Source organism: Fluctibacter corallii (assembly GCF_025751585.1).
Lineage (GTDB): Bacteria > Pseudomonadota > Gammaproteobacteria > Enterobacterales > Alteromonadaceae > Fluctibacter_A > Fluctibacter_A corallii.
Window position 1 is genome coordinate 57,672 of the sequence record NZ_JAOWKX010000004.1, and the last position, 115,343, is coordinate 173,014.

The window sequence follows — 115,343 nt, forward strand, 5'->3', positions numbered from 1 at the left end:
ACTGTCGTCATTTGCTTTGGGCGGCTTACCGCATTGAAGCCGCACTGCTGCAGGCTCTGAAATGAGTCCTTTCGCGTTAATGATTGTGTAGTGAAACACCACATCAGCGCATTGGTCTTGAGCTGGTACAAAAGTAAACCACCCGTCATTGCCGACTTGGGTTAGGTACCCTTGCATGATATCGGCGCTTGATTGGTGGATCAGAATTGGACTCGCATAGTGATCAAAGTCATCACGTGAGCAATCTGACGGCCAGTTGTGCGTGTCGTCCAGTGAAAGCGAGTCATTGCACGCTGGGTTAATTACATTGAAACTTAAATTTTTTCCTTTTTGATAATAGTAAACATCGGGTAATGCAACGGGGATTGCTGGCAAAGAGCAGCTGATTGTTATTATTGCAGTCGCAGGAGGGGAGTACAAACCTGCACTATTTTTAACCCTATACGAAAACGTGTCTGTAAACTCTGTATTCGTATTACAATTTTCGATGGCATGGGTATATTTCAAATGAATGCCATCCTCGTGAAATTCTGCATAACCATAATTAGCTGGTTTAACAATTTCTACATTAGTAATAGGTAGGCTGCGGGGATCGACGACGGAAGAGGCGTAAGGGGATAGGTATTCAACAGATGAAAAAACCTCAATCGTTCTAGCGTTGTTTAATGCCTTCGGTCTTGCGTCTATCACCTCGATTGTCATCGTGTATGGTGCGCTATTTAGTCTGCCATAATCACCAAACAATACGGGAACAGAGAGTGTTCCGAAAAAACCTTCTTTGGGGTGTAGGGTGGTTCCATTGTTTGTAAGAATATAGTTCTCTCCTTCCATCATTCGGCCATCACCAATGTTGAAATTGCGAGAGAACGTAAAGTCACGATAGGTTATGTTATAGCTTTCAGAGGTATCCAACACTAAGGGTTGTTGATCTAGCACTGCCAATTGGGAGACAGCCTGAGTGCACACTTGCTGGGATCTGCTGTTAAGATTACCTGTGTGAGAATTTATTAAAGCTTGAACAAAATAGCAGTACTCACCTGGGGCGTCGAGACTTACCGATACACGCATTGTATTGTCCGTTTCATTGATAGGAGGCGAAATTGATTTAAAGTTTTCACCCGGCCGCCTCTCAAAGATGTGATAGGTAGAGGGCACGGCAAGTGTTTGCCAGGAAATAATTTGATTAGTCCCCACGTGTGTATGTGTCTGTACTTCATTGATCACTACCTCGGGACGCCCCACCACAATCCGCTCAGCCTCACTCGCGGGGCTGCACCCAACCGCGCTACATACTTTCGCCGTGAGAGAATAAAACCCCATTTCGCTGATGGTGACTGTTACTGGGCTAGTGCGTGTGTTAAGGATGTGTTCTTCGTTGCTGAAGATCGCTATCCATGTGTCGCCATAGGTTTTATCTGGAAACGTCACGTCTAAGTTGAGCGGTTGATTAGGCTCAACGTCGGTGAACCTAGACGTTACTGTGGGAGCTAAGTGTGGTGCGCCAGCAATGACAGGTAAATATTTCACATACGACTTTGTCGCGCAATTATAACCTTCACACGTTTGGATTTGAACGGCGGCGACACCTTCGCTATTCAAGGTGAAGCAGGGATGCTTATTTAGATACCCCTTTAGGTTGTTGTTGATAAAAATAGATACTTTTAAGTCTTGCGCTATGTCGATATCTACGCACACGGGTTGGCCAACTACGGCAAATTCAGGTAGCGCATAAAGCGGGTTTCTTGGCGGGGCTTGATTTGAAACGGTAACGGCTTCATCACTAAAGGTGCCGCAGCTTGAACCGTCACACGCCCTTACTTTATAGCGATTTACAGTGCCTCCGTAGTGAGATGGAGAAGCGTTTGTTTCAGTGGTGGTTACTAGCAAACTACCATTTTCAAACACTTCGTAGTGTGTTGCCCACGATACAGGTGAAAAGCGTACAGTAAATGGGCTCATGAATTCTCTGATTTCAGGTAGCTGAACGGTTGGCACATCTGGCGAAGATGCTGGGCGATTAGGTACGTAACCTTGAACTTGCACGATATCGCTAGAGAGGCTGCAAGCGGTTGCGCATGCGTGCGCATAAAATGTGTTAGTACCTGGTTCTGTGATGGTTGAACAACGGCCTGTCATCTTACTATTTTTATAGTAATAAAATCGCGTAGCGTCTTGCGGGGTGTTGTGTTCGATGCAAACGGTATCACCCACTGCAGCTGTTAAAGGCAATGAAATATCAGGAGGAGGCACATTACCTGAGACTGCAATTGCAATGGCTTCGTTACTGAATGCCGAGCACCCAGTTTGATCACAGGCTTTTACTTGATAAACATTTTTGGATTGTCTGAACCATACATCGACAGTGTTGGAATCACTGGTTTTTATTTTGTGACCATTTTCATAAATTTCATAATGTGAAATGGATTCTGCACTGTTGATAGTGAGAGTGTATAACTGACCTATTTTGCCGCTTGCTGGAACAGTGACAAAAGGCGACAGGGGTGCACCAATGGCATTGGTGGCTTTGCATACCCACAGAGCAGCAAGAAATAGAAGAAAAATGACGTGGTTCATTAGCTGTTTAGGCATGGCTCGCTCTCATTATTGATGTGTTGTAACGTAATTTCCATTCACTAACGCCTCTGGTGAAGTGTGGGTGTAGCGAGTTTCTTCAGGGTGTAGTCAATTTTGAGCGTAAATGCGGGGCTAACCTCTCCTTTAGAACAGGAAAACTCCATGGGGCTATTGCTCAGGCTGTAAAAGGTGAATGGCAGTGAACCGCTTTGCGTTATCTCTTCCAACTGCTTTATCGGTGATTCTTGCCAACGGCAGTGTACACCGTTGTTTAAACGCCACATAAGTTGATTGTTTTCACCCACAGAAAATTCAGATTTTTCCAATTGTAGCGTTTGACAATGCACTATTAACGATACCTCAGCTGAATTGGATATCTCCCCTTCATGTGACATGATTTGGTAGGCAAAATTGTCTTCAAACGTTGTCTTATCTATACAAACAGATGCATCTGGCGTGTAAACGATAAACTGCTTATCCATCGATATGCGTGTAGCGCCGCTCTTAGCTTGAGACGTTATTTGGTGTACCTTCAACATCGAAGCGGTTGATGGTAAAGCATCATCTTGCGCGGCCGAAGGCAATGTATCGTTCGCTAATACATCTAGGTTATACGGTGCGGTGTAAGGAATTACAAAATGATCATCTACGGCTTTAGGTGCGTTGTCGCACTCCAGCCTAACAAGTGCTGGCTCTGAAATCAGGCCATTCTGATTTTTAATGGTATAAAAGAACCAATCTAGCTGGCATGAATCTGATTGAGGTGAATAGACTATCGAGCCTGCGTCGCCCACGACATACAACTCACCATGTTTGGGGGGCTGGGAAATGGCGTTCAGTGTGATCGCAGATTGGTAATTGTCATAATCTCGCCCCGTACATGCACCATTCGGTTCGCCCGAAGAGGGATGGGGGGCGTCACATTCCCGGCTCATCACATTGAACGTTACTGGATGATTTTTTTTATAATAAAAGGCATCATCTGTTGCTATTGGAATGGCCGAATATGGGCAGCTGATTTTAATTTTAGCAACACCGGGTAAAGACTGTAGACCTTCACTGTTAGTGATAACGTAGGTAAATTCATCTTCAAATACATCGCCTTGATTGACGCATGCGTGTTTAGTACTGGTATATTGAATGGTTCGAATATCGCTTCCTATTTCCAAAGTACCGTAACGCGAATATTGAAGAATCGATACACTTGTGATGTCTAATCCTCTGGGATCTGCTTGGCTTGAAAATGGAAAAATCATGCCGTAGGTGTCTTTATATTGTATTGTGTATGTTCCACTGAGTGCTGTCGGGCGGCCATCTAAAACGGTGACAGGCACAGATAACGTATTGCTCAATAGCCCATAGCGGTCAGCCAGTTGAATATCTATTTCGTGGTTTCCGGGTTTATTTGGGATTGGGTGGATACGGGTTCCGTTTTCGCTAAGAGTAAAATTTCCTCGCGTGTCGATGGCGTGAATACGTACCTGACCGTTATCTGGGTGAAACGTGAATTGCTGCGGCGTAAATGTATAAGTTGAGGTGTGAGAAAGTGTAATTTTAGGCCCGTTGAATGACACCAAGTTGAAAGGCTCGTGTACAAAAAAACAGGTTTCTCTTGATTGTTTTATCGCCCATCCTTCAAACGTCCATCTTATGAAAGTGCAATAATACCCGGGAGTAGGGAATGGCATTTGAAAATTAGGGGTAGAGATATCTCTCATTGCCACACGGTAATTGGAATTTCTTTCTTTAACATATACGTCAAACTTGTACGAGTTGGTGTACCCGTTTACTGTGAAGGACTGCTCCATCAGTGTGTTAATATGAGGGTGTTCTGTAGAAATATCTAATTGTGGCGGCAGTACATACGCTGTCACGGTTTCACTCATCTCTGAACAGCCAGCTTCATTACACGCTCGAATCGCCATCTCAAAGCGCCCGGGTGTCGAGGATGAGTATCGAAATGGGCTAGATTTTTGCGTCGTGTGATGTTGTCCGTCTACCCATAATTCATAATTGGTATTTCCACTACTTTCTGCCACAGGAGGGAAAGGTAGAGATAGTTCTGCGTCAACATTTTGCTGCAAGCCAGTATTGGAAAAAAAGCGCGGCCTTGATGGGATTCCTGGCAAAACAGAGACGTATTTTGTCGCGCTACTATATGAGCACTCATGCTTACATGCTTTCACTGAATAAGCATATACGCCGGGTTCTTCTTGCATACATTTGGGAAAGTCAGTTGTATGTCGAGAAACACCATTTTTCGACAGAAAATAATGTGTTGCGTTAGGCTCGGAGATGTCAGATGCGCAAAATCGTGTGTTTGCTTCAACACTATTAGCTAGTCCTTCAAAATATGGCGTTTGAATAGCTTTACGCCTATCTAAGACGACTGTAATCTCCTCGCTAAACGGGCCACAATCCTTGTTTTGATTGCAAGCTCTCACTTTAAAACGTTGAATATTGTCTCCACTTGGCGCAGCAGTATAACTCGGTTCAAGAGTCGAACGAATTAACTGATCATTTAAGTAAAGTTCAAAGTATGAAGCGCCTGGGCGTGCTGTTATTTCTACAGTAAACGACATGTTTGGAGACACGTACGCAGGCGCGTTTAACGAGGGGGCAAGCGTTGATGTGTTGCCTTTAGGCTCAACATACGCCAACACGTCATGGACATTGCTACGGGTACAACCTTTACCGCATGCAGCAACGTCAAAAAAGTGCATACCGGGCGTGGTTAATGTTATGCATGAGCCCACTCTGTCATTGCCATTGTGGTATACGAAATACGTAGATGTGCGCGCTGAAGGTTTGAACTTTAAGCACATTTTCTCTCCTACCTTCACTAAGGATGGCCCTGTGAGGTCTACCCCGTCAGGTATAATGGCCGGAGACAATAGGGTGATTTCGTTACCTAAATCTGAACAATCGTTACCTCTGCACGCTTTTGCCGATACACGCGTTAACGCACCTTGGGGGACACTAAGTTTTAACGATGGCGCTGTTGATATTGTGTGCACATTACTATTGCCGTTCACATACCATTGATAAGAAGTGGCACCAATGACGGGTTCAGCGGTTAGGCTAGCTACTGTACTTGTTGTTCGTTCGCTATTAATAAAGGGGGCTGGCGTTGCTGCAACTGCAAAAGAGAGGCAGAGCGACAATATTAATGTAGTTAATACTTGAGACACTATCAATCCTTGATGAAAACCGCACAAACGCGCAATTCTATAGCCTAATTCTAAATAGGCAATAAGTTTGAGGTTGTTTAGTTATACCGCATAACGCTAAAATTTACGGCTTAGGCCGATTTAACGTTGGTCGTTCAAGGTTTTTGTTAGGGGTCATCAGGATGAGATTTTCACGTTTACTATCACTCGTTTTTCTTGTGCACTTTCAAGTTAATGGTGCAAGCCTGATCAACTATCTTTTAATTGATGAGGATATTGTTTATTTTGGAAATAGTGATGTTAAAGCACACACGCTTCCTGAGTGCGTGTCCTCTGAAAATCAGCCTTACTACGGGTTGTCTTTGAATAATCCAGACGGCAGGGCTTTGTACTCTCTTTTAATGTACGCGATGTCGGAGAAGGCCAGCGTTTCAGTGGTGCCTGCCCACGATTGTAAAGTGGTTGGAAAAGTGGAACGTGCAAAAGGTATTAAGTTCGATGTTGAAAGTGGGAATGCGACGCAACCTTCAAAGACTCCGCAAATCAATAATATTCTAAATGGAATGGCCTTTAGCGAACAACCCATTACGACCATTAAGGGAGATGTGACCGATGGTAATGGTGATTTTTTTGAATATGTAAGGCGTTTTCATGGTGGCATCTCAAAGCGCTTGACTATATATAACAAGCAAGAAAAGCAAACGCTGATTCATTTGCAGGGGCAAGGTTGGTTGACCTCTTTGATTTTACCCAGAATTGACTATTCAACGCATGAAACATTAGATGTTGAAATTACAGTGGATGGGGAAATATATCTATTTTCTTTGGACGGTAATGATCCAATGCGTGCACACCTATCAAGAAACGTGCGCCCAGTATTTGGCGTTTTTGACCTTAACTCACAAGGGCAAAATGTGCTAGCGTCGCCTCTTGATGTTGTATCTATGGGACGAGCTGTCCCCTTCAATAATGAGTTAAAGATAACAGTGACGAGTTATGCATCGACCGACCGGATGCAATATGATACCGGCATTCTTCAGATACTACCGGGCGTACCTAGTGCAGTGACATTAGAGTAGAAGGTAGCGGAGCGCTATACGCAACGGTAAAAGAGAGACATGAGATTCGGGTTATTCGTGTATGACTAGTCTTTTACTTTGCCCATTACGCGCCCTTGTGTCGCGTTTTTGATTTGGTCGAGAATTTGAGCAACGGATGCAGACTCGATATGGGTGTCCATGATAATGGTTGAATTGAAGGTGGTATTTAGCTTTTCATGCTCAGTCTCATTGAGAAGGGCGTCTACAATATTCTGGTCTTGATAACTACATTCAAAAGAAACCGCTGTCATCGGAATTTTGACTTTGGTTTCAAGTTTAGAGAGAGCCAGCTTAACACCCCCGCCATAAGCCTTGACTAAGCCACCCGTGCCTAACTTTGTGCCACCAAAATAGCGGGCGCATACGGCCGTGATTTCGCCCACGTCAGATCCGCACAATTGTGCGAGCATGGGACGACCAGCAGTGCCAGACGGCTCACCATCATCACTGCACCCCAATAGCATGGTGCTATTAGGTGCACCAGCATTAAACGCCCAACAATTGTGTCTTGCATCACTATGAATGTGCTTTATGTGCTCAACAAAGGCCTTTGCTGATGCAATAGAGGGAGTATGCGCGACATAAGTAATAAACCGACTGCGTTTGATTTCTTCTTCCACAACATGTGGTGAGGCGTGGGTGGCAATGGGGATTGAATAAGAAATGGCAGGTCCCTCAAATAAACGGCGGAGTCGAATTATAACGACTCCGCCAGAGTAAAAGAAGCACTTAGTGTGTGTTTATCCCGTGTTGCGCATGCCTACAGCAAGGCCAGCAATGGTCACCATCATAGCTCGCTCTAGGGTATGATCGGTGACTTCTTCGCCTGAGGCACGAATACGTGATAATAACTCTATCTGTAAAAAGTGGAGTGGCTGCATGTATCCAGCTCGAATATTCATGCTCTCTTTACCTTTGGGATCTGTTTCCATGACTTCTTGTTGCTCAAGTAGTTTGAGCAATAACTCAATACTTTGAGTAAGCTCCTCACGCAGCGCTCCACCAAAATGCTGTAGCGCTGGTGGTACAAGTCGCGCGTCGTACTCTTCACTGATACGCGGATCGGCTTTGTTAAATACCATATCAAGCATCGACAAACGGCTGTGAAAGAACGGCCAGTTGTTAAGCATATCTTTAACGGTACTTTCATGGCCTTGCGAAAGAGTCGATTCAACGGCTTTCATCACGCCTAACCAGCTTGGCAGTACCAGCCGTGTTTGGGCCCAGGCAAAAATCCAAGGTATCGCGCGCAAGCTTTCAATGCCACCTGATGGTTTGCGCTTTGCAGGACGGCTTCCTAGCGGCAGTTTGCCCAACTCTTGTTCTGGTGTGGCGACTCTGAAGTATGGCACGAAGTTTTCATCATGGCGCACGGTGTGACGATAGTTGTCTCGTCCGGCATCGGCCATAGTTTGGATCACGTCTCGCCATGCTGGTTGAGGAACCGGTGGGGGAGTGACTATGGCTTCTAAAATCGCGCTGGCGTACAAGTTCAGGCTTTGAACCGCTAAAGTAGACATGCCAAACTTATAACGAATGGTTTCGCCTTGTTCGGTGACTCTGAACCCGCCTTTAAGTGAGCCAGGTGGTTGCGATAAGATAGCTGCATGAGCAGGTAAGCCGCCCCGGCCAATGGTACCGCCACGTCCGTGAAATAGCGTAAGCTCAATATTGTATTCGTCTGCCAATGCAACCAGCGCTTCTTGCGACTGATACTGCGCCCACCCTGCGGCGAGTGCGCCTGCGTCTTTGGCCGAATCAGAATACCCAATCATGACGTACTGTCGGCCTTTTATATAACCGCGATACCAATCTAACGAAAGCAGCTTGTTCATGACGTGTGGCGCATTGTTTAAGTCATCTAGCGTTTCGAACAAAGGCGCAACTGGCATGGGCCATTTCACCCCCGTCTCTTGCAGCAACAGTTGCACCGCCATGACGTCTGAGGGTTGGCTTGCCATTGAAATAATGTAAATGCCAAATCCTGCTTGTCGGTTTTGTGCGATGACCTTGCAGGTATCTAATACTTCTTTCACGTCAGCGCTTGGTGCCCAGTCGGCTGGAAATAGCGGCCGTTTAGAGCTTAACTCTTTGAGTAAAAAGGCTTGCTTGTCTTCTTCGTTCCATTGACTGTAGTCGCCCATACCTAAATAACGGGTGATTTCGCCAAATACTTGTGTGTGGCGTTCTGAGTCTTGCCTGATATCAAGCTTAAGTAAATGCACACCAAAGCAATGCACTCGGCGTATGGTATCTAGTAGCTTACCCTTTGCGGTCACTTCCATACCGCAATTGATCAGTGAGGTGTAACACAGCATCAGAGGCTCAAGTAATTCTTCTTTGCTATGAACCCAGTCAGACTCGTCAACAATATCGCCGTTTAGCCGAGCAATAATTCCTTCATGAGTTTTACGAAGTCGATGTAACAACGGGCGTAACAATGCACGGTATGGCTCTCTGGCATCACCCACAACGTGCTTGATTGCCTCGTCGCAATCAGACATAGACAACTCCACTTGTAGCATGTCGATATCAGCAGCGAATAAGCGTGATGCGCGGCGCCTTGCTCTGAGCAACACAGTTTGTGTAACCTCTGCCGTAACAAACGGGTTGCCATCGCGATCTCCGCCCATCCAAGAGCTGAACTTTACGGGCGAGGCATCAAGCGGAATGGATGTACCGTATTGTGATTGTATGCGTTGATCTAATTCACGTATGAAAGTCGGAACTGCCTCCCACAGAGAGTTTTCTATTACTGAAAACCCCCAGCGAGCTTCATCAACCGGTGTAGGGCGCACCGAGCGAATTTCTTCTGTATGCCATGCCTGACTGATTAAATCTGCAATACGAGTTTCTAGGGCTTCGCGGTTGTCGTCTGTCAGATTCTGCTGGTGAATGAGTGTCAGACATTTCGCCAATTCACTGTGCTTGTGAATGAGGGTTCTGCGGGTGACTTCGGTAGGATGTGCCGTTAACACTAGATCAATTTCCAGCTCAGACAGTGCTGCTTCAAATTGCTTGCTATCTAAGTCAATTGCATCGAAATGTTCAAACAATGACGCAACAGGGTCGGCAGAAGGGCGAAAGCTATTGAATTCTTGTTCTGCGATATTGGCTAAGTTTAAAAACTGCGAAAAAGCGCGACCAATGGTGAGCAACTCTTCATTTTTAAGCTCTTTGAACAACGTTTTTAATGCGTCTGCGCTTTTTTCTTCGCCTTGAAATGATTTGCGGCCATGTTTTCGAATGGTTTCTATACGTTCCAGCCATTCGTCACCGAGTTGTGAGCGAATGGTTTCGCCCAAGGTGGCACCAAGAAAGCGGACTGATTCTCGTAATTCTGGCTCAATTTTTGTCGCCATTTTGCCTCCATACACTAGTTGAGATGATTTTTTAGGCTTATTTTGTAATTTTATTACAGGCTACCATACGATGGTTACCTATGCATGTCTATGTCATTTTACCCATAAGAATATTCGCTATTCGCCTAAGTTATTGGCAATGCATTTTTTAAATGCCACCAATACGAACGTGATAACAATCTCACCACACTAATGCGAATCTGTGTGTTACACTTCGCGCACATTTTTAAAAAGAAGAGAAGACTTGTGTCAGATAAATTTTCTACAGTAGAGCTACAAGCTAGCTACGGTATTGGTTACCAAATGGGCCAGCAGGTTATGTCTAATCCGTTCGAAGGCATCGATTTAGATGCGCTACAGGCAGGTATTGCTGATGCGTTTAATCAAGTTGCCCCTCAAGTTGACAACGACACGCTAGGTGCAGCATTCGGTGAAATTCACAAGCGCATGCAAGCAGCAAAAGAAGTGCAGTTTAAAGCGGCTATCGAAGAAGGTCAGGCGTTTTTGAATGATAACGCTAAGCGCGCAGAAGTGACTGTTACACCTTCTGGTCTTCAATACGAAGTACTAGAGGAAGGCCAAGGCGAAAAGCCAACAGCATCGTCTACGGTAAAAACGCATTACCACGGTACACTCATTAACGGCTCCGTGTTTGACAGCTCTTATGAGCGTGGTCAGCCAGCTGAATTCCCTGTAGGTGGCGTAATTAAAGGTTGGACTGAAGCGCTTCAGCTTATGCCTGTTGGTTCAAAGTGGCGTTTATACGTTCCACATGAATTAGCGTATGGCGAACAAGGCGCAGGCGGTGCAATCGCGCCTTATTCAACGCTTGTGTTTGACGTAGAATTGCTAGAAATTCTAGGTTAATACCTGCTATTGGGGCTGGACGTCTCCAGCCCCGATTAACCTCTTCTGACGTCTATCACTTTTTCATTGCCTATTCTCACTTCTATTATGTGACCGATACATGCCTCAATGTATGTTTTGTGCACAATTAACAATCTATTAAAAGATCTACTAAGGTAAAGCTGGTAGACTGCGCCGTTTATTTTACGCGCGGGTTTTTCTAAACCTGCATTTGGGTGATGAAGTCCGGGGAAATACATGTTTGACATATTTACCAACCGTGATAGCAACGTCAAAAATGACGTGCTGTCGGGTATTACGGTGGCATTGGCCTTAGTACCAGAGGCTGTTGCCTTCGCTTTTGTAGCGGGTGTAGAGCCAATGGTCGGCCTGTATGCTGCATTTATGATGGGGCTGATTACCTCTGCCATTGGCGGTCGACCAGGTATGATTTCTGGTGCAACGGGCGCAATGGCCGTGGTGATGGTGGCATTAGTTGCACAACATGGAGTGCAATATTTATTTGCTGCCGTCATTCTTGCGGGGATTTTGCAGATACTTGCTGGGGCTTTCAGACTCGGAAAGTTCATTCGGTTGGTGCCTTACCCCGTTATGTTAGGTTTTGTAAACGGTCTTGCGATTGTGATCTTTTTGGCGCAATTAGGGCAGTTCAAAGTCCTTGACGAATTTGGTCAGCTTAGCTGGATGCAAGGTGAGATGCTCTATCTCATGCTTGGGTTAACGTTCCTGACTATGGCAATTATCTTTTTCCTACCAAAAATTACGACCGCAGTGCCTGCTGCGCTAGTGGCAATCGTGTCTGTTTCATTGTTGGTTCATGGCTTAGATCTTGAAGCCAGAACAGTCATTGATTTCGTGCGTGATATGGTGCCAGCAGAACAAAAGGCGACGGTTTCATTAGCCGGTGAACTGCCTTCATTTGCCATTCCGATGGTGCCGTTTACCCTTGAAACACTCTACATCGTGCTGCCAACCGCGGTGATATTGGCATTGGTTGGGTTGATTGAGTCGCTATTAACGTTGTCGTTAATTGATGATATGACTAATACGCGTGGTCGTGGCAACAAAGAGTGTGTAGGTCAGGGTGTCGCTAATACTGTTAATGGCTTCTTTGGCGGTATGGGTGGTTGTGCCATGATTGGCCAAAGTATGATTAATATCAATTCAGGTGGGCGAGGGCGCTTGTCAGGTATTACCGCAGCGTTGGTGTTGCTGGGCTTTATTCTATTTGCTGCCCCGTTAATTGAAATGATCCCACTTGCAGCGCTGGTTGGCGTAATGTTTATGGTAGTTATTGGCACGTTTGAGTGGGCGTCGTTCCGAATTATTCGTGGTGTGAACAAAGAAGATGCTTTTGTATTGTTCTTAGTGACCGGGGTAACGGTAATTGCTGATTTGGCCATCGCGGTTGTGATTGGTGTGATTGTGTCTGCGCTGGTCTTTGCGTGGAAACATGCGACCCATATTCACGCTCGTACGCATACCGATAAAGACGGTTGGAAAGTGTATGATCTTGAAGGGCCACTGTTTTTCGGTTCAGTTTCCCATTTTAAAGACTTGTTCGACCCGCAAAGCGATCCGCAAGACGTAGTGATTGATTTTGATGAGTCACGTATATGGGATTCTTCAGGCTTAGATGCGATTGATAACCTAGCAGCAAAATATGATGATTTGGGGAAAACCCTTCACATTCGTCATATTAGTGAAGAGTGTCGTGCGTTACTGAAGCAAGCTCAACGTCATGTTGAAATTAACGTGAACGAAGATCCTCGCTATCGAATCGCGACAGACAAGTTAGGCTAACACTTTACACTAACTCGAGTCCCATCCATTATCGTGCTAATGTTTGCCGAGATACACCCACGTATCTCGGCATAAGCACAGTATAATAGACACTCACTGTACTACGCAGTGAGTGCCTGCTTACTTACCTTGATGTTTTTAGTCTATCGTTTTGTTTTTACTTTGCGTGTAAACGTACTTGCTGCATTCTTTACTCAGGCCGTCTCTGTCTTTGCCAGTTTTTCAATACGTTTCTCGTGCGCGCTATTGCATCATCATGGGTGATTGCTGCGAGTGATGTAACATCACAAAAAGCGTGTTGGGTCATCCACATGGGTAACACGTTAGTAATATTGCTGTTAGCAGGCGAAGTGGGCGGAAGTGATGGAAGTAAGTGTGGCATGAACTCTACTATCGGATCCTTATAGAGGTTACTGTTAAGTGTCGAAAACTGGTTCGACAATCGGTCTTTTTGATGTTGAGACAGCGTGTTGCCTTGTGTTACTTGAATATTTTCTTGAATAAAGTAATAAAAAACTTGTGCGTCGTTATCTAAAGGTTCGCTTTCCAGCGTGCGATCAAGCCGTTGCTTCAGTCGAATAAACTTGTTGGTATTGCCCTGCATTGAATACGTTAACAGTAGGTTTAGCCCCGCTTTAATGTAGTCAGCACGCTGCGCCCCCTCGTAAAATGCATCCATAGAGGCTCTAAAGTGGTAAGCGGCAGTGTCGAAGTTGCCATTTCGTAAGGCAGCAATAGCTAGCAGGTTATCAACAATGCCCGCGAGAGGTGCAGGTAAGGTGGTGTGTGTTTCATTTTTTAATATCGTTAAAATATCTCGACTGAGCTTGTTATTGATGGGAGATGAGAGGCTGACGTAGTCAGAGGCAATAGAGAGTAGCATCGCGTGCGGTGAGTAATGAGCAGGAATATACTCTAACGCACACCAATAGGCGACAATTGATTGAGAATGTCTACCAATATGACGAAACAAATGGCCGGAATAACCCAAGAAACGAAAAATGTCAGTATTGTTTTTCGTTTCAGGCAGCAATTCTGATACAGCGCTTAATGCGCTTTCCATTTCATCAGTGAGTGATAAGCGACTTGCAACGCTGGCATATTGCAACCACCATTGTATTTTTTCTGGGTGGGATGCGGTTTGTAAATATGTACTGTGTTGGCGAAGTAGAGCAATAGATTTGGCGGGATAAATAGAAGCGTTACGTTTTATTTCGTCGAATACAGAGGCCAGATTGGTGGGCGTGTTGAACGCATGGCTGACGTGACTGGTCATGAACGTGAGAAGGGCGATAAGTATCGCTAATTGCCTTCGCTTTTGTTTTACAAACTGCACTGTTGAACCTATTTCAATAACGTCGATAGCTCAAAGATGAATCGTATTATACAAATGTAATTCAAAAATTACATCGGTGTAATTAAGTAATTACAGTTTAGATGGCTGCATACGAAACACGCGTATTATGTTGTATCGCTTAAGATCTATTGCTGAGCCTTTGAACTCATCGAGATACTGCGTTTTAGGCATTAAAAAAGGCGCAAATGCGCCTTTTTTACTAAAGGGGGAGTTTACTTCTGAGATGTTAGCCAAATTACCGCTTCAACGATTTCGTCAGGCGTCATATCTCGTGTAATTTTAAGGCGGTACTTTCCGTTAATAATAAAAGTTGGAACGCTGCGTGTACCCGCTACACGTTTTTTATTCATATTGAACTGGCTTTTAATTCCAAAGCTTTTTGCGAGCTTCTTCATCTTGTCTACATCGCCACCCGCGTTAGCGTATATTTCATACAGCGCGTCGATTGAGTCAGGCTTCGTTCCATTTTTATGAATGGCATCGAACAGTGCCTGATTAAAGCGTTCTTCATCTTTCATTGCTCTTGCCGCTAGCATGAGCAGTGTCGCATCATTTTGAGTTTGGTTGTCGGCATAGGCTAAAAAGTCAACGTGTGCTTTAACGAATTTAACATCGTCAGGCAAGGTGGACTTGATTTGCTTTGCCAGTGGTTCAAATCGGAAGCAACTAGGACACCAAAAGGAGAAGATCTCCATCACTTCTTTCTTTTTTGTCGCTTTTTCACTAATTACGTCGTAATGGGTGCCTTCTTCCCACTTAGCATTCGCGAGTGTTGAAAAGCTAAGAACCATTGCCATCACTACAAGTGAGATATGTTTTATTTTCAGCATGAGTGTATTCCTTAGCTTAGCTTAGTTAGCCATACGATAAGCTCAACAAAGTCGTCTGGTGTCATGTCTCTTGTGAACTTCGCTTTGTACTTACCATTGACAATAAACGTAGGAACCCCCTGAAGGTTACGTTTAAATTGATCAACCTTTTTGTTGTTTTGCAGAATTTTGCTGTTCACTGAAAAGCTTTTGGCTAACTTTTCAAGTTCTGCTTCTTCAACTCCATTGACAATAAAGCTGCCACGTAAGTCTTCAAAGCGGGTAATGTTACCGCGCTGGATGTGAATAAACTGAAATATCGCCGTGTTAATTGCTTCTTCTTTATTAAGTTCACGGCCAATGATCATTGCACGCGTCACTGAGTCTTGGATTTCCTTTGATGTGAAACCCATAAAGTTGACGTGTACTTTGTCAAACTTTACGTCTTCAGGGAGTGCTTTTTTAATGTCTCCAACAATGGGTTCAAATTGGAAACAATGGGGGCACCAAAATGAGAAAAATTCGGTGACCACAGGAGCATCTGTTGCTTTATCTGCAATGATCTCGTAGTGCTCTCCTTCTTTCCATTGTTCTACAGCGCAAGCTTGCAAAGAGAATAGGCAGGCTGCGATGAATAAGCTAAACAGTTTTTTCATTATTTACTGACTTCCGTATTTCAAAGAGGGATGAAGGTTAACACAGCTAATCGGTAAATAGGTATACCCAAAGATAGGATATGCGGTTAATTCCCGCAGACGAAAGATAGTCTGCGGGCTCGTTGCTAGAACTGGTAAGTCGCGCCTACGTAGATGTTTCGCCCCGCGGTGTTGTAACCTAGAACTTCGGTATAGGCTCTGTCAAACGCATTATTCACACGCGCTTGAATAGACACATTGTCTGACGGTGAGTAACGCGCGGTTAGGTCAAATACATAGATATTACTTAACGCTTCTCCACCGATTCCCTGCGCGATACGAGATGCTTTTACAAATCCATTCACTGATACCTTGCCGTCTAACCATGTTGTTAGCAAGCCTAGGTGGGCACTATGCTTTGGTCGCCTGATACGAGGTTGACTTTGGTTATCAGTGGCTTTGTTGTAGGTATAGTTGGAGTGCAAGGTAATTTGGTTGCTTAGTTCCCACTCTAATGACGCTTCATAACCTTTTGATTGGCTACGACCCGGTTGCTGTAGGTAACCTTGATGGCTAATGCCGTCATAGTAGATTTCGTTTTCGATGTCTTGCTTGAAGTAGGTCAAGGCTAACATCAATGTGTGTTGGTGCGAATAAATAACGCCAGCGTCAATACTTTCACTAAGCTCTTCGTCTAATTGTAGGTCTTTTGCCGCACCCCAAGCAAAATCAGAAAGGTTGTAGTCTTGCTCGTATAAGCTCGGCGCACGAAATCCGGTACCTTTGCTGGCTTTAAATGTGAGTGTATTTCTGTTGTCTAATTCATGTTTGTACGATGTGCCGAAGCGGTAGCTGGTATGTTCGCCGAATGAGTCGTTATTGTCGTGGCGCAGACCTGCGTTAAAATACACGTCTTTGTATGCTTCTGTTACTGATTCAATAAATGCGCCTCGCTGATAACGATGCGTGTTGGCTTGTTGGTTTTCTTGTTTTTCTATGTCGCCGCCAAATAGGAAGGTCGTGCCAAAAGCGTTAACCTGTCCGGCATAGTCGAACTGGGTTATCGCTCCTTCATTTCCGAATGAGAATAGATTATTACTATGAAAATCGCGGGTGATATCGGTTTTGGCAAGTGCTATTTGGTGCTGTTGCGTGTCCCATTTTCCTTCTAAAGAAGCGCGGGCTGTTTTCCCATCAAACCGACTTTCACAGCGATTAATTTGCGCGAAGGTTATATTATCGTAACAACCATCGTATTCAGATTCCGCATCTGTACTGCGCACAACAAATCGTGCTGTTAGGTGATCAGTTATAAAGGCAGACCCCGTGATATGCACGGTCGTATTGTCGTATCCGTCTTTTTCGTTACTGGTATCATCTTTACGTGCATTAAAGCCATCAGTTGATAAATCTGACACTGATAGGCTAAGCGTACCCGATTGACTACCTGCAATAAGGTTGGTGTTTATGTGTTGCGTGTCGTCGCTGCCTAATTCTAGGTGAAGCTGTCCGTTTACACCGTCATGTCTATCGTAGCCTCTGCTGAACATTGAGATAACGCCCCCAGCATCAGCGCCATAGGCTAACCCTTGTGCCCCTCTTAATATTTCTACGCGAGAAATTTGATTAGTAAGAATATCATCAAAAATGGGGCTGACTTGTGGCGCTGTTGGGTCAGCAATTGCGATGCCATCGAGGTAAAGCTGAGTTCGATACCCCTCTTCTCCTCGAATACGAACGGTCGTGTTCTTACCGACTCCTCCAGCATTGCTTACATTCACACTGGTGGCAGTGTTTAGAATATCTGCAATGGAAATATAACCCAGTGCGTCAATATGATCGGCAGTAATGATCTGCACGCTGGATGTAATGGCCTCTACCGGCATCGCTGTTTTTGAGGCGACAACTGTGATTTTTTCGATCGCTTGGCTACTTTCGTGAGTTGCTACTTCAGATAATGCTGGGTTGCTAGTTGCTGAAAGAAATGCAGCACATAGCGCCACATGAATGGAAGTGTGTTTCATAATTTAGTTTACTCTTACCGATGCTCCACCCGAGCATCAAAAAACAGAATCCAACCAAAGAGTCGGGGCGACTAAGGCCGGTATCCGGGCTCATAAGTAATTTTTACGCAGTTACCGCCTTCCCACTCGTTACAAGCAGTGGCGTAGATAGCAGGTGTTATCAGTGTGTAACTGTTTGACTTATTTACCGTTGCGGGGGCAGCACCAGAGTTGTGTAAACGCACTGGTTTCCCGATTATCCCTTTTTATATACTTGCTAGTTATAAAAATGGGCACCTTAGCAGTAGAGGATTATAAAAGGAGTGGTAAAAAAAACGCAATCTTTAGTGGGTTTTCTCTTTCCACTCCGTAAAAGTCATAATTAGTAGCCAAGCTTGAGCGCAGGCTCATTAAGCGCTGCAAGTTGTTCTTTCAGCGCCAAGATTTGCTGCTCCCAATATTTATTATCTGCAAACCAAGGAAAGGCCTGAGGGAAGGCAGGGTCGCTCCATCGTTTCTCTAACCATGCCATATAGTGAATCATGCGCATTGCACGAAGCGGTTCGATTAATGGAAGTTGCTCTGTCGGAAAGGTGGCAAATTCTTCGTATGCTTCAGCAATGGTATCAAGTTGAAGGAGTTGATTTGAACGCTCACCCGATAACATCATCCAGATATCCTGAATGGCGGGACCCATTCTACAATCGTCTAAATCTACGAAACTAGGGCCATCGCGCCATAAAATGTTGCCGGGGTGGCAATCACCATGGAGCCGAATAGACGGTACTGAGGTGAACCGTGCCTTGGTCTCTTTGGCGACGTGCTCAAGTACACTAAAAAACGCATCATGCAGCTGAAGGGGAACCAGTTCAGAGTTCGCAAGTGCCTGTATGGGTTCATCAATGTATTGCGCGAGAGTCACTGAAGGGCGGAAGCGAAAGGCATTGGCTTTCGCGACATTGTGCATTCTGCCAATGAATCGCCCCATCCATTCCAGTTGATCTAGATTATCGACTTCAAATTGCCTGCCGCCTACCGAAGGGTACAAAGCAAAGCGGTACCCTTCAAAGTGGTGTAGCGATTGTCCGTCAAACGTCAGTGGCGCAACAATGGGAATGTCATGCGACACTAATTCTTGCGCAAACTGATGTTCCTCTTGGATTTGTTCATCACTCCAGCGTTGGGGGCGATAGAACTTAACAACAAGCCTTGTACTTTTATCATTTACGGTGGCGGCAAATTGATAGACGCGGTTTTCATAACTGTTGAGCGCAAGTAAGCCAGATTCAACGAAAATAGGAAGCGACTCAATGGCATCCAAAATTAGATCCGGCCCTAACTGACCAAAATTAAATTGAGACATTAGCGATAGATAAACTTCACTTCTTCAGACACCATAACACCCTCAGATGCATCTCCCGTTGCACTAACAGAGAAACGAAAAACGGTTGTCATGCCATCTAGATTATAAGGATCCACAGCTACACTAATAGGTAAGTTAAGTACTTCACCGCCCTCTACCGTCACTTGGTTTTCTCCAATATAGCGGGCGTCAGTCAGTCCATCGATTTGAATAAGGTAACTCTGTGTGTGCTGTGATTTATTCAGAACCTTCAGAGTGTATACATTTTCGATGAGTCCGTCACTGGTTTCTCGATATAGGGCATTTCGGTCTCTGATGATGTCAATTTCTAGCGGTACCCGACTTACTACCTCATAAACGAACAATCCCACCATCACGGCAAGTACAACGGCGTAGCCGATCAACTTTGGCCTGAAGACTTTGACTTTCCCGCCAGATAACGCGGTTTCAGAGGTATAACTGATAAGCCCTTTTGGGTAATTCATTTTTTCCATGACGCCATTACAGGCATCAACACAGGCTCCGCAATTAATGCATTCGTATTGGAGGCCATTACGAATATCTATGCCAGTTGGACACACCTGCACGCACAAATAGCAATCGATACAGTCGCCAAGCCCTTTATCTTTGAGTTCTTCATGCTTAAGTTTGCGAGGGCGAGGGCCTCGGCCTTCACCACGATTGGGATCGTATGAAACGGTGAGGGTATCACGATCGAACATGGCGGCCTGAAAACGTGCATAAGGGCAAATATGCGTGCACATGATTTCTCGCATCCAGCCCGCATTACCGTAGGTACACAGTGTAAAAAACCAAACAGAGAACACAGCCCAAAAGCCCGCCTCAAAGGTGAAAAATTCAATAAATAGTGCATCAATAGGTGTAAAATAGCCCACAAACGTCAGAGACGTTAGCAGCGCGACCATTACCCAAGCGATGTGTTTTAACGATTTGCGCCAGAACTTGTCAAAGTCCATCTTGCGTTCATCAAGTTTGATGCGTTTGTTTCGGCTGCCTTCTATTTTTTCTTCAAACCAAATATAAATGTATGTCCAAGTGGTTTGCGGACACATAAAGCCACACCAAACCCGCCCGGCAAATGTGGTCACGAAAAAGAGTGCGAAGGCGCTAATAATGAATAACCAAGCCAATAAGGTGAGATCTTGTGGCCAAAGGGTTAGTCCAAAAATATTGAAACGTTGCTCGCCAATATCTAATAAAATCGCTTGTTGACCGTTATATTGAAGCCACGGCAGTACGGCAAACATAGCTAAAAAGAATAAACCAAAGAAACGTCTGAATGTTTCCAGCGCTCCCTTCACTTTACGTACATAAATTTGGCTACGCGGACGGTAGCTATTGTCGTGCTTTTTCGGATCGGGTTTGTGAACCTTAACAGGGGTCACATCTTTAATCGGAATTTGGTCATTCATTCTGTGGTCCTATTACAGCCTGTGGTACAACCGGGGTCGTCCATGAAATCAAAAGGTTTCGATTCGGAACGTTGGCGAGTATACCAACGTTTGGCACCTAATGTCTTAATCTAAAACAATTTCTGCGTTTATACGGCATGCCATAGTGTAAACGAAGGTGCGCAACTTTGCTCCTGCTGCGAATAATAAGTATACGTTGGCTATATCTAGTATTGATTTGATCTTGATCAGAGTGTGTGAGTCTTATTGCGTGCGATGGAAAAGAAAATGGGAATTCGTATTTACATGTATACGTTAACGTTACTTGCGTTTTACGATTGTTTTCGTTGTACCTTATTCTCAGGCCTCAGTTTTACGGCGCCTTCAAAAGAACGGGTGTTATTCAGATATATTATTAAACACCTATTTATTATCGTAAATAATACGAAAAGGTGTTCTTTTGCACATTTTACTTTAATATTGTTGTTTAGTGAGAGACACCCACCTTTATCAATTTAGCTATCTATGTGGAAAAGTTTTGTAATCCTCGTTGAAATTCTTATCTTCGTTTGGCTGATACGTTCGCCGTTTGTTCAATATTTATTTGGTGATATTCACGACAGTGTGTCGAACTGGATGATTGAAGTATCGGAGATTGGCGAAAAGAAAATGCTTTCATCTCTGGAAGGGGCTATTTACGTTGGTTTACCGAACTTGAAAGGGTATCAGAAACGGTATTTTTCAGAGGTATTGTCGAGTACAGAGTCCGTTAATAAATTTTATAAACACTATTGTATAGGCGGTGATATTAATCCGAATATTCAAGGTGCGGAACTACGTTATGTGTGTACGCAAATGAGCCAAAGTGACGTACTGGCTGTAAATTGAGGAATCGCGCTAGTTCACTTCGCTTCAGGTTAAGGCTAGCAGCAGAGCTGGTGTGGTGACGGCTTAAAATCAACCGATTACCTTGCTGTCGTTACTCTCTTGGGGAGGCTTAACACGAAACAGGCTCCCCCTAATGACGAGGACGCTACAAAGCACGCTCCTTTATGCCACTCCATTATTCGTTTTACAATCGCCAATCCGAGTCCTGCGCCTCCGCGATGTCTATTGCGGCTTTGGTCTGGGCGATAAAAAGGCTCAAATACTTTCTCTCGGAGCGTGATATCAACCCCTTCACCATCATCTTCAACATGAATCTGATAGTGATCTTTTTCTTCTTTAATCTGAACGATTACGCGAGAGTGTGCATGACGACATGCGTTTAGTAATAGGTTGTCTAAGGCACGCTCAATAAAGTGGCTGTCAGCACTGATAGTAATTGAGTGTTCAGACACCTCTTTAGTGCTGGGCTGAAACTGTACCGATGTATTAGATTTCATTGACTCAGGAATATGTGCAATACGTGTTTCGCATAATTGCTGCAAAGGAATATCCGTAATATTCATTTCGGGAACCTGAGCATCAATCGACGTATAGCCAAGCATTTCTTCAACAAGCTTTTCTAATTCTTTGACATCGTCTTGCATCGCAAGAGTTTGAGGGCCTTGTTCAGATTGCAATGCTAAGGCGAATTTTAAACGCGCCAATGGTGTGCGAAACTCGTGGGCCACCGCGCCAGTGAGTTCTTGCTGTGAACGAATGAGCAGTCTGACTTTTTCACTCATACTGTTGATGGCTGATGCGATACTAAATATCAATGAGTTTTTGCTGACTTCGGCTTTAGCAAGCGAACCATCGGGTTGAACGTTTTCAGCAATGGATTTTAGGTAATCAAGATCTTTCCATAAAGGTCTGACCCAAATGAAAATAATTAAACCAAGTAGCAGATAAAATACAGCGCTGTAAATCAGCAAAGTGCCTTGTTTAGGCACTGCTCGTGCAATCTCGACTTCAATGATTTGCGTCGTGTTGAGCTGCAAGTAAATTAACGCATTGCCCTCTTCTTCATACAGAATGAGCGGTTTTCGTTGGGCGAGAATTTTATTGTCTTCCTCACGCCAAGCAATGTCATCGATATTAAATATATGGTAAGGCGTGCCAGATACGGTAAGTAGCGAAGGCAAGTCGTCTGTTTGCGTCTGGTGCGTGCTAAGTATTTCCGCAATTGTCTCTATTTGTGGATTACTCGACTGAGTATCATCAAAAAACAGCGGCTCGAGTACTGCGCTTAGCCCAATGAGTGCAATTGCAAGAAACACATATAAGCTAAGAAATAAACGTGTCACTGGTTAATCCCATGCGTCAGGCACAAAAAAGAAGCCTTTGCCCCATATAGTTTTAATTCTAAAAGGGTGTTGCGAATTGTCATGAAGCTTTTTTCTCAACCGAGATATACGCACATCGGCAGATCTGTCTAGGCCATCGTATTCTCGACCAATTAACTCTCGATAGAGGACTTCCCTTTCCACCAGTTGCGAGGCATTGCTGGCTAATTTCCACAGCATATCGAACTCATGGCTGGTCAATGAAATATTCTCGTCGCCGAGGGTGACGAGTCGAGAGTTTTTATCAATGTGAAGGGTGCCAAAGGTGAGAGAGTGGGACTCAGATAGTGGATGAATGTCAGGATGCGTTGCAGCACGTCGTAACAAAGCATTAATTCGCGCCAGCAAAACACGCGGTTCAACGGGTTTAATAATGTAATCGTCTGCCCCGAGCTCTAACCCCAATACTTGGTCAAAATCGCTGCTTTTGGCTGTCATGAAAAGCAGTGGCCCATGAAATTCATTACGGATCTTTTTACATAGTGAAAACCCATCCTCGCCGGGTAACATTACGTCCAATAGAATAATATCGGGCTGAGTACTCGCAACGACGTGACCTAAATTCGCGCCATCATTCTGACACGCCACCTCAAAGCCTTGTTCCCGCAAAAATGTAGCAATTAATGTTTGTAGTCGAATATCATCTTCAACGATAAGTATGGTTTTCATTTAGAAGACGCTCCAAGGCTGTTTGATTCTGCGGCGTGTGTTGGCGATATGCCTGACTTTGATGGTCAATGGATGAGTAAGAATAGGTATTCCAGAGGAGTCAATGAGGGTTAAGTCAATGTTGTGTGAAAAAGTAACGGTAGTGCCAAGTTGGCGCGTGTTTTCTGTTAAGCATTGGAGTTTTTGCTTGCCTTGATATAGGCAATAGTCTCCTGGTGCTAAATGACCAAACTCTATATGAATATCCATGCGGCAGCGATCTCCAACATTTCGAGAGATACAAATTGATGGTTTCACCTTCCATGTTGGAGATTGCGCAAAAAGAGGAGAGGGAAATAACACTATGCAGGCGGCAATCAGCAAACATCCAATTTTTTGCAATCCTGACTCCTGTTAAAACCGGTACGCAACACCCAAAAAGGCGCTTCTGATATTATTGTCTTTTATTAAAGGGCTGTCGGATAAACTTGCGTGAAGGCGCTGATAGCTAAACATGCCCAGAATCGCCCAATTTTCTGATAGCGGTCTGGATGCAGTGATTCCCACACGCGGCTGCCAACCTGAATCCACGTTATAATGATAACGAAAATCCAGTCCATCTCGTTCATCTATGCCGTAGTAATAGTCAAGTAACTTACTACTTTTCCAGATAATGTCCACATTTGCAGAAAGCTTCCATTCACTTATCTGCCAATGTTGACGGTAATGTAAAGAAAATTTACCGCCGTTATGCACTGAAAGGGCATCATGCTGATACGCAATTTGCCATTCTTTTTGCTTCAGAAAATAGTGAATACGTAGGCCGGCATTCATCGTCCAGTCTCGGCTCGCGACATCATCTTTCGAAACGTCAAATTGGGTGCCTTCATCGTCGTTTATATTGGGGAGTTCATGCAAACCCGACGTAGACATATTGGGCAGAGCAAAGACGTTAGCAGGGTGGCGAAAACTGAAAAATGCGCGCTCGGTGTCGGGCGTAACGAATCCTTCAATAGCCATGCGTTTGGATAACTGAAGTTGATACCCCAGTTCGCCATTATCAAAATAAAACGCTTCCCCATACCAAGCAATATCGGGAATGAGAAGCAGTGGGATGTTGTCGCCGTCGAACAGTGGGTTTGTTTTGACGCCAATCCCCATTGCTACCCCTAACTGCCACTCGTGGGTGGTAACATTCACCTCGTCAGAAGCCACCACAGATGCGTATTCTTCTGCGTAAATGTGGTTACCAATAGGGATACTGGCAATCATTATGTACAGCGCTATGCCTATGAAAAACTTAGTCAATCAACTTCTCATTTAGCTAAATCTTGCTATAGATTACCAGACCTTGAGGAATGTCACAGTACAGGGTTACAAATATTCACATTTCGTATTATTTTGTTGCTGATTTGTAAAAAGCGCACATCTACTATTGAGGCAGTGAAGCAATGAGTGAAATGCGAACATAAGGAAACGGTGATGAACACAAACAACGTGCAATTTCCAAAAACGAAAATGTCAGCACTGGTAATTGCGATAGGCGTCATGCTTTCTGGCTGCGGCGGTTCCGGTGATGGTGATGTTACAGCCACGCCTCAACAACCCGTGCAGCCTGATCCTCAAACTAAGCCGCCAGAAGTAAAAGCGCCAAAGGGCTTTGCTGGAGAGTTGGTCAAGGCTGGCGAGGAAAAAGTCAGTCAGTATCTTAAAAATGGAGTATATGCCGCCACATTAGGTCTAGGGCAGCCCCGTTTTGAAATTACAGCCACCCCAGAAGCGGCGCTCGGTGATGCCGGTAGCGTGTCGAGCACAAACACACAAGAAGCGGGAGTGGATGAAGCAGATCGCATTGAATATGACGGAAATTTTCTCTACGTCGCCACGTCATCCTCTTGGAGTGAGCAGGGTAGAGAGCCCGCTAAAGTGAAAGTCATGGCAAGGAAAGCGGATTATTCGTTGGCGGAAGTGTCTTCTCTTACCTTGCAAAATGAACAACTAGAAATTGAAGGTTTATATCTGCATAAAGACCGACTAGCGGTTATGGCTGCGTCTTTTCCAATTTATCCGCTTGCTGCGATTGGCATTGAACCTTGGGCTCCTGGAAAAGCCGCAGTGAGCATGGGGGTGTTTGATGTAACGACCCCATCATCTAGCCAAGACGTTATGCAAATGGATATCGATGGGTGGTTACTTGGCTCTCGCCGTATCGACAATCAATTATACGTGGCAACCAGTTATGTGCCTGCCATTGACGATATTAAGCCTTTTCCTGAAACTGACGAAGAGAAAATTGCGGCGTATGAGGCCATTCGCAGTGTATCAGACGATGCCTTAATGCCAACTATGACGGTAAATGGTGTGACTTCACCAATGAATGCCGTATCAGATTGCTATATTCCTGCTAACGCAGACGAACAAGATGGTTATGGGCAGCTGCTTACGATCACTCGAATCAATATGTCTCAGCCAGATGATAGAGAGTCGATATGTTTGAGTATTCAGGCATCCATGTTGTACATGTCAGCTGAGAATGTTTATTTGGCGTCGGATGTTGAAGGAAGCACGGCTTTTCACAAAATTGCGCTAAACGGGTTAACTTACGAAGCGTCGGGAATGGTGAAAGGGCAATTGGGTTGGCGTGGTGCGCCTAATCTTCGCGTTGATGAAGAGCAGGGGATGCTGCGCGTAGTGTCTACTGACTATCAAGGAGATACGCCTTCCCACCGTCTAACAGTATTACAGCAAAATGGAACTACGTTAGACGATGTTGCTGTATTGCCTAATGCGCAACAACCTGAAGCGATTGGCAAGCCAGGGGAAGATGTGTATGCGGTTAGATTTATGAACGACAAAGCGTATATCGTCACCTTTGAACAAATAGATCCCTTATACGTAATTGATTTGAGCGTACCTGATCAGCCGTTTGTCGCAGGTAGTCTGGAAATACCCGGTTTTTCAAGCTATTTGCACCCTATGGAGAATGGATTGTTGCTTGGTGTGGGGCAGGAAGTGGAAATTCCTTCCTCTGGAAACCTTGCGACGAATGGCGACCCAGACGATGTGTCTAATGATGATGACACCACTGTGACTGACGATGTTGTGATTCTTCCAGTTAGAACAGGCGTGAAAATGAGTTTGTTTGATGTCAGAGATCCACAAAATCCAAAAGAATTGACATCCATTGTGAAAGAAAACACGTATACCCCAGTAGAATTTGATTACAAGGCACTGACGTTTACCAATACTAACGGTCAGTATCGTTTTGCGATTCCATTGGAGGCTTGGCACGTGCCAACTGAGAATCCTGATGGGCGGGCGCTGTCTTCAGATACGGATATTGCAAGATCATCTCTATTTATGAATACGCGTAATAGTCTGTTACTGCTTGAGGTGAATAGTGCAACTAAAGATCCTGTATTAGCGGAAGTTGACGAATTGGTCGCGCCGCAATCTGAAAGTGGTTACTACTTTGGTGGCTCTGACAGAAGTGTGATTCACGGTGACCATGTTTATTACGTAAGAGGGCCAGATGTGTGGCATGCCATGTGGCAGTCAGATAACAAATTAGACGGCCCTTACTAGTTTGTGCAATAGCGTTGTAAAACGCATGTTTGGGGTCACTTTGTGGCCCCTTTTTTAATGAAATGTAGGCGTAATGATACGTTCTCTTTTTTATACAAAGACAGTATTACTAGGAAATACTATACTTTGAATAAGTCAATTGAGGAGTCAGTGTTATGAGAATTACAGCACGATTTACCCTTATACTCAGCTCTCTTGTTGTGTTTTCTGTCGCTGCAAAAGCAACAGATGAGATTCAAAACGTAGAAATTAACTGGCAAAACCCAGAAAAATATACAGATATCGATGGCGCGAATGAATCCAATAAACGCTTTCGTGAGCGCACGATAAAGCAACTTACATCACATATATCTGATCTCGCAGCGACATTACCTGATGGACAAAGCCTGACAATTACCGTGACTGACGTTGATTTGGCTGGCCAAGTTTGGCCTGCATCTTTTGTAGGAATGGGAAACAGCGGCTCTGAAATTAGATTAATTAAAGATGTCTATATTCCAAGAATGGAACTGCATTATACCCTTCACGATAATACAGGGGCTGTGGTGATGGAAGACGATGTGAAATTAAAAGATATGGCTTTTAATCATAAGCTTAACCGGTATTTTGATGATGAATCATTACGTTACGAGAAAGCAATGCTCGATGCGTGGTTTAAAGATACATTTACAACGATGGCAAAGAATTAAGAGCGATAAAAATTGTTAAAGATGCGCTAAATGTTGTCTTTAGCCTTTGCTCGTTCTGCCGCTTCTCTTACTTTGCGGTTAATATTTTTTTCGTATTAAAATTCATATCAAAAAAATATTAATCATTGATGATGTATAGTGAGGTTTATTGGTTTTTGGTTTTAATTAATTGATTGTTAAGTATTAAATTTTCATTGCGGTTGCATTCTGCATATCGCTGATATCGCTTTACGTATTAAATTTTAAAATTAAATGCTGCTTTTTTAGCTAATTGACTTAAAACTGTCACAAAAACATATTAAACTCTTCCTCTATTCGACTATCCCCAAATTCGAATACATAAACCTCGCCGATAATAACAAAAATAATCGGCCCTACATTAGTCATGGTAGGAGAGACTATGAAACGTAGTGTTCCAGCATTGCTGGCGCTCGCGTGTGCCTATTCTGTACAAGCAAGCGACATCATCATAACGGGGGTAGTGGATGGCCCACTGTCCAGTGGTACCCCAAAAGCCATAGAACTTTTTGTCATTAACGATATTGCTGACTTAAGCCAATGCGGTATTGGTTCTGCCAATAACGGTCAGGGTTCTGATGGTCAGGAATTCACATTTGATGCAGGCGCAGCATTAGCTGGCACCTACTTATATGTTGCATCAGAAGCACCTAATTTTACCGCGTTCTTCGGATTCGCTCCGAATTTTACTACCTCTGCTGCGTCAATCAATGGTGACGATGCAGTCGAACTATTCTGTAATAATACCGTTGTTGATGTGTTCGGCGATATTAACGTCGATGGTACAGGTCAAGCATGGGATCATCTCGATGGCTGGGCATACCGTAATAGCAACTCTGCGCCTAACGCTGGTGTGTTTAACGTTGCTGAATGGCAGTTTAGTGGTACAAATCAACTTGATGGTGAAACACAAAATAGCACAGCGGCTAACCCATTTCCGTTACAACAGTTTGCTGATGGAACAACCGGCGACAACGGTGGCGGCAATGATGGCGGCGACAATGGTGGCGGTAACGGCGGCACAGATCCGGGTACTAACGCCCCATGTTTCAATTGCCCAACCTTAGACAAAATTAAAGATGCCAACACCTTCGACGATACGGCCTACTACGCGAATGTGCTTGCAGAAGTCACAGCGGGTTCCTCAACAGAGTTGATTAAAACCGCCATTAACAACGCGATTTCATCAGAACATAAAAACCTGACTTACTCTGAGGTTTGGACCGCGCTTACTGAAACAGACGTAGACCCTGCAAATCCAGATAATGTGATCTTAATGTATTCTGGCCGCTCGATGTCGAAAATGTTGAACGGAAGTGGCAGTCAAAATAACGATCCTGATAACTGGAACCGTGAGCATACGTGGCCTAAGAGTCATGGCTTTAAAAATGAAAGTCAGGAAGCGTATACTGATATTCATCACTTACGTCCCACAGATATTTCGATTAATAGTAGCCGTGATAACCTTGACTTTGATAACAGCGACAATGCGCTAACAGAAGCTCCATCAAATAAAATAGACGCTGACTCGTTTGAGCCTCGCAATGAAGTGAAAGGCGATGTGGCACGCATGATGTTTTACATGGATGTGCGTTATGAAGGACAGGGCAGTGACACAACACCTGACTTGTCGTTGGTTAACCGTATTACAGCCAACGGAGAACCGCATCTTGGCTACTTGTGTCGCTTAATTGAATGGCACAATGCTGATCCGGTAGATAACACCGAGCGTTACCGCAACAATCGCATTTACGAATACCAAGGAAACCGAAACCCGTTTGTTGATCACCCTGAATGGGTAGAAACGATATTTGGTAACCAAGCTTGTTCGCACGACGGTGGCGATGGTGGCACGGACCCAACAGATCCCACAGATCCCACAGATCCAACTGAGCCTGTTGAAGCCAAAGGCCAATTGCTGATTACAGAAATTATGCAAAACCCGACGGGCATTAGCGATTCAAATGGCGAATGGTTTGAAGTGCTAAATACCGGCGTTGCAGCTGTTAACTTAAATGGCTGGACCTTTACCGATGAGAATGCGAACACGTTCGTGATCAATCAAGATGTGATTGTACCAATGGGACAGTATGCAATTCTAGGGCGTGATGGCGATTCATCTGTAAACGGTGGGCTTACCTTTGATTACGTCTACGGTGGCGTTATGTCGCTAGGTAACGGCAGTGACAAGCTTGTTATTCTCAATGCCGATAATGAAGAAGTTGATCGCGTAGAGTGGGATAACGGTGCGACCTTCCCTGATCCTAATGGACGCTCGATGGTATTGGTAAACTATGCGGGTGATAATAACGACGGCAGCAAATGGGAACAGGCCTCAACGGATAATGCATACACAAATGCTAACTACGGTACACCGGGTACGGGAGATGCGTATTACAATCTGGTTATTACTGAAATCATGCAAAACCCGTCTAGCGTAAGCGACAGTGTTGGCGAATGGTTTGAAGTCTTTAACAGCGGCTTGATTGCTGTGAATGTCAAGAATTGGTTTATCAAAGACAAAGATAATGACAGCCATCAAATTACCACAGACGTTGTGGTACCAGCAGGTGGCTACGCAGTGTTTGCCAATAACGGTGATACGGCTGTAAATGGTGGTGTAAATGCCAATTATGTATACAGCAACGTATTCTTGGGTAATGGTACCGATGAAGTTATCTTGGCAAAAGCAGATGGAACGGTTGTCGATGAAGTGTACTATGATAACGGTTCAACCTTCCCAGATCCCAATGGCGCATCAATGGTGCTCAGCGCAGCGCAGGCTGACAATAATGTCGGCACGAATTGGGCGGCTGAATCTCAACAAAAATACGGTAACGATTATGGTACACCGGGTACTGGCACTTATGAGCAATTTGGGGCAGCGCCGGGCTTGGCTGTAGGTCAGTGTTTTGAAGAGGCAACACGTATTCACGCGGTACAGGGTTCTGGCTATCAGTCACCGTTGGCGGGTGAGTTAGTGATCCTTGAAGGTGTGGTTACTGCAGTGCGCGATAATGGTTTCTTCTTACAAGAAGAGCTGGCTGATGAAGATGGTGACGCAACGACGTCTGAAGGTATCTTCGTGGCGACCACCGACCTGCCAGCAGCCAATACCGTTGTGCGCGTAGCAGGAAAAGTTGAAGAGGTCTTCGGATTAACCTCTTTGATTGATGTGAGCGGCATGGCAGCATGTGATGCGACAGCTTCTGTTTCTACCTTCCCGCTAGACATTCCATTTGCCCATAGTGATGTACTTGAACAAAACGAAGGCATGATGGTGAGTGTAGTGGATGCGACCGTTACTAGCGTCAACAGCTTGTGGCGTTACGGTGAAGTGCAGGTGAGTGATAAGCTGAAGGTGCAACCGTCAGACAGGTTTGCGCCTAATACAGATGCATTCAATCAACTTGATGCTGAAAACAAGCGTAATCTGTTGGTCATTGAAGATAACTCTTCGGCTACTTATCCAGCGCAGTTAAGCTTCTACCCTAACTTTAGCTACCATGATGCGATTCGTGTTGCCGACACCCTCGACGCACGCGGGCCGTTAAATTACGCCTACGGCAAATTCCGAGTGAATGCGGTAGAGCCTATTACGGTGTACAGCAACCGTGTGTCTGCACCAGACGTGGATGCGGGTAATCTAAGCATCGCGACATTCAATGTATTGAACTACTTTAATGGTCAGCCCGATGGACAAGGTGGTGTGACGTTTGACTACCCTGCCAACCGAGGTGCGTCATCAATGGAAGCCTTCGTACTACAAGAAGCGCGTATCGCGCAAGCGATTGCTGATATGAATGCAGACGTAGTCGGGCTAATGGAAGTTGAAAATGATGGCTTTGATGCAGCAAGTGCCATTCAGGCATTAACACACGCGGTAAATGCCAAGCTTGAGCCCGCGAAACAGTATAGTTTCGTGATGACAGCGGATGGAAGCAAAGTGGGAACCGATGCTGTGACCGTTGGGCTGTTGTTCCGTCCTTCTGTTGTTGCCTTAAAAGGCGATGCGCAAGTAATAGAAATGCCGATTCAAACAATGCCTGATGGGTATTTAAAGCGTATGCGTCCGTCGTTGGTGCAGTCTTTCACTCACCTTGAAAGTGAGCAAGATTTTGCTTTGGTTGTGAATCACCTTCGTGCCAAAGGCAGCGAGTGTTACGAAGATACAAATAACCCGTCTAGTCAGGACGTGATTCAGGGCAAATGTAATGCGTTACGTGTATCGGCTGTAGTGAAACTAGCAGAAACCCTAGCAACCTCTGACTTACCTGAGCGTGTGATGTTATTAGGCGATATGAATGCGTATTCTGCTGAAGATCCGATTGCCGTACTCACTGAAGTGAATGCAGCTGATCGCGGTTATGACATCAAAACCGCTGAGCGTACTGAAATGGATGGCGGTGTAGCAGTGGTTGTCGACCAAGGATATGGTTATATTAATCTTGGTAAGCTTTACGACGAAAACGGTTACTCCTATTGGTTCTATGGGACTGAGCAAGTGGGCAGTCTTGATCATGCTTTAGCATCGCCAGCATTTGCTGAAGAGGTAGTAGATGCAACACATTGGGGTATTAATGCGTACGAAGCGTATCAGCTGCAATATAACCAAGCACTGGCTTACTACCCAGATGAGAAAGGCTATAACTTTGATGAAGTGGGCCCTTACAGAAGCTCAGATCACGATCCATTAGTGGTGACGGTAAATCTTCAAAAAGCGGCAGGTCTGCTAGGAGACTTCGACGGTGATGGAGATGTTGACTCGTTTGACCTTCGTCAGATGCGCATGTTGATGTTTACTGGCGGGGAGCTAGATCCGGCGTTAGATTTAGATAACGATGGCGATATCGACTTCTTCGATTATCGATTGCTCATGAAGCAATGCACGAACGCACGATGCGTCTCGAGCAACTAAAAACTTAGAATGCAGAAATAACAAAGGCGGTCGATGTGACCGCCTTTTTCGTATTTGCTTAATGAACTCGCGGTATAATGTAGCGCGGGTAATTATTGATAATCAAACTGTTCAGTGCTTGGAGTCAGTAAATCGTCGGCATCCGCCAACAAATTCGCTTTGAACACGTCTTTTCTTGGCAATAAACGTTTTAAGAAAAATGCGCAGGTATTCGATTTACCCTCTCTAAGAACAGGGTTATCGCTTTGCTGTGCTTTGTCTGCCATTGTGATCCATAAAACACCCAGAAGGCAGTAAGCGCTGTAATGCATGTAGTCGTATGCTGCACCTGCTAGTTGGGTGGCATCTTGTTTAGCGACAGCAACAGAGGTGTCATGCCATTCTTTTAACAAGGTTTGTGCTTGTGATTTTAGAGCCGCATTTTCAACAGCTTCAATCATAGAAGCAAATAGCCCATGTGTGGCAGCGAGTTTGCTGCCATTGTCTCTGGCGAGCTTGCGAGAGATGAGGTCCAGTGCTTGAATTCCGTTGGTGCCTTCATACAGCTGTGTAATTCGCGCATCACGAACGAGTTGCTCCATACCCCACTCACGAATATAACCATGGCCACCATAAACCTGAATGCCCAAGTTGCTCACTTCTGAGCCCATATCGGTCATAAACCCTTTGGCGATTGGCGTTAAGAATGCAATGACATTGCTGGCATTCGCTTTTTCTTCGTCAGATCCAAAATGTTCGATGTCCATTTGTGATGCATACAAAATCGACAATGCACGACACCCTTCGGTGAGGGCTTTTTGAGTGAGTAGCATTTTTCTGACATCAGGTTGATGTAGGATTGAATCTGCTTTGGCATCGGGGGCTTGTACACCTTGTGGTGCACGTGATTGAAGGCGTTCACGTGCGTAATTCAATGCACCTTGAAAAGACGCTTCTGCGATACCCAAGCCTTGTAAACCAACCTGAAAACGTGCGTCATTCATCATGGTGAACATGCAGGCCAATCCCGTGTGCGGTGCACCGACTAACCATCCTTTCGCGGCGTCAAAGTTCATAACCGCAGTCGGGCACGCTTTTAAGCCCATTTTCTTTTCTAAACTGCCTACCGACAACGTGTTGGCTTCGCCAGGTTGACCGTTTTCATCTACAAGAAATTTAGGCACCAAGAACAGGCTGATTCCTTTTACACCCGCTGGAGCATCTGGCAAGCGCGCAAGCACTAAGTGCGCAATATTGTCGGTCCAATCTTGATCACCGCCAGAGATAAAAATCTTGCTACCAGTAATGGCATAACTACCGTCATCGTTTGGTTCGGCTTTTGTGCTTAACAAGCTAAGGTCTGTGCCTGCCTGTGGCTCGGTTAAGCACATGGTGCCTGTCCACTCACCTGAAATCAGCTTGCTCAGGTAGGTTTGTTGTAATGCTTCATCTGCGTGTTTGGTAACGGCTAATACGGCGCTTTCCGTTAGCATACAAATCAAACGCCAACTGACATTCGCACTGTTAAGCATTTCGTGTACAGGTACGGCAATCGAGTATGGGAGTTCCTGACCATCAAACTCAGCCGACCCTAACATGGCGTTCCAGCCATTGGCTATGTATTCCTGATAGGCTTCAGCAAAGCCCTCTGGTGTTGTAACTTTGCCGTCTTTTAGGGTACAGCTTTGTTCGTCACCTTCACGATTAAGCGGGGCTATCACTTGCTCGGCAAATTTTGCACCTTGCGCGAGTACTTCGTTAACCAATTCTTTGTCTAACTCAGCGAGATTGAGACCCTGATAATGCTTTTCAAGTCCTAACCAATCGTGCAATAAGAACTGCAAGTCGGTTGTAGGGGCAGTGTACTGAGGCATGTCTAATCCTTCTTTTCACTTTGACAACTAATCCGACCAGTATAACGGGTTTAGGGTAGAAAGAAACGCCCAAAACGGTTTCTCGGATTAATCTTATCTATAAAACCTGCAAAATTATTCACGTGAATACGTCTAAGTTTAGAAAAGAGATGAGGGAAAATCATGCAGTTAGCAAGATTTGCCTTAATAATGAGTCGAAAAGTTTATTCAACACGATGATTGTCATGGTGTTTTTCGGTTGACTGATTGAACATATCGAGCACGGTGACAAGTTCATCACTGTTGTGCCATTCAAAGCGCGTCAGGGTGAATGGATCCTTTGCAAAAATAGCGGATGTTTTGTCTTGCGACCAATAGGGAGTAGGAAAAGACGTCGTGCTACTGTCAAAATTTCCCGCGAGTTGGCAATTAAAATATGTGGTATCCGTCACGGCAGATTCGCCTAAAATATGAGTGACGTGAACATTAAATCCCGTTGCACTAAATGTCGCTCGGTGAAGTTCACATGCGGGTGATGGAGAATGGTTGACTGCCACATCGGGAAGTGAAAAATGCGATTGCGCTTTTTTTCGAAGAACGACGAGATGATCGTCGATTCTAATAATACAGGCGGCATGCGTGGATTTAATGGGCGCGTCTTCCACTGACGACCGACACATAGGAGTGGAAGGCAATGAACGCTCACAGCCCACAAACACGCTTAAGCAAGACAAAAGTAAAATAAATCTAAATGGCACGTCATTCGTACAAATTGGCTGACAATGACTGCATTGTAAAAATGAATGCCTCTAAAAGACAAACTTTTTCAGGATAGAACGATTTAAGGATCGACAATGAGTAACTCCTTCAAACTCTCTCCGATGGCTTTTGCGGTGCTTGCACTAGCAGGACTACTGGCCTACCTCAACTGGCCTCAGGCGGAAGCTGAAAACGCTCGACGAGGGGGGGCTACACCCGTGGTGGTGCACGATGTGAAAGAATCTGAGTTTGAAGTGATCGTAGAGGCTTTGGGCACAGCCAAAGCCAATGAAGCCGTCACAATAACCGCGCAAAAAGCAGAGGTAGTTCATCAACTGCATTTTGATGATGGTGACCGTGTAGAAAAAGATCAATTGCTACTCACGCTCGATAACCGTGAAGAAAACGCCAGAGTAAAAGAGTTAGATGTGAATTTGCAGGAAGCCAAACGACAACTCAAACGTGTAAAAGATCTGGCGAATAAGAGTGTCGCGTCACAACAATTGTTAGATGAACAAGAAGCAAAAGTAAAAGCTCTTAAGGCGCAGCGAGATGTAGCTCGCGCTAAACTAGAAGAGCTGAATATCCGCGCGCCTTTTAAAGGGAAGCTAGGTATTCGCCAAGTGAGTGTGGGGGCGTTTGTTTCACCCGGAGACAGCATCACCACGCTCGATGATTTGAGCAAAATCAAAGTAGATTTCAGTATTTCTGAGAGTCACCTACCGTCGCTGCAAATCGGTCAGAAGGTTACGGCGAAAACGGTTGCCTATCCAGACAATGCGTTTATTGGGGAAATAAAGAGTATTGATTCTCGCGTTGATCCCATTACCCGCTCAATCCAGGTTCGCGCCATTGTTGATAATCCCGATTATGCGTTGCGTCCCGGCATGTTGCTACAAATTAACTTACAAAAGCAGGTACTTAATACGCTGGTGGTGCCTGAAAAAGCCTTGCTTCCTATTGAGGATAAACAGTTTGTTTTTGTGATTATCGACGGCAAAGCAAGCAAGCGTGAAGTGCAAGTAGGCAAGCGTAAGCCGGGATGGGTGCAAATTCGTGGAGGTTTGCAAGAAGGCGAGCAAGTCGTCGTAGAAGGAACATTGCGTTTAAACGATGGTGCAGCCGTGGCTGTGCAATCACCTGACGCATAAGGAGCAACGGGTATGCTGTTATCTAATATATCAGTAAAACGACCAGTATTCGCGTCGGTAGTTAACCTTTTGCTCGTGGTGTTTGGCATCGTGTGTATTTCGTTGCTGTCGTTGCGAGAATATCCCGACATTGACCCACCTATTGTATCGATTAATACAAATTATCCGGGTGCGTCGGCAAACATTGTTGAAACCCGCATTACCCAAGTATTAGAAGATCGCATCAGCGGCATTGAAGGCATCAAAAATATTACCTCTACCAGTCGTAACGGGCGCAGTAATATTTCTATCGAATTTAATTTGTCTCGTGATATTGATGCGGCGTCTAATGATGTGCGTGAGCGAGTGAGCCGTGCCCTGAATAACCTGCCTGATCAAGCTGATCCGCCAGAAGTATCTAAAGCTAATTCTGATGAAGACGTGATCGTTTGGTACAACCTACGCAGTGATAACTTGTCGGTGATGGAATTAACCGATTATGCCGAGCGTTTTATTGTTGATCGGTTGTCGATTGCCGAAGGCGTTGCGCGTGTGAGGGTTGGCGGTGGCCGCAGTTATGCAATGAAAGTGTGGCTGGATCGCAATGCGATGGCCGCCCGTGAAGTCACCGTCAATGATATTGAACGGGTTATTCGGTCAGAAAATGTCGAGCTTCCGGCTGGGGAAGTGCAATCGCTTGATCGTAATTTTGAAGTGCGTGTTGCTCGCACTTTCTTAACCCCTGATGATTTTTCAAAGCTAACAGTAAAAGCCGGTGCAGACGGATATTTAGTGCGCCTGGGTGAGGTCGCCCACGTTGAACTTGCCGCTGCCGACGATGAAACCGAGTTTAGAGGCGATGGCGTTAACATGATTGGCTTGGGGATTATTAAACAGTCTAAGGCCAATACATTGGAAGTGGCGCGTTCAGCAAAAGAGGCGTTAGAACAAATCTCACAAACCCTGCCAGACAACATTTTTATTGTGCCGTCGTACGATTCATCGGTTTTTATCGAAGAATCTATCAATGAGGTTTACAACACCCTAGGCATCGCCATGCTAATGGTGATCATCGTCATTTATTTGTTTTTGGGTAACGTACGCGCGACCCTCATTCCGGCCGCTACCGTGCCAGTGTCGTTAATTTCTGCATTCATCGTGATGTATGCGCTCGGTTTTTCCATCAACTTGTTAACGCTGTTGGCACTGGTGCTAGCGATTGGGTTGGTGGTGGATGACGCGATTGTTGTATTGGAGAATATTTACCGCCGTATAGAAATGGGTGAACCGCCGTTGCTCGCCGCATATCGAGGCGCAAGAGAAGTTGGCTTTGCCGTTGTTGCGACAACCATGGTGTTGATTGCCGTGTTTGTTCCCTTAGTGTTCTTGCAAGGAAATATTGGGCGTTTATTTACGGAATTTGCGTTGGCTATTGCTGCGGCTGTTGCGTTTTCCAGTGTTACTGCACTGAGTTTGTCGCCTATGTTGGCGTCCAAGGTACTTACTCAACGAGAGCGTAACTCTGCTTTTGGACGTTGGATCGATCGTGGCTTTAAACGGGTAGAAGGCGGTTATTTCAACACCTTAGGAAGAACCTTGCATCAGCCCATTGTTATGGCAGCCCTCATTATTTTGAGTTTGGTGGCCTTGTACCAATTGGCACAGAAAATCCCCAGTGAATTTGTACCAAAAGAAGACCGTGGTAATTTCTTTATTGCGATGCAAGCCGCAGAAGGGGCCAGTTTTGAAAGCAATGCGGCTAACCTGAAAAAAATTGAAGACATCCTTTTGCCATACATAGATAAAGAAGAGGTGAATCGGGTGTTGGTAAGAACGCCTGGATTTGGGGGATCTGCTGGTATCGCGATTGTGGGCATGGTGCCATGGGATGTGCGTCAACGCAGTACCTTCGAGTTGATGGAGGAAGTCAGTGGAAAACTCAGTGAAATACCGGATGTTCGTGCGTTTGCCATCATGCGTTCTTCGCTCGGTGGACGCGGTTTAGGGCGACCAGTTCAGTTTGTGCTACAAGGAAATACCTACGAAGATCTCGTTCGTTGGCGCGACATTATTATTGACAAAGCCAGCGACAACCCCGGTCTAGTCAGAATTGATTCTGACTATAAAGAAACGTTGCCGCAGCTGTTGATTAATATTGATCGTGATCGCGCTGCCGATCTTGGAGTGTCGATCTCAGAGATTGGACGCACATTAGAAACCATGTTGGGCCAGCGCCGCGTATCGACATACCTTGATCGAGGCGAAGAATACGATGTCATTCTGGAAGGGCGAGAAGAAGATTACCGCTCTCCGCAGAGCATTGATAATTTGTATGTGCGCTCGCAAAAAACCAATCAATTGATCCCGCTAGACAACTTGCTAACCGTCGACGAGCGTGCCACGTCTGACCGCTTAAACCGTTATAATCGAATGCGTAGCATTACTATCAGCGCTAACTTAGCCGATGGTTACACTTTGGGAGAGGCGCTCGAATATTTACGCGGATTAGTAGATTCTGAGCTGCCTGAAGAAGTGTCGATTGATTACAAAGGTGAGTCGCAGTTATATCAAGATTCGGGTAACTCGGTCATTTTTGTGTTCCTTCTTGCTTTGGCGATTACTTATTTGATTTTAGCCGCGCAGTTTGAGAGCTGGGTGCATCCGCTGGTTATCATGTTAACGGTGCCGCTGGCCTTGGTGGGCGCATTTATCGGGCTATATTTATCTGATATGACAATCAACATTTATAGCCAGATTGGCTTGGTGATGTTGATTGGCTTGGCGGCCAAAAACGGTATTTTGATTGTGGAATTTACCAATCAGCTACGCGACGAAGGCATGCCATTTGAAGATGCCTTACGCCGCGCGTCTACACTTCGCTTAAGACCCATTGTTATGACCGGATTCACAACAGTATTTAGTGCGTTGCCGCTTGTACTGGCGTCTGGGCCGGGCGCGGAAAGCCGTATGGTAATTGGTATGGTTATTTTTGCGGGTGTGGCGGTGTCTGCGTTTCTCACCTTATATGTTGTGCCTGTTGCTTATTATTGGTTGGCGCGACATACAAGCTCTCCGCTTGAAAGAACCCGTAAGATAGAAGAATACGAAGAGCAGATCCCCTATAAAAAAGGTGAATCTACGTAAGCGAGAGGCGTTTAATTTAACGATAAAGAGAGCGACTATCCGCTCTCTTTTTCTTTCTTTTGCGGTATCTGTTTCACAATTTGCGACTATAGTGTGTGTATTCTTGTTTAAAAACATTCACTAAGGTTGGCGAGTTATGGCGACAAAGGTATCGGCTTTAGAAAAGGAACTTTTGAAAAAAGTTGTGATACCGCCTCGTCCAGACATTGTCAATAAAGTCACAGACGAACTTAAACAGGAAGATCCCGACTTAGATAAAGTCGCCAAACTGATCACGTCTGATGTTTCGCTGGCAGCCTCTATGCTCAAAATTGCCAATTCTCCCGTATTCAAGCGCTCAAAGCCGTTTACGTCTTTGGATCAGGCGGTGAAGGTACTCGGCATTACCCGTGTAGAAGTGATCGTGAATTCGGTCGCACTAAAAGGCACATTTCCCGATGCGGATATTCTCGATCCGCTTTGGCGAAAAAGTGCGTATGTTGCCGATATGAATGGCATTCTGGCAGAAAAAACGGGGAACCCAGCGCTGGTTGATCCCGCGTATATGTTGGGGTTGTTTCATATGTCTGGCGTGCCTGTTTTGCTACAAAACTATCCCAATTACGCAAAATTCATAAAAGAAGCTGACGAATATGGCTGGGGAGAAGTGTTGGGGAAAGAAAAAGTGAATTTTGGTGCAAATCATACGGTTATTGGTGCACTTTTAGCAAAACGCTGGCAACTGCCAAGTGCGCTTGTGGTGGTAATTCAGCATCAGCACAATCCACTTTTGTTTGAAAAAGCAAATATGAATAAATTGGTGCTGATTTTACTTTCGTTACTTAAACTATCTCGCAATATCATGCATCAGAAATACATGGGTAGCGGTGAGAATGCAGAATGGGCAAAGTCATTTGAAGGCGTAATGAGGGTGCTCAATTTAGATGCGGCATCATTAACCAGCTTAAAAAAAGATGCCCAAGATGAGCATAACGCACGGCTCGCTGAGCAATAGCCATTTTACCCTAATAGACTGATTTTTCGCCTCTTTATTCTTTACATCTATCTTCATCATGCTTTAATCAGCATGCACATCTCGTGCAACGAAAAATAAAACTTACAAAAATAAAAAATTAAACACAATAATGGAAAGGAATTCATGAAAACACTCCCATTTTATCTATTCGCCCTGTGCTGTTCTCTTGTATGTACGCTCCCTGTGGCCGTCGCTGCAACCCACTCAACTGCGCATTTTGATTTACATTACCCAGATGCCTTGTCTGCGTCAGCGGTTGATGCATTTGCTACTGATATTGAGCAAGCCAGACAACGTGTCACAGCCTATTTAGCCAATGTGCCCGGATACACTGGCACACCCATTAAAGGCAAGTTGCAAGTGCATGTGTCGAGCAAACACAGAACGCCATATCAAGACAAAGAGCACATTTATGTGCCTGAAAAGCGTGTACTAAAAAGCTACGAGAGTGAAGGTGAGCACGCGGGACTGGCGTTGGTACACGAGTTAACCCATGTGTACGCGGTGAGTGGGTTTCGCTATCAACGGGATCGCTTTTATGACGACGGATTAGCGGTATTTCTTCAGCACCGCTTAGGAACGGGCCCAGAATACCCAGATTTTGGCGAAGATCTCATTGTGGCGGCGGCAAAGCTATCTGAGAAACACGGCGAGCTTATTCCACTCAAACAGGCTGAAAACGTGCGAGGCGCAGCAAAATCAGGGGTAGCCAGACGGCTTGCCTACCTGCAAGAAGGCGCGTTTAGCCAGTTTTTGATCGAACGTTTAGGTTTGGAAGCCTACTGGCAAATTTACACCGGAACGCCATTTGAAACCGTCGCAGGCCGATCCTTCGAATCATTTGAAACAGAATGGGCAGAATTGGTAAATGCTATGTAAAGGCATAACTGAGTATAAGGACATTCCAGCGTCTCATGTTACTTATCATGCACACAGGTATGCATAAATCTGAAGTGTTTTGGCCTCAGATGAGAGCATGTAGACTTTGAACGTAAGTTCATCAAGGTAGAGGCAGGCAACGCCAAATCAGGTAAAACTTGGCACATATCACTTAACCCGATAACCTTAAACGTATTGCAAGGTGGCACTTGTTTCATGCTGATTGGGTTTATGTGTTGAGGTGAAGAGGTGAGACCGCTTGCTGACATTAAGAGGGAGCGGACAAACTACTTAAAGACGCTGAGATTGTAAACTTCTGCTTTTATGATCTGTGCCACCACTTCGCGGGTTTGCTTGCAGTGGCAAGTGTTGATTTGAATTCTATCAGAGAATCGCTAGGTCATGGCAGTAGGGAAATGTCGCAAAGGAACGCACACATAGCGCCAGAGCATAAGGCGACTGTGGTTAATTTGATTGGGTGAAGTTGACAACAGAAGTGTAAGTGCCAGATTGGAGTTGATGAAGCTATGGTCAGCATAGTATTAAAGCTGTTAAAGTTGATTTATAAGTAACTTTTACTGAGTGAAATTTACGGTAACCATCAGGTAAATAGCGGGAACGTATGAAGCTACCAATTATGAAGCTACCGATAAGAAAGGGACATTCTTTGATCCATGTCACTTATCAAGACGAAGATTATTCAAATAACATACACGCAGATAATTTTCAGGTTGAGTATACAAGTCAGATGAATCGAATTCATATCAGTCTTGGCCCTAGCCTCAACCAACGAAATAAATCTAGTAATTCTCTCTATGATGCCAACGAACTTATTCGAAAAGCTAGTAAGCTGAGTCTTGTTCAAATCGATGAAGATCAAATAATTAAAGGCCTGTTAAATGCTCTGAAGAAATATCCAGAAAACTCGTGGGAACTGCAACTAAATTCGAAAGGAATGGATGTTTTTAGATTCAAAGTAATACTCTCGATTCAGATGGGAAGCATTTTTTTAGACGTTACTGAATACATTGAACAATAGCTTAGTACCCTAGAAGGAGTATTCGATTGACGTTATCTGAAGAAGAGCTAGCTATACAGGAGCGAGCGATAGCATGGGCCAAAGCCAATCGTACTCGAATTGCGAATGAGCTAACGTGTAAAAACAAGTTCCCTCCTGAAGAAAATCCGGTTTCAATTTTTATGGCTGGCTCTCCAGGTGCTGGTAAGACAGAAACGTCTAAAAAGCTGATTGAAAACCTAGACGGTCAAGGAAGGGTGGTTAGAATTGACGCTGATGAACTTCGAGAGCATATCCCTAATTATAACGGCACTAACTCGTATTTGTTCCATAGAGCAGTTTCGTTCATAGTTGAACGTATAGTCGATAATGTATTTAAGCGGAAACAAAGCTTTATACTTGATGGGACATTGTCGAAGTACTCTGTTGCAGAAAAAAACATAGATAGAGCGTTACTAAAAAATCGCCTTGTTGTAATAGTATACGTCTACATGGAGCCAGTTGTCGCTTGGGACTTCGTGCAAAGACGTGAAGCCGTAGAGGGGAGACGGATTGAAAAAGAAGTCTTTATAGATCAGTTTTTTGCAGCAAAAGAAGTTGTCAATAAGCTTAAAGCTTCGTATCGAGATAGGGTTAAAGTAATGCTATTCAGTAAAGATCTAACCAATGACGAGACTTATTATAAGGATAATATTTCGTCAATTGACAACCATGTTAAGCAAAAGTATACTCCTGCGTCCCTTGAACAGGCCTTGTCAGATTGATATATCTTAGGTAACTTTGATCTGGATTAATGGTCAAACTTGTATAAATATTAGTGTATGTGTTCTGGTTGTGTAACTAGTGTTTGAGGAAATTGGAGAGTTGATATGATATTCAAACGAAAAGAAATGGCTAGTGATAGCAGTTTCTCTACGTTTTTTCACACGGCATCCTCGAGAGATAAAAAGCGTGTTTTTCAAAAAGTTATGAAAAACGCTAACGAGATGCAACGAGAAATAATTAAGGCTAGCAACCAACAAGTTGCAGCCAAATAAAACCCAGCTCTTCGCTGGGTTTTTTATCAAATTCATAGGTCTAATTCTAACTTCTTCGTTGTTACTTAATTGGACTTCCCCGAAGCCATTGAGGCGGTTTATTCGAAACCGCAGTTACAACTGTGTATCGTACATCAAATTCGCCACTCTCTACGCTATGTGAACTGGAAACAGCGCAAGGTCATTGCCGCTGACCTGAAAAGTATTTACGGCGCAGCCACATTAGCTGAAGCGGAGATGGCCTTGGCAGACTTCGCTGAAAAATGGGATTACCGTATAAGGCAAGTTATTAATGTTCTGCAAATTTTTACCCCCTCAAAGACGAGATGTGATATCAAACCTAAAAATAAGATTTTCTCAATTGTCAGCTCTTAATGATCCTTTTGAAAGCAGCTTTTTACTTAATTTAAGGGGATTGGACCAACTTCTAAAAGAGTCTGCGGAGGAAGCGTGGAAGCTATGGGAAAACCTGCCAAAGTATGAAAAGACGGAAGAGAATAGAAACAGTGTTAGAAGAGTAGTCGAGGAGCTAAACGAGTTTAAAGAAGAAAAATTTAACTCGAAAACTTTAGGCAACAACCTTCGAGATACCATAGAACGTAATATTGGAATACTTAGTTTAAGCAAAACAAACGAAAATCTCTTAATGTGGTCACATTACGCACAGAATCATCAAGGCTTCGTAATTGGTTTTAACGAAGAACATGACTTTTTCTTTCAAAAAAAACTCACAAAATGAGTTTACTAAGCCTATCCACATCAGATATGAAACTCAAATTCCTCAGATTGATGATGATCATGACGACTTTTACAATATTGTCATGGGTACAAAGTCGATCGACTGGGCTTACGAAGAGGAGGTTAGGGTTACTAGGCAAATAAATCAAACATTATCATTTTGTGATGTAGATAAGGACGGAAAAGCTATACATCTGTTTGATATACCCCCTTCTTTATTCGGAGCAATTTACTTGGGAGCAAATTCAGATGCTGAACTGGGAAGCGTGATGAGGAAAGAACTGAAAGATAAGAATATAGATATTCCAATTTTCAAAGGTACGATTTTGTCCGACCAATTTAAGCTCACATGGGAAAGAGTTTACTAAACTCTTGCTATAGACATGCTACAAAAATAAAATTTTGACTAAGGATGTTATTGATTACTAAGGCTAATAGCCTTGATAAAAATGGTGGCCCCTCCCAGACTTGAACTGGGGACCTACCGATTATGAGTCGGGTGCTCTAACCAACTGAGCTAAAGGGCCATTTTGGAGGATGTTGAGAGAGTGTTGGCAAGGTGCTTTATCCCTCAAGCGTGGCGCAGTATAAGAAACTTTGGTGCGCTTGTCATCCTATAAACCGTCTGGTTTTGATTGTTTGGCGAACTTTTGTTCAACGAGAGTGCGGCATGACACCTAACGAAGTGGGTTTGCTGCCCATTGCCCTTTACTTCGGGTGCTCTCAGCTGGGCTTGATAAGCGTATTTGCGCTTATTTGTGCCTATTTTTTAGTAGACACACTGTACGTAAGATTTATTCGGTAAAAATCATCTTCTTGTTTCAAAAGGCATTTATTCACGGATTCTCGTGGTTTGGTTGGTGTTGATTGAAAAATGAACTAAAGTATTGGTATTCAATGCTAAAAGTTAGTTTTATCGCTACTAAAGCGTTTTGATCTCTGCTATCTTCCAGTGTTATTGGAACAAATAACAACGAAAATAGAAGAGAAGGTGAAGTCGATGTATTCCTACTCGGAGAAACTCATGACTGAGAAGCCCTATATTGTTAGTGGTCGAAATACGATTATTCATAAGGTTCGTAAATTTGATTTGTTGTTGACTAACGGTGAAGACAATCCGCCTGTGCTAGTCACACATAAAGGCTTGAAGGAATACTCCGGCAAGATTCCTGATAATAAGCGTGAAGCGAAAATGATGGATATGGAACTGGTCGATGTTACGTTAGGCGATGTGTTTGGCGATGAAAAAACCTTGATTTTTGTGCAAACTCTTAACGGTAAAGAGTACAAAATCGATTATAGTAAACTCGGCACACCGATGTTTATTAAGGTGCACCAAGACAGCATCTTCTAAGATTTCAAAAAGCCCCGCCTGTGCGGGGTTTTTACTATTCAGATCACTGAGGCTAACTTCCATAAGTGATCCTTCTGCACACCGTTTTTCTCAAGTCTTCACTTCATACTTCTGCCTAGTTTGATGTTATTTTCACCCATGTATCTGAGTCTGCAACGTGACATGGTTGTAAATAAGTGTGTCTTGAATGCGGTCATTAACCTCGTGAAACGATGATTTATCCTATGAAATACTAGGTTTATCGCTTCGTCGTGCGTTTCCGTAACAGAGCCGTTTTCGTGGTGTGTTTGCTTTTTATTTCACTATCTTATTTCCATACATCTGACTCGTAGCGAGTTGAGAGTAATACCAAAGGGGATAAGTTATGAAAGCAACTGTATGTTTATCAGCCATTGTGATGAGTGTCGGACTTACTGCAGCATCGACTGCGTCTGCTGCGATAGACCCATCTACAGAGCGTGTATTGGTAAAAGTGTGCAAAGCATTGAAAACTGACAATCAAGCACGCTTGCGTCATGTGCTTAAGCGTAATCATTTGGGATATCGTCAAATTGCCGAGGGGCTGCGCTGTAATGGTCAAGATGCGCTAACCTTTGCGATGTCGCACGGTGCAGAAGGCAGTGCGTATTATCTTGCCAGAAAAGCCAATATTGATATGAGCACGTTGGTCGCAAAACTCGACTGAATAGAGGCAGCCTGAGCAAGCCAGCCATTTCGGTTGCTCAGGCAAAACTGTCTACCATGGGTTTGTACACGTTTATCACCGTTTGCCAATCATTCGTCACAAATGGGTTCACTATCGGCAGCCGTTATTCGACACTCCTCGTGTCGGATTAGTGACCCGATGAATGCATGTTTAATAAAACATGTATTGTTTCCTGAATTTTTATGGGGCTGTTTGCCAGTTTGGTACAGCCTCTTTTTTTGGGGAAAAGCGGCAGAAGATGACATATTTCGTTACGATCTCTCGCTTGCGAAAGATTGTCATGGTGGTTGAACTGTACTGGACTATGTAGACGTTAACCTGATCCAGAGCACACTCAAGAGCGCACTATGCCGATATCTGCCATTATTGTTGATGATGAACCACTTGCCCGAGAAGGACTCATGCTGCGCATTGGGCAGGAGTCAGACTTCAACGTACTAACCGACTGTGCCTGCGGTGCAGAGGCATTAGACGCGATTCATACCCTTACACCAGATGTGGTTTTTGCCGACATTGAAATGCCAGGATTGTCGGGCTTTGAATTGGTGAACGCGCTCAATGACGCCCCGTTTTTACCTAAAATTATATTTGTTACGGCTTACCAAGAATTTGCGCTAGAAGCATTTGAGTGTCAGGTGTTTGATTACTTACTCAAGCCTTATTCTGATGCGCGTTTAGCGAGTTGCTTGAATAAACTCCGACAAGCATATAGTGAGCAAGTTGCATTTGATCGCCAACAGCAGTTAACGGATTTACTGGGTAAAAAAACAGGCAAAACGCTAGAGGGCTTTATGTCGTCGCTAGCGCAACAAGCGAGCATGTCTCCCGATAGCGATACCCTCATTTTTAAGAACGGTACAGAGCGACTTCGTTTAGTGATGAGTGAGATATTATGGGTAGAAGCAGCAGGTGACTACTTATATTTACACACCCAAAGGGGCAATTTTATTGTGCGCCAAACACTGAAACAATTAGAAACCGAACTGCACCAACATTGCTTTCCTCGTGTGAGCCGCTCTGCCATGATTAATATGAGCCATGTAACAAAACTCACGCCAAATTCTAACGGTGAATACTATGCCACACTTAACAATGGCGACGAGGTGAAGGTAAGCCGAAAATATAGAGCCAAATTACATAAATTCTTTTATTAGCCGTTCCTTGCTATTGAGATGCCTCGCTCACCCAATCATGGTGTTTACATAATTGTGGCAGCGGCTTATGGCTTAGATAGTCCAGTAATACAGTTGAAGGGATTTATTCAAGCGTGCTATACGTTTACCTATTAGCCAGTCTTCTAATGGATACCCACACCGGATGATGAAAATAACAATAGAATGGACAAAAGCGATAACCCTCGTATTGGTGTGCGTATTTGCTGGGCAATGGCTGGCGAGGGATGTGCTGCAAAATATCGGTATATACATGCCATCACCGCTCATTGGCTTACTCCTGTTGTTTGGTGGATTGGTTCTACTCGGCGCAGGCAATACGCCAACAGCACTGCATAACGTGAGCCAGTTTTTACTTAAACATATGTCGTTGTTTTTTGTGCCAGCGACGCTGTCGGTAATTTTATACTGGTCTGAGATTTCCTCTCACCTTGTGGTGCTGATTGCGATTGTGGTGAGTACATTTATTGGCATGCTTTGCACCCTATATACGTTCAAGTGGTTAACCGGAAAAGCGGCTATCGATCCATCGGATAGGAATTAATAGGTCACCATGCTATTTACTGTTATCTGGCTATTGCTGACCGTTTTTTGTTACAGCCTCTCTGCTGCGTTGTATCGCAAGTGTCATGCAACACCCATACTGCACCCAATCTTGCCCAGCGCGTTACTCGTATATGTATTTATTTATCTACTTGATGAAAAAGTAAGTAGTTACTTAACTTATACAAGCTTAATTCATTGGATGTTGGCGCCAGCTACTGTGGTGCTGGCAGTGCCTATGTTTAAACACCTGTATGTGGTTAAAGTGCTGGGCTGGCAAGGGTTAGCGGCGATGCTGGTGGGCGGCATTATGGGGCCGATTTCATGTTTTCTAATATTGTGGGGAAGTGGCGTTGACACGGCCCTGCTATTAACGAGTTTAACGAAATCGATTACTACACCTTTAGCTATCGAAACGGCCGAGGCAATTGGCGGCATTCCCTCAATTGCAGCGGTAATGGTGATTCTGACTGGCATTTCTGGTGCGATGATGTCGCAATGGGTGTTCACGCTAACAGGGTGCAGTCACAGTCAAAGCAAGGGCTTGGCGTTAGGTACGGCTGCGCACGCAGTGGGCACCAGCCGAGCAGCATTGATTGATGAGCATGCGGTTGCCTGTTCAAGTATCGCTCTGTGTTTGAATGGGGTTATGACATCGCTTTGTCTGCCGATAATAATCTCGATGATAAAGTAAAGCGTATTCTATTTTAATGGCTCGGCTATATTGATTTAGCCTGCGAAAATAAATGCAACGTTTAAAATGAATGCCTTCGACTAACGTGATTGTTATTCATACACTTTTTACCTGTTCTGGTCGGATTACCCGCAGTTGTTCAGGTTAAGGGTATGAATTAGCTTGGAAAAAAATCTGTAAGCTGCTATCTATTAAACAGTTGGATGTCAAAATGGGCTGGTTGTTTTTGGCCGATTGTTATCTCGTCTTTAAACATCCGTTTGTCCATTAAGAAGCAAACCTCAGGCTAATAATATATTGTGCGGCAATTTTGGCGAAGACAAAGAGTTAGAAAAAGCGAAAAATCTATATGTTCTCAGTGTTGATATGCGACGACTCGATGGTTGCGAGGAAGCAGGTAGCAAAATGTTTGCCCCCTGAATGGGAGGTATCGATACATTTTGCTAAACACGGACAGGAAGCCATTGCTGCGTTAGAGGAAGGGAAGGGACAGCTTCTGTTTCTCGATCTTAACATGCCCGTCTTAGACGGGTATGAAACCCTTGAAGCCATAAAAGAAAAAGGCTTAATCACACAAGTCATCGTGATTTCAGGTGATGTTCAACCCGAAGCCCATGAGCGGGTTAAGGCGCTTGGTGCAATTGAGTTTATTGAAAAACCGGTTAATTCTGAACAACTTAAAGCGGTTCTCGACAAACACCAAATTCTTGCCAAAGAAGAAGAGCAGGAAATCGACTCAGACGCGTTGCCCGCCGATATTCGCGACGTGTATCAAGAGATTACCAATATTGCGATGGGGCAGGCTGGTGATCACCTTGCTCGCATTTTCAATGTATTCGTTCGCTTACCTATTCCTAACGTGAATCTGATTGAAGTGTCTGAGTTGCATATGATGCTCAGCGATATCGAACAAAAAGAGTCTGTGTCGGGCATTTGTCAGGGGTTTGTTGGCCCTGGCGTGGCTGGAGAGGCGTTGTTTATTCTAAGCGATTCCAGCTTTGGCGATGTGGCTAAAATTCTTGATATTAAAGAAAATGTTGACGATCAAGTTCAGCTCGAACTACTAATGGATGCTGCCAATATTCTTATTGGCACTTGCCTTCGTGGCTTGGCGATTCAGCTGGATTTATTGTTTAGCCAAGGGCATCCGGTTGTGTTAGGACAGCATCGAAATGTGACCGAGCTGATTGCATCGAATAAAATGAAATGGAAGCGCTCGCTCGCCATTGAGTTAAGTTATGGCTTAGAAGGGTACAATGTTCAATGTGACCTAGTGCTGTTGTTTACAGAAGAGTCGATGCGTGTAATGAATTATAAACTTTCGCACTTGTTGGAGGATTAGGTCATGAGCCAAGATGATATGACAGAAATGCACTGGCTAATTGACATGATCCAAACCGTAGATGTGGGTGTGGTGGTGCTTGATCGTGAAAACCGTATTCAAGTATGGAATGGGTTCATGGAAAGCCATAGCGGCAAACTACCCAGTGAAGTGCGGGGGAAAACCCTTTTTGAAGTCTTTGATTATATTGACGAAGAATGGTTTAACCGCAAAACCCGTCCTGTGTTTGAATTGCGTACTCGTGCGTTTATGACGTGGGAGCAAAGACCATTTTTATTCAAATTTCCCAATTATCGACCGATAACAGGCAGTGAGGATGTCATGTATCAGAACATCACGTTGTCTGCGTTAACCAGTACAACGGGTCAGGTTGATAATATCTGTATGATGATTTACGACGTAACCGATATTGCTGCGAATAAAAAAGAATTGGAAGCAGTGCAGGTTCGTTTGTTGGAAGATCGCGAAAAGTCGACTTCAAATTAAACGAAAATTGTCGTGATTGTCCTATCGAATCGGTTCAAACCCATAAGGCCGCTTTCTGATATCTCTGTCAGCTGTAGTCGTTTGAATTATCTTATTGAGGCATAGAGGTTTATGCAAAGCACAGGTGTGGCGAACGCGTTAGATTACGCAAATTGGATGGTAGTGTCTGCAATGGCCTTGGTATTAATTGGGTGTTCCGGTAGCTCGCTTGAGAGCGAAGACGATACACCTACGCCGAAGGTAGTCGTGCAAATTGGTACACCTGCGACGGTGAACGAAGGTGCGCTGGTGGCCCTAACAGGTGAAGCCGTGGGGCAAACCAGCGATCTTACTTATAGCTGGAGTGTCGCACCTGATATTCCCATTACTCATGAAGATACCACGACGGCCACCGCCAGTTTTCAAGCTCCTGAAACTACCACACCGTTAACCTATACATTCTCTTTAATTGCTACCGATGGCGAAGGCAATCAAGGCTCTGATGCTAAGGTGATTACGGTTCAACCCGTAAATGAGCCGCCGATTGCGGTAATTAGTGTAATACGGCCAACAGATGTGTCTAACCTCACGTTTCCTGCGGGCATTGAAGTGGTACTAGACGCGCGCTCCAGTAACGACACTGACGCTCAAGGTGAGTCTACATTGGTGAGCTGGCGTTGGGAGCAAACTGCGGGAACAAACGTGCTGTCTGGCGTGAGTAAAGACGGGGAAAGTATTGCATTTACCACTCCGATTGCACAAGACAATCAAACGCTGGCATTTTCATTAACGGTGACCGACAAAGAAGGCGGAACGGGTGAAGCAACGTTAGCTATTACTGTACTGAGCGAGAGCAATACCGTGCCAACCGTGAATGCGGGTGTGTCGCATACCGTGCATGCTGGAGAAGATATTTTGTTATTGGGAGAGGCACAAACCACGATTCCGAACGCTCGCCCTTTAACTTATAACTGGCTGAATGATTCCGAATTGCAGCCCGCCATTCAACAGGCAAACGCGTTACAGACCTTTGCCATTGCACCGCAGGTAACGTCAACGCAAACGGTTACCTTTACACTGGAAGTCACCGATGCGTTTGGCAACAAAGTAGACGATAGTGTAACCGTAACGGTTAAGCCTTTCCCGCTCTCTCCGTTGAATGATACAGGGTCGCTAATTCAGGCGACTGAACAAACGAATAGCAACGATTTTGAAGCCGATTATCCGGGACAAGATGCACATCGCGGCCATGATGCGGTTGCACGAAATAATGCCGCAGAAAAAGCAGGGACGGGCAGTAACGGATTTGATTTTACCCGATTGGACGCCCTTGGTGATCAGGTAGACGATTTAACTCAAAGCTGGTCATGTGTGCGCGACAACATTACGGGATTGGTATGGGAAGTGAAAACGGTTGGTTCTGGACTGCATGCCAGACAACATAGCTACACGTGGTACTTCGAGAACGATAACGGCGGTAGTGCGGGTACGCAATCCTCAGCTGCTGCGTCATGTTCTATCACGCCGTGTAATACGACGGCATTCGTTAGCGAAGTGAATCGCGTAGGGTTATGCAATTTTAATGACTGGCGTTTGCCGACCCATCGAGAATTATTGTCGTTGGTTCATTACGGTCGCACGTCACGTCCGTACATTGATGTCAGTATGTTTCCGAGCATCGATCCATTCAGTGTGGGGACGCTGTGGTACTGGACATCAGTATCTAGCGTAGATGGCGCGTCAATTGGCGATGCCATTAATGCGTGGGCGATTGATTTTTCCAGTGCGAACGACAACTTTCTACAAAAAAGCACGCCAGCCAGAGTCATGCTAGTAAGAGGGGGACGCTAAATGAAAGTGCTGATTATATTCTTAGGCTTAACTGCGTTTACTGCGTTAGCACAAAACTGTAACACTGATGTGCCAAATACAGCCCCAACCAGTCGGTTTAATGTCGGTGCTGATGGCACGGTGACCGATAATTTGCACAAACTGATGTGGATGCAATGTAGCTTGGGACAAACGTGGGATGGCAGTGACTGCGTGGGCGATGCCGATGAGTTAACTTGGCAACAAGCCTTGAAAACGGCGCACGGATACAGTTTTGCGAATAAAACAGGATGGCGACTGCCCAATATTAAAGAACTGGAAACGCTTGTTGAGCGTCGATGCGAGCGTCCTGCGTTGAATGAAACCGTATTTCCGTCTTCACAGTCTGATGATTACTGGACATCAACACCCGTCGCCACCGATCCCGTTAGGGCGTGGGCCATTGCCTTTTTTAATGGCAGTAATACCGCGAGAACCAAGCAGGCCTTCTTATTTACGCGGTTAGTTAGAAACGCCAATTAACTGAATTAATGGCTTAATTATCTGAAGGTACTTTCTATCCTAGACGATTACGTTCAAAATAGTCTTAGTGATTGAAATAAGAGAGATGCATGTTTCGGAGCCTTTTTACACTGCTGCTTTGCCTTGTAAGCATCAATGCAGCAGCTGATCTTAAGTGTAATGTTGACTTAAAATACGGGTTGGTGGTCAATGATGACCATATTCGTGTGATTGATGAAACCCGCACGGTATACCAGATAAACAACAGGCAACAGCTAATTGTTCAAGGTGAGTGGATTCAGCTTGATCCGCGTCAACAAGCCGATTTAGAAAGCTTTGCTGAGGGTATTCATTATGTGGTACCCAAAATGATTATTTTGGCCTCAGAAGGCGTTGAGCTGGCTGTTGATACAATCGAACATGTGTATGTTGGTTTAGTGGGTACTGAGCACAATAGTTACGCCAAGATACAACGCTCTTTAGAGCGGGTTGAAAAACGGATTAAAGAACGGTTTATTCATGCCAGCGATAACTATTATATCGGCCCAGGCAAGTTAGAAAACGTCGATGATTTGGTCGACAAAGAGCTAGAAGAGCAGCTTGAACAGGCTATCAATACCTCTTTGGGCGGCGTGTTATCTGCTATTGGCGGGCTTGCTAGTGACGGCACAGCTGAACAAGAGCAACGTATTGAAGCGTTAACGGAACGTCTGGAATCAGTGGGACAAGAAATAGAACGTCACGTGGGAACCAAAGCTGAAAAGCTTCGTCACAAAGCCAAGTGGTTTTGCAATAAAATGCATTATCTCGATAGGGTGGAAGACAACCTCAGAGATAAAGTGCCTGAAATGAAAAAGTTCAACGTGATACGCTCTGGCAAGCAAGCCCAGCTAACACGCTAAGCAGCCGTTTACGGCGAATTCGCTAGCTCAACGCTGGCTAGCGAATTAACTACACCATCATTTCCAACAAGCTGTTCAGGTAACGGCGTCCCAGTGGCGTCACTTGCCAGCTTTGGTTATTTTCAACTATCAAGCCTTTATTCATAGCCATATTCAGATTATGTTGCGTCTCGGCGGGCAAGGGGATGCCAGTTAGTGCTTCAAAGTCATCTTTGGGGCACGCTTCAACGAGTCGGAATCGATTCATAAAGAATTCAAATGGCAGTTCGTCTTCACCCACAACATGTTGTCTGTCGGTGTAGTCACGGGTTAAATCCATATAGCCCTTAGGGTGCTTTACTTTTACTGTGCGTATGATTTTTCCAGTGTTAGTGTCGGTGATTTTCCCATGTGCGCCGCAACCAATGCCCAAGTAGTCACCAAAGCGCCAGTAATTCAGATTGTGTTGGCACTGGTGCCCCGGCTGACTGTAAGCCGATATTTCATATTGCTGATAACCCGCCTCCATCAAAGCTGCATGGCCTTTTTCCTGAATGTCCCACAAAATGTCGTCTTCTGGCAGCTTTGGCGGTTTAGAGTGAAACTGGGTGTTTGGCTCAATTGTGAGTTGATACCAAGACAAATGTGGTGGATGTTGGCGAATAGCCGTGGTTAAATCAAATAATGCATCGTCGATAGACTGATTGGGCAGACCGTGCATTAAGTCAAGGTTAAAGGTATTCAAGCCCGCTGCGCGCGCGTAATCTGCTGCCTGAATCGCTTGGTTGTCGTTATGAATACGTCCAAGTTGTTTGAGCTTGTCTAGCTGAAAGCTTTGCACGCCTATTGATATACGGTTCACTCCCGCTTGATAAAAGCCGGTAAAACGTTGGGTTTCAATAGTGCCGGGATTGGCTTCCATGGTGATCTCAGCATTCGGTGCCAATGCAACGCGCTGCTTTACGCCCTCTAACAATTTTCCCATCGCCTCTTCTGAGAACAAGCTAGGCGTACCGCCACCAATAAAAATAGAGGTGACCGGTCTGTCTCCCGTCAAGTTAGCATCTGACTCCAAATCTGACAGCAAGTGAGCAATGTACTCTTGTTCAGGCAGCGCCGACTTAAGGCCATGTGAGTTAAAATCACAGTAAGGGCATTTTTGCACGCACCACGGAATGTGAATGTACAAGGCCAAAGGTGGATTAATCAAACAGACGCTCCAACTCGGCGGTTAACTGGCGAAGAGCCTGCCCGCGATGACTCACCTGTGCTTTTTCTTCTTTGCTTAATTGCGCGGCCGTTTTGCTCAGTGCTGGCGCAAAAAATACTGGGTCATACCCAAAGCCTTCATCGCCACTACGAGTCAGTGCAATGTCGCCGTGCCATTCACCCAAGCAAATAATGGGCAGAGGATCATCGGCATGGCGCATAAATACCAAACAGCAAATAAAACGGGCGCTGCGCTTAGACTCACCATCAAGTTCACGTAATAACTTGTCGATGTTTTGGGCATCGTTCGCGTTTTCACCGGCATACCGAGCAGAGTAAATCCCCGGTGCGCCGCCTAAGGCGTCGACAGCCAATCCAGAGTCGTCAGCGATGGCGGGCAACCCCGTGAGTTTAGCGGCATGCCGAGCCTTGATTATGGCGTTTTCTACAAAGGTGGTGCCTGTTTCCGGTACGTCGGGAACATTAAATTGGCTTTGCGGAACCACGTCAACATTCATGGCCCCTAGCATTTGTGCAAGCTCTTTCACTTTGCCTTGATTGCCCGTGGCGAGTACCACTTTGTCGAGTTTGAATTTAGCGCCTTGCATGAATGACCTCTATTTTTTCTTTTTGGCAGACGGCGACTTTTTCTTTCCGCTGCTCTTCGCTTTTTTGCCTGTTTTGTCTTTGTTTTTGACTTTCTTTTTCTTCACCGGCACTTTGGCTTCTTTGTTTTGAGGTTTCAGGCCATCGATCACACGGCGTTTAAGGCGCTGTTCTGTGTAGCGTTCAATCTTGGCAAGAATGCCCATATCATGCGCTTCTGCAATGGATATGGCTGTGCCTTTGCGTCCTGCTCGGCCTGTGCGGCCGATGCGGTGAACATAGATATCCGCAGTACGAGGCAGATCGTAATTAATCACATGGGTGACATGCTCAATGTCAAGCCCTCTGGCTGCCACATCGGTAGCCAATAAAATGTTAATTTCACCTGATTTAAAGCGCGCCAACGCTGCGATGCGCTTATCTTGTGGCATTTCGCCCTGTAGCCAGCACACCATAATGCCGTCGCGCTCAAGCAATTGCTTCAATTCGTTTAGTCGATCGCGGGTTTTTACAAAGACGACAGTCGTCTCAGCCTGCTCAGTCAAAATGTGTTTGAGTAGCGCATATTTATGGTTGGCATTGTCGGCTAAATGCACCCACTGAAGAATTTTACTACGTTCTTTACGGCTTGGGTTGGCCTCGACTTTTTCTGGCTCATTTAAGATGTTGCGGCTGAATTTTTCAATGCCATCGCCTTCCAACGTTGCCGAAAAGAGCATGCTTTGCTTACGCCAGCGTGCCTCCGAGGCAATTTGATTGACAACTGCGCCAAACCCCATGTCGAGCATGCGGTCGGCTTCATCAAGAATTAAGCTTTCGATTTCACGACAGTCAAAGCGTTCTTGCGTGATATGTTCAAGCAACCGTCCCGGCGTGGCGACCAAAATATCAAGGTTCTTATCGAGTGTGTCGTGGTCTGTACCATAATTGATACCCCCTGTGATCACACCGCAGACTAGTTTAGTGTGACGAGAAATAGCGACCGCTTGCTCATACACTTGCAGCGCTAGCTCGCGGGTAGGCGTAAGAATAAGCACGCGGCACGCACCAGGATCGCGGCGCGGATAGTCCATAAGAAACTGGCAAGCGGGCAGTAAGAATGCTGCTGTTTTACCTGTGCCGGTTGGGGCAGAGGCGAGAATATCTTTTCCATCCATTGCATGGGGAATTACATCTGCCTGAATGCTGGTTGGTTGGGTAAATCCCATTTCATGCACAGCGCGGCATAATTTTGAATCGAGCTCTAGTTCTTCGAACGTCATAGTGTTATTACCTGTAATACCTGTAGGTATAAATTGTCGCGCATTATCCTTTAAACCGCGGGTTGAGTAAATTGATTACGCGGCCCTTTGGGATTTCACCTCTGCAATGGCACGTATTCGGCGCGTATCCAGCTCATCTTTTATGCCTTTACCGCTAAACCCGTCTGCAATGATAGCTTGAACGTCGATGGCATTGGCAGCCGCAAGGGCCTGTTCTACATACTCTTTTTGCGTATAAGCATCTTGCTCAAAGCCCGTTCGGCCTCGGGCGTCAGCTTTGCATGCAGTTAACATAGCAGAGAAACGCTCTGGCCGACGCCATACGTCACATTGATTAAAGACTTTTAACAGCGTAGCGGGTTTTAATTCGAATGCGCGGTGAATGTGTCCGTGAAACTCACTGGTTAAGCGCGCTAAATGCTGGGCTGAATTCGGCACTTTTAGGCGTTCACACAACGCGTCGATAGCAGTTAGTCCAGCTTTTTCGTGTCCATGATGAGAAGGCCACTTTTCTGGTGGTGTTAGGGCTTTGCCTAGGTCATGGGTTAAGGCTGCAAAACGCACATCTATATCGTCACTAAGTTGCACAGCTTGTGCAAGTACCATCATCGTATGTACGCCAGTGTCGATTTCAGGGTGCCATTTTGCAGGATTAGGCACGCCCCATAATGCATCTAATTCAGGGAACCAATACCTTAATCCTCCGCAGGCTCTGAGGGTTTCAAAGTATACCTCGGGATGATCTTCTAAGAGGCTTTTCGCGGTTTCCTGCCACACGCGCTCGGCAGAGAGGTCATTCAATTCTCCGCCTTCACACATGTGTTTCATCAAGGCAAGGGTATCTGCATGAATGGTAAAGCCGTATTGGTGATAGCGAGCAGCAAAACGTGCGACACGTAATACGCGCAGCGGATCTTCAATAAATGCATCTGACACGTGGCGCAATACTCGCTGTTCGAGGTCGGCTTTGCCACCATATGGGTCTACCAATGTGCCGTCGGGTGCTTGTGCGATGGCATTAATGGTTAAATCTCTGCGCAACAGATCTTGCTCAAGTGTTACGTCGGTATCGGCATGGCACTCAAACCCAGTATATCCTCGACCTTGTTTACGCTCTGTTCGCGCCAATGCATGTTCTTCGCGGGTGTCAGGGTGCAAGAAAACCGGAAAATCGCTGCCCACGCGAATGTATCCCTTAGAGAGCATTTCGTCTTCTGTTGTGCCGACTACAACCCAGTCGCGGTCTTTTACTGTGCGGCCAAGCAGGGTGTCGCGCACTGCGCCACCAACCAAATAGGTTTGCATATCGCTGTTACTCATTCGATGATCGTAATGTGAAAGTCCCCTATTTGCATATTGCGCAAACGAGCCGATGTCGTACTTGTTCAGCTTAGGTGACGTTATGTGGGGTAGTTTACCAGAAAATGCAGGGAAAGAATTTATCAAGGTAATCCTTTGCGGGTTGACTAAATAATGGTAGGTTTAGCGTCGCAAATTTGCATTTATTTTAATTAATAGACTGGTTATAAGCAGCATGTACCTGAGTTATTTCGGATTATCGGACAATCCGTTTTCTATCGCACCGAATCCTGACTATTTGTATTTGAGTCCTCGTCATAAAGAAGCATTGGCGCACTTGAGTTTTGGTTTGCGTGAAAGCGGCGGCTTTGTGATGTTAACGGGAGAAGTGGGTACAGGCAAAACCACCGTGTCGCGTAAGTTGTTACAACAACTGCCTGATAATACGCAAGTTGCGATGATCTTAAACCCGACGTTGTCGGCGCTAGAATTATTGGCATCGGTGTGTGATGAACTAGGCATTGATTACGATGCGTCACACGCTGGGCTTAAATATTACAACGATCTGATTTTATCCCACTTGATGGACAACCATCGTAAACAGCACAACACGGTGCTCATTATCGATGAAGCCCAGCATTTATTACCCGAGGTTTTAGAGCAACTACGCTTGCTTACCAATTTGGAAACCCATCGCGAAAAACTGTTAAAAGTGGTGTTAATTGGGCAACCTGAATTACAACAGTTGCTTAAACGCAATGAGCTTCGCCAGCTCGCCCAACGCATTACAGCACGTTATCATTTGTTGCCGTTGTCAGCGTCAGAAGTTAAAGCCTATATCCAGCATCGGCTGCAAGTGGCAGGGGGGGACGCCAGTATTTTCACCCACTCGGCATTAAAGCAAGTACACCGTGTTTCAGCTGGGATTCCTCGGGTGATTAACTTACTTTGTGACAGGGCGCTAACGCTGGCTTTTAGCCGTCAGGATCGGCAAGTAAAACAACATGTTTTTTTGGCGGCGGCAGATCAGATCTTAGGTGAAGATGTGATAAAAGATCGTCTCTTGCGCTATCAAACACATTATCTGGCCTTTCTGTTTGTTTGTTCGATTGTGGCGGGTTATTTCGTGGGGGGCTGGTATGCGTAAAGAAATTCCGATTCGCGAGTTGCTACCCGGCATGGTGATCACGCGGGTGCTTGAGCAAAATGGTCCGGTTAATGTTAGAAAATCAGGTTTGGTGACCAGCTCAGATATGGTCAGCGGATTAGCCGAAATGGGCGTGTTGACCGTAGAAATTGATTCAGCACAAACCGTGGAAATTGCTGGCGGAGTGACCGAAAAACCAGCTGAGCGCTCGCGCACCACGCAGTTACTGTCAAGCTCTGATGGCATGAAAGGCAGCCGTGCCGATGCGAATGTTACTTATAAAACCGATTCGCATTTGTCTGAGCAATTTAACCGTCGATTGCTCATTCCGTCTTCGCAGACTATTCCCAGTGGATTTTCATACTACTTAAAGCCGGCTGCTACGGCATTATTGCTCGCAGTTGGCGGTGTGTGTGTGGGATATAATCTGTCTCAGTTTTCAACATGGGTTACATTGCTCAATGGCCCCGCTTTCACGCAAACCGCCGCTCAAATGAATACGCCGACGGTGGTATATTTGCCTGCACCTCAGCAGACGCCGGATACACAATCAGCGTCCACCACTGGTGCGCCAAACCCATCACACGTTGAACCACAATCATCAATTACACGACCAGCAGATATAGGCAATATCGCTGAAACCTCTGACAATGATACTGTCACCCAATCAACAGACGACTATGCGGGTGGTGAAGTAGTTAACGAGCCATCTACAACGGAAATTACGTCGGGCATTTCACCAGATTTATTGAAAAAATTTGAGGCGGCCATTGCCGCAGTAGATGACGATAATGTCGCTCCTTTGCCAACAACGAAGATGGCGTCTCCTGATGTGCCACCTATTCATGAGTTGCCTGCGTGGGTATTAACTGATTTACCCAGTTTATCTTTTTCAGCGCATATGTATGCATCGAATCCGTCTGAGCGTTGGATTTCAGTGAATGGAATGCGATTGAGCGAGGGGGAGTTGATAGCAGATGGATTGTACCTGGTGGCGATTGAGCCGCAACATGTGATCTTGGCATTTAAGGGCCATGAGTTCAGTATGAACGCCCTGACAGATTGGTAGTGAATGTCATCTTAGACTAATCAAGGTTGTTGACTAGTACCTCTTTAAAAAACTTTTGCAGATTAATATTAAATTCTTCTGGTCTGACGCTTGATTCAATTTGCGTATCGGTTTTGCGCAAATCGTAGATTTTGGTTTCAGAGTAATGGGCAGATTTTACGTGATAAAACGTGATGACGGTGGGTTTTAACGGCTGCTTTTTATTCGCCCGAATCACGATGCCCAAGCGATCATTATCAAGTTTAACAAGAGAGCCAACGGGATGTACGCCCAAGCATTGAATAAAGCTTTGCACCAACTGTCGATCGTAAGCATCATCAACAAGCATTTCTTGCAGCGCTTTGGTGGGGCTAAGGGCTTTTCGATATGGGCGGTCTCGGGTCATGGCATCATAGCTGTCGACAATTGCAGCCATTTTCACATATTGGCTCAGTTCATCTTCTGCTTTTTGATCAGGGTAACCACTGCCATCACAGCGCTCATGATGAGCAAAAATGACTTCTCTGACAATGTGAGAAACTTCACCGCAGCGTTCAATAATGTCTAACCCAATATCCACATGGGTTGACACCACATCCATTTCTGGCTTGGTGAGTTTGCCTTTTTTATTGATAATATCCATCGGCACATTCGCCATCCCTATATCCATAACAAGGGCTGCAAAACTCAAATCCTCAATGCATTCTTTGTCAAATTCTAAATGGTTGGCAAACATGGCCATTAACGTAGAGCAGTTAAGTGAGTGTTCAAAATAGTAGTTGTCAGCCCGATTTAGTAGTGCGAGACAAGACAGGGTATGGGGACACTCAATCACGCAGTCAATTACGTCTAAGCTAAGGTCTTGCATAGCATAGAGTTCAGCATGGCCATTCTCTTTAATTTTTTGAAAAAATTCACGCTGAATGGTTTTTGCCTGCAAAGTAAGTTGTTCCGCTCTCTCCATTTGTGCGCTAAGCGGCGCTTGTGCAGGTGATGAGCTCGTTTCGCCTTTGGGTGGCGCTTGCATTGGTTCTGGCAATTTGCTTTTGGCATAGTCGACTTCAACCATAAGTACGCCTTTGTCTTTCAGGCCATTAATGGTTTGTTGGGTTTTGACTAACCCTTTAGATTTGACTTTTAAATCGCCTTTTTGCTCCAGCACGCCATTCACGTACATGCCGGGTGTTAAGTCATGTATGCTAACAGGTTTAAGCATCTATCCGTCTCGCATTTACCATCATAAAAATATCAGTGATGAAAGAGTAAAGATCAAGAAAATGATAGGGTTATTTCGGATTAATATTTTTTCATCGGGCGCGGCAATAAAAACAAAGTTTGCGACCAATACGCTTACTTTAAACAGGGTTTTCACGCATACTAGCCCGCACAAATGATGGATTTTTAAGGAAATATGTGTGATCACTAAGCAGCTTATTGGCTACGCTGGCGTTGTAATCTCGTCGCTCTTATTACACCTAAGTGTGACGACAAGCGCGCATGCGCAGAATACGTCAGCTACACTTTCTTCAAACTCAGAGACCGTACATTGGCCCGACACGCAATACACTAAAGATATTCCAACCTTTAATGATGTTTTGGGTTACTCGCCTGGTGAGCGAATCTCTAGTCATGCGCAAATGCTAAGGTATTTTGAAGCGCTAGAGCGTGCAGCACCAGAGCGGATCAAGCTGATTGAATACGCGAAAAGCTGGGAAGGCAGAACGCTATTTTATGCCGTATTAGGCTCTCCATCCAATCTTGCATCACTGGATGAATTTGCTAGCAATATGCAAAAGTTAGCGAATCCAGATTTGCACGATAATGAGCAAGCACTTATCGACACGCTACCGGCGTCTGTATGGCTTGGCTATGGTGTGCATGGCAATGAAATCAGCAGTACAGATGCGGCCATGTTTACAGCGTATCACTTGCTTGCTTCGCCCACGCAATCTACTAATCAGTCGATTCTTAACAATACGTTGGTGTTCATCGATCCCTTACAAAACCCTGATGGCAGAACCCGCTTTACCAGCCGTTATTATGCCACAGTTGGCATGGAACATAGCGCAGACCGCCAGAGTGCAGAGCATAATGAACCTTGGCCAAACGGCAGAACCAATCATTACTTATTTGACATGAATCGTGACTGGCTTGCTATTACTCAGCCTGAAACGGCAGGCCGTATTGCGGCTATGAATACCTACACGCCGCTAGTGGTAATCGACCTGCACGAAATGGGGGGCGATGCGTCTTACTATTTCGCGCCTGCCGCACAACCTGTGAACCCCCATATGACAGCCTCGCAAATTGAGAATATGGGGCTAATTGGCGAAAATCACGGTGAGCATTTTGATGCCTTTGGATTTGACTATTTTACGCGGGAAATCTTCGATGCCTTTTATCCTGGATATGGCGACAGCTGGCCAACATTTTATGGTGCGTCAGCCTCGACCTATGAAGTGGGATCGTCTCGTGGCGAAGTATTTCGTAAACGCAATGGCGACATTTACACTTATGCTGACTCGGTACAAAAGCAGTTTGTGGCATCGATTTCTACCGCAGAAGCCACCGCGAAGCACCGCAAAAAGTTATTAAAAGATTTTTACGATTATCAACTGTCAGCCATTAAAGCCGGTAACGATACAAAGCAACGCTACTATGTGTTTTCACCAGAGTACGATCGTGCAGGCGCATATAAGCTGGCGCGGTTAATGGCGAAACATGGTGTCAGAGTGGAACAAGCAACAGAGCCCTTCAAAGCCTGTTCTGCATCTTATCCGTCAGGAACATTTATCATAGATAGTGCACAGCCCAAAGGACGCTTTGTTACCACGACATTCAGCGAGCAAGTTGACATGTCAGAGGCGTTTATTAAAGAGCAAGAACGTCGCAGAGCCCGTCATTTACATGACGAGATTTATGATGTGACAGGCTGGTCGCTACCATTGATGTTTAATATTGACGCCCAAACTTGCTCTCGCGTGTCTGCGAAAACTCAGTCTGTGAGCGATAAGCTTGAATTGCGCGCTAAGGTGACTAACCCTAATGCAGACGTTGCTTACATTATTCCGTGGGGCGACATGGCTGCGGTAAACTTTTTAACGATGGCGCTTCGCGAGAATGTCATAGTAAAAAGTGCAAATGAAGCCTTCACGTTAAAAGGGGGCAAGACATACCCAGCAGGCTCTCTGATTATCGAGAAGCGACGAAATCAAAATGTTAATATTCAGACATTGGTGACGACGCTGGCTGAAGAAACGGGGGCCATTGTCGATGGCGTCAACTCTTCTTGGGTGATAAAAGGCCCAAGCTTAGGCAGCGGCAATACACCTGAATTGGTGACACCGAAGGTCGCCATGGCTTGGGGAGAATCAACATCTGTCACAAGCGCGGGCAATACCCGCTTTGTGATTGAACGTCAGATGGGGTATCCCGTTACTGCAATTAATGTAGCTGACTTAAGTAATGCAGACTTGTCCAGATACCACGTATTGATATTGCCACACGGATATTATCAGTCAGCGCTTGGAGAAAGTGGTGCTAGTCATATCAACGAGTGGGTGTCTGAAGGTGGTGTGCTTGTGACAATGTCAGGCGCAACGAAGTTTATTGCTGATGCTGACGTGTTGGATGTAAGCCGAGAGTACGCGGTAAGAGACAGTAATGATGAACCTAGCCCTGATAAAGGTCGAGTCAGTGGAACGCTAATCTCTTCCCATCAGGCGTTGCTGGATACTATCGTGAATGCAGACAGTAATCCTGACTATGTTGCGGGTGTACTCGCGAATGTAGCGGTTGATCAGGAGCATTGGTTAACTGCGGGTGTGAAGCCCAATGTGGTTGGTTTGGTAGGTGGTAGCGACATTTATACGCCCATCAAGCTCACGTCAGGCCACAATCTTGCGTGGTTTAAAGGAGAAGACAAGGTATTAGCCAGTGGGTATCTATGGGAAGAAAATAAAAAGCAATTGGCCTATAAGCCCTTTCTTATTCAGCAACCCGTGGGAAATGGAATGATCATCGCGTTTACGCAAGAGCCTACGTTTAGAGCTTATATGGATGGCCTCAATGTCATGTTTGCGAATGCGTTGTTCAGAGCACCAGCACATACTCGTACATTGCGTTAAGGTGATTAAACGGTAAAAAGCCGTGTTATCAATGTTTGATACACGGCTTTTTTGAGGGATTATGAAGTCTGATAGCTTATATCCGTCGAGTTTAACTCTTTTGAGGTAATTTCACTTGGCTAAACCAATATGAAGTGGCCTGCACATGGTGCGAGCATACCTTACAGCCCAAGTACCTCTTTACCTTGCTTGAAGGTAATATCTACAGGAATATTTGCTTCAGACAGGGCGTTTAGACTGGCAGCTAAGTGCTTGTCGATTTTGCCTTTTTCTGCAACAAGGCTAGCGACTTTCGCGTAGTCACCGTCACCTTGAATCGTTAGGATCAAGTTTGATAGAGAATTTATTGCTTCCGCCATTTTGTCAATATTTACCGCATACTGACCTTCTTCATTCCGAGTGAATGCACCGTTTTCCGCAAAGTAGTTAAAACGAACCATGTTTGCTTTGCCATGAGCAGAACTCGCACCAAAGCGCACTGAACGGAAAATACCCGCCATGAACGTAACGTAGTAGTCTTCGATTTGTCCTTCCGTAATGACGCCTTTTTCCAGTAGCTGTTGCACCATGTAAAGCCCCAAGATATCAGCCTTGCCTTCTTCGAGCGCAGAGGCGTGCTCCTTTAAGGCTTGTCTGACGGTGCCTTTGCCATCTAACGTGGTTTTAATTCCAAGCCCGTGTGCCACTTCATGGAACATAGTATTGGCAAAAAACGCATCAAATGTGATGTGCTTGCGTTGTTCGGGTACGATGAGCTGTTCGGAAATTGGCACAAGAATATGATCAAACTTGGCTTTCATCGCATTTTTGAGTTGAAGACGACGTGTGCCTTTTTCTAACTGTACCTGTTCATCGTTAGGCAAGTTAATGGCAATTGTTTTACTGGCTGCGTTTGAGTGACCTGCGTAATAAATCACATCATATGCGTTAAGGTCGGCATTGGCACCAGGCATTTGTGCCTTGTATGGCGCGTCAACGGGAAGTCCCTTTTGTAGCTCAGGCAAATACGCTGCGTATTTAGATAGCCTGTCACTCCATGCCATGTCTTTAACAAGCACATAAGATTCAAATGCTGCACGGTAACCAAAAAGTTGGTCTTCGTATGTTTCGATAGGCCCAAACACCAATTCAATGGGATTGGTTTTCATGTCCATCCAAGCAAAATCAGATGGTTGATAATTATCTGTGACCAAGGCCTCTGCGCGCATTTTCAGGTAGTTCGCAAATTCTGGATTGTCGGCCAGCTCAGACGCTTCCAATAGCAGCTGAGAGGCCTCGCTTAATTCTGTTTGATAATAAGCTGAATAAGGAACGGCTTTGAGGCTACCATTTTTATCTCTCACGACAATTGAGTACAAACCGGCTTTATCATCAAAGGTGGCTTTTTCGAATTCTTCTTTTGTCATGTCGGCTGGATAAAATTGAGCACCTAGTGGCTTTTCGTCGACGCCTTTAAGGAACGGTTTATCTCCATTGAGCCTATCCCACGGACCATAATTAATGTCGGCAAAAGCGCGCAGCTTATCGTTGTCGAAGGCACTCAAAAATGCGTTTTTGTCACCGCCGTAGGCTTGTTTCCAAAAAAGGTCATCCATAATCTTTGAGGCGTCTATCAACAGTGCCACCATCTTTTTTTGATTGTCTGACAAGTGAGATAGGTCGGCTTCTAACGTGACGGGATGATAAATATCTAGTCTAGAATCAAGGTCCGCCACCATTTCTATTGCAGCTTCTGATTGTTTGATTGCTGTGTCTTGAGGAGCATCTTTACATGCCGTCATCGACATTGTCGCAGCGATAACCACCGCCAAATATCGTTTCATCATTTTAGTATCCTTAATCGCTACGTGAGAACCGCTGAAAACGAGAAAACACAATAAGCGTTTGATTTAGCTTTATTTATTTTAGTTTGTTTTTGAACTTGTCATGTCATTGTAGCTATCCATGAAAGTGAAAGATAGTCATTGAATTTGAAAACACAGAATATGTCGATGAATCCACGACAGCTTCTACGCATAGGTCACATTGAGTGGTCTAGATTAAGGTTACACCTCAACTGGACCTGCTATGAAAGAGTTAGAAGATAACCTAACAACTTGGTGAGCGTCTTTAGTGACTGAAATAACAGTGACAAGTGCAACGCATGTAGCGTCTACCTGCCCCCTTATTCGTATCAATGTCAAATAATAATACCGTATGACCATACTTTTTGTGTTGGTATTTTGTCACTTAAGGTAGAAGTTAAGGGCTTAATTTTTTATATGTTATCTTTTTGTGTTAGATGTGTTTTATCTATAAATATTTTGTTGTTAATTTTTTTGTTTTGTTTATTATGGGTAGAAATTTTTCTAATGCACCTAGATAAGGAGGTTGGTTTTGTACACATATTTGCCGAGTCATTTTGATATGCAATGCCAAGACACGGTAAGTCGATTGGTATTAGAAAATAGTTTTGCAACATTAATTTCAGTGGATAGTGCTGGAGAAGTTTATCTATCTCACCTTCCTATTATTTTAGAAGAATTTGGTAAAGATTGGGTTTTTTCTTTTCATTTTGCCAAAAAAAATCTGCATAGTGAGGTGTTAACTAGTTGCCCTAAGAATATATTGGTCTTTAAAGGGCCACATAGCTATATCAGTCCAACATGTTACTTAAAAAAACCAGCAGTTCCCACTTGGAATTATGCTGTAGCGCATTTTGAAGGTGAAGTCACATTACTTGATGATGACCAGTTAATCACTCACTTGCGTAAACAAGTTGATCTCTATGAGCCATCGCTAAACGACAGCGATGTCATGCCTGAAGAGTTTGTTGATAGATTAAGTAGCATGATAATCGGCTTTGAAATGACAGCAAAGCAAGTGATTAGCAAGTTTAAATTGGGACAAAATCGTTCACCCGAGGATCAAGCCGGAATACTTGAAAAACTGCAAGTTAGCGGCGATTCACATGCGATACATCTTGCTGAACTGATGAAATAACGAAAGAAATTATTAGTAGTACTTGGAATATATTTGGAAATGGAAATCCAACTTCTTGAATGTGAAAACAGCTATCTAAAGTTACTTGCTCATCGTGAAAGTGTTTACGAGTATGCGAAGCTTGATCACCTAACAAAAAATTCACACCATTACCATATTGAAATGAGTCAAGACAAAGTCTCATATTTATTCTGTGGTACGTTGAATGATGAAATTATCGCATCTTGTCGTCTCACCGAAATGCACTCCCTTGATTTGGACTTTCAACAAAAAATAAAGGCGCTTTGCCCTGATTTAGATCTTGATAAAACCTTTATGATTTCACGTTTATGTATTAGTGCAATGCATCAAGGAAGATATAAATATAAACATCTTTTGTCTTACGTGTGTAACTGGGCTAAAGCCAATCATAATAATCAATTTTATCTCGCTAAGTGCCGCTTTGAATTAGCGCCATTATACCGAGCTTTTGGTTGTGAAGTAATTGAAGGTAGCACGTATTACGACGAGTTAGGTGGTGCTGAATATTTATTGCTTAGAGGTAATATTCAGCAAACATATGATATTTTTAACAAAGGAAAATCCTAGAATGGAAAAAATCGATTTAGCTAAGTTGGAGCAAAAAGTTGCCAGTATTTGGGATGATGTTTTAACTAATTCTCCATTTATCCATGAAATAATGAGTGGTAAAGCAACCAAAGCTTTATATGCCATTTATATGATTGAAACCTATCATTACACTAAACACAATGCGAAAAACCAAGCATTAGTTGCAGTTATGGGGAATGATTTACCCGGTAACTACCAGTCTTACTGTTTCCATCATGCTCATGAAGAAGCCGGCCATGAATTAATGGCACTGTCAGATATTAGATCTATTGGTTTTGACGGTGACGCAGTATTAGCGTCGAAGCCTTTGCCAGCAACGGAAACGTTAATTGCCTATTTGTATTGGATTTCTGCGACGGGTAACCCTGTACAGCGATTGGGGTATAGCTTTTGGGCTGAAAATGTTTATGGGTATATCGACCCTGTATTAAAAGCAATCCAGTCAACGTTGAATTTAACCCCGCAAAATATGAAGTTCTTCGTCGCGCATTCAGTGATTGATGATAAGCATGCTGATGAAGTAAACGAAATGCTAGAAATGTGTTGTAAGACGCAAGACGACGTCGATGCTGTAACGGCGGTCATGGAAAATTCATTGGTATTGACAGCGCGCATTCTCGATGATGTGTGGAAAGAGTATCAACTTTTCCAAAGCGGTGAATCTGACCGCTACGCGTTCTTGCGCACGAATGCCTAGTTGTTGACACGTTTTTTTGTTTGGGGTCTGTAACTCCGGCCCCAAACAATGTTCAGTAGGTAGGACGATGGCTTATTTTTCTAATCTTAATTATACGCTTGGAGATGAAGACACGCTGGTTGAGCACCAATTACTGCCCCAAAACGCAGGGCATATCGTTGCTATAGCTGGCAGTGGCGGACGAATTGTCCCACTTATCGCTAAGCGTCCTAAAATAATTACGTGTGTAGACATACTGCAAGAACAGTTGGACTTAACCGAAATGCGGGTTGAAGCGATCCGTCAATTGCCGTTTTCTGATTTTATGGCGTTATTTGGTTATCCCGAATACCCAGTTAGTACAGAACAACGTCAAGCGCTATTCGGCAAATTACAACTGCGTCAACAAACACAGTCGCGCTTGCAGGCATTTTTTCAGAAGTCGGGATGGCAACCTATCATTTATCTTGGCAAATTCGAGAAAATGCTGATAACCGTCTCTAAGCTAATCCGATTTGTAGTGGGCAATAGACTCGACGTTATGTTCGAGTTTGACGATTTGCATGAGCAGCGTAATTTTGTCAAAAGTAACGCTTTTCCACATAAACGTTGGCAGTTGGCATTGGCGCTTTTTGGCAATGCGACGGCACTAAACGCGCTTTTATATCGTGGTGACTTTCCTCAAAAAAATAGAAAAGGCTCGACATTTTCTATATATCGAAACATGTTTTCCGATTTGTTTAATCAGGTGTTGTGCAAAGAAAGCTATTTCTTTCAGATGTTGATATTAGGCCGATTGGTCAATGCGCGCACGTCCATGATGGAAGCCAACGAAGCGATCTATAAAGATATCAAAGAAAATCTTACATACACACAAGTTCGCTACGCACAGACAGACATCGTCACTGCCATTAATGGGGTCGATGATGCGGTAGATTTTGTTTCTATGTCTGATGTGCCTTCCTTTATGCCCGACGATTCCGCTAACACGTTTTTAAATAATATCGCTCCGAATTTGACTGAAAGCGGAATGGTTGTATCGCGCGGGCACTTAAGGGTGATTCACCCCGATAGTCAAGGATTTAATGATATCAGTACACAGCTGGTCAAATTGTTTGGTAGTGAAAGAACAGGCTTATGGCAAATTCAATGTTATCAAAAACAGTAATCGTGTGGTTGGCATTATTTTCTTTTGCAGTGCTGGCAGATACATCGGTAGTGGTGCAAAGCCCTTGGACGGCATCCTATGAAAAACAGTATCGTACAGTTGCCACGGTCAAAAGTCGTTATGTCATCCAATATGCCGCACAAGTCGAAGGGAAAGTGTCGGAAATATACGCTTTAGGCGATGTTGTTACGATTGGTGATGCTTTGGTGCGTCAATCCGATCCGCTGCAACAGCTAGAATTAGAACGCGCGGAATCTTTGGTCTCTTCGCTTACCGCGAGCTTGGATATTTCGGAACTGGAAGTGGAACATTTAGATGCGTTAGTACGCTCAAATAGTGTATCAACACAGCAAGCGAAAATTCTGCGTTTAACACTAGATAAAGCGCGCGCCGATTTAGCTGTGCAACAAAATCAGGCAAAGCAGCTTAGACAATCTTTGACTTTTTTAACAACTCAAGCGGTAAAGCCGGGAACGGTAATTGAGCAGCATGTCAATATTGGAGAGTTCGTAGAAAAGGGCGATGCTTTATTGACTACCGTTGACATGAGTGCTGTACAGTATTGGTTAACATTGCCATTGGAACTTGCTGGTCTCGTTGACGAGAACACGCGTATAGAGACGCTCACTGGGGATATGTCGTTGCCAATTGCGTCTGTGATTCCAACGGGTAAAACGTCAGTATCGATATTATCAACGCTTGTTGATATGACCGACCGAGCGGTTGGTCATTTGGCGACACAAGAAGTCGTGGTGACGATGTACAACGAACAACCTCTACAATGGTTTCATCGCGATGGTGTCATTGATAGAAATGGCATCACTCAGGTTCGGGTAGTCGATAGTCAAGCTCGCGCCGCCTATCGCACCATTGATATTGCCGCGGAAAAGGGCCAATTTGTCGGTGTGGCTGGACAATTGCATTCGGGCGACAAAATTATTTTGCGCGGAATGATGGATATAAAGCCAGAAAGTGGACTTCGTATCGATAGCGATAGAACCGTCGAGCTAAAGAAACAGTTTGTCTCTAATAGCTTCAGCGCTGTTGAGGGACAAGCGTGGTGATCGAGTTTTGCTTAAAATATCGCCGCATTATATTGGTAATATGCGCGTTGTTTATGACCCTGGGTATCGTCTCAGCTTTACGAATGCCAGTTCAGTTACTGCCAACTATAGAGCGTACTGAAATTAAGATTGGGGCCCGTTGGCAGCAGAATGCCCCCGAAGATGTCGAATCCCAGATGGCGGTGCAATTAGAAAACGCCCTCGCTTCGTTACCTGGTCTGAAGCAAATGGAAACGTCGGTATCTACTGGGACGCTTAACACGAATTTACTGTTTGAAGATAGCGCGGACCCAGTGGCTTCTTTGATTGCTACTGGCGCGAAACTCAACCAAGTTCAACATTGGCCGCAAAGTGCCGATGAGCCACAAATTACTCAAGATGGCATCAGCGAGTCTGAGACTGTTGCGACGTTGATGCTATACCCCACCTCTGATTCTGACGCTGACTTTGCATTGCTTGACGAGACAGTGCGACACGTGGTGATTCCATCTCTGTTGCGAATACCTGGTATTAGTCGTGTTGATAATAGCTTTTCTCACAGAGACAAAGTTATCTGGGTGAATTTTGATCCTGTCAGTATGAGCCGATATGGGATCACTGTCGCAGAATTACAGCAGCGGATAAAACAATTGCAAGATCAAAGTGGCGGAACAATTGAGCTTGGCAAAGATAGTGTTGCACTGAGATTTAAGGGGCAACCAGACAGGTCAGCCTTGTCACAACACATTATTAGTTGGCGCGAAGGGTGGCCTATCTATTTAGGTGATATCGCTGAATTTGTTGAAGGGTATGCGCCTGGTCGAAATATCACTTATAAAAGTGGCCGTGAAGCGTATTACCTGAGCTTAAAACGAGGAAGAGGATCGAACTCTTTTGACATTGTTCAAGCCATTAAAGAGCGTATTAGCGAACTGAATGCCATAGAGCTTAAGCCTTTGGGTTTAGCGCTTGGAATGAGTTTGGACACGTCGGAAAATATTGAGCGAGCGATTGCTATCGTTGGGAGTAATTTGCTGCTTGGCATAGGATTAGTATATCTCGTCCTGTTCTTTTTTATTCGCCGTCATAGTGCTGCTTTGGTGGTCATCATTTCCGTGCCGTTATCAATTTGTTTGACATTAATGTTGCTATCGGCTTTTGGTGCTAGCTTAAATGTGATTTCGCTGGCAGGTTTAGCCTTTTCAGTTGGCCTTATCATTGATGCTGCGGTTGTGGTGCAAGAGGCCATAGAAGCTCGCTGCGCAGCAGTGAAAAATACCCGTGAGGGAATAAAGCTAGCTGTTACCAAAGTTGCGAAAGCGTTGTTTGCCTCAACACTCACCACCTTATTGATATTTATCCCTATTGCTGGGTTTTCTGGTGATGTTGGGCAATTACTGGCTGACTTGGCATTAACGATGGCACTGGCCATCAGCGTCTCATTATTGGTGGCATTGGTGGTTGTACCGATTTTAGTGAGTATTAGTCGTACCTCTAAGACGACCGATTTTCAGTCACCTTATTGGCGTAAATTAGCCGACAAAGCCTTACTTTCAAGTAATACGCCAACTAAGCAATCTCTCTTGTTGGTAATGCTTGTGCTTATTCCTGCTATATCTATTCCGCTTATGTTACCGCCCAAAGATTTGTTGCCTAACGCTGGTGATACGTTGCTTAGAGCATCGATTCGAATTCCCCAAGGCCGTAATATTGAAACGTTGAAGCAAGATGTGGCCGACGTGTTAATTGAGCGCCTCAAACCTTATATGAATGAGAACGCTCCTGTGGCAGTGCGCTCTTACAACTTAGTGGTTGCTACAAACTTTGCATTCATTGTGGCTTATCCAAAAGACCCCAACCAGTTAGACGCGTTGATAACGGAATTCAAAGATTCCATTTTCGCCGGTTTACCTGAAATCAGTGCTTATGTTGAACAAGAGCCAATGATTTACTTCCGTTCGTCAGCGTCGAAGCAAATTCACCTTAATATTCACGGTGATGATTTGTCACACATGCTTTCTCTAGCTAATGAATTGAAGGCGGCAATTGTTGAACAAGACATTGCACAAGGCATACGTATTACTCCTGCAGCAGATGACGATGCACAGCGTTTGTTGGTCTATCCCAAAAGTTGGGCAGACTATGACTTTGGTCTAGAACAACAACAACTAGCGGATATTGTAAGTGCCTACAGCGGAGGCTTGTATGCCGGCGAGTTCATTGATGGATTAGAAACATACGATTTTTATCTTCGTGGCCCGAAATGGTACAACCCTGACCAACTTCAACAGATTCAAGTGCTAACACCGAACGGTAATAGTGTGAACTTAGGCACGCTGGTCGAAGTTACCCAGCAAAAAGGCCCTAGTCGATTATTACGGCTGGACGGTCAGCGAACGGTTAGGTTAATTGTTACACCACCCAATGGTGCGTCGCTAGGAGAGGTTACCAACAAGTTGAGAATGTTGGTGGCACAGAATTTCGCGGCACAATTGAGCAGCCAGAATTTGCATGTAAGTTTTAAAGGTAGCGCCGACGAATTTGAACAGGCAATGAATCGCATCGTAATGGTTGTCGCATTGGCGTTGGGTGGATTGGCACTGGTACTCTTTTTGATTTTTGGGTCGATTAGTGCGATGGGGCGGATTTTGTTGACTTTGCCGATTGCCATGTTCGGCGGTGCTTTTGCTCTATGGCTTATTAATGTTTTCACAACAGTGACATTAGATATTTTGACTATGATGGGCTTCATTATTTCCGCTGGATTGGTGCTTAACAACGCAATTTTAATTATTGCTGAGCAACGGCACAGTATGAATCAAGGGCTGGACAGCCAACAAGCGCTTCATCAGGCAGTGATGGCTCGTTCTCGCGCTATCTATATATCAGCGTTGACGTCTATATGCGGAATGTTACCTCTAATGTTATCTCCGGGGCTTGGCGCACAAATGTATCGAGGCATGGCAACCGTGTTGGTTGGCTCTATGAGCTTTAGTTTGTTGTTTTGTGTATTTGTTGTAGCGGCGTTGACTCAACAGTCTTCAGCACAGCGGGATACCAGTCAGGAGGGATTGAATGGACAACTTGATTGATGGCTTACGTCACAGCCTAAAAATGCATGGAGAGCGCAGCTTTATTTACGCAGAAGATGGCGAATATAAGCGCTTAACTTATGCCGAACTACATGAATTAGTCACTCGATTGGTGAGTGAATTGGGCAATCTGGGCATCTGTCGTGGAATGCCAGTTGGGATTGTCGGTGACAATTCACTTAACTGGATAGTATACGATTTAGCCCTTACTCAGCTGGGGGCGGTGGTAATCGGTTTGCCACAAACGTTATTTGCCGACAATGCTGATTTAGTGAAACGTTATGGGCTGGGATGTTTGCTATTGTCTGATGCATTTTATCAACGATATAACGTTAGTTATGAAAACGTGATCAATATCGACAGTCCTGTTAACGCGCAAAATATAGTCTTGGCTGACGTTGAAACAACGTTTTCTGAAGACGAGATCTCTGTAACCTTTTCTTCTGGTTCAAGCGGTAATATTAAAGGACTCGTCATCTCTAAACGTGGTGCAGATGCGCAAATTCGCGCGTACAAAGATATGTTTGATGCTGAGCACGGTCGATTAATTGTTTACATGCCATTTACCAGTTATCAGCAACGACTGTATGTCTATGGTGCTATCGCGTTTGGCTTTGACCTTGTACTTGTACCGCCACATCTTTTGTTCGATGGTCTGGTTCGAATGCAGCCAACGGTACTGATGGGACCGCCAATATTGTTTGAATCCTTAGCAAGACAGCTAGCACAGGCTGACACTAAAATGGTGCGAGAAACGCTCGGCGGTAGAATGCACATAATGACTACGGGTATGGCGAAAATTCGTCAAGAGGCCATCGACTTTTTTCATCGTCACGGGATTCGGTTGTGTGAGGGATACGGCCTAGGTGAGTGTGGATCTGTTTGTGTCAATACGTTAGGCGCAGAGCTACCGGGTTCGGTTGGCAAGGCGTTACCTGGAACGCAAGTTCGCCTAGCCGACGATGGGGAAATTTTGGTCGCCAAAGATCGCCCCCTTCTCAGTCGTTATTTGAATGAAATTACCGACTCACAAGATGTGCAAGACACCCGTTTTCATGATGGTTGGTTCTATACCGGTGATCTTGGAAACATGGATGCCGATGGAAATCTCTATGTTAAGGGGCGAAAGAAAACGACACTCGTGTTGAAAGACGGAAGAAAGTTTCAGCCTGAACCGGTTGAAAAGGCGTTGGAGCAAGCCATTGACGTAAAACGAGCAACCATATTAACCAGCTCGGATTTTCAAGGTTTGGTCATTGCAATTGAACAGCATGTTATCGATACGTCGAAAGTGGATGCCGTTAAATCGATGGTCAAACAGTGGTTTACGGATTTTACAGGCGGTACTTATCTGCTAGTAGATGTACAAGTGGGTGACTCAGAATTTACTCCTGAGAACGGGTTATTGCTGCGTAACCTCAAATTAAACCGTCCTGCTATCGCCCAGCATTTTGGTTGGGAGGCATAATTTGAAGGGGCGTTTTACTGCAAGGCTTTGGTCAGCAATCACAATACTCATTGTTTTATTCGTATTCATCATGGTCGCGGGCCTGTTTGCATTACGGTTAAGTTTACCTCCTGACGTGGAAAAAGTCGTTAACTCAGATTTACAGGGACCTGTGCAGGTAGAGATAGATGACCTTGGGGTACCTCATATTAAGGCGCAAAATCGTGCCGATGGGGCGTGGGTAACGGGGTATTTGCATGGACAGTCGCGGTATTTTCAGATGGATCTTTTGCGTCGCCGAGGAGCCGGCGAGTTGTCTTCGTTGTTCGGGGTGCGTGCACTTGAAATGGATAAAAAATCTCGATTGCACCAGTTTCGACTTCGGGCTGCGAAACAATTGACAACCTTACCTCTATGGCAAAAACGTTTGCTTGAAGTGTATGTTAAAGGGGTAAATGCAGGTTTGGCCTCATTGACCGTTAGGCCGCCTGAATATCTGATGTTGATGCAACAGCCCAAACCTTGGACTGAAATAGACTCTCTATTGGTTGTGTATGCCATGTATTTTGGGCTGCAAGATGGCAATGGTGACAAAGAGTTGCTTCGAAGTCTATTGCACTCACATTTTCCAGAAGGTTATGCGTCGCTATTACCCAATCGTACACATTTTGAAGTGCCATTGGTGGGTAAAAGTCAGGCTACGCCGCTAGATTTTGACGCGCTGCGTAGTCATTTACCTAAAGAACATGCAAAAGGGAGTAATGCTGGATTAGGTTCAACGGCACCGTCTCATGGCAGTAGTGCATGGTTGGTATCGGGAGCCCACACTGCCAGCGGTAAAGCGATATTATCCAATGATATACATTTGGGATTGTATTTACCTAATCAATGGTATCGTTTGAGTCTTAGCGTGGGAGAACAACGTGTTACCGGCATCACCTTGCCAGGAACACCGTTAGTGGTCGCAGGCTCGAATGGTTATGTTAGCTGGGGGCTGACTAATAGCTACGGTGATTGGAGTGATTTAACCGTAATCAACGAAGACGTGGAAGTCGAGCGAGAAGACACGGAACAGATCGAAGTGGATGGTGAAATTGAAGTCATCACGATTAAACACACACGATTTGGTCCGATATTGCCTCAAGGAGGCTATGCGATTAATTGGTTGGCTCATACCGAAAAAGCAGTCAATTTGAATCTTTTCGAGTTCGAGAGCGCTCGCTCAGTAGAGCAGGTATTGGCGCTCGCGCCACATGTAGGTATACCGCCACAAAATTTACTGGTGGCTGACCATCTTGGCGATATCGGTTGGACTATTATGGGTCCTTTGCCGCAGCGTGACAATGGCAGGTTTGCCTCAACACCGGCGCATTTTCACGATTGGAGATGGGTTCCACCAGAGGATTATCCGCGCATATTGAATCCTGTATCAGGCTTAATCTGGTCGGCAAATAATAGGATGTATGAACAGGCTGAATGGCCAAGTATTGGTGAGGATGATTTTCTTAGCAGTGCCCGCGCGTGGCAGATTCGACAATCTCTTGGGCAGCTGCGTAATGCAAACGAAGAACGTGTTGCATCCATTCAGTTTGATAATCGAGCACTGTTATTGGCGCGTTGGTATCGTCGGTTAATTCAAGCAATTAACACACAACGTGAGCCTAATGCTGACTTAATACGCCTAATGTCAGACTGGGATGGCCGAGCATCGAAACAATCGGTAGCGTACACGTTGACGCGTGCGGCTCGAAACCAAATTATTGCTGATTTTTATCAACCTTTTCTAAGCCAGTTGTCGGAGCCGAAAGTAATTAATGCTTTCAACCGAATTAATGGCAACGTCGAACACACGGTATGGGCAGCAATTGATACTAATCAGGCTGATTTTTTTGGCGCTGACGAACTCGATGATTATCTATATCAGGTACTTTTGTCGCGTTATCAAACGCTTTTGCAGGAGGTGGGTGACGAAGACAAATTGCGTTGGGGTTGGCAAAATCAATTACGCATGAACCACCCACTTGGGTTGCCTGTTTGGCCTTTCGATGGCTTCTTTAATCTAGTATCACAGGAGCAGGCTGGCGGTCAATTTATGCCGGCTATCAACGAACCACGATTTGGTGCCTCCATTCGTTTTAGCGTCAGTCCTGGGCAAGAGCATTCGGCTCTAGTTGCCATGCCTGGTGGTCAATCTGGTCATCCGCTTTCTCCTCACTATGCAGCTGGGCATCGACAATGGCTCGATCAGCAATGGATCCCGTTCTTGGGGGGGAATATACAACAGACTTTTGAATTTTTACCCGAGCGTTAGACTTGGGTTGTGGTTTTGATGAGGTAAATATATGGACATGACAAACGTTTTGCTAGAAGCAGCTCAACAGGTATTTCAATATCAGGTCGAGGTCGATACCCCAATTAATAGTATTCCTGGGTCATCGTTGCAACTCATGCATTTTAAAGCACAGATAGAATCGAAAACGGGATGCACAATACCACTTGAACAGTTATATCAAGTTACAACTGTGCGTCAACTCGCTAACGTCATATCTCAGCCTACTGTCGCCGTAACCTCTGGTGATATTTAATTATGAATGAACGTTTGTATTGCGCGGCAAATCTACTGTCTGAATGCGCAGAACAAGGTATGTCTCTGCGGCTTAACGGTCAAGGTGGATTGGCGTTTGAATACTTTGGGAAAGGGGATAGCAGACCACTGTTGGCGAAAGTCAAAGCGTTAAAGATTGATTTAATCGAGTATCTGGAATTGCTCGAACGAGAACCCCATCGGGTGCCTATTCGCGCTAGTGCTCAACAGTTGATGTTGCACCAACAGCAATGTGCAGAACCGAGTGCTGCATTCAATATTGTCCTGCAATTCGAGCTACACGGTGAGTTGTCATTTGCTGACTTTCAGGCGTGGGCAGAAACCGTCGTATTGCGTCACCCCCAACTTCAAAGCCGATTCAAACTGCATCAAGGTAATCTTTACGTACAGCAGGATACGTCTTACGACGTAGTGATAGGCAGACATACTCAGCGAGCAGCGCTTGACACATGTAAAACAACGCCATTTGATGTACAAAATGGCCCACTTTTTCGTTTTGATTGGATAGAAACCGCAACGGGCAAACGGTGCATTTCTTTAGTATTTCATCATTTAATTTTTGATGGTTACTCAGTTAAATTATTGGCTGAGGATGTGCATCAATATTTGGGATTGAGCGCAGAGGACATCCATTCTTCAGCGGTAGTGAATCCGGCTTTGCCAAAGGTCAATCGAGTGCACAATGATTGGGCTGAATATGTCGAATATCTCAACGGTTTTGAGCCTCTTGATTGGCAACAGGTTTTTGGTAACAGGGGAGACAATAGCACGACAGCTAAACTGTACCGTTCTATGTTGAGTGAGTCGCAATTTGCCGAACTCAATGGGGTGGCGAAAGCCAATCAAATGAGCCCCTTTGTCTTGCAGACCGCAATTACAGCGCTGGTTTTAAGTGTTTATAGCGATAGTCGTCGCTTTTTGCTGTTTACGCCTGCTGACACACGTAGTGGCGATCAACTTAGTTGTATTGGCCATTTCGTGCACATGCTTGCTGTTCCGTGTGAGATAAATCTTGATAGCACTGCGACAGAATATCTGTCGAGGATGCGAGACCGATTTATGCATGTTTTAGCTCGCTCAGAGCTGAGTTATGACAATGCTAATCTATGGTCACTCTCGCAAGAAAAGAGGGTTTTACCTCCGATAAAAGCGGTGATTGCCCAGCAATCGTTTCCACAGACCTCTGTAGACATTGTTAAAGGACAGGCACGGTTAGACTTTATTGCCTCACAAACACGAGAAGTCAAATACCCCTTGGTATTAAATTGCCAAAGTAACGATCAGCAAACACGGTTGGAGTGGGAATACGACAGTAGGTTGTTTAACGAATCTCAGATTCGTCAGATACAAAATCACTGGTTTTTGGTGTTGGAGTTACTGAGCAATCACGCGCTAAGCTTGAAGGAGCAGTTTAACGCCCGATTCTTGTCAGAATATGACCTATTGCCACTAAGCAAGCTAAAGGGGGCGTCAGGCACGGTGCTACCACAATGGCAACAACGGACGATTGTGGATAGTTGGCAGCAAAATGTCGCTAAATATGGTGAACGGCGGGCAGTTGGATTTGGTGAATCTTGGTTAAGTTACCGAGAGCTGGATAGAAAGACGAATAAATTGGCGCGTGAATTACGTGCGATTGGCGTTGATCGCGAAAGTAAAGTCATTGTATCGCTTGGGCGCGGACTAGATTTACTGTGTGGCATTCTGGCAATCCTAAAAGCGGGAGGCGTATACGTACCTGTTGATCCTAAAGCGCCGGAAGAGCGAATCGCGCACATAAGTACCGACAGCGGTGCACGATGGATATTGTGTGACCAGCAATGGCGACAAGGTGATATTAGCGTGATCAATATGGCGGAATTATGGGAGCAGAGTAAGCTGCAATCTCACTCAGTGCTAACTACGCAAATTTCCCCACATGATGCCGCATACATTATTTATACCTCAGGCTCCACAGGAGTACCTAAAGGTGTCGTTGTTGAGCATCGAAATGTTGTAAGGTTAATTGGTTCAGCAATGAATGTGTTTGACTTCAATGCTGATGATGTTTGGTGCTTATTTCACTCATTTGCATTTGATTTCTCGGTTTGGGAAATATTTGGACCTTGGTTGACTGGCGGTGCTGTGGCTATTGTGCCCGATGAATGCCTGTTACAACCTTCGTTATTCCATTCTTTTTTACGTCAAAATCGTATAACAATACTCAATCAAACCCCTTCAGCTTTCTATAATTTAATCGATGCTGACAGCCAAGACGACAACGCTTTGAGTGATCTGCGCTATGTCGTTTTTGGTGGCGAAGCATTGTCGTTACCAAGGCTAAAACCATGGTTTTCTCGCTACGATGCAGATGTTGTTAAGCTGGTGAATATGTATGGTATTACCGAAACGACGGTGCATGTAACTCATTACACCCTCAACGCCCAAGATTGTAGTCAGACTCAGAGCATTATTGGTGTGCCTTTGTCGGATTTAAGCGTCTATTTACTTGGCAAAGATGATTTAGTGCTGCCTGCCGGGGTAAAAGGTGAAATGTACGTTTCTGGCCCCGGTTTGGCACGGGAGTATCTTGGTAAGCCTGAGCTGACGGCCGAGCGATTTATATCTCATCCTCATGCGGGTCGATTATATCGTAGTGGCGATTTTGCTAGATTCGATGTCGGTGGCGAGTTGGTTTATCTTGGTCGCAAAGACAATCAAGTTAAGGTGCGTGGTTACCGGATTGAATTAGAAGAAATCAGGCAACAATTGATGTCGCTCAATGCCATTAATGACGCCGTGTTGACGGTTGCAGAGTTTGGTGCGGGCGATAAACTCATCGCGTTTGTTGTGACGGCGCAAAACGCGTTATTTGACGTTGCAGAGATAAAACGTGAGTTGGTTAAAAAGTTACCGCCCTACATGATCCCAGCATTAATTCACGCTATCGATCACATTCCACAAACCACTAATGGAAAAGCTGATGTTCGACGCTTAATGACTGACTACCATGCCGCAATAGATTGCATAGCGCAGCAAAATGATGTCATGCCTGATCACCCGCTTTATCATGTTATTTCTAGCGTGCTTGGCACAAAGTTGATTGGGCCAGACGATAATCTATTCGCTTTAGGATTGGACTCCATTTCTTGTATTCGTCTTGTTAATAGTGCCCGCGATGTAGGTGTGCACTTCAGTGTTGCAGATGTGTACCGCGAACTTACGCCTAGACGGTTGCTGGCTTTGGCGGAAAAATCGCCGATTCGCGTAGTTAAAGAGGTCGCTGATAAACACGATTTCTTGAAAGAAAATGAACGCAAATTAGTCACTGACCAAATTGAGATGATTTACCCATTGACTATGTTACAGCAAGGGATGTGCTACCACAGTGAATTAGATATAGAAGGCGGGGTTTATCACGATGTGTTTGGTTATCGTTTGCAGATGCACTTTGATGTCGACAAATTGCGTGCCGTACTCAAGCAGATGATGAAGCTTCACCCAGTATTGAGAACGCGTCTCATGAAGGGACCCGAGCGACTTTTACAAGCTGTGGTAGTTGAGCCAGACGTACCCTTGCAAGTGTTTGACGTCGCTGGTGATATTGATTCGGGGCTTGCACAATATCAGGCATTTTTAGAAGCCGAAATTGCGAACGGTTTCAGTTATCGGGATCCGCTTCTTTATCGCTTGTTTTTACATCGTTTTGACGATGGGAGTGAGCAGTTGACTCTGAGCTTTCACCACGCATTATTTGACGGCTGGTCAGTGGCTAATTTCAATACAGAGTTGATGAATCGATATCGTGATGCCGAGGGAGGTAGCGTGGTTGCGATATCCGAGGCGAATAATAGTCACTATCGCGATTACGTATTTACTGAATTGGCCGCGCTGGAAGACGAAGCGCATAGGGCGTTTTGGCAGTCACAACTCTGTGGCGCCGAGGTGAGCAACTTACCTTCCGTCGCCAAGCAAACATTGTCAAACAATGCTGAATTTACTCACCTGCCATGTGAGACCTTCGAAAAAAATAGCGCAGCAATCATTGCAGCGGCTAAAACGGCAGGTGTAACGGTACGTCAGTGGATGTTGGCGGTGCATCTTAACGCACTGTCAATTTTGAGTCATCGAAGCCGAGTAAATACAACGGTTGTATACAATAACCGTTTGGATCGCGCGGATAGTGATGTGCAGTTGGGATTATTCCTTAACTCGTTGCCTTTCGACATTGATTTGACCGCTGAATCGTGGCTGCACATATTAGATAAAGTAGTGACATTAGATAGACAGATAATGGCCTATCGAGCTCTGCCTGCGGTTGAAATACAAAAACTATGCGGTTTATCGTTTCAATCTATATTGTTCAATTATACCGATTTTCATGTATATGACGCGTTGTTAGATGACGGGCTACCTCTGCTTGATAGTACAGTATTTGAAAGTGTGAATTTTCCGCTGACCATAGATTGCGGGGTGTCAACACAAACCAAACAGCTGCGCTATCAGGTTGGATTTGATGGGCAGCATCATTCGAAGTTAAGTGTAATGCGTTACGTCAAAGCGGTAGATATGCTTTGTGTGCATGCGTTGGCGCACCCGAGTGCGCCATTGCCCGATTGGCAGTCTTTGTTTACCGATGAAAAGCGAGAGCTTGATGCGCTGAATACAGCGCAAGCGATTGCTGATGAAGTGACTGCAACTATCGATAAGAATGCTCCAGCTTTGATAATGGGGAATGCTCAAATAAGCCATGGTGACTTGAATTTGATGGTAGAGGCACTCGCTGAGTCCTTAAATATAGAGTCTGGGCAACGCATAATATTACATTTGCCTAAATCTATCGATTTTGTCGTTTGGATGCTAGCGTGCATGCGTAAGGGGTTGGTAGTGATACCGCTGCCCGTTGATGCTGATTTATCTCGCAGACAACAGATTGTTGAATGTGCTGATGCCGCATATGTCGCTAGCCTTGAACCGCGGAACCTAGGCTATAACCCTATACTCACAGAAGGTTGTGGTGATGTTTTACTTGGTTATAGGCAGCCAATAAATTGCGCTAGCAAGGAAGCTGCAATCGTCATGTTTACGTCTGGCACAACGGGTAAGCCTAAAGGGGTGATGTTGCCGTTGGAAACATTGCTTGCACATAGCCGAGCCATGGCGAAGACGTTGTCACTCAAAGTCAATGACCGTGTACTGTGGTTCGCGTCTTCTGGCGCAGATACGACGTTAGAACAGTTGCTTATGCCTTTAGAAATTGGCGCAAGCGTTGTTATTCCAGAGAAGATTTGGTCAATGGCTGAGTTTTTACCGCAGGTGGCACACCATGGGGTGACGGTTGCTGATCTTCCGCCTGTGTACTGTCAGTGGTTGATGCGAGTCACTAACGAACAGCGGCAATTGTGGAAGGCTAGCCCATTGCGAATGCTTCTGATGGGGGGCGAGGCGATGCCATTGTCGGTTATTAAAGCTTGGCAACGTATGCACCTTACGCAGTCGCTGCAATTATTCAATATGTATGGTCCGACAGAGGCGACCATTACGGCATCAGTATATCAGATTCCCGCTGATTTTAACGCTTTGAAAGTGTCACTCGGTAAGCCTACTGCAAAGAACCGTTTTTTAGTTCTTGATTCTCAGTCTCGACCAGTACCAGCCGGTGTTGAGGGGATGCTTTATATAGCTGGCGAGCGTTTAGCAAATGGATACTTGTTTAATTCGGAGAAAACCGCTGAAGCATTCGTTACAGGCGTTGGCGGGGAGCGAATGTATTGTACTGGTGATGTGGTTAAATGGTTTCCAGATGGCACATTATGGTTTGTTGGTCGTAAAGACAGCCAAGTTAAAATTCGTGGTCACAGAGTAGAACTTGATGCCGTACAGCGATACTTAGAGGAACGCGCTTCGATTCATGAAGCTACGGTATTTTTCGCCCAAATACAACAAAGAAACACTCTTGTGGCTTTTGTCGTTGCGTCTGGTGAACAGCATGAGTTAGCTAAACAGACCATCGCGGCCATGCGTGCTGAATTACCGCATTATATGGTGCCCAATCGTATCGAGGTAGTCGAGCAGATTCCGTTAACGGCTAATGGCAAAGTTGACAGTAAAAGGTTGTTAGAAGAAATCTCTATTACAGATAGTCACCAGCCCAGATTAAAAAATACAGAGCGAAAGGTGGCTGAATTAGTCGCACAAGTGTTAGGTCAGTATCCTCAATCGGGTGAACAGAGTTTTTATGATTTAGGTGGTGATTCGCTTCAAGCCTTGCAATTAATTTCTCTGTTTAGCGCGAAATTTGGCGTAGAGATTGAATTACAGCGGTTATTAGCGAACAGTACCATTGACGAACTAGCCCAATTAGTCGAACAGTCTCATGACAAATCAGGAGAAACTGTGGTGTGTTTGAGTCAATCGACGACATTGCCCGTTGTGTTGTGCATCCCTGGGGCTGGTGGGACTGCGGGGGACTTTCTGTCATTGGCGGCAACGTTGCCCGGCTACAGTATTTATGCGTTACAAGCGCCCGGATTGCTATCTGGTCAAATTCCTCACGATTTTGAACATTGGCTGAGTTACGCTGAATACGCGGTAAAAGCCTTGCCACAAACACCGATAATGGTGGTAGGACACTCAATGGGTGGTTGGCTGGGTGCACATTTGAGGCAACGTTGTTTTGCCGAGGCCAAACTGGTTTTGCTAGACAGCTACATTCAGTTGAACAAGCCAGAAAATGTCGAAGATTTTATTGCAAAACAGGTTCATGCTCGCTTGGCGTCGATGTCTTTACATTTTTCCTTACCATCAGAAATGGGATTAGAAGCACTTATACTGTCGCTGTCAGAGCATGTGTCTGAAGGTGACAGTGCGGGTGTCAGTATGTGGTTAAATCTGCTTAAGCTGACACGAGCCCAGTTACAGATGAAACCTTTATGGGGGGAGGGTTTGGGGAAAGTAACCTTAATAAATGCGGAGCAAAGTATGGCTAAGCGTGGTGCAGCTAAAAATGAGTGGGCTGCATATTGCGAAGTGGAAGACGTGATTGTTGATGGGGATCATTATACGATTCTCGAGCACAAACGTGTGCCCACTATTTTATTGAATGTTCTGAAATTGGCTAAGGAGCAAGACTGCGCATGAGCCAGATCTTTATGATGAATGCTGAACAGGTTACCGAGTGCAACACCAACGACTTGGTAGGATTGTTTCGTGGGTATCTCAATGACGGAATCATTCCTTACATCGAAAATTGTCCGCAACAGCCGTTGGTAATCAATATAGATGAACAACTACTGCCGTTAGTCGTTAATAATGGCGATAAGGGAGCAATGTATCTTTCTTCACCCTTGGTATTTTACGTTGATTATAATATTGATTTCGTGAAAACCATTGCACAAAAAAGATTGCGCTACCCATTGCTAGCATTGCTTAAAGGGGTGAAGTGGCTATTGAGCTGTTTCGGTATCAATAAAGTGGTTTATCTTAACAATAATCTGTTACCAAATAATCCAGCGCTAAATTTAGATAAAGAGCAATTACAGCGTGTTATTACCCTCCTAACTCATGAATTTCCTGACCATGCAGTGTGTGTAAAAGGCTTGCAATACGGTCCGTCGCCTGATGCGTTACAACTATTGGCACGCCAAGTTTATATTTGGAATCCAAACGTCGTAGAAGAAGTTGGCAAAAAGGCGGTGAAAATTCGTAAAACGCTTAAGACTGACGCGAAATTGCTTGAGCAGGGGAAAGTTACGTTTGAGCCGATTGAGCATATAGACAGGCAAACCGCGCAAAAGCTACGTGACTTCTACCGCTGTGTATACGTGAACAAGTACTCTCAGTTGAGTGCCGATTATTCAGTAAAGTGGTTTGAGTCACTGCCGAGTCATTCGAGTGGGTTTAAATTGCTGGCCGTAAAGAAAGACGGAGAGTTGTCGGGGTTTATTTCTTACTTTGAAACTGACGAAATGATTTATAGCGGTTTAGTGGGTCATGACGATCACAATGGGGAGAACGGGATTTATCGAGCCTGCATCCGCCAATTAGTTTTTTTAGCTGAGGAGGCAGCAAAACCATTGCATCTAAGTTCTGGCGCAGGAGAATTCAAGCGTCGCCGAGGAGCCCGGCCGCACATGGAATTTGATTACATTTTACATGGACATCTACCGCTCTGGCGACGAATGGGGTGGGCGCTATTGGGTAAGTTATTCAATAGCTTAGGAGCAAAAGTCATGACAAATATGAAGGTATAAATATGAACGATAAGCAGCAACAAGGATACGATTTATATTATCGAAGCGCTAAAAACGCACTTCGACAAGGCAATTACAGTCAGGCAATGACAGACTTGGGCTATTGTCATATTTTAAGTAAGAACGCCTACCGTAAGCATGTGAAAATTCACTGGATGATGCTAGTGATTGGCGTTAAAAGCGGTAACGTTAAAGAGGTAAGAGTACAACTATTTCGCTGTTTAATGGCATTTGCTACGGATCCTTTTTTTGCGGGCACTGAACCTAATGGTAATCCGGGGGATTCCAATTACGGCTTTTTCGACAAACTGGCGATCCCTGAAGCGTTGCAGGAATATTTTCAATGAAACTGGCTCCGGGTGAACTGAAGTCGATGCAGCAAAAGGCTAAGCAATTATTCGTAGGCAAATTGGTTATTTATACGCTTGGTATGCTGATACCCGTGGTCTGCGCTACGGTCTATGGTTATCAATGGTGGATACCAGTATTGATGGGAGTAATGTTGAGTCACGGTACGCAACTAATGCACCAATTAACGCATGGGGTATATTCTCAGAAAGTTGATCGAGCGATCGGCGGTGCATTAGGTTTTATGCTGTTCGAGAACTTTAGTGAATACCGCGTGAGTCACTTGCATCACCATCGCCATATAGGCACTGAGCAATATCATTGTCATCCTAGCCGTCAACCACAGGTGAAGGGATGGCTCAAACCAGGATACGTTATCGCGCACTTGTTCAAGCTCGTGTTTTATTTTAAAACGTTGAAACGGATTGCGAGTGCACTGAATGGTCAGTCAGATATCGCTGACAATGATCGACAACGGCGTTTGATTTGCGCCGATTACCGCTGGATGTTGCTAGGTTACGTGATTGTTTTGGCTACAGTGTCGATACTCGATGCGTGGTTTATCCTAATAGACTATTGGTTTATACCGTTAATTATCGCATCGATATTACATACCTTGATTGAAGTAACGTCTCACGTTGGATGTCAAATGGACAACACGAATCCCGAATTCAATGCACGCAGCATTGAAACCAACATTCTTATGCGCTGGTATAGCAACTCGGGTTGCTATCATGCTGAGCATCATAAATATATGGGAATTCCTGTGGATGCCTTGAAGGGATTAAAAGATCGTATGCAACTGCAACATCATTACCACAATAACGGATACATTGACCTGTGTGCCACGCTACTAAAACTTAAATAGTCGATGAAGTCTTGGTTCATGGTATTGGCGATGGTGCAATTAGCCATTTTAAGCACTGTCGGTCTAGTACGCTTTTTTTTGTTGGCTCAAATGTCACAGCAAGGCGTTGCAGGTGGTGATTATGGCTTGTTTTTATTTTGTTCGTCTATCGCTTCAATAGTCGTTCCTTTTGCTATTGGTCATCATATTGACCGAGGGCGATACCGAGCGATTGCAATATGGGGCGTGGTAATGCTCAGTGCCTTAGCCTTTTGGTTGTTGAGAAGTCCACCTCAAAGCCTCACGTTGATGGCCTGTAGCTTTACATTGGTCGCATCTTGTGCCGTTGTTGCTGTACAACTGTGTTTGAAGTCTGCGGTAGTGGAAGGCTGTCAAAACGGTAACTGGCTTAAAGGTAATTGGCTCAACCAAATAGTACTCGCGCTGTCTTTGCTCATTCCGGCATTTGCGCATTTGATGTTTTATGGTGATTATAGCATTGAGCAACTGTCTGTCGGCATGTTATTAGTGCTGATGGTCACTGGATTGGCAGCGAAAAGCCAACTGCCTAAAATGCTAAAGGTGAGTGGAAAGAGTAAACGAATTAAACCCACGCAAGCGCTTGGAATATTGCGCCAACACCTCGCTCATACCGATACAATGTGGTATGTACTTTTATTGCTGACAATGAATTTTGCAAGTGGTGTATTAGAAAGCTATGCACTGCCTAAAATCCAGGCGCAATTTGGTGGCGATGGTATCGTTTACGCGTTATTAGCAGTTGGAGCGCTCTATTTTGTTGGAAGTTTCGTTAGCCTTTATGTTTGTAAAATCCGGGCCCTTAGAAGTCCGATTACGATGTATCTGCTAATGATGGTATTTTTTATTGGTTTACAGTTAACAGCTTCTTTGCACTGGTTTTTGATGCTATGTGCGTTGTTTTTTTTACTGCATCCGCATATTTACGTGATTTCGGACGGTCAAATTCAACGCTCAGCACCTAGTGAAAGCATTGGTACGCATTTTTCTGTGATACGGGTTGCTTCTTTTGTTTCGCTGAGTTTGGGAAATTTGTTTATGTACGCAGTTTTGACGTTATTTCCTGCCTCGATTTCTGAATGTGGCTCGGCTTGCTTCCATTGAGTGTTTCGTTTAATTGTTATGAGATATACATTCCAATGCGCGAATGTTCTCACATGTCCTTCGCGTAGAAATGTTAAAGATTCAAATGCGGTATTCCATGCCTGATTATTCCTAGGCTGAACTATGAAACATAAAACGATGTAACAACGTGGACGCTTAATTGAAGGAATTGGGTATCACTGAGGCAGTAGCAGGTCCGAAATAATGGTCTGTTGACGACTAAAATTAGAATTACTTACGTGAGAATCGCTGGAAGCGAACGATCACGATAAATCTTTGATTTAATGTTGCTTATTTTGTTTTTCTTTGTGTTCGTCTAAAAAATAATGCGTTACACTTTGTTGTGCTACCATTCTAATATGGCAGGCAAAAATATTTAACTACGCTTATCACGCTGGTAATACGCGCGCTAAGGGTGGTGTTTAACACGGATGCGGTGATTGTGGGTGACTGAGAAGGACGCTGCACCACAGGTTGTCGATGTTGTGAATAATAAAAATCCCATGTAAAGGGAAAGCTATGACATTACGAGAAGTAAGTAAGGCTGGCTGATTAACTACAATCAAAGGTAGGAATATGTCTACAGAAAATGCCCTATTAACCATTTTAACTGAGAAGATTAACAACGATACGTTGGTGTTACCTACATTACCGGCGATTGCGTTAAAGATCAGAAAAGCGGCAGATGATCCAGATATTAATTTGAATAAAATGGGTGATGTGATTGCGCAAGATCCGTCATTAAGTGCGCGTATCATAAAAATTGCTAACAGCGCTTACCTCGGGCGCTCGGTTAAGGTGAACTCCATCTCTCAGGCGGTAACCCGCATTGGCCTGTCACAAATTAAGAACATCTCGACCGCGCTGGCGATGGAGCAGTTGTTTGTGTCTAAAAATGAGCTGGTCAAAGATTATATTAAAAAGGCGTGGGACAGCACGGTTGATGTTGTTGCTTATACGCTTGCAGCGCTGCAAATGTATAATGCTGAAAAGCGTAGTAACTTAAGCTTAGACACCATGACATTGGCGGCACTGGTGCATAATATCGGTGTGCTTCCTATTCTTACGGAAGCCGAGCGTCATGAAGATGTATTTGCGAATCCGACATTTTTGAATGTGGCAATGCAAAAATTATCAGGGCCAATTGGCGGTAAAATCATGGAGTCATGGGAGTTTGAAAATACGTTTAAAGACGTGGCGGAAAACTGGCGTGATTTAAGTGTAACCAAAGACAAAGTGTCGTATTTAGACTTTGTGAGATTGGGCGCTGTACTTGCAGGCAGCTTTGCAAGTCAAAAAGATGCAGTTATTAATATCTGCCAGCAAAAAGGCATTGTAAAAGACGTTAACGCATTATCGTCTGACGAATTTATGGAAATGCGCGACGTAGCCAAGTTAATTTTTGCTTAATTCTTCGCAATACAATTCTGGGCGCTGATTCAAGCGCCCTAATTCTCAATTCGTTTTATCATCTCTGCCAATTCGTTAATTTTATTGACTGTAGAATTGACGAGCTTATCAATTTCTGACGAAGACTCTCTGGAATTACCGGCTAAACTCCTTACTTCATCTGCAACCACAGCAAATCCACGTCCTGCTTCGCCTGCTCTGGCGGCTTCTATTGCCGCGTTCAAAGCCAGAAGGTTAGTTTGCTCTGAAATAGAATTAATGGTGCCGACAATGTTGCTAATGGTTCTGCTGGTGTCAAGTAACTCTTCCATTGCATCTTGGGTTTTGTTTACGGTGCGTTTTCGCTCGCTCACATCAACACCAAAGAACACATATTGTGTTAATTCACCGTTGAAATCTCTGAGAGCGCAAATGCGCGAGTCAAAAGCAAGAAAATAATCGCTTCCCGTTATTTCGAATATGTCTGCGATGTAATCATCTTCCTTAAGTAGCGCATTTTTTTCTGAGGCGATTTTATTGAGCAGTTGTCTGATTAGCTCTTCAACAGTGATGCAACCGCTTAGTCTGCTAGTGAGTAGCTCATTCGCCGCAAGAAGAGTACCGTCAGGTTTAAACTCAAGAAAGACGAGTGCCGATCCTACTGCACTAAATTTTCGAGAGTAATTCAGCGCTTCAAGTTTAACGTTGGTAATATCGGATTGAATGGCGATAAAATTTACAAGTTTATCTTCGTTAAAAACGGGAGTAATAGCGAGATAAATCCAATAGCTATTGCCATCTTTGGTGTAGTTAAGTATTTCGCCAGAATATGGCTTCTGCGCTTCCAAATGTTTGCGAATACTTTTCCGCGTCTCTTCGCTTGTAGCGGCCCCTTGAAGAAAGCTACCTGGTTTTTTACCTTTTATTTCATTAAAAGAATAACCACTCATTTTCTCAAAGCCTTGATTTGCGTAGGCGATACGGCCCTCGGCATCAGTAATAATAACCTTCATATTATCCGCGACGAGCGATAACAGCTTTTGCCGCTCACTTTCGTTTACTTGTTCGGTAACATCTTTAACAAAAGCAGTATAGAGAATTTTTGAAGGTAACTTTATTTTTGAAAGCGATAAACTTCCCCATAGAGTTTTACCGTCAGCACGTTCAATTTCCACCACTCTGGAGGTGCCGACAATTTTATCTTTTCCAGTACGTCGGTTAGAGTCAACATATTCGTCGTGATGAGGTTGATGAATCTTGGGAACGAGCATTTTGACATTTTTACCTAAGACCTGATCTCTTGAGTATCCCCAAAGTTTTTCTGCGGCTTTGTTAAATAGAGTGACACAATTATTTTCGTTGATGCAAACCACGGCATCAATAGCTTGCTCAAGCGTCTGATCAACAATATCTCTGGCTTCTTTCTCTTGGCTTATATCTTGAACAAAAGCGGTATAATGCCGTTTATTCCCTACATCGATAGCAGATAATGACAAAAGAGCCCAAACCCGTTCCCCGCTTTTCTTTTGAATTTCTACTTCTCGTGAAGTGCCTACAATATGGTCTTCTTCGGTTCGACGGTGCCGATTAACATAATTGTCATGCTCCTTTCTTAATTCGCTTGGTACGAGCATTTTGACGTTTTTACCAATAACTTCATCATGGGAGTAACCCCACAAAGTTGAAGCTGCATTATTAAAAAAAACAACATTGTTATCTTCATCTATAGAAACGATTGCAATAATTGATTGCAGCAATGCTTGTTCAGCAGATGAGGTACGTAAAAACCAATTTTTCATAAGCATACATTTTATAGTTAGTAAATTGAGCGAGTTTAAAAAACGAGTAAACTGTGCTTTTGAAGGTTTAGCTTATTTTATTTGGTTTTGCAGATTAATTTGGCTAGCTACTCCATAAACGTGTCCGTAACCCAAACCAATAATAGAGCCATTTTAATCCTGCACGGTTAAGAACTTATATTCATCGTAGGCGTACTGGTCCGTCATTCCGCTGATGTAGTCTTGAAGTAAGCGGCAACGACAATAACGTTCCCAAACTGGATTATCCGCTGAAATAAAATCTGGGGGAGATTGTGTCGCGCTTCGGTATGCCCGAATATGCTTTTTAGACAGTTTATTAAAAAGTCTGCGCTGAAGAGATAAGTTGGGCTGGTTGGTTGATTGCTCTTCAACAATCGCAGTAAATGCCTCACCTGATAGCGTGAGCAGCGGCGCGTAAATATCTAGCAATCCATGGATAATCCGATGACCGCGTAGTTCCTGCATTTCGACTTCGGTATGATTAAACACATGGTTCAATGCTGTAAGGCGCAGCGCTTTGGCCAGCTTTGTTGCTGGGTTTTCATCACCCAATAACCCTTCGTTAAAGTGGCCGTTGTAAACGGCTTCGAAATTATCAACGAAGCGTTTTGCGGCATGGTCGACTAATAAATGTTGAAACTTGACGCGCAGCGAGATGAAAAATTGGTTGGCTTTGTCAACCGCTTCTTTGTCGTATCGGATTTTTGCATCGTGAAGCATGTCCTTTACGCTTAAGGTTTGCCCAAAATAAGAGAGGCACTGTGCAGCCGGATCGCCGCCGAGCTTTTCATAAGCAGCGGGAATATACGTCATCAATTGCTCAACACTTAGCACGTGTTTTTCGACGGCATCCTCTAAATCTGCAAAGCAGTAAGATATGTCGTCCGCGGCTTCCATAATGTAGCTCAATGGATGCCTGCACCCTTGCTGAATATTCAACGCGTTCAATGTCTCTTCAACCATCGCTTTTTCTGATAAATAGAATCCTGGCTTTTTCATCAAAAAGCTGAATTCAGGCTTGATATCAGAATTAGGTATATATGCGGGGCGCGTGTATTTGAGTACCGATGCAATTTGGCTGTAGGTCAAATTAAGATTTAAGAGTGAGGTGATCTGCCTGATGGCTTGAGCGTTCCCTTCAAAGTGTGTGACATCAACACAGGCCTGATGGTACAACACCGGATCAGCGATGCGCAGTTCACTGGGCATCACCGCTTTAATGTGATTAGCAAACCAATCGTTAATGGCTTTTTCGCCAAAATGGCCAAACGGTGGGTTACCCACATCGTGCATCAAACAGGCCATCTCAACTAAGCTTTCAATTGCTCTGAACATCGAGCGCTGGTCTTGCCCCAAGTCATACGGTGAGTGAGACAAGCCATAGTCTATTTGCTGCACAATAAAGCGGCCAACTTGTTGCACTTCCATTGAGTGGGTTAACCGACTTCTTACCGCAGCATTGCGTTCTAATGGAAATACTTGGGTTTTTTGCTGCAAGCGCCTAACGGCGGCTGAATTGATTATTCGTCCGCGATCACTTTCCACTGCATTTTGCAGTACTTTAGATGGCGCACCAAACTTGCGCTGAGAATTAACTTTGTCGGTGAAGTTGTACGTTGTCATGAATGAAAGCCTGACTGAATAAGATGCTTACTATACAGTGCATGAAAAAGGCTAAAAAATACAACGTTTTAATGGAGGTAAATGGTAGATTTTTATTTACCCCCATTACAGAAGGACGCTACGCGATCAAATGAGAACGCCTTGATGCGGCTGAGTTTACTCGTCTTCGTGTAGATTAAATGTATCAGCAAGCCACTGCGCGAACCGCACGACTTCAGAAGACATCAATGTAAAGTCAGCGTCAAGCTTCGCCATTAATTGGTCTTTTGGAATATCGTCGTTTTGTTCTTTGATCATATCTGTGAACTTAAGACGTTTAATCGCCAAGTCTTCTTGCAATAGGCAAGTTAGCGTTTCATCCCACTCTACGGCCAGCTTTTGTACAAGTTTACCTGCATCGATGTGTTGGGCAATTTCATCTGCACTGAGGTCTTGGTTTTTACAGCGAATGATGCTGCCTTCTTCATTGGTGGCACGCAGTTCTGCTTCTTCTAATAAGGTAATGGCAGGAGGAACTGAGCCACCTTTTAACCAAATTGTTAAATCGGCTTGAATGCTTCTGCGTCCAATTGGCACGACCGGAAGTGAGCCAATTGCTTTTCTTAACATAGCCAAAAACGCTTCCGCTTTGCCGTCAGACGATGCGTCTACCACAACCAAATTATCTTTTACAGAAATGAAGCCGTGGGTAAAGGTGTTTTTAGTAAAAGCCTGGGGTAGCAATCTGTGAATGATTTCTTGCTTCAAATCTTGCTGGGCCTTTTTGCCGACGGGTGCACCCGTATCCGCTTCAATTTGCGCAACTTTTTCCGCCAGTTCAGCATTCACCACCGTAGCAGGGAGTAAACGTTCTTGCTTTTTCAGGGTGATCCAAAAGCGGTTGTCAGCTGCATGGTAATAGAGCTCGCCTTGTCCGCTGGGGCTGGTCCACCCCATGGTTGCTAACTCTTGGCTACCACAAGGGCGAAAACTGAGTGCTTTGAGTTTGTCTTGCAAATCATCGTCACTGAGTTCAATCGATTGGGTAAGGGTGAATAGTTTTAAGTTTTTAAACCACATAGAAAGGCCCTGATCAGGTTACTGATAAGATTAAGGCGTATTGTGCTCAATCATCGTCAACGAAAGAAGCCCCTTAACCGTCAAAAACGGCAAGACTAGCAGTGTTTTGATTCGGCTGCCAGTCTTGATTCAAGAAGTCGTTTGGTTCGCAATTATTGTGGGAATTGGATGGTGTATTTGAGCCCTTCACCGCGTTTACTGAAGGCTTCAATTTGGCCTCCTAAGGTTTGGGTGACCAGATTGTACATAATATGGGTGCCGAGTCCGCTGCCGCCGCGACCACGTTTAGTCGTGAAAAATGCATCAAAGTGTCGATTGAGGGCTTCTTCACTTAAGCCTTTGCCATTGTCTTTGTATTCAATGAAAATTTCATTGTCATGTTGTTCAATGTTGATGTCGATGGTGCCATTTTCTTTGTTTTCAAATCCATGAATAATGGAGTTCATGATCATGTTCGTAAAAATTTGTGCGATAGCGCCAGGGGCACATCGAATCACAAGCTCCTCTGGACATGCAATATTGACGGTATGATTCGCCTTTTTAAGTGTGGGGGCTAACGACTGCACCACTTCACGAATATATTGGTTCAGATCAACATCGCGCTCTGCTTCACTGGTTTGGTCTACTGCAACTTGCTTAAAGCTTGAAACCAGTTCAGAAGCGCGATTCAAATTACTGAGCAGTAATGTGGCGGTTTGTTGAGCTTCTGTGATGAAGGCTGACATACTCTTGCTAGACAAGGTTTTCTTGTCGTACTCTTCTTCCAAGTATTTGATACGCTCTTGTAAGAAGCTTGCTGCGGTAACGCCAACGCCTAGAGGCGTATTCACATCATGTGCGATACCTGCAACCAACCCGCCAAGAGACGCCATACGTTCAGATTCTACCAATTGATCTTTTGCGATTTTCAAGGTTTCCATGGAATCTGCGAGTTCTTTATTGCGCTTGCGGAGTTCATCTTCGATGTACTGACGATTTTCATTCTCTTGTTTTAATTCACGTTGTTTGAGAATAAGCTCGTCTTTTTGTTGCTCTAAATCGAGCATGATTTTACTCAGGGATGCGGTCTTCTTGGCAACCTCTTGCTCAAGAGAGATATTCTGCTCGTCCAATTTAGAGTTCGCTTCTTTTAATTGCTCCTGCGTGAGGCGAAGTCTGTCTTTGTACTCAATCAGATCGTCGATTAACTTATTGTAAGAGTGCTGCAATAGCTTAAGTTCGTTGTCATCGTCAATTTGAACGTGGAGTTTTGATGCTTCAGGATGATCAACATTGAACTCGCTGATTTGCTGGGTAAACTCTGCTAACGGTTCGGTCAGCATATGTCGAAAGGCATTCAGAAAGAGAAAAACCAGAAACGCTGTTTTGATGATGGCGTTACCGATTAGAAAGAAGATGCCTACTTCAATACGGCTAAAGATAATGCTGACGCTGGAATACAGTGTTACATCACCCACGTTAGATGTTCGTCCAGAGAACTCAAAAATCAGCGGAAAACTATAACCAAATGTGCCGCCCGGATGATCTCGCATTATCCCTGATGTAACGCGGGTATCAGGAAGCGATGTGGTGCGACCAATATCAGCGATGTACACGCCATTTTCATCCCGAATTTGAACACCTTCAACAATAGGAAGTTCCATTAATCCCTCTGCAATTGACTTAGCTTGAGGGGTGTTTAACTCCCAAATGGCTCTGGTTAAACTGGTGCTAAAGGTGTTTTTGAGGGTTTGCAGTTCGCTCTCAATGTGATTTTTTGCATTGAGGTATTCGGTGAGTATTTGACCAAAAGTAACAATAAGCGTCAGGATAAAGTAGACCGACAGCACTCTGGTTAGTAGTTTTTTAGATAAGCCTGTTTTTACCTTCGTCATTCTCCCGAATCCTACCTGCTTCCTGTTATTATTTTCTTTGGTGTTGACATGAAGAATATGCGTATTGGGATATTTTCACAAGGATTGCCTGCGGTTTTTAAATATCAGGTGGCGTTGTGAGACGACACGCGACATTTATTTCACTACTAAGACTGAAGGATGATAAGTAAATCTCTGTTTACAAAACGGTTTACCTTGGTTTGGCTGTATGTAAATTGTACAAAATAATAGGGGCCACACGCCTATTTTCATAAAGAATCACAAAAAAATTGCACATTTTTGCAGTTTTATGAAAACTTTAATAAAAGTGTCACAAATCATGCGAATAATTCGGGTCGGATTCTTGATTAGGAAATGTAGAAATGTCAAAACGCGTACTTGTAGTGGAAGACGAAGCGCCTATCCGTGAAATGCTGGAGTTTGTACTTGAGCAGTCGGGGTTCGATACGGTCAAAGCAGAAGACTATCAGGTTGCGATTGAGAAGGTAAGGGAACCTTATCCAGACTTAATCTTGCTTGATTGGATGTTACCTGGCGGTAGCGGCGTGCAATTAGCGAAGCGTTTCAAACAACATGAATTTACACGTGACATTCCTATCATTATGTTAACCGCTCGCGGCGAAGAGGAAGACAAAGTCAGAGGCCTTGATGCTGGAGCGGATGATTACATTACTAAACCTTTCTCGCCAAAGGAGTTAGTTGCGCGTATCAAAGCGGTTATGCGAAGAGTGACGCCAACAACGAATGAGCAACCTATTATTTTCAATGGGTTGAACCTTGACCCCGTGTCTCATCGTGTTACGGCGAACGATGATCCGCTTGATATGGGACCTACAGAGTTCAAGCTTTTACATTTTTTCATGACCCACGCAGAGCGCGTGTATTCCCGCGAGCAATTGCTTGATAATGTTTGGGGCACAAACGTGTATGTGGAAGATCGCACTGTGGATGTTCACATTCGTCGTTTGCGAAAAGCTATCGCTCGACATGGTCATGACAATATGATTCAAACGGTACGTGGCGCAGGATATCGATTCTCGACGCGCGTTTAATTCACGTGAAGCCATCGGCTTCTATTTTCTTCATTCTGCTATTGTGTTTGAATAAGACACCCAGTTGTTGAGCAGCGCGTTGTATAACGGGTTGCTCGCTTCATTAAGGCCAATTACTCACTATGTACAATCCTTTTTCGTGGCTGAGAAGTGTGCTTCGTATCACGCTGTTTTTCGTCGTTGTCATTATTATTGGTTTGATTGTAGACCGCTTAATTTTAGCCGTTGCATTGGGCGCAATGTGGCTGTTAGCTGTACAGTTTTGGCAAATGTACAGACTGAATCAGTGGCTATGGCGCAGTAAAAGAATGACGCCGCCACGTAGCAAAGGCTTCTGGGAACATATCTATGAGGGTGTCTATTATTTGCAGCGACGTCATCGCCGTAAACGTAAAGAGTTGAGTAAAATTGTGAAGCGCTTTCGTGAAGGAGCGGAGGCGTTGCCAGATGCTGCTGTTGTGGTAGATTCTGAAAGTGCCATTGTATGGTGTAATCGCCTTGCCAGAATTGAGCTAGGTTTGCGCTGGCCGCAAGATGCTGGGCGAAGAATTGATAACCTGATTCGTCATCCTAAGTTCATTGAATATTTCAATTCAGATCAGTACAGCCAACCGATAGAAGTGCCGTCACCCACGAATGTGCAGAAAACCTTTGAGTATCGAATTAAACCCTATGGTGAGCAACATTTATTGATTATGGCGCGAGATGTAACCCGTTTGACTCAGCTAGAACAAACCCGTAAAGATTTTGTCGCAAATGTGTCACATGAACTGCGCACGCCACTTACTGTGCTCAATGGCTATCTTGAAATGTTACAAGTGTCTGAACAAGTTCCGCCTGAGTTATTTTCAAAGGCGATGACGGAAATGTCGATTCAGTCAGTTCGCATGCAGGGGTTGGTGGAGCAGCTCTTGATATTATCTCGGATTGAAGCGAGCTCTGAACGCGTGTTCGAAAACAGGGTGGATGTACCGCAAATGCTTGCGATCATTGAGACAGAAGCACTCACATTGAATCAGGAAAAGCACCACACCATTGAATTTGACGTTGACTCTGACTTGCGAGTTTATGGGAGTGATACCGAATTACGCAGTGCCTTTTCGAACTTGATTTTCAATGCCATTCATTACACACCAGATGGTGGAAATATTCGTGTGAGTTGGCAGCGTCAGGGGCATCGCGCAAAGTTTTGCGTTGCCGATAATGGTGATGGCATTGCTGCAAAGCACATCAATCGACTAACTGAGCGTTTTTACCGCGTTGATAAAGCGCGTTCGCGTAAAACGGGCGGTTCAGGGCTAGGCTTGGCTATCGTAAAACATGTGTTAAGTCACCATAATTCGAAACTTGAAATCAAAAGCCAAGTCGGCAAAGGCAGTGAGTTTTTCTTCTATTTTTCTGAAGAGCTCTGCATCGATAAAAATCATCCTGAAGACGAAGACATGCATCTACAATGATTCTCAATTGTGTTCTACTATGTAAAGTCAGCGGGATAACAAGATGAATGGATGTGAGCGGACTTCCTCAGAATTGGAAAAACTGGATTGTCGAGAATTTATTACGCGGCGTTGATGCCCAACAGTTGATGCAAACCTTACTTCAGAATGGATTTTGTTTTGAAGATTGTTGCGCAGCGTTAGGGAAGAATTTACGTGAAATGCCCACTTACTCTAAAGATGCGGCTTTTTATGCCAAGATGGCAAAACCCGCGTTATTGACGCAGTCAGCGTATAGCACTAATCACGTGCCCCACCCACATATACAACTCTTATACATTGACGAGTTTCTCACGCCATCTGAGGCGGCAGAGCTGGTGGAATTAACCAAAAGCAATTTGCGTCCATCTGAGATTTCGGCGACATCAGGGTTTGAGGGATTTCGTACCTCGTCTACGTGCGATTTACCTTACACAAACCACCCAGCCGCGGCGGCTGTCGACCAGAAAATTATTGATTGTTTGGGATTAGGCATAGGGGAGCAAGAGGTGATTCAAGCCCAGCATTATGCACCAACCCAGCAATTTAAAGCCCATACCGATTACTTCGAGCCTGGCACTGATGAATATTTACGCTTTTCCAAAGATGGTGGACAGCGCACTTGGACGTTCATGGTTTACTTGAGCGAAGGCTGTAAAGGCGGGGAGACAGAATTTCCATTAATAGGCCATACTTTCAAGCCCAAAATTGGGCGCGCGCTGATTTGGAATAACCTGCTACCCAATGGACGACCTAACCCGCTTACGTTACATCAGGCGCATCCTGTTGAAGATGGCGAGAAAGTCGTGATTACTAAATGGTTCAGAGACGAACATCCATCATCATCGTGAAACAGTCATTTCTATTCTGCGTATCCCTTCTTAGGCGAGCGCTATTTTCATAGGGGATTTATCTCTAACTCTTTCATATATGAAACTTTTGTGACGCTTTTGTTATGTAACAAAACTGTCATTCATGCCGAGTAACCTTGCTGCGTTTTTAAAATAATCCTGATAAAAAATACTGGGAGAACACAATGGAACTCAAGAACGTTTTTAAAGTAAGTGCGATTTCACTTGCTTTAGTACTTGCAGGCTGCGGCGGCGATATCGAAATTACACCTACGGTGAATGATAACAGCACAACAACGGACAACAGTGTTAACAACTCGAACAATAACAGTGGTACTGACCAATCTGGCGATGCTCAGTGCGCAAGCTACGAGGGTTCTGCGGGAACAGTTGAGGGAACGTACGACGGTACAGATTGTTTATATAACGATTCTTTCGCAAGTAAAAATATCTCGATTACGTCAAACATCACATTTGAAGAACTACCCAACAACGGTGTTCACGTATTTGAAGATGCACTACTTATCGGTGCTGACGGTGACACTACGCAAGACTTCACGGTGCCTGCAAATGGCCCAACCATGACGGTGAAGCCGGGTGCGACATTGGCGTTTCGTTCAGGTGAAGCAATTATTCGCATCGCACGTGGTGCAAAAATTCAAGCTGTAGGTACCGCAGCAAAACCCATTACCTTTACTTCAGCGCTTGCGTTTGACCGTTTAGATAATGAAGGCAATGGGCCACAATATGCTGACTGGGGTGGCATCATTATTAATGGTAACGGTATTACTGACCAGTGTACTGACGCAGAGCGTGACGCGAATACCTGTAACGTTGCATCTGAGGGGATTACCTCTTACTTTGGTGGTAACGACAATACCGATTCAAGCGGAAACATTAAATTTGCTAAAATTTGGTATGCAGGCTCTGGTCCTCGCGTGGGTGGAGAAGGGGATGACCTTAACTCGCTAACACTTAACGCAGTAGGCTCTGGTTCAGAGTTTGACTACATTCACGTTCATCAAGGTTTTGACGACGGCGTAGAAATTTTTGGTGGTGCGACGACATTAAAGCACATCGTAGTGACAGATACCCAAGATGATTCCTTCGACTTCGATGCGGGGTGGCAGGGTAAAGCACAGTTCTTGTTTGTTAAGCACGGTACGGTTACGACTCGCACAGGCTCTGTTGCAAATATGGGGAACGGTGGCTTTGAATCAGATGGTGTGAAAGGTTCTTCTTCAGCACAGGTTTCGCCATCTAACCCAACCATTGCAAACGTAACGGTTATCACATCAGACGCGAACTCGGTTCGTGATGATGACCCTTCCATTGCATTCAAGTTTGATGATGAGTTTAACGCAAGTATTTACAATGCGCTTATCGTGAAAACGGCGGGTACACAGTCTCAGTGTATCTCATTCTCTGGTGACGGTGAAAAGCAAGCTGACAAGATTGGGTTCAACAACTCTGTGATGGCATGTGCGGCTGAGTTTAACGATGAAGACGGTACATTTAACAGCGGCAAAGAGCCAGCATCGTTAACAGGCACCACGCTTACAGCATGGTTCGACAATGCGGGCGCGAACGAACGTATTGGCGGCAATGCAGCTGTATTAGCAGAAAATGGTTTTGCGACAGATACAGCGTCATCTGATATCACTATTTCAGCCAATGATTTGTCAGGTTTAGATAGCTTCTTCGACTCAGCTGCGTATATCGGTGCAGTCTCTGATCAAGACACAAGCTCAACTTGGTACTCCTGGGTTCAAACTGCTGTTGCGGCAGCGGAACAGGACTAACACTATAGCATTGTGGAAGATAGGCGCCTTAGTTGCGCCTATTTTTTGATTGGAAGGCAGGAGTTGAAAATGAAAAATCAACATCGACTAAAAAAAGTCAGCTTCGCAGTTAGCCTTTCTTTGCTTGCAGTGCCCATGTTGGCGCAAGCGCAGGAAGATAAAGTGATAGAGGAAGTGGTTGCAACTGGAACGCGCCTTCAGGGGACTGCAGCAGCAGTGATTGAGGAGCGAAAAAATCAGGCATTCGTGGCTGATATCTTAGGTGCAGAGCAACTCTCCAGAACGGGTGACAGTGACGCAGCATCGGCGCTTAGACGGGTAACAGGTTTAACGCTAGTTGATGGCAAGTTTGTTTATGTTCGTGGATTGGGTGAACGTTACTCAAGCGCTCGATTAAATGGTGCAGCGATTCCGAGTCCCGATTTGACCCGAAATGTTGTGCCTTTGGATATCATTCCGGCAAGTATCATTGAGAGTTTGGCAGTCCAAAAGGCCTACTCACCTGCAATGCCAGCGGCGTTTGGTGGCGGTAATATTGATATTCGCACGAAATCGGTTCCGTCTGAATTTGTTGCGGGCATTGAAGTTGGCTTAGATTACGACGCTAACTCCAGTGATGGATTAACCTATTCTCGCGATGATTCAGGCATCCCTCAGATTCTGAGCGACGCGATTGTTACGTACCGTGGTGATTTCTCCATTGGTAATATTATCAACCGAGGTGGCATTCAAGATACGGATTCAGCAACGCGTGCTGAGCAAGCGTTAGCGATTAACAACGAATTGTTGAAATCGTTGCCAAGAGATTACGCGATTACTGATGAGTCACTGGATCCAGGATACAGTGGCAAAGCATTTATTGGTGACAGTTTTGATGAACAGTGGTTGGGCGGGCGCTTTGGTTACTTGGCGTCGTTGTCTTACGATACGGATTTTGAGTCGTCTGATAAGCGCACCGCGGTTATATCGCAAGATATTCAGGAAGGCTGTGCGTCAACGCTTAATACGCTAGAAGAAGTGAATAAGTCATGTTTTAACACCGTAAAGGACATTCAGTCTACCACTGAAACTGAACGTTATAACGGCGTGTTGAATCTTGGTTATCGCTTAGACAGCCACAGTGTTACGTTGTCTAACTTGTACTTATTCGACAGTGAAGACGAAGTGGAAGTTGCGTCATTGCAAAGCCCCGCGGGCAGCACGGTATTCAGTATTATTGGCGATGGATTAGCTAACCGTACTCACGAAATGACCTACGAAGAGCGGGTGCTCGCCATTACACAAATCATGGGACAGCATACCTTTATCGATTATTGGGGAATTGGCGCAGATTGGCAATATACACGCTCTCGGGCAGAGACCGATATTCCGACAAACGTGCAGTTTAAATTCCGTGATAACTACGATAACAGCAATTATGCGGGTTCTTCGATTACTGGGGACGACAACCGCGCGATTTACGCATACACCGATATGGAAGATCGTGTGAATTCCTACAGCGGTAATCTGTCGTTACCCATCACGCTATCTCACTTTGAGATGGAGTTTAAAGCCGGCTATGACTTTGTTGACCGAGCGCGTATTTATACGACGTCTAGCTTCGCGGTAAATAACGAAGTGGGTGTGGCACTCTCTGTGAATGACGGCTCGGCAGACCCGCTTCAAAATAGTGGATATTTGTCAGATAGCTTCATTGACGGGCAACGTATATTAGTCGACTTTAACGAGCCGACGGCGCCAGACGCTGATGATTATGTTGCGGGCCAAAAGATTGAAGCTGGCTATGGCGCGTTTGATGTGTTTTACAAAAACACATGGCGTGTTAGTGGTGGTTTACGTTGGGAGCAATTTAGTCAGTCGTCTATTGGTACATCAAGCTTAATTTTCAGCAAAGAAGATTTAGATATTTTCTACGCACCCGAGAAAATTGAAGCGGGAAGTATTAGCGAAGATGATGTTTTTCCTGCGCTTTCGTTAACCTACATCGGTGGCGACAGCTACCAAATCCGATTAGGCTACGGTGAGACCGTTGTTCGTCCTGATTTACGTGAAGTGGTGCCAGTGTCTTATTTTGACCCACTCACTGATATCAGAACCTTCGGTCGTGTTGGCTTGCAAAGCAGCCCAATTAAAAACTACGACGTGCGTTATGAATACTATGCGAGTAACGGAGATAACTTCTCTGCGGCTGCATTCTACAAAGATATTCAAGCACCGATAGAAACTGTGCTTCGCATTGGTGATGAAGATTATTCAGCGACATTTATCAACGGTGAAGCGGCTGAAGTTTATGGGGTTGAAGTTGAGTGGTTACACGATCTCAGCTACCTAACCAGTGGGTTATTCACGTTGGGGAACATTACCCTGAGTGAATCTGAAGCAGAAATTGATCCTGCATTGGCTGGCAACCTGACGAACCCGACTAAACCGATGACTGGGCACTCAGAATATGTGGTTAACCTTCAGCTAGGATTTGACTCTGCTGACGGTTATCACTCGGCATCGTTAGTGTATAACGTGTTTGGTGAACGTATTCTGGCGGCGGGAATAGCCGGCCGTGAGGACGCTTACGAACAGCCTTTCCATTCGCTAGATGCGGTCTACACCTATTACCCGAATTTCAATTCTACAGTAAAATTCAAGGTAAAGAATATATTGGGTGAAGAACAAGAAGTCACGCAGTCTGATATTGTGGTGCGTTCAAAAGAAGTCGGCACTGAATTTAGTGTCAGCTTTAAATACGAGTTCTAATATCGACGTGCTAAAACCTAATGAAAAGCCCACAGACGTGGGCTTTTGCTTTTTTGCTTCAGTGAATGACTTTGTCACTGATTCGACCGTGCTGATATTTTGACATCAAACGTCGAAAGTCGTCTTTCTCTAATTGAATCAGGGTTTCATGATCGCCCGCCTCAAGATACAGCTGTGACTCTTTAGTCAGGGAATCATCATAAATCGCATCCATATGATACGCATTCGGGATAGGCGGTACGGCGCCCGAATCGCAATCAGTAAAAAGCTGATACACCTTGGCTTCTTTAACAAGCTTTAAGCTTCGATTCAGCGTGTCATTCAAGGAATGAAGGTTCAGCTTATAGTCTGCAGGAATTATGGCCATTAGGTGTTTACCCTCGTGATCTTCCAGCAAAATCGCTTTGGCTAGCTGATGCATGGGAATTTCTGCGCTAATGGCTGAACCCACAGAGCTTTTACTGTGAGGATGAGACACCAATCCATATCGGATATGTTGACTGTCTAAGTAATGGGTTGTTCTTTCTAAACCGCTCATACATTTCTCCACCAGTGAAACCGGCATGTAAAGTATAGTTTAATTTCCTTCAGCTAGTTGAATTAGACGTCATGTCACATTGTTGACGTGAATCGGTAAAAATTACCGATACTCAACGCCAAGGTAGTGTGTGCGTTAATGATCAATCTTCTTTTTAATCAGAGTGAATATGCCGCCGTAGGCGTGAGTGCCCAAACGGTGTCTAGTGATGTTTAGATTGGTGTGGTTATTGCTTTAAGTTCCTGTATACACTCAACTCAACGTTGAACAGAACAGAAAAAGGCATGTCACTATGGTTAAAAACGCATTCGTTTATTTATTCATTGTTATTGTTGTTGCAAGTTGCGCGTCTATGGGAACTGGCTCCAATGCCGACAAACGTCAGGCTATTCTTGAAATGAAAGAAGACGTATTGAGTAAACTTTTCAAATTAAAGCCAGACACGCGACCGCAACTCGCCTCTGCCGCGGGCTATGCTACCTTCAGTAACGCCAATATTAATTTGCTATTGGTGTCGGCAGGCACTGGATATGGCGTTGTTCGAAACAAGCGCACAGGTCACTTTACTTACATGAATATGGCTGAAGGTGGAATTGGATTAGGCATTGGGGCGAAGGATTACCGCATCGTAATGGTGTTTCACACTGAAAATGCACTTGATCATTTTGTAAATAACGGTTGGACATTTGGTGGCAACGCCGATGCTGCCGCAAAAGCGGCAAATAGAGGTGCGAGCATTGAAGGTGAAGCCTATTATGGTGACGTATCAGTGTACACCTTCACCGAGTCAGGGCTCGCATTACAAGCCACCATCAAAGGCACCAAATTTTGGAAAGATGATGAGCTGAATTAGCTTATAGCCCCTGTAGAAAACAGGGGCTGGTTAGATTAATGCTGATTAAATGTTGGTGCCGGGAGCTTGATGACGTTCAATGTTGCATGTGCGTGAAATGATTGCGAGTGCGCGCTTGACTGACATGAAAGCGTGAATTGATACTCGCCAGTACTAAATTGCTTAGCACTTACTGAGCCAGACGCTTGTGATAGATTGATTTGAAATTCATCAATGTCTTGCTTTACCACCTGACATGCTAAGTGTAAGGGAATTTGCCAATGAAGAGTTACGGGCTCTCCGGCAGTAACCTTGTCCTTTTCCCACATGAAAGTCATACAGTGAACGGTCAGCTTGACGGCAGCGGGTGCAGATTTTTGCCCTGAATTTGAGATGTTTTCATACGTAAATACGTCTTCAAAATACGCTATCTGGTCACATTTCTCTGGTTTGCTTTTGTAAACAAACCCGTTGTTTGATTGCTCTATTGTGCCGTATTGGGGAGGGGTCACGATGCCACCAAGTGAAAATGGGGTGTTATCAATTGATGTATCGTTGGCAAGTACATCTAAAAATGATGCTTTTCCGGAAACAACATGCATTGCATCTGGTATCGCTATGATGGAAGGACCACACTCCAAACGCACAAGTTTGGGAGCAGAAATGTATCCTTTCTCATTACTTGCTCGATAAGTGAACCAGTCGGTTTGGCAGGTATCTTTGGCTGGCACGTAAATCACTTCATTGCCCACAACAAACAATTGCCCAAAATACGGAGGCTGCGTAATATCATGCAGTGACACCGCCAATCCATAATTGTCGTAATCATCTCGCGCGCACATTTCATCTCTAGGAGGTGCGTAATTCGGAGGCCAGTGATCGTTACACGGATTATCGATGATGTTGTGTGCAGATGTAATGTTCTCGTTGTATGTTAATACATCACCGGTGGCGATAGGATGGGGGTCAAGCTGACACAAAACGTTAATGGTTGTTGTGGTCACTTCTGATTTAACCCCGGCACTATTAGTGATTGTAATTTGAAAGGAATCTTCAACGGGTTTGTCGACATTGCAGTGTCGACCTAATCGGGAGGAATCATATATGACGCTCCCTTTGCTGTCCGGTATTTCGAACCCGCCTAAACTAGGGTGTTTTACCAAGGTAAGGTCAACAATATCTAGCCCAAGAGGATCGGCCTCAGCACTTATGTATGGACTGAACATTACCTGTTCTGGATAAGTCACCGTTATTGTCTGCTCTATCGCTTTAGGGCGACCATCTATTTTATTAATGGTTAACGTGTAAGGTTCGGTTTCGATGCCAAACTGATCTTTAAATACAACAGGCACCTTAAGCTCGCCAAAGTAAGTATTATCTGAATGAATAGAAATACCATCCTCTAATACAGTGTAGTGCTGCCCCGGCAGTATACGGCCGACGGAGTAACTGACGGTATCATCATTGTGAATGCTTACATCGCTAGATGAAAATGTATAAGGCTTGTATTGCACCATGGTAATCGCCCGATGCGACTCCACTTTTCCTCGCTCAGAAATAGACGTGCACATTACAGGGCTGGTAGATGTGACTTGAACATTTACACCAGTTTGTGAGTGTTGGATTTTATAACAATAGCGACCGAGTATTGAAGTATCGCTGTCGTTAAACGTTGCGTTGCTACCAAACGTTTCTTTGGCATCAGAAATGCGAACGTACTCTCCATCATTTATTTTACGTAACACTTCAAAGTCAGTGTGGTGATTGGGCTTGTTCCAATTTAGTCCAATAATTGAGTCGGTGAAATAGGTAGCGTTGAGTGGCTCAATATTTATTTCATCGTGCCGACTTTTGAGTACTTTAGTAATAGGTAAAGTACAGGCATAAAAATTACATGCGATAACATCATACGTGTATCGCCCAAATGGCGGGGCTGTGAAAGTGTAAGTTTGCGTGCTAGTAGTGTGTACAAGCGTACCATTTTCATAAATTTCGTAGTGAACATCGGCGTCTTCATTCGTTGAATTGAATGAGAGCTGAACACTTTGCCCTTCGTGGGTATACGAGGGCGATATTGATAAAGAGTCTGGTGAACTGGGAGAATTCGGTGCTAAAGGTGCAAACTGTAACTCAAGCGGTGCGCTTTCAAAACTACAATACGTTTGGTTACATGCCTGTATGGTATACATATAATTTGCGTATGATAGGAGGTAATCATGTCCTGTAGTCGCATTATGCTTGGCATGTGTGAGCACTTTCGAGTGCCCAGAGGTTAAGTTGGTTCGACGCAATAAATATCTTGTTGCACCGCTTGTGTAAGACCAATTTAGATAAACATTTATTGGACTATTTTTCATTAAAATGTTTTGAGTAGGGTAAAAGCGGGGGGCGGTTAGTGTGTTTATTTTGGCAAAATGAATAGGTTGGCTTAAGTCACCACAGACATTATCTTTGCATTGTTGCGCGGAAACTGAGTAGATTCCAGTAGTGGATGTTTGATTAAAGTGAATTTGATTTTCACTAGTTTCACGAAAAGGACGTCCGTTTAAAAACAACTTAATCGTGTCTGCATTTTCTGGAATATGCGTGTGCACGGTGATACCACTAGTTCTGTCAACAACTCGGGCTTGAATAGAAATCAAGGGAGAGTTTTCAATTTCCTCTTTTGGTAGTATTGCAATATGGCGTTTTTCACTAGCATATGTACAAATGCCATCGCTATTACAGCCCGAAATGTGAACGGTTTCCACTGCCGCTGTGGTGGGGGTATAACACAAAGGCGACGTGGAAGATTGACCTCGTATTTCGTCACCCGAGTAAAGGGTGTAAGTCCAATCAGGCTTGGCTGCAAAGGTAAAACAAGTCGGCTCGTTGATGTTTCCAGTTTGCGGGTAGCCGACATTTAAAGCCGGAAGCAACCCAGATGAGAGGTAAATTGGCTGTGCCTCGCTATCTGCTCCACACCCATTTGCATTGCACGCCTGCGCACGAATAGACACCCTGCCGCTGCTTTGGTTAGATGAATAAAAAAATTCGGGTGTTTGTGAAGAGCCAATGGGAATACGATTTTCTTTAAACGTATAGTAGGTGGCACCAGCAACCGGCTTTACTTTCAGTCTAATATTAGACTTTGGATTGGCGGAGGTGGGGGCTGATAGAACTGGCTGTGCTAACGTGGCTGCAGCATTTCTTGGCAAGGTTATCAACATAACCGTCAATACCATTACCAGACTGAATATTCTCATAACATCTATTTCAAATGACACTAAAGTGGCGAATGATATAAGAAAATTCGCCCAGAGGATAATATGAAGTCGGGCGTAGGATAAGTTTGAGTAATACTGGCAGCGTATGTCGCTTTTTAGCTGGCAACTATTGACTTGTGCACGATGTAAATTGCGTCTGGTGAAATAAGTGCGTAGAATGCGCCTCGGAGTCGGCCAGGCAATCGCTGCTTGCGCAAGCAAGGGGAGGAAAGTCCGGGCTCCACAGGGCAGGGTGCCAGATAACGTCTGGGCGGCGAAAGCCGACGACAAGTGCAGCAGAGAGAAGACCGCCTAAGCGCTTCGGCGCCGGTAAGGGTGAAAGGGTGCGGTAAGAGCGCACCGCGTTGCTGGTAACAGTATACGGCGAGGTAAACTCCACCCGGAGCAAGACCAAATAGGGTTCCTTATGGTGCGGCCCGCATTGGAACCGGGTAGGTTGCTTGAGCCAGTGAGCAATTGCTGGCCTAGAGGAATGATTGCCCACGACAGAACCCGGCTTATCGGCCGACTCCAACCTTTTCTGATAAGCAAATTTCATCCGTATATCTTACAATGAGTCGTGATATTTACTCTGAGTTAAGCGTTATACACTTCATTCATCAGCGTGTATCAGTCTTTTCTCGCACACGTTGAGTGCAGAACGTAGAGTTCGGCACGGGTTAAAAGGCCGTTTTGAAAGAAATTGATGCGGCAAATTTCAGGTAATTCTCTATCTTTACATCATTATCAATATGATAAAGATAGTTTGTTGCCGAATGTGAAAGCGCATTTTTCTCTGATCTTCTTGTTGGTGCTAATTGCATCGAGCCATGTTGGGTATGCACAGCGCTCCGAAGGGGCGTTCACGGTGGCGTATTTTGCGCACCCAGAGATTGAACCCATTAAGCAATTGGTACAAAGCAGCTACGCTGACATAGGTATTCAGATTAAGTTTGAGGAAACCCCCATTGGACGCGGAATTAGAATGCTTGATGCTGGCGAAGTGGATGCAGATTTGATTCGTGTCGAGTCCTTGGCCGACACCTTCCCTCACATTCGAAAAGTGCCCGTTGTATTGATTACCGCGAAGTTTTATCTGATTTGCTTCAAGCACGCGAAGTGCAATACGAATTTACTCTTCAATTCCCGCGCGGTAATTACTGTGTCTCCTTTTGATGAACAGCGCGTTAAGCAGCACTTTGGTCGGGGCCGTGTTAAGGCCAAGTTTTATACGGTTTTTTTACATGAAACGGCGAAAGAACTGCTACAAAAGCGACGAGTAGACGCGTTACTTTTCCCTTCATCAAAAGGGCTGGAAGTTTCCTTTCCCGCTGAAACCTATGCGCGTACATTGCTCTTTAAAGAAAATACGGTTCACGTGGTTCACAAGCAGCATAGGTCGATTATTCCAGCATTGTCTGACGCGATGAAAAAACGTTTGGCAACAAGTGCACTTGAATAAAATCAGAATTTTTTAACGATTAATTAAAGCCTTATGTATTTGTTTCCGATATAGTGAGATTGAAGTGGTCGGTGCAGTTATCTGTGCGAGGTCGAAAGCAGATAGGTAGTAGGTGTGGACAGCAGGCAGTTTTATCTAGGCGACTGGCACGTTATTCCCAGTAGCAATACACTACAGCGTGAAAAGTGTGTTAAAACGCTAGAGCCGAAAGCAATGGAGGTTCTGGTTGCACTCTGTCTCCATGCTGGCGAAGTATTAAGTGCTGAAAACTTGATTGATATCTGTTGGGGTGATGCAGATGTCGGTGATAACCCCATTCACAAAGCTATTACTCAGCTTCGCAAAGCATTAGGCGACAAGGCGGCTTCTCCCACCTTTATCGAAACAATACGCAAGCGCGGCTACCGCATTATTGCACCTGTTGAGTTAATTGGTGATGAAAACGCGCGCGCGTCATCAATAACTTGGGACAAGGGCTCTCCCTTTGTTGGATTAAATGCATTTTCACCTGAGCAAGCCGACGTTTTCTTTGGGCGACACCAACCCATCCAGCAACTTCTTGATAACCTGCTTCATCTAAATACACTAAACCACACCTTTTCATTATTACTTGGCCCAAGTGGCTCGGGCAAATCATCACTGGTTCAGGCAGGCTTGCTTCCTCGATTGTGTGATCCTAAAGGGGTCTGTGGCATGCAGGTGGTTGCGCATACCACAATTGACTTTGCCGACACGCGAGCGGAACAGCTTTGGCTGGACTTAGCGAGTTGTTTACTTGATTGGGACATTGATGGCGAAATTGTGTTTGCTGATCAAAGTGCAGAGCAATTAGCAACGAGAATTGCAGACTATCCGGAGGTTGTCGCCCAACGCTGTCGTGCGGTCATCAATGGTTATAAGGCATATAGCCGTCAGCCAGAGCCTCGATTATTTTTATTTCTTGATCGTTTAGAAGTTGCGCTTGATGCACCACAGTATACAGATTCTGTACGCTCTCATTTGTTTACATTCGTAGATGCTTTAGCACAGTGCGGCGCGGTAGTGGTGTTCGCTGCGTGTAGAAATGACTTCTATCCGCAAATTACCCAATATCCAACATTGATGGCACACAAGCTTCAGGGCGCACATTTTGATTTGCTACCGCCTACTTCTGCAGAGTTGAGTCAAATGATCCGCTTGCCGGCGATTGCAGCTGGTTTGCGATGGGAGAAGTCTTCTGAAAGTGGACAGTCTCTCGATGATATTTTGTGCTTAGATGCCGCTAATCATCCTGATGCATTACCTTTGTTGCAATATACGCTTAACGAACTGTACTTGCAGCGGCAAGATGAGGTGCTGACATACAATGTGTATGAGAATTTGGGCGGCCTTGAAGGTGCTATAGGCTCTCAGGCAGACAAACTCATCGCGTCATTTTCTGAGCGTGAAGAACGCGCTTTAGAGCAGATATTTGCGCTTCTTATTACGTTAAGTCCTGATGGCAGCAACGTAACCAGCCGCACTGCAAAATGGAGTGAATTGCAAGACGAACATCAGCGGCAAGTGGTGCAAATCATGGTCGAAAACCGCCTGTTTGTATCGTTACTTCAACAAGGCCAACCGGGGTTTCGTATCGCGCATGAAGCGCTGTTACGCAGGTGGCCGAGAATGCAAGATTGGCTGAGTCATCACCGTGAAAGTTTAGCGATTAAATCGCGATTATTATCTCAAACGCAACAATGGTTACGGGAAAGCAAAGATTCTGCCTACCTGTTACAGGAAGGCAAGCCGTTACAAGAAGCGAATGATTTAGCCGCTGAAGGCGTACTTGCGATTCAAGCTGATGAGCAAGCGTTAGTGAATGCTTCGAATGCCAAAGTCGCTGTAAAACGCTGGGTAACTCGTATTACTGCGGCGGTATTAGTGGTTTTAACACTGTCTTCAGTACTGATGGGCATGCAAAGTTATGTGTCATATCAAATGGCAGAGAAAAAACGAGAAGATGCAGAGAACTTACTTGGTTTTATGGTGGGCGAGTTTGCCGATAAGCTGCGTAGCGTAAAACGGATGGATTTATTGGATGGGATCAGTAACCGTGCGCTGGCCTATTTTACTGAACAAGAACAAACCAATGGCGTTAGCTGGTGGCCATTCAACCAACAATTCAGAAGTTTTGAGGCACAATTTCATCAAGCACAAACGCTGCAAGCGATTGCCGAAGTGGCTTATTCTCGTGACAAAATAGACGAGGCGACTGAAGGGTTTAAACATGCTGAGGCGCAATACCTGGATTTGTATGAAGATCACCCCGAAAACATTGATATCGTTAAAGCACTGGGTGTAAATGCGTTTTGGCTGGGGCAAATTGCGTACGACGGTTATAACAATGAGGGAGCGAAGGAGGGGTTTACCCGATACCTTACTTACAGTCAGCGGCTCAATGAATTAACCCCCGACGATGTGGATGCCTGGATCGAACTGTCTTATGCCCTAAATTCTTTAGGCTCGGTATATATTGAGTTGTCTGAGTACGAAAAAGCGCATGCGTTATTTACACAGTCGTTGAGCCTCAAGCAAAAAGCGGTAGATGCAATGCCAAATGATACCGACCTCATTGTGAATTTGGCGGATACATATTCTTGGTTGGGAAGTACAAAAGCGCATGTTGGCAAAACCTTCGAGGGCATTGCTTCACTTCAAACTGCGATAGATATACTGGTTTCTTTTCTTGAGCAGAACCAGGGAAATGCTTTGGCTATTGAGAGTTTATTTTTAACGTTAAATCGCCAACTTGATTTATTGTTGTATTTGGAACGTTCTAGTGATGCACTCCCCATTCTTAAGCGTACATTGAGTTTAGTCGAATCTCTGCGCATTCAGGATCCTGAAGATTTCTTTTGGAAAAAGAGTGAATTGAAACTCATTTCTGAATTTTTAAGGGTGCCTAGTGATGATAAGGAATTTTACGCTTCAAAGCTGCAACACCATGTCGATAGCAAAGTGTTCTATAGAAGCCCCAACGCAATGCTAAATTTTATAGAGTACCTTCAGCATAACCAACAGTGGCGATTGAGTGCCTCTGTCATGGAAACACTGCACTTTTGGTTGGACGAGAACTACCAAGATAGCTTTCGCTATTCAGTTAAGCTAGCTAGATATCACATTCTTAGTGCAATGCAGAGTAACAATGGCCTTACGAATGAAGAAAGGTTATCTCTCTGCAAAAAATCTCACACAATTCTCGATTCAATAAGTAAGAAGAGTGCGAATATTAAGTATTCATACTTTCTTAAAATGTCACAACGCTGTATATCTCAGCTAACGAAAATAAACGGAGATAAATGATGGCCAACGCAGCCCCAGTATTTGAATTTAACGTTGATGTAACTGTTTCAGGAGATAATGCTGAATTTACTATTTTTGATCAAAACAACGAGCCATTTGATGAAGTGGTAGTTGTGACTGAGAGCGGTACACAGATTGTTTATACTTTGCGCAATACTCCACAGAATACGAAATTCATAAACCCCGTTGTTACTGAAGAAAAAGACTACGAGGATATTTCCTTCAGTTTTGAAAATCATGACAAAAAACTAGTTCTGGTGGATTCTGATGCAGACAACGAAACCATTTGTATCAAGCTTGCAGTAGACATTGATGGTACAGAATACATCAGTCAAGATCCGCAAGTTAAAAATAAAAGAAATATATAAATAACAACAACTTAATATTTCGGAAGGTTTCCAGAAGGTTACAAATATAAAAAGGTTTTACGCTGTGTGTCACGGTCAAACAACCAAACACAGGCAGGTGTATTACCATGTTCGAATCTGGGCTTTCCAACAAGAAAAAATGGGCGAAACGCTGTGAAGAAATTCGCCTTGAGCATCCACTGACTGAGTTAGGCTCAATCAGTGGCGGCTCTTCAATCCCGTCTACAGAACGCATTTTTACCCATTCGCTGATCCCCTTACTTGAGTACCTCAACGGTGCAATCATGCTGCTGCGTCGAAATGGCGATATCGTGGCTGCCAATGGGTTTGCTTGTCGATTACTTGGTGTTCCACAATCAAGCGTGGTCGGTAAGTCTTTCAACCAGTTTATTGGCGCGCAATACGTTGAAGAATATCGTTTGTTGTTTTCACAAATGGCCCAAGACTCAGATCTAATGCTACAGCACGGCCCTAAAGACATTACGTTGGTTCGGGGCGGTAAAGAGACGTTGAATATCGATTTGAGTTTGTCGTGTTTACCGCTTGAGGCAGACAACCCAGAAGCGTTTGTTCACGTTATGCTGCATGATTTATCAAAGCATAAACAAGAAAGCGAGCGCTTACTTCGTGAAGCGCGAACAGATTATTTGACTGGTGTTGCCAATAGACACGCATTTGCAGAAGTTCTTGAAGAACAGTGGCATGTGTGTCATCACGATAATATGCCTATGAGTATGCTGTTTATTGATGTTGATTACTTTAAACAGTTCAATGATGCCTACGGGCATGTTAACGGCGATAAATGTTTGAAGAAAATTGCCGATGCAATTGTGTTTTGTATGCCCTCTCATAGTTGTACCGTGGCGCGCTATGGCGGTGAAGAGTTTGCAGTATTGATGCCCCGTTTTGATTGCAAAGTCGCCCAGCTTACCGCACTTAGAATAAAGCAACAGATTGAGGAGTTGTCTTTTGTGCACATGGGCTTGAATAAAGACGTAGGGATTACTGCCAGCATTGGAGTTGGATGTCAGCACATGGCTCGGTTTGAAAATGTTGAAGCCCTTTTACAAAACACCGATAAAGCGCTATACCGAGCAAAAGCAGCAGGGCGCAACCAGATTGTAACTATTTGATATTAATCTTATTTTATTACTAATTATCGGTTTGAAAAGGTCCGGTTGAGGTATACACTTAAGAGAGATCTGTTAATTGGAGTTTCCCTGTGGGGACACGAGTGTTCGTAAAATTTTTGCTGGTGTTATTTTGTTTTTTCTCACGTAGCGGAGCGACGGAAGAAAAAGGCAACAGTGTTGCCGTGAACATGCCCGAGCGCGTTGTTATTGCGACCATGGAGTTCCCTCCTCAG

82 protein-coding genes, 1 tRNA gene, 1 other RNA gene, 1 pseudogene and 1 riboswitch (2 of these 86 cut by a window edge) are annotated in these 115,343 nt (G+C 44.6%); of the genes and pseudogenes, 56 read left to right on the top strand and 29 right to left on the bottom strand.

Annotated features, from left to right (window positions below; translation table 11 throughout):
* Positions 1-2,589: the 5' portion of an Ig-like domain-containing protein gene (locus OE749_RS08665; protein ID WP_263712052.1), read on the bottom strand. The gene continues 540 nt to the left of window position 1, outside the view; 2,589 of the gene's 3,129 nt are visible here — the first part of the coding sequence; its start codon is at positions 2,587-2,589; the stop codon falls past the left edge of the window.
* 44 nt (positions 2,590-2,633) lie between these two features.
* Positions 2,634-5,765: a hypothetical protein gene (locus tag OE749_RS08670; RefSeq protein WP_263712053.1), complete on the bottom strand. Its 3,132-nt coding sequence runs from the start codon at positions 5,763-5,765 to the stop codon at positions 2,634-2,636.
* 161 nt (positions 5,766-5,926) lie between these two features.
* Here OE749_RS08670 and OE749_RS08675 point away from each other — a divergent pair, with 161 nt between their 5' ends.
* The gene (locus OE749_RS08675) at positions 5,927-6,823 is read left to right on the top strand and encodes a hypothetical protein (protein WP_263712054.1); all 897 of its coding nucleotides are present in this window, start codon (positions 5,927-5,929) and stop codon (positions 6,821-6,823) included.
* Positions 6,824-6,888: 65 nt separating this feature from the next.
* On the opposite strand, the gene OE749_RS08680 is transcribed toward OE749_RS08675, so the two are convergent.
* Both OE749_RS08680 and ppc read right to left on the bottom strand, forming a co-directional pair.
* A complete protein-coding gene (locus tag OE749_RS08680) occupies positions 6,889-7,464 on the bottom strand; it encodes a YigZ family protein (protein ID WP_404828150.1) in 576 nt (191 codons plus the stop codon).
* 120 nt (positions 7,465-7,584) lie between these two features.
* Positions 7,585-10,206, bottom strand: coding sequence for a phosphoenolpyruvate carboxylase (gene ppc, locus OE749_RS08685; protein WP_263712055.1), 2,622 nt, complete (start codon positions 10,204-10,206; stop codon positions 7,585-7,587).
* Positions 10,207-10,452: 246 nt separating this feature from the next.
* On the opposite strand from ppc, the gene OE749_RS08690 reads away from it, so the two are divergent.
* Positions 10,453-11,073, top strand: a complete 621-nt coding sequence (locus OE749_RS08690) for an FKBP-type peptidyl-prolyl cis-trans isomerase (protein ID WP_318527870.1) — start codon at positions 10,453-10,455, stop codon at positions 11,071-11,073.
* Positions 11,074-11,310: 237 nt separating this feature from the next.
* Positions 11,311-12,876 carry a SulP family inorganic anion transporter gene (locus tag OE749_RS08695; protein ID WP_263712057.1) on the top strand — a complete coding sequence of 522 codons (1,566 nt, stop codon included), beginning with the start codon at positions 11,311-11,313 and terminating at the stop codon, positions 12,874-12,876.
* A gap of 190 nt (positions 12,877-13,066) precedes the next feature.
* Here the strand turns inward: OE749_RS08695 and OE749_RS08700 are convergent, their stop codons facing one another.
* The 6 genes from OE749_RS08700 to ccoG form a co-directional block, all read right to left on the bottom strand.
* The gene (locus tag OE749_RS08700) at positions 13,067-14,212 is read right to left on the bottom strand and encodes a hypothetical protein (RefSeq protein WP_263712058.1); all 1,146 of its coding nucleotides are present in this window, start codon (positions 14,210-14,212) and stop codon (positions 13,067-13,069) included.
* A gap of 233 nt (positions 14,213-14,445) precedes the next feature.
* On the bottom strand, positions 14,446-15,063 hold the full coding sequence (locus OE749_RS08705) for a thiol:disulfide interchange protein DsbA/DsbL (RefSeq protein ID WP_263712059.1): 618 nt from the start codon (positions 15,061-15,063) through the stop codon (positions 14,446-14,448).
* Positions 15,064-15,074: 11 nt separating this feature from the next.
* On the bottom strand, positions 15,075-15,698 hold the full coding sequence (locus tag OE749_RS08710; RefSeq protein WP_263712060.1) for a thiol:disulfide interchange protein DsbA/DsbL: 624 nt from the start codon (positions 15,696-15,698) through the stop codon (positions 15,075-15,077).
* A gap of 125 nt (positions 15,699-15,823) precedes the next feature.
* Positions 15,824-17,701, bottom strand: coding sequence for a TonB-dependent receptor plug domain-containing protein (locus OE749_RS08715; protein WP_263712061.1), 1,878 nt, complete (start codon positions 17,699-17,701; stop codon positions 15,824-15,826).
* Between the two features lie 58 nt (positions 17,702-17,759).
* Positions 17,760-17,996, bottom strand: a riboswitch (cobalamin riboswitch).
* 66 nt (positions 17,997-18,062) lie between these two features.
* A complete protein-coding gene (locus OE749_RS08720) occupies positions 18,063-19,043 on the bottom strand; it encodes a serine/threonine protein kinase (RefSeq protein ID WP_263712062.1) in 981 nt (326 codons plus the stop codon).
* Complete coding sequence (ccoG, locus tag OE749_RS08725) at positions 19,043-20,476, bottom strand: cytochrome c oxidase accessory protein CcoG (protein ID WP_263712063.1); 1,434 nt, start codon at positions 20,474-20,476, stop codon at positions 19,043-19,045. The genes OE749_RS08720 and ccoG overlap by 1 nt, the downstream gene beginning before the upstream one ends.
* Positions 20,477-20,980: 504 nt before the next feature.
* On the opposite strand from ccoG, the gene OE749_RS08730 reads away from it, so the two are divergent.
* On the top strand, positions 20,981-21,343 hold the full coding sequence (locus OE749_RS08730; RefSeq protein ID WP_263712064.1) for a hypothetical protein: 363 nt from the start codon (positions 20,981-20,983) through the stop codon (positions 21,341-21,343).
* Positions 21,344-21,420: 77 nt separating this feature from the next.
* Here OE749_RS08730 and OE749_RS08735 read toward each other — a convergent pair whose 3' ends face one another.
* Genes OE749_RS08735 through OE749_RS08750 form a run of 4 tightly spaced genes read right to left on the bottom strand, consistent with a single transcriptional unit; the run spans position 21,421 to position 24,681 of the window.
* Entirely contained in the window at positions 21,421-22,686 is a 1,266-nt protein-coding gene (locus OE749_RS08735; protein WP_263712065.1) for an ATP-binding protein, read from the bottom strand.
* A gap of 3 nt (positions 22,687-22,689) precedes the next feature.
* Complete coding sequence (locus OE749_RS08740) at positions 22,690-23,394, bottom strand: response regulator (protein ID WP_263712066.1); 705 nt, start codon at positions 23,392-23,394, stop codon at positions 22,690-22,692.
* Positions 23,395-23,775 carry a DUF3019 domain-containing protein gene (locus OE749_RS08745; RefSeq protein ID WP_263712067.1) on the bottom strand — a complete coding sequence of 127 codons (381 nt, stop codon included), beginning with the start codon at positions 23,773-23,775 and terminating at the stop codon, positions 23,395-23,397.
* A 12-nt stretch (positions 23,776-23,787) separates the two neighbouring features.
* Positions 23,788-24,681, bottom strand: coding sequence for a MipA/OmpV family protein (locus OE749_RS08750; RefSeq protein ID WP_263712068.1), 894 nt, complete (start codon positions 24,679-24,681; stop codon positions 23,788-23,790).
* Between the two features lie 174 nt (positions 24,682-24,855).
* Here OE749_RS08750 and OE749_RS08755 point away from each other — a divergent pair, with 174 nt between their 5' ends.
* The 3 genes from OE749_RS08755 to OE749_RS08765 all read left to right on the top strand — a co-directional run bounded on the left by OE749_RS08755 (position 24,856) and on the right by OE749_RS08765 (position 32,583).
* The gene (locus OE749_RS08755) at positions 24,856-26,958 is read left to right on the top strand and encodes a beta-propeller domain-containing protein (protein ID WP_263712069.1); all 2,103 of its coding nucleotides are present in this window, start codon (positions 24,856-24,858) and stop codon (positions 26,956-26,958) included.
* Between the two features lie 155 nt (positions 26,959-27,113).
* The gene (locus tag OE749_RS08760; protein WP_263712070.1) at positions 27,114-27,647 is read left to right on the top strand and encodes a DUF3016 domain-containing protein; all 534 of its coding nucleotides are present in this window, start codon (positions 27,114-27,116) and stop codon (positions 27,645-27,647) included.
* A 400-nt stretch (positions 27,648-28,047) separates the two neighbouring features.
* Complete coding sequence (locus OE749_RS08765; RefSeq protein ID WP_263712071.1) at positions 28,048-32,583, top strand: ExeM/NucH family extracellular endonuclease; 4,536 nt, start codon at positions 28,048-28,050, stop codon at positions 32,581-32,583.
* Positions 32,584-32,675: 92 nt separating this feature from the next.
* Here the strand turns inward: OE749_RS08765 and OE749_RS08770 are convergent, their stop codons facing one another.
* Both OE749_RS08770 and OE749_RS08775 read right to left on the bottom strand, forming a co-directional pair.
* On the bottom strand, positions 32,676-34,436 hold the full coding sequence (locus tag OE749_RS08770; protein ID WP_263712072.1) for an acyl-CoA dehydrogenase family protein: 1,761 nt from the start codon (positions 34,434-34,436) through the stop codon (positions 32,676-32,678).
* Positions 34,437-34,639: 203 nt separating this feature from the next.
* On the bottom strand, positions 34,640-35,110 hold the full coding sequence (locus tag OE749_RS08775; protein ID WP_263712073.1) for a hypothetical protein: 471 nt from the start codon (positions 35,108-35,110) through the stop codon (positions 34,640-34,642).
* Positions 35,111-35,269: 159 nt separating this feature from the next.
* Between OE749_RS08775 and OE749_RS08780 the strand changes: the two genes are divergently transcribed.
* The 9 genes and pseudogenes from OE749_RS08780 to OE749_RS08820 all read left to right on the top strand — a co-directional run bounded on the left by OE749_RS08780 (position 35,270) and on the right by OE749_RS08820 (position 44,503).
* Entirely contained in the window at positions 35,270-36,325 is a 1,056-nt protein-coding gene (locus tag OE749_RS08780) for an efflux RND transporter periplasmic adaptor subunit (protein ID WP_263712074.1), read from the top strand.
* A 12-nt stretch (positions 36,326-36,337) separates the two neighbouring features.
* Positions 36,338-39,448, top strand: a complete 3,111-nt coding sequence (locus tag OE749_RS08785) for an efflux RND transporter permease subunit (protein ID WP_263712075.1) — start codon at positions 36,338-36,340, stop codon at positions 39,446-39,448.
* A 136-nt stretch (positions 39,449-39,584) separates the two neighbouring features.
* On the top strand, positions 39,585-40,442 hold the full coding sequence (locus tag OE749_RS08790) for an HDOD domain-containing protein (RefSeq protein WP_263712076.1): 858 nt from the start codon (positions 39,585-39,587) through the stop codon (positions 40,440-40,442).
* A gap of 144 nt (positions 40,443-40,586) precedes the next feature.
* Positions 40,587-41,342 carry a hypothetical protein gene (locus OE749_RS08795; protein ID WP_263712077.1) on the top strand — a complete coding sequence of 252 codons (756 nt, stop codon included), beginning with the start codon at positions 40,587-40,589 and terminating at the stop codon, positions 41,340-41,342.
* A gap of 622 nt (positions 41,343-41,964) precedes the next feature.
* The gene (locus OE749_RS08800) at positions 41,965-42,381 is read left to right on the top strand and encodes a hypothetical protein (RefSeq protein WP_263712078.1); all 417 of its coding nucleotides are present in this window, start codon (positions 41,965-41,967) and stop codon (positions 42,379-42,381) included.
* 26 nt (positions 42,382-42,407) lie between these two features.
* Positions 42,408-43,124 carry a zeta toxin family protein gene (locus tag OE749_RS08805; RefSeq protein ID WP_263712079.1) on the top strand — a complete coding sequence of 239 codons (717 nt, stop codon included), beginning with the start codon at positions 42,408-42,410 and terminating at the stop codon, positions 43,122-43,124.
* 348 nt (positions 43,125-43,472) lie between these two features.
* Positions 43,473-43,772, top strand: a pseudogene (locus tag OE749_RS08810) (transposase); the annotation flags it as partial.
* Positions 43,759-44,136, top strand: a complete 378-nt coding sequence (locus OE749_RS08815; protein ID WP_263712080.1) for a DUF2971 domain-containing protein — start codon at positions 43,759-43,761, stop codon at positions 44,134-44,136. The pseudogene OE749_RS08810 and the gene OE749_RS08815, both read left to right, overlap by 14 nt.
* Positions 44,102-44,503 (top strand): hypothetical protein, encoded by a 402-nt coding sequence (locus OE749_RS08820; protein ID WP_263712081.1) that lies wholly within the window; start codon positions 44,102-44,104, stop codon positions 44,501-44,503. The genes OE749_RS08815 and OE749_RS08820 overlap by 35 nt, the downstream gene beginning before the upstream one ends.
* Before the next feature lie 82 nt (positions 44,504-44,585).
* Here the strand turns inward: OE749_RS08820 and OE749_RS08825 are convergent.
* A tRNA-Ile gene (locus OE749_RS08825) sits at positions 44,586-44,662 on the bottom strand.
* 497 nt (positions 44,663-45,159) lie between these two features.
* On the opposite strand from OE749_RS08825, the gene OE749_RS08830 reads away from it, so the two are divergent.
* The 10 genes from OE749_RS08830 (at position 45,160) to OE749_RS08875 (ending at position 53,644) form a co-directional block, all read left to right on the top strand.
* A complete protein-coding gene (locus tag OE749_RS08830) occupies positions 45,160-45,489 on the top strand; it encodes a hypothetical protein (protein ID WP_263712082.1) in 330 nt (109 codons plus the stop codon).
* 364 nt (positions 45,490-45,853) lie between these two features.
* On the top strand, positions 45,854-46,174 hold the full coding sequence (locus OE749_RS08835) for a DUF3718 domain-containing protein (RefSeq protein ID WP_263712083.1): 321 nt from the start codon (positions 45,854-45,856) through the stop codon (positions 46,172-46,174).
* A gap of 368 nt (positions 46,175-46,542) precedes the next feature.
* On the top strand, positions 46,543-47,349 hold the full coding sequence (locus tag OE749_RS08840; RefSeq protein ID WP_263712084.1) for a LytR/AlgR family response regulator transcription factor: 807 nt from the start codon (positions 46,543-46,545) through the stop codon (positions 47,347-47,349).
* 163 nt (positions 47,350-47,512) lie between these two features.
* The gene (locus OE749_RS08845; protein WP_263712085.1) at positions 47,513-47,911 is read left to right on the top strand and encodes a CidA/LrgA family protein; all 399 of its coding nucleotides are present in this window, start codon (positions 47,513-47,515) and stop codon (positions 47,909-47,911) included.
* Positions 47,912-47,920: 9 nt separating this feature from the next.
* Entirely contained in the window at positions 47,921-48,604 is a 684-nt protein-coding gene (locus OE749_RS08850; protein ID WP_263712086.1) for an LrgB family protein, read from the top strand.
* 349 nt (positions 48,605-48,953) lie between these two features.
* Entirely contained in the window at positions 48,954-49,946 is a 993-nt protein-coding gene (locus OE749_RS08855) for a response regulator (protein ID WP_263712088.1), read from the top strand.
* 3 nt (positions 49,947-49,949) lie between these two features.
* A complete protein-coding gene (locus OE749_RS08860; protein WP_263712089.1) occupies positions 49,950-50,432 on the top strand; it encodes a PAS domain-containing protein in 483 nt (160 codons plus the stop codon).
* 111 nt (positions 50,433-50,543) lie between these two features.
* Positions 50,544-52,262: an Lcl C-terminal domain-containing protein gene (locus tag OE749_RS08865; protein WP_263712090.1), complete on the top strand. Its 1,719-nt coding sequence runs from the start codon at positions 50,544-50,546 to the stop codon at positions 52,260-52,262.
* Complete coding sequence (locus OE749_RS08870; RefSeq protein ID WP_263712091.1) at positions 52,263-52,763, top strand: Lcl C-terminal domain-containing protein; 501 nt, start codon at positions 52,263-52,265, stop codon at positions 52,761-52,763.
* 89 nt (positions 52,764-52,852) lie between these two features.
* Positions 52,853-53,644 carry a YggN family protein gene (locus OE749_RS08875; RefSeq protein WP_263712092.1) on the top strand — a complete coding sequence of 264 codons (792 nt, stop codon included), beginning with the start codon at positions 52,853-52,855 and terminating at the stop codon, positions 53,642-53,644.
* Between the two features lie 49 nt (positions 53,645-53,693).
* On the opposite strand, the gene hemW is transcribed toward OE749_RS08875, so the two are convergent.
* The 4 genes from hemW to OE749_RS08895 form a co-directional block, all read right to left on the bottom strand.
* The gene (gene hemW / locus OE749_RS08880; RefSeq protein ID WP_263712093.1) at positions 53,694-54,833 is read right to left on the bottom strand and encodes a radical SAM family heme chaperone HemW; all 1,140 of its coding nucleotides are present in this window, start codon (positions 54,831-54,833) and stop codon (positions 53,694-53,696) included.
* On the bottom strand, positions 54,826-55,440 hold the full coding sequence (locus tag OE749_RS08885) for an XTP/dITP diphosphatase (protein WP_263712094.1): 615 nt from the start codon (positions 55,438-55,440) through the stop codon (positions 54,826-54,828). The genes hemW and OE749_RS08885 overlap by 8 nt, the downstream gene beginning before the upstream one ends.
* Before the next feature lie 9 nt (positions 55,441-55,449).
* Entirely contained in the window at positions 55,450-56,700 is a 1,251-nt protein-coding gene (gene srmB, locus OE749_RS08890; RefSeq protein ID WP_263712095.1) for an ATP-dependent RNA helicase SrmB, read from the bottom strand.
* Positions 56,701-56,775: 75 nt separating this feature from the next.
* Positions 56,776-58,005 (bottom strand): multifunctional CCA addition/repair protein, encoded by a 1,230-nt coding sequence (locus OE749_RS08895; RefSeq protein ID WP_263712334.1) that lies wholly within the window; start codon positions 58,003-58,005, stop codon positions 56,776-56,778.
* Between the two features lie 229 nt (positions 58,006-58,234).
* Here OE749_RS08895 and OE749_RS08900 point away from each other — a divergent pair, with 229 nt between their 5' ends.
* Positions 58,235-59,146 (top strand): ExeA family protein, encoded by a 912-nt coding sequence (locus OE749_RS08900; RefSeq protein WP_263712096.1) that lies wholly within the window; start codon positions 58,235-58,237, stop codon positions 59,144-59,146.
* Positions 59,139-60,215: a general secretion pathway protein GspB gene (locus OE749_RS08905; protein ID WP_263712097.1), complete on the top strand. Its 1,077-nt coding sequence runs from the start codon at positions 59,139-59,141 to the stop codon at positions 60,213-60,215. Before OE749_RS08900 ends, OE749_RS08905 begins: the two co-directional genes overlap by 8 nt.
* A gap of 16 nt (positions 60,216-60,231) precedes the next feature.
* Here OE749_RS08905 and OE749_RS08910 read toward each other — a convergent pair whose 3' ends face one another.
* The gene (locus tag OE749_RS08910) at positions 60,232-61,410 is read right to left on the bottom strand and encodes an HD-GYP domain-containing protein (RefSeq protein ID WP_263712098.1); all 1,179 of its coding nucleotides are present in this window, start codon (positions 61,408-61,410) and stop codon (positions 60,232-60,234) included.
* 265 nt (positions 61,411-61,675) lie between these two features.
* Between OE749_RS08910 and OE749_RS08915 the strand changes: the two genes are divergently transcribed.
* Positions 61,676-64,321 carry a M14 family zinc carboxypeptidase gene (locus tag OE749_RS08915; RefSeq protein WP_404828160.1) on the top strand — a complete coding sequence of 882 codons (2,646 nt, stop codon included), beginning with the start codon at positions 61,676-61,678 and terminating at the stop codon, positions 64,319-64,321.
* Between the two features lie 161 nt (positions 64,322-64,482).
* On the opposite strand, the gene OE749_RS08920 is transcribed toward OE749_RS08915, so the two are convergent.
* Positions 64,483-66,147: a dipeptidyl-peptidase 3 family protein gene (locus tag OE749_RS08920; RefSeq protein WP_404828151.1), complete on the bottom strand. Its 1,665-nt coding sequence runs from the start codon at positions 66,145-66,147 to the stop codon at positions 64,483-64,485.
* 550 nt (positions 66,148-66,697) lie between these two features.
* Here OE749_RS08920 and OE749_RS08925 point away from each other — a divergent pair.
* From OE749_RS08925 to OE749_RS08995, 15 genes are all read left to right on the top strand, one after another.
* The gene (locus tag OE749_RS08925) at positions 66,698-67,303 is read left to right on the top strand and encodes an FMN-binding negative transcriptional regulator (protein ID WP_263712100.1); all 606 of its coding nucleotides are present in this window, start codon (positions 66,698-66,700) and stop codon (positions 67,301-67,303) included.
* A gap of 39 nt (positions 67,304-67,342) precedes the next feature.
* Positions 67,343-67,891: a hypothetical protein gene (locus OE749_RS08930; RefSeq protein WP_263712101.1), complete on the top strand. Its 549-nt coding sequence runs from the start codon at positions 67,343-67,345 to the stop codon at positions 67,889-67,891.
* 1 nt (position 67,892) lies between these two features.
* Positions 67,893-68,609 carry an iron-containing redox enzyme family protein gene (locus OE749_RS08935; protein WP_263712102.1) on the top strand — a complete coding sequence of 239 codons (717 nt, stop codon included), beginning with the start codon at positions 67,893-67,895 and terminating at the stop codon, positions 68,607-68,609.
* Between the two features lie 67 nt (positions 68,610-68,676).
* The gene (locus tag OE749_RS08940) at positions 68,677-69,756 is read left to right on the top strand and encodes a DUF3419 family protein (protein ID WP_263712103.1); all 1,080 of its coding nucleotides are present in this window, start codon (positions 68,677-68,679) and stop codon (positions 69,754-69,756) included.
* Positions 69,738-70,820 (top strand): efflux RND transporter periplasmic adaptor subunit, encoded by a 1,083-nt coding sequence (locus OE749_RS08945; RefSeq protein WP_263712104.1) that lies wholly within the window; start codon positions 69,738-69,740, stop codon positions 70,818-70,820. The genes OE749_RS08940 and OE749_RS08945 overlap by 19 nt, the downstream gene beginning before the upstream one ends.
* Entirely contained in the window at positions 70,817-73,891 is a 3,075-nt protein-coding gene (locus OE749_RS08950; protein ID WP_263712336.1) for an efflux RND transporter permease subunit, read from the top strand. Before OE749_RS08945 ends, OE749_RS08950 begins: the two co-directional genes overlap by 4 nt.
* Positions 73,875-75,359 carry an AMP-binding protein gene (locus tag OE749_RS08955; protein WP_263712105.1) on the top strand — a complete coding sequence of 495 codons (1,485 nt, stop codon included), beginning with the start codon at positions 73,875-73,877 and terminating at the stop codon, positions 75,357-75,359. The genes OE749_RS08950 and OE749_RS08955 overlap by 17 nt, the downstream gene beginning before the upstream one ends.
* A gap of 1 nt (position 75,360) precedes the next feature.
* Positions 75,361-77,649 (top strand): penicillin acylase family protein, encoded by a 2,289-nt coding sequence (locus tag OE749_RS08960; protein WP_263712106.1) that lies wholly within the window; start codon positions 75,361-75,363, stop codon positions 77,647-77,649.
* A gap of 31 nt (positions 77,650-77,680) precedes the next feature.
* Positions 77,681-77,923 carry an acyl carrier protein gene (locus tag OE749_RS08965; RefSeq protein ID WP_263712107.1) on the top strand — a complete coding sequence of 81 codons (243 nt, stop codon included), beginning with the start codon at positions 77,681-77,683 and terminating at the stop codon, positions 77,921-77,923.
* A 2-nt stretch (positions 77,924-77,925) separates the two neighbouring features.
* The gene (locus tag OE749_RS08970; RefSeq protein WP_263712108.1) at positions 77,926-85,062 is read left to right on the top strand and encodes a non-ribosomal peptide synthetase; all 7,137 of its coding nucleotides are present in this window, start codon (positions 77,926-77,928) and stop codon (positions 85,060-85,062) included.
* A complete protein-coding gene (locus OE749_RS08975) occupies positions 85,059-86,174 on the top strand; it encodes a hypothetical protein (protein ID WP_263712109.1) in 1,116 nt (371 codons plus the stop codon). Before OE749_RS08970 ends, OE749_RS08975 begins: the two co-directional genes overlap by 4 nt.
* A 2-nt stretch (positions 86,175-86,176) precedes the next feature.
* A complete protein-coding gene (locus OE749_RS08980; protein WP_263712110.1) occupies positions 86,177-86,521 on the top strand; it encodes a DUF3703 domain-containing protein in 345 nt (114 codons plus the stop codon).
* Complete coding sequence (locus OE749_RS08985) at positions 86,518-87,390, top strand: fatty acid desaturase (protein WP_263712111.1); 873 nt, start codon at positions 86,518-86,520, stop codon at positions 87,388-87,390. The genes OE749_RS08980 and OE749_RS08985 overlap by 4 nt, the downstream gene beginning before the upstream one ends.
* Before the next feature lie 3 nt (positions 87,391-87,393).
* Positions 87,394-88,512 carry an MFS transporter gene (locus OE749_RS08990; protein ID WP_263712112.1) on the top strand — a complete coding sequence of 373 codons (1,119 nt, stop codon included), beginning with the start codon at positions 87,394-87,396 and terminating at the stop codon, positions 88,510-88,512.
* A gap of 576 nt (positions 88,513-89,088) precedes the next feature.
* A complete protein-coding gene (locus OE749_RS08995) occupies positions 89,089-89,922 on the top strand; it encodes an HDOD domain-containing protein (protein WP_263712113.1) in 834 nt (277 codons plus the stop codon).
* A 38-nt stretch (positions 89,923-89,960) separates the two neighbouring features.
* Here the strand turns inward: OE749_RS08995 and OE749_RS09000 are convergent, their stop codons facing one another.
* The 4 genes from OE749_RS09000 to OE749_RS09015 all read right to left on the bottom strand — a co-directional run bounded on the left by OE749_RS09000 (position 89,961) and on the right by OE749_RS09015 (position 96,277).
* Positions 89,961-91,700, bottom strand: a complete 1,740-nt coding sequence (locus OE749_RS09000; RefSeq protein ID WP_263712114.1) for a PAS domain S-box protein — start codon at positions 91,698-91,700, stop codon at positions 89,961-89,963.
* 153 nt (positions 91,701-91,853) lie between these two features.
* Positions 91,854-93,344 (bottom strand): dGTPase, encoded by a 1,491-nt coding sequence (gene dgt, locus OE749_RS09005; protein WP_263712115.1) that lies wholly within the window; start codon positions 93,342-93,344, stop codon positions 91,854-91,856.
* A gap of 156 nt (positions 93,345-93,500) precedes the next feature.
* Positions 93,501-94,403 carry a recombination-associated protein RdgC gene (gene rdgC / locus OE749_RS09010; RefSeq protein ID WP_263712116.1) on the bottom strand — a complete coding sequence of 301 codons (903 nt, stop codon included), beginning with the start codon at positions 94,401-94,403 and terminating at the stop codon, positions 93,501-93,503.
* A 152-nt stretch (positions 94,404-94,555) separates the two neighbouring features.
* Positions 94,556-96,277 carry a sensor histidine kinase gene (locus OE749_RS09015; RefSeq protein WP_263712117.1) on the bottom strand — a complete coding sequence of 574 codons (1,722 nt, stop codon included), beginning with the start codon at positions 96,275-96,277 and terminating at the stop codon, positions 94,556-94,558.
* A gap of 362 nt (positions 96,278-96,639) precedes the next feature.
* Between OE749_RS09015 and phoB the strand changes: the two genes are divergently transcribed.
* The 5 genes from phoB (at position 96,640) to OE749_RS09040 (ending at position 104,208) form a co-directional block, all read left to right on the top strand.
* Positions 96,640-97,329, top strand: coding sequence for a phosphate regulon transcriptional regulator PhoB (phoB, locus tag OE749_RS09020; protein WP_263712118.1), 690 nt, complete (start codon positions 96,640-96,642; stop codon positions 97,327-97,329).
* 122 nt (positions 97,330-97,451) lie between these two features.
* A complete protein-coding gene (gene phoR / locus OE749_RS09025) occupies positions 97,452-98,786 on the top strand; it encodes a phosphate regulon sensor histidine kinase PhoR (RefSeq protein WP_263712119.1) in 1,335 nt (444 codons plus the stop codon).
* Positions 98,787-98,839: 53 nt separating this feature from the next.
* On the top strand, positions 98,840-99,655 hold the full coding sequence (locus tag OE749_RS09030; RefSeq protein WP_263712120.1) for a prolyl hydroxylase family protein: 816 nt from the start codon (positions 98,840-98,842) through the stop codon (positions 99,653-99,655).
* A 185-nt stretch (positions 99,656-99,840) separates the two neighbouring features.
* Complete coding sequence (locus OE749_RS09035) at positions 99,841-101,457, top strand: hypothetical protein (protein ID WP_263712121.1); 1,617 nt, start codon at positions 99,841-99,843, stop codon at positions 101,455-101,457.
* A gap of 69 nt (positions 101,458-101,526) precedes the next feature.
* Complete coding sequence (locus OE749_RS09040; RefSeq protein WP_263712122.1) at positions 101,527-104,208, top strand: TonB-dependent receptor domain-containing protein; 2,682 nt, start codon at positions 101,527-101,529, stop codon at positions 104,206-104,208.
* Between the two features lie 58 nt (positions 104,209-104,266).
* Here the strand turns inward: OE749_RS09040 and OE749_RS09045 are convergent, their stop codons facing one another.
* Entirely contained in the window at positions 104,267-104,746 is a 480-nt protein-coding gene (locus OE749_RS09045; protein ID WP_263712123.1) for an aminoacyl-tRNA deacylase, read from the bottom strand.
* A gap of 292 nt (positions 104,747-105,038) precedes the next feature.
* Here OE749_RS09045 and OE749_RS09050 point away from each other — a divergent pair, with 292 nt between their 5' ends.
* Positions 105,039-105,599, top strand: coding sequence for a lipid-binding SYLF domain-containing protein (locus OE749_RS09050; protein ID WP_263712124.1), 561 nt, complete (start codon positions 105,039-105,041; stop codon positions 105,597-105,599).
* 35 nt (positions 105,600-105,634) lie between these two features.
* Here OE749_RS09050 and OE749_RS09055 read toward each other — a convergent pair whose 3' ends face one another.
* On the bottom strand, positions 105,635-108,823 hold the full coding sequence (locus OE749_RS09055) for a hypothetical protein (RefSeq protein WP_263712125.1): 3,189 nt from the start codon (positions 108,821-108,823) through the stop codon (positions 105,635-105,637).
* Positions 108,824-109,010: 187 nt separating this feature from the next.
* Between OE749_RS09055 and rnpB the strand changes: the two genes are divergently transcribed.
* The 6 genes from rnpB to OE749_RS09085 form a co-directional block, all read left to right on the top strand.
* Positions 109,011-109,360: RNase P RNA component class A (rnpB, locus tag OE749_RS09060), an RNA gene on the top strand.
* A gap of 169 nt (positions 109,361-109,529) precedes the next feature.
* Entirely contained in the window at positions 109,530-110,285 is a 756-nt protein-coding gene (locus tag OE749_RS09065) for a hypothetical protein (protein WP_263712126.1), read from the top strand.
* 114 nt (positions 110,286-110,399) lie between these two features.
* Positions 110,400-113,609: an nSTAND1 domain-containing NTPase gene (locus tag OE749_RS09070; RefSeq protein ID WP_263712127.1), complete on the top strand. Its 3,210-nt coding sequence runs from the start codon at positions 110,400-110,402 to the stop codon at positions 113,607-113,609.
* Positions 113,606-113,977 carry a DP-EP family protein gene (locus OE749_RS09075; protein WP_263712128.1) on the top strand — a complete coding sequence of 124 codons (372 nt, stop codon included), beginning with the start codon at positions 113,606-113,608 and terminating at the stop codon, positions 113,975-113,977. The genes OE749_RS09070 and OE749_RS09075 overlap by 4 nt, the downstream gene beginning before the upstream one ends.
* 107 nt (positions 113,978-114,084) lie before the next feature.
* Positions 114,085-115,110, top strand: a complete 1,026-nt coding sequence (locus OE749_RS09080) for a sensor domain-containing diguanylate cyclase (protein WP_263712129.1) — start codon at positions 114,085-114,087, stop codon at positions 115,108-115,110.
* Positions 115,111-115,211: 101 nt separating this feature from the next.
* Positions 115,212-115,343: the start of a substrate-binding periplasmic protein gene (locus OE749_RS09085; protein WP_263712130.1), read on the top strand. The gene runs 696 nt beyond the window's last position; only the first 132 of its 828 coding nucleotides appear in the window; the start codon lies at positions 115,212-115,214; its stop codon lies off the right edge, out of view.

Excerpts from the sequence above, each read along its gene's own strand:
- OE749_RS09050 (WP_263712124.1), top strand. The coding sequence starts at position 105,039 with ATGGTTAAAAACGCATTCGTTTATTTATTCATTGTTATTGTTGTTGCA.
- OE749_RS08795 (WP_263712077.1), top strand. The coding sequence starts at position 40,587 with ATGAAAACACTCCCATTTTATCTATTCGCCCTGTGCTGTTCTCTTGTA.
- OE749_RS08840 (WP_263712084.1), top strand. The coding sequence starts at position 46,543 with ATGCCGATATCTGCCATTATTGTTGATGATGAACCACTTGCCCGAGAA.
- OE749_RS08695 (WP_263712057.1), top strand. The coding sequence starts at position 11,311 with ATGTTTGACATATTTACCAACCGTGATAGCAACGTCAAAAATGACGTG.
- OE749_RS09035 (WP_263712121.1), top strand. The coding sequence starts at position 99,841 with ATGGAACTCAAGAACGTTTTTAAAGTAAGTGCGATTTCACTTGCTTTA.
- OE749_RS08820 (WP_263712081.1), top strand. The coding sequence starts at position 44,102 with ATGACTTTTTCTTTCAAAAAAAACTCACAAAATGAGTTTACTAAGCCT.
- OE749_RS08990 (WP_263712112.1), top strand. The coding sequence starts at position 87,394 with ATGAAGTCTTGGTTCATGGTATTGGCGATGGTGCAATTAGCCATTTTA.
- OE749_RS08995 (WP_263712113.1), top strand. The coding sequence starts at position 89,089 with ATGTCTACAGAAAATGCCCTATTAACCATTTTAACTGAGAAGATTAAC.
- OE749_RS09040 (WP_263712122.1), top strand. The coding sequence starts at position 101,527 with ATGAAAAATCAACATCGACTAAAAAAAGTCAGCTTCGCAGTTAGCCTT.
- OE749_RS08790 (WP_263712076.1), top strand. The coding sequence starts at position 39,585 with ATGGCGACAAAGGTATCGGCTTTAGAAAAGGAACTTTTGAAAAAAGTT.
- OE749_RS08705 (WP_263712059.1), bottom strand. The coding sequence starts at position 15,063 with ATGCTGAAAATAAAACATATCTCACTTGTAGTGATGGCAATGGTTCTT.
- OE749_RS08785 (WP_263712075.1), top strand. The coding sequence starts at position 36,338 with ATGCTGTTATCTAATATATCAGTAAAACGACCAGTATTCGCGTCGGTA.
- OE749_RS08710 (WP_263712060.1), bottom strand. The coding sequence starts at position 15,698 with ATGAAAAAACTGTTTAGCTTATTCATCGCAGCCTGCCTATTCTCTTTG.
- OE749_RS08675 (WP_263712054.1), top strand. The coding sequence starts at position 5,927 with ATGAGATTTTCACGTTTACTATCACTCGTTTTTCTTGTGCACTTTCAA.
- OE749_RS08905 (WP_263712097.1), top strand. The coding sequence starts at position 59,139 with ATGCGTAAAGAAATTCCGATTCGCGAGTTGCTACCCGGCATGGTGATC.
- OE749_RS08720 (WP_263712062.1), bottom strand. The coding sequence starts at position 19,043 with ATGTCTCAATTTAATTTTGGTCAGTTAGGGCCGGATCTAATTTTGGAT.
- OE749_RS08845 (WP_263712085.1), top strand. The coding sequence starts at position 47,513 with ATGATGAAAATAACAATAGAATGGACAAAAGCGATAACCCTCGTATTG.
- OE749_RS08980 (WP_263712110.1), top strand. The coding sequence starts at position 86,177 with ATGAACGATAAGCAGCAACAAGGATACGATTTATATTATCGAAGCGCT.
- phoB (WP_263712118.1), top strand. The coding sequence starts at position 96,640 with ATGTCAAAACGCGTACTTGTAGTGGAAGACGAAGCGCCTATCCGTGAA.
- OE749_RS08800 (WP_263712078.1), top strand. The coding sequence starts at position 41,965 with ATGAAGCTACCAATTATGAAGCTACCGATAAGAAAGGGACATTCTTTG.
- OE749_RS08910 (WP_263712098.1), bottom strand. The coding sequence starts at position 61,410 with ATGCTTAAACCTGTTAGCATACATGACTTAACACCCGGCATGTACGTG.
- OE749_RS08855 (WP_263712088.1), top strand. The coding sequence starts at position 48,954 with ATGTTCTCAGTGTTGATATGCGACGACTCGATGGTTGCGAGGAAGCAG.
- OE749_RS09065 (WP_263712126.1), top strand. The coding sequence starts at position 109,530 with ATGCGGCAAATTTCAGGTAATTCTCTATCTTTACATCATTATCAATAT.
- ccoG (WP_263712063.1), bottom strand. The coding sequence starts at position 20,476 with ATGAATGACCAAATTCCGATTAAAGATGTGACCCCTGTTAAGGTTCAC.
- OE749_RS08895 (WP_263712334.1), bottom strand. The coding sequence starts at position 58,005 with ATGCAAACCTATTTGGTTGGTGGCGCAGTGCGCGACACCCTGCTTGGC.
- OE749_RS09045 (WP_263712123.1), bottom strand. The coding sequence starts at position 104,746 with ATGAGCGGTTTAGAAAGAACAACCCATTACTTAGACAGTCAACATATC.
- OE749_RS08970 (WP_263712108.1), top strand. The coding sequence starts at position 77,926 with ATGAATGAACGTTTGTATTGCGCGGCAAATCTACTGTCTGAATGCGCA.
- phoR (WP_263712119.1), top strand. The coding sequence starts at position 97,452 with ATGTACAATCCTTTTTCGTGGCTGAGAAGTGTGCTTCGTATCACGCTG.
- OE749_RS09075 (WP_263712128.1), top strand. The coding sequence starts at position 113,606 with ATGATGGCCAACGCAGCCCCAGTATTTGAATTTAACGTTGATGTAACT.
- OE749_RS08780 (WP_263712074.1), top strand. The coding sequence starts at position 35,270 with ATGAGTAACTCCTTCAAACTCTCTCCGATGGCTTTTGCGGTGCTTGCA.
- OE749_RS08770 (WP_263712072.1), bottom strand. The coding sequence starts at position 34,436 with ATGCCTCAGTACACTGCCCCTACAACCGACTTGCAGTTCTTATTGCAC.
- OE749_RS09000 (WP_263712114.1), bottom strand. The coding sequence starts at position 91,700 with ATGAAAAATTGGTTTTTACGTACCTCATCTGCTGAACAAGCATTGCTG.
- srmB (WP_263712095.1), bottom strand. The coding sequence starts at position 56,700 with ATGACGTTCGAAGAACTAGAGCTCGATTCAAAATTATGCCGCGCTGTG.
- OE749_RS08955 (WP_263712105.1), top strand. The coding sequence starts at position 73,875 with ATGGACAACTTGATTGATGGCTTACGTCACAGCCTAAAAATGCATGGA.
- OE749_RS08740 (WP_263712066.1), bottom strand. The coding sequence starts at position 23,394 with ATGAAAACCATACTTATCGTTGAAGATGATATTCGACTACAAACATTA.
- OE749_RS08885 (WP_263712094.1), bottom strand. The coding sequence starts at position 55,440 with ATGCAAGGCGCTAAATTCAAACTCGACAAAGTGGTACTCGCCACGGGC.
- OE749_RS08730 (WP_263712064.1), top strand. The coding sequence starts at position 20,981 with ATGTGGAAAAGTTTTGTAATCCTCGTTGAAATTCTTATCTTCGTTTGG.
- rdgC (WP_263712116.1), bottom strand. The coding sequence starts at position 94,403 with ATGTGGTTTAAAAACTTAAAACTATTCACCCTTACCCAATCGATTGAA.
- OE749_RS08715 (WP_263712061.1), bottom strand. The coding sequence starts at position 17,701 with ATGAAACACACTTCCATTCATGTGGCGCTATGTGCTGCATTTCTTTCA.
- OE749_RS08765 (WP_263712071.1), top strand. The coding sequence starts at position 28,048 with ATGAAACGTAGTGTTCCAGCATTGCTGGCGCTCGCGTGTGCCTATTCT.
- OE749_RS08865 (WP_263712090.1), top strand. The coding sequence starts at position 50,544 with ATGCAAAGCACAGGTGTGGCGAACGCGTTAGATTACGCAAATTGGATG.
- OE749_RS08975 (WP_263712109.1), top strand. The coding sequence starts at position 85,059 with ATGAGCCAGATCTTTATGATGAATGCTGAACAGGTTACCGAGTGCAAC.
- OE749_RS08935 (WP_263712102.1), top strand. The coding sequence starts at position 67,893 with ATGGAAAAAATCGATTTAGCTAAGTTGGAGCAAAAAGTTGCCAGTATT.
- OE749_RS08900 (WP_263712096.1), top strand. The coding sequence starts at position 58,235 with ATGTACCTGAGTTATTTCGGATTATCGGACAATCCGTTTTCTATCGCA.
- OE749_RS09080 (WP_263712129.1), top strand. The coding sequence starts at position 114,085 with ATGTTCGAATCTGGGCTTTCCAACAAGAAAAAATGGGCGAAACGCTGT.
- OE749_RS08830 (WP_263712082.1), top strand. The coding sequence starts at position 45,160 with ATGACTGAGAAGCCCTATATTGTTAGTGGTCGAAATACGATTATTCAT.
- OE749_RS08760 (WP_263712070.1), top strand. The coding sequence starts at position 27,114 with ATGAGAATTACAGCACGATTTACCCTTATACTCAGCTCTCTTGTTGTG.
- OE749_RS08835 (WP_263712083.1), top strand. The coding sequence starts at position 45,854 with ATGAAAGCAACTGTATGTTTATCAGCCATTGTGATGAGTGTCGGACTT.
- ppc (WP_263712055.1), bottom strand. The coding sequence starts at position 10,206 with ATGGCGACAAAAATTGAGCCAGAATTACGAGAATCAGTCCGCTTTCTT.
- OE749_RS08940 (WP_263712103.1), top strand. The coding sequence starts at position 68,677 with ATGGCTTATTTTTCTAATCTTAATTATACGCTTGGAGATGAAGACACG.
- OE749_RS09015 (WP_263712117.1), bottom strand. The coding sequence starts at position 96,277 with ATGACGAAGGTAAAAACAGGCTTATCTAAAAAACTACTAACCAGAGTG.
- OE749_RS08930 (WP_263712101.1), top strand. The coding sequence starts at position 67,343 with ATGGAAATCCAACTTCTTGAATGTGAAAACAGCTATCTAAAGTTACTT.
- OE749_RS08945 (WP_263712104.1), top strand. The coding sequence starts at position 69,738 with ATGTTATCAAAAACAGTAATCGTGTGGTTGGCATTATTTTCTTTTGCA.
- OE749_RS08985 (WP_263712111.1), top strand. The coding sequence starts at position 86,518 with ATGAAACTGGCTCCGGGTGAACTGAAGTCGATGCAGCAAAAGGCTAAG.
- OE749_RS08870 (WP_263712091.1), top strand. The coding sequence starts at position 52,263 with ATGAAAGTGCTGATTATATTCTTAGGCTTAACTGCGTTTACTGCGTTA.
- OE749_RS09055 (WP_263712125.1), bottom strand. The coding sequence starts at position 108,823 with ATGAGAATATTCAGTCTGGTAATGGTATTGACGGTTATGTTGATAACC.
- OE749_RS08965 (WP_263712107.1), top strand. The coding sequence starts at position 77,681 with ATGGACATGACAAACGTTTTGCTAGAAGCAGCTCAACAGGTATTTCAA.
- OE749_RS08875 (WP_263712092.1), top strand. The coding sequence starts at position 52,853 with ATGTTTCGGAGCCTTTTTACACTGCTGCTTTGCCTTGTAAGCATCAAT.
- OE749_RS08920 (WP_404828151.1), bottom strand. The coding sequence starts at position 66,147 with ATGATGAAACGATATTTGGCGGTGGTTATCGCTGCGACAATGTCGATG.
- OE749_RS08850 (WP_263712086.1), top strand. The coding sequence starts at position 47,921 with ATGCTATTTACTGTTATCTGGCTATTGCTGACCGTTTTTTGTTACAGC.
- OE749_RS08860 (WP_263712089.1), top strand. The coding sequence starts at position 49,950 with ATGAGCCAAGATGATATGACAGAAATGCACTGGCTAATTGACATGATC.
- dgt (WP_263712115.1), bottom strand. The coding sequence starts at position 93,344 with ATGACAACGTACAACTTCACCGACAAAGTTAATTCTCAGCGCAAGTTT.
- OE749_RS08755 (WP_263712069.1), top strand. The coding sequence starts at position 24,856 with ATGAACACAAACAACGTGCAATTTCCAAAAACGAAAATGTCAGCACTG.